A 115,343-nucleotide genomic window follows, 5' to 3' on the forward strand; every position below is an offset into this window, starting at 1 on the left:
CCGGTTGCCTGTTCCCGGTTGCCTGTTCCCGGTTGCCTGTTCCCGGTTGCCTGTTCCCGGTTGCCTGTTCCCGGTTGCCTGTTCCCGGTTGTCGGTTGTCGAGTCTCCCGTCTCCCGTCTCATGTCTCACGTCTAACATCTAATTTATTACTTTTGCCACATGAAATTAAACGATAACATCGTAGCCCTTGCAACACCTTCAGGTGCGGGAGCTATTGCTATAATAAGAGTTTCGGGACCCGATGCGATAAAACTGGTGGCACCGGTCTTTAAAGCGAAGAGCAAAAAAGACCTTTTAGAGCAACCTTCGCACACACTGCATCTGGGAAATATTGTTGACGGCGAGCGCATTATTGATGAAGTACTGGTTTCGGTTTTCCACGGACCAAAATCTTATACGGGAGAGAACACTATTGAGATCTCCTGTCACGGGAGCCCGTACATACAGCAAGAGATAATTCAGCTGATGATACGCCGGGGTTGCCGTGCCGCGGAAGCCGGGGAATTCACCCTGCGTGCCTTCCTTAACGGAAAGATGGATCTGAGTCAGGCAGAAGCCGTGGCCGATCTTATCTCTTCTGAAAACCAGGCGAGCCACCAGATGGCCATGCAACAAATGCGTGGCGGATTCTCAAACGAGATCCAGAAGCTGCGGGAGGAACTGCTTAATTTCGCTTCCCTCATCGAACTGGAGCTTGATTTTGCCGAAGAAGACGTGGAATTCGCCAACCGTGACGAATTTCAAAAGCTCATCAGTCGTATTCAAAATGTGTTGAAAAGGCTCATCGATTCCTTTGCCGTGGGTAACGTGCTTAAAAACGGAATCCCGGTAGCCATTGTGGGCGAGCCCAATGTTGGAAAAAGTACGCTGTTAAATGCTCTTTTGAACGAGGAACGCGCTATTGTTTCCGAGATCGCCGGTACTACCCGTGACACCATTGAAGATGAGATCTCAATTGGCGGAGTGGGCTTCAGGTTCATAGATACCGCAGGGATCAGGGAGACCAAAGATGTGGTGGAGAGCATCGGGATCAAACGGACGTTTGAGAAGATAAGTCAGGCGCAGGTTGTACTGTACCTCTTTGACGCCTCATGCCTCTATGGTCCTGAACCTGATACGGGATACAAACCCGAAAGCCATCCTGAACTTGTTTCAGGATCTCAGCAACCCTCTGCCCCTACCGTAGAGCAGATCAAAATTGAAATTGAAAAGATAAGGAACCAGTTTCCGCAGAAACCATTGGTGATCATGGCTAACAAGATCGATCAGTTGAATGGGAAGCAAAGAGAAAAACTCAGATCTCAAATCTCAGAACTCACTACTATCTCCGCCAAGAGCGGAGAAGGTGTCGAAGACCTGCAGCAAAAACTGCTGCAATTTGTGAATACCGGCGAGTTGCGCAACAACAACACCATCGTTACCAACACCCGGCATTACAACGCGCTGCTCAGCGCCCTGGAAGAGATCAACAAGGTCCAGGAAGGCCTCAACCACAACCTTTCGGGCGACCTGCTGGCCATCGACATAAGGGAAGCGCTGCATTACTTCGGGGAGATCACAGGTGAGATCACCAACGACGACCTGCTGGGGAATATCTTTGCTAATTTTTGTATTGGCAAATAGAAAATCAAACCAACAAAAACAAAAACAAACCAAATCGCACACTATTACTGGGCTTATAAACAAAATTTATTTTGTTGTCTTTTGTTAAAAGGTACATTTTTTTTGATATCTGTACCTTTTATAATAAAATTTATATTTAGATTTGGCTTATGAATGTCTCTTATTTACTTCAAAAGCCACCAAAAATGAATATAAAAATTGTATCTCCGAAATTTGGGGAGATTACGACTCCTAAATCCTTCTATAGCCCCTTAAAAACTCAAGCGAAATGTCCCTTAGGGATATCTAATAGACCATATCAACACTAAATTAGGTCTATGAGCTCTAATATTAGAATCAAGAAAAAGTGCCAGCTCTGCAACAGCGAATTCATTGCAAAAACTACTGTTACCAAATTCTGCGGAGACACCTGTGCCAAGATCGCCTACAAAGCCAGAAAACGAGCTGAAAAAATTCAAAGGGCTTCTAAACCACAGAAGGTAAAAGCTGATCCCAAGGAAAAGGTTCAGGATTTACAACTGAAAGAATTCCTCAGCGTAAAAGAAGCAGCCATTCTACTCGGCTGTTCAGTTAAGACTATTTATCGTCTGATAGACAATGAACAATTAAAAGCGGTAAATCTGGGACAGAGACTTACCCGTATTAAGAGAACTGAAGTAGATTATATTTTTAACCAACAAAACTAACCCATGGCAAACGTTACCTTAAGATCGAAACCTCTCAAAGGTGGGATGCTTAGTCTTTACCTGGACTACTACCCTCCTGTCATTATCCCTAAAACAGGCAAACTTTCTCGAAGAGAATTTTTAAAACTCAAGATCTATGAGTTTCCTGAAAATGCCCAGGAAGAAAGGTTTAATGAATCACAACTTGAAATAGCTGAGGAAATAAGAGCAACCCGGTTTCTGCAACTGAAGAACAAAGAATTCGGATTGGTAGACAACATTGTAATGGATATCAAATTCAGCCAGTATTTCCAAGAAGTAGTAGATGAGTATTATAACACTGGAAGCAAAGGAAACTACCATTCCTGGAAGTCTTCCCTGACTTACTGGAAAGCTTTTATGGGAGAGGACCTTACTACCCAAAGCTTGACTGAATGGCATGTAAATCATTATCGGAACTTTCTCCTAACCACCAAAAATCTTAGAACTAACACAAAAAAGTTGGCGATTAATACAGCCTCCACGTACTATAAAAATTTTATCATGGTCCTGAAGAGAGCCTATAAGGATAAGCTTTTGAGTAAAAACCTGGCTGAAAATGCCAGATATATTCGGGAACAGGAAACACACCGGGAGTACCTTTCTGAGAAGGAATTATCAAAGCTTTGGAAAACCCCTATAGATAAGGAGAAAGTGAAACATATGGCCGTATTTTCAGCATTAACTGGTCTCCGATTTTCTGACGTAATTAATTTGAAGTGGGAAGATGTATATGAGGACTCCCACCAGGGCTATTACATTCAGTTTAGGGAGCAAAAAACAGGAAACATTAAGAATCACCCTATCTCCAGATCAGCTGTAAATATCCTCAGTGAGCAAAAGACGAAGGAGGGACAAATTTTTACTGATATCAAATATTCTCAAATTTCCAGACCTCTAAAAAAATGGCTCCTCGAGGCAGGTATTCACAAGAAAATTACTTTTCACAATTTTAGGCACAGCTATGCCACACTACAATTAGCAAATGGAACGGATATCTACACAGTTTCAAAGCTATTAGGCCATAAAAATGTCTCCACAACACAGATATATACCAAGGTTATGGATCAAAATAAAGTAAAAGCAGCTAATAGAATAAATCTTGACCTGGATGGATTATCGTAGTACATATACCTATTTTCTTAACACAACAGAAAATAGGCTGAATGCCTTTGTGCAAAAGCAGTTGAAACAATCAAAAAAGGAAGGAAGATCTTTTAAATTTATAGATGCTTTGATTGAGAAAGGATTTAAAGCACGAAAGGCAAAAAGAAAAAACCCTTGGGGTGACACATTAGATGAAGTTAATAAGCTCATAACATTTAAACGCAATTATTACGAAAAATATGCTCTTCAAAGGATTCTTTCAAATGAGGCTTTAGCAACTTTCGAGAAACACTATAGCAAAAAAGATTACAGAAAATTTTTAGCTTTCTTAGGCATGGGGACAGGATTGGAAAATTCATATTACCACTATGGTCTAAACCGCGGCTACACCGAAGTGCTCTACAAAGCAGATGAATTGTCTTTTTTTACTCTTAGGGAAATTCCTGGTGGTTATTCTGGTTTAGAACATTATTTTAAGGTTAAAACCATGGTGTACGGAAAAGATAAAGTGGTAGATCAACTAATAGATATCGAGACCAGGAAAAAAACAAAACATCCGTTAGAAGATCATAATTCCCCTATCCTGGACAATGATGAAAAACTATATCTTCTAAACTTATTATTCAATTATCCGGTTTCACTTGAAAAAGGATATTCTTTTACTGAATTTGCACGTTTGATGCATTTAACCAGTAGTTCAATGGATAAAAAGATCCTTTCTAAAACAGCTGGAAAAGTCTACACATATCAAAAATTGACAGAGGGAATAGATATGAAAAAAGCAGAGGGCATTGATAACAAAATCTTTATTGAAGATTTAATTGAAAAAATTTCTGAATTAGAGTTACCTGAAACACTTAGAATACTCCAGAAAAAAAGGGCCGAAATCAAATAAAACCAAAATATCAAATTAGAAATAAAGAGCAACAGATAATTCCTGTTGCTTTTTTTTGTTTAATTCTTTGTGATTCTGAGGTGGGATAGGAAATTATTAATACTCTAATTCACTTCAAATCATCATCTTATCATAAATCATCCGAAATATATGTAAGATAAATACAGCCCGGCACCTCCTTGCGTCTCCCATAGATTTGTTCCCAGATTTAATCCTTAATAACTTTTTATGAAAGACCTTAATTTGATCACAGGCGAGGATCTTAAAAAGCTCGCTACAGAACTTTACCAGCTCTCTAAGAAAGAAGCTGAAGAAAATAACCAGGAGGACATCCTTAATGCTAAACAGGCTGCAAAGCTTCTGGATTTAAGTCCGGCTACTATTTACGGCAAAACCCACCGTAATGAAATTCCCTTCTTTAAACAGGGAAAAAAGCTGCTCTTTTCTCGTGCTGCTCTTATAGAGTGGCTAAGGAAAGGCGAAAATCAAGTGGCAATCACTTCATCAACTACGGCTAAATCAAAAGCAGCCGAATACTTACACCAAAACAGAAGATTTTAATCAACACCTACTAAAAATTTTATCATGAAAGAATATAAAAAAACATGTGTTTGCTGTTCAGAACCATTTTGGACTATACACGACTTTCAAACCCATTGCTTTCGCGTAACCTGTGAAGAGACTGGTAAATTGTTAGAAATAGAACAGGCCATGGATCGGCTTGTAAGGGTAGTAACCGCTCATACTATAACTACTAAAACTGGAAGAAAGCATCTAAAATATAAAGCTAATTTTTTGATCAACAGAAACAAGAATAGATATATCACTGTTACAAATTTACCCAAAGGACGTAATGGAATAACTGCCAAATTTGATATTGTAACCAAAGAGGTTGTATATCGATCCTTTGATGACCTATCCAAAAACCGTTAACCTAACGTTACTTTAATTTATAATCATGGATAAATACCTATATACGTGCGATTACTGCGCCAAAACATATGTACCCAAAAGGAGATATAAGCAAAGATTCTGCAGCAACAGCTGCAGAGTCAACTCCCATAAACGTAAAAACAGAATGTCTCCAGCGAAACCTGTTGCAGGATTAAAAGCACCTGCAGAAAAACCTCATAAAGAAGGTATCTCTATGGCAGGAATTGGAAACGCAACTATAGCAAATGTTGTTACTGAAGTTGGAAAATCGATATTTATTAAGGAAGAAAATAAACCAGTAACTAAGGGGGATTTTCAAAAGTTAGCCGATCGTATCAGCCAAAGATATATCTTGATTAAAAACATGGATGCACGAGCTGACGGTGCTCCGGCTTATTTTGACACCACCCTACAAGAAATCGTTCACCTTAAGTTTTTGCCGCCATGGAAGTAGATAATCTAAAGGATATTGAGGAGGCAATATTAGAACATAGCTCCAGCTTGGAAGATAAGGCTGTTAGACAGCTTCATCAAATTGTGAATAAACTGCCTCCTTACATCGGTAGACTAATTAATGAAGCTTTTGAGCATAAGAGAATACCCAAGGAATACCTACTAACGTCCATACTTTTTGCTTTTAGTAATACGGCAGGTTTAGCAATCCGGCTGGATGCCATGGGATATTCTAACTATGGTAATATCTATGCGGCTATTATAGGTAGCAGGGGAGACGTAAAATCTCCTGCTATGGATTTAGCCACTGAACCTTTAAAGCTTTACGATGACGTTCAGTATCGTAATTTTATAGAAAAGACCGCAGAGGAAGGATCTGAGGAAAATGTCGTAAGGAAGCAATTATTCATCCAAGATGCCACAGTAGAAGCAGCTTATTTTAAGCATCATGAAAACCCTTTTTCTTTAGGAATTTTCATGGATGAGCTATACTACCTAATTGAAAAGATGGGCAACCCTGCAAGTAAAGATGGGCCGGCCTGGCGTATACTTCTTTTGCAAGGAAATACGAATAAGCTGGTGGATATTTCGCGAAAAACAACTTTAAGTTTCCGTTTGTCAAAATCATACCCAGTACTTTTAGGTTCAATCCAGCAAGAATTCATTCCTAAAATTTTTTCTGGAGGAAATTTGGAGAGCGGTTTTACAGATCGCCTGTTATTTGCACCAAACCTGACGCATAATACAAAGCTTTCAAAATTTAATATCAGTCAGGATTGTCTAAAAAAATACTCTGATAATCTTTTAAGAATGATGGAATACCGCAAGCCGGTGGAGGAGTCAGACAACAAGGAACCTCTGGTATTAACCTGCACCCCAGACGCAGAGGACAGGTTATTTAATTACACGCAAAACATACTTCATCAACAAGAAAAATCAGAAGAAATAGAGAAGGGGTATCTGGCTAAAGTCCTGATAAACATACACAAAATCGTCATTCTTACACATTTGATGAAAGAATCTGCCTCTCCAGAACTTCACCTAAAAATTGGACTGGAAACCGTAGAGGATGCAATAATGATTATGGATTTTTACTTTACTAATTTCCAGATCATAGTTGAGAAACTCGAAGGAAATTTACCTGATATAGATCCGAATGAAGTTGTAAAGCTGGGTAGAAGAAACAATGCTACCCAAGAACAAATTGCTGCAGTCCTGGGAGTCAATAAATCTACAGTCTCCCGGAAAATAGCCAGAATGAAAATATAATGCAACCTGCAACTTGCAACTTGCATTATAACTCAATTTCACCTGCATTAGTCTAATATTCAGATATATAAAACTGATTCAAAAGGAGTTTGCAGATTGCACGTTGCACAACAATGTACCCTATGCTTACCAAAATTGAAAGAATATTAAAATTTGATAATAGGAGGAATTATAAGATCCTTACCCCCTGTTGTGGAAAGCTAAACACAAACGGGAAATTTGTTAATTATACTGGTTTTCCCCTGATCTACGGTTACTGTCATTCCTGCGGAAAAGCCACTACCCCACCCGCTTTGTATCAGGATGAAAAAGGAGAAGAGTATCAATGGAATGAAATTACTAACTCCTGGGACAAGGACCTGGTGATCCCTCTTACTCCAAAATTTTCCAAAGATTTTAGCTCTACAAGCAATAATCCAGATCAGCGATTTATACCTGAATCGCTGATCTGGAAATATTATGAAATGGCACCGGAAAACAATCTGCTGCAGTATCTAAGAAAAACCTATTCTAAAGAAGATGTAGATCGTGTTAAGGAAGATTACGTTCTGGGATCAACAAAGAATGGCGGCACTATTTTCTGGCTAATCAATGAAGATCTCCAGGTACAGAAAAATAAGATTTGTTATTATCAAGAAAACGGGAAAAGAACAAACCGATTTGCTGCTCCATACAAGAATGAGGATGGCTATTATTCTTGCTTATTTGGGGCTCATCTCCTTAAGTCAATTAGAAAAGGAACAGATCTCGTGATCCTGGTGGAAAGTGAGAAAACGGCTGTTGTAGGAGCAATTCTCCTGCCCCTGTTTACCTGGGTTGCATTTGGAGGCCTAAATGGACTGACAGAGGCTAAATCGGCTTGCTTAAGAGGTCATAAGGTCCTTCTAATCCCGGATATTAGTGAAAAGGCAGTCTCTGTAGCCTATGACAAGGTTACATACCTTAGTTCTATAAGTGTAAATGCTAAAATTTGGGATATGACAAATGGAAAGAGCAATGATAAGTTAACGGAAGAAGGGATTTATAATTTGGATTTAGAAGATATCTTTAGGAGAATTATCTGAAAAGAGTGTTAGGGATAATCTACTCCCGTAAATATGTAATCTCACAAGGCTTACATTTTCGCCACCTTTGATCTACATCTCCTATAGAGAAACGGCCTTCTCTTTTTTCATATATGTCAAGTCCACGGCCAAGAATAACTTTGCACCCATTATCCGCTTTAATATATCGGTCGTGATGTTTTTCAAGAGCGAATGTAAGGTTGATTCTCATCTCCTTTACACTGGCAGCTATTTCCTCAAAACATGCCTTACTTTGTTCCTGGAATTCTCTGGTGTTCCAAGAAATCACTTTTAGGTTTATTGTCCCTCCCGGTTCTTTATTATTCCCCAGCATCACACAAAATTCCAACAGGTTCTGAAATTGATAAGGCAATCTTATCCATGGATCCTGTAGTTCTATATTATCTGCTCCTCTTAAATGTTTGGCGAATAGTCTATCGTAGGAAATATTCGTTTGGTCCTGTACAATGATCCGCTGTTTACGTACCTCCGGCCTTAAACTTGGAACTGAAGTAAAGGAGATGACTTCAGGTTTTTGTTTAGACTTTTTGAGAGAATGTTCAGGTAAAGAGTTTAGCTCCTCAGGAATGGAAAACTTTTCCCTTATAAAGGGTTTAAAGTCAACTCCGATGGCTCCTGATGAAATATCTTGGAAATACCGGTCCTGACGGTCACATGAAACGACCAGATTAACAGCATTTTTTTCCTCCCAGATCCTAAAATATTTTTCGGGATTTTTAAAAGTCATTGCAGGAATTTGTAGCCAAAATAATTGGTCTTCCCCCACTAATAGAATATTCCAGTCTTTTTTAAAGTTATCGAGCTTTATATTCATCCACCATGCGGCTTTAGAACCGCTAATACTTATATTGGCAAAGGTGGTATTCCTGTTTTTTAGTTTTTCAACCCCTGATCTACTATTGATAAAATTCAGTGCTTGAGCTTTTTTCATTTGACCTTTAGTTTTTTGTTACAAGGGCTTTATAAATATAAGATTAAAGAGAAACTAAAAAAATAAGATTTCTCAATTTCCTTTCACAAACAACCTCTTAGGAGGGGGATACAACTTTGAACACACCATTTTCATTAAGCAACAGTCCTACAGGGTGTAACAAAATGTGGGTATTTCTTTTCAAATTCTTTAAGACATTTACTGAATGGTGATGAGCTATTTGAAAGATTAATGTAGCAATTTTCCATAGCCCGAGTTATTGCCATTAAGACCCAAGTAGCTGCATATTTGTTTTTCCTTGAATCCGGATTTAATTGATCAAATAAATCATTTAAAAGATAATTTTCTGCTTCATCTTCATTGAATTTTTGATCAAAAAATTCATCCAGGTTATTACACAAAATAGACCAGGCTTCAATTCCCCGGCAAGATTGATAGTATATAGCTCGTACTGAAAGAGACCCAGGAACCCCCAGCTCTTTCTTATCTACGTTACCTGTAGTATTCCAAACCCTGAAATCATCTATCTCTTCATCTGCTTTCTTAGCTAAATCCCATTCTGCACGAAAACTGTCTTTAGCTTTTACAATGTTATCAAACTCATTTATCACAACTGAACTTTCATCTTTGCTTTCTATCCACGAAGAGGAGTCTCTATCAGGAAAATGGTTTTTTTCTGGTGTAGTAAGTAAAATCAGAGAATCATAGGCGGTACAGCCCTGGCGTTTTCCTATTTGGTATAAGTTTTTTATTACACCAACTTGTTCAGTTAAATTTGCGTCGTAGTCTATTATAATAGATCCATGATCTTCAGTTTCAAGCGGCTCTATCTTTAAATCAATATCATAATAGCTGGCAATATGATTGGCAAGGGCAGCTACAGCGGGCTTCATTCTAAAGGATTGTCTCTTTTTAATATATGGATGACTTTCAATTTTCTTATTCATGGAAATTTTCCAGTTACACAATTCAGAGTACCTTATTAACTGCTCTTTTCCTCCATTAGCAATTACTACATTTTTGCTCCCGAAAAGATTGTAAATGATATCCCGCTCATACCCGTGACAATCTTGGGCTTCATCTATATACACAGTCCTTTTATGTGCGAAACTATTAAGGCTATTCTTGTAACGTCTCTTTAAAGCTTCTAAATCCATCTTACCACTTCCATTTTTTTCTAATAAGGCTGGATCCAGGTTCATTACCTGAGTTAAAAGTTCATATTTATCTTGTACGTTTAAGTCGGAAATAAACTTTTCTAAATCCACTGTCGCCTGTCGAATCCGCTCTAATACTTTAGTATAATCTTTAAGAAAAACATTAGAACTTTCTAATTTCCCGAGTTTGTAAATTTTATCCTCCCTGAAAGCTACAAACGAAGACTTTACAGAAGCCTTACTACCCAAATACGTGTCTTTTTTATCTAAATACCGGATAAAATCAATGGCCTCCCTCTTTGTGCCTTCATCCATTTTTTTATCAGTTTGAATATACATTTTCAATTTCGCAAGGCTCAAGCCATTTTCCTTGATTCTATAATTATCAAAAAAATCTTCAATATATACCCATCTCTTATCTAATTTATTGATTAGCTCATTTATCCTCTCCTCTGACAAAAGCATTAACACCCCCAACTTCTTTGCAATGTTATAAAAGAAAGAATGCAAGGTATGAGTGGTAGTAGATTTCTTTTCTTTACGGTCCTCTTCAGATAATACATTATGGAAACTTTGCAATTGCTTGGCAACATCAAAAACTAATAAGTGATTATAGGTTATAAAAACGCCTGACTTCCCATTTAAACTTGATTTAATCATCCACTTAAGAAGGTCTGAGGATTTCCCGGTCCCGGCTTTGCCTCTAACTTCCACTAATTGTTTGCCAATATTATCAAAAGCTTTTTGTGATGCCGGATCAAAATGACCTTGAAACCGTTCGACTTTTTTCTTAGTGATATAACCCGTTTCACTGTCTTTTGAAGCCTGTTCAAATATTAGCCTTAAGGTTTGATCAAAGTCTAAACCACTGACATTCCAATCGGCATAACCAGGATACTTGAAATAATAATTTTTTGAAATCACATCTTCTATTGCATCATAAAGCAGTTCCTCATTAACCACCAAATGTGTTGAAGTCAAACTGGTATTCTTTGATTTTAGCCAAAATAATGGATGGACAGTAATTTTATTCCTCTGTAATCCACATGAATTTGATAAATAATTTGTCAAAGACCACTTAAGATCATTGGCCTTATCCTCAAAGTCAAAATTTTCTCCATTAATTTTTATTCCGGATAAATCTTTTTCTATCGTAACATTTTCAAAATCTCTTAATAGCGATACTGCAATGATTTGGTTCTTTACATAAGTCCTCTCGTTTTCCTTCTCAATTCTGTAATAACTATTGTGGAGTTTTGGGATATTAAGTAAGACGATAAAATCAATAGTAGATTGGGAAGAAACGGCAACCGGAAAATTATTTAAAATAACGGCTTCAGCCTTTTTACAGGTTGGTGCTAATTTTTCTTTAATCGATTCGCTTAAAGCCCTATAATCAAGACTTAAGTTAGTTCCATTAATCTTATGCAGTTTAAAATCCATACTGTAATTCTGCGTTTAAACTTTATTTATTGATCCAATCTTCTATCGTTAATAGTCCACGTATCAATAGCTAAGTCCATTAAAATTTTTTGCCGCTTTAGAATCGCCTCTTTATCCCAGGTGCTAAAGATGTAACCAGAGCTGTTTTTGAATCTATTAAGAGCAGTGTTCAACCCTATTTCAAATTCATCATCAAGAAGATCCGTTAAAGCCAGATTTGAATTTCGATATTCCTTCTGTTTCAAATCAAACCAGTTGGAAGTAAGTTTGTTGAATTTATTTACAGCCTGATTAATCTGTGATTCCAAAAGGGTAACATTTCCGAGCTTATAAACAAAGTTGTGGTAATCATCTTTATCTTCGAATTCATCCGGCAAATGCCCATTATCTGGTGTTTGAGGAAGAATATGCTCTATTTGCATCCCGCTTACATCCTCATAGCCCTGTAGCGGAAGTTGGGCCTTTGATCGCACTGTATTTTCTAACCTCCTAAAGAAGTATCTTTGACGATATAACGGATTATAAGCATGGTGCCGCAGGTTCATGAACACCGATTTGAACTCCGAAAGCTTCTCTTTTAAATAAGGTATCATGGTTTCTTCGATAACCTGCTTTAGTTCATCCAGGTCATTTACAGTTCTTAATTTTACAGACCATTGAGAAAATAACCTCTCATTGTTTTTGGCTGGAATTCCAATTGTATTACTATAAAAGAAGAAGCTTTCAATTTGTTTCGCCAGATATTCTATTTCAGTTCTTCCAAATTTTGTATCCAGGGCTAAAAGCAGGATCAAATGTTGCCTGGACCTATATTTATTTATAAATCCGATATTCGTTACAAATGGATAATTGCCATTGTCCTTCATATATTCTGTGGCTGTTACCAAGTCTGAATACCTTTTAGAAATTCTATTCAGTTCTTTAGCAAACTTTAATGGTTCCTTTTCATAATTAGTAGCGGCTTTACCTTCTGGAGAAATTATCCATTTATAAATAGTATCTTCTCTAATAATTTTGTCGTGATACCTTGACATAAGAAAGTATCGAAGGAATCGTAGCGGACTTTGTCCTTCCCCACAAGCTTCAAGATTGTTGGTGATATCCTTCCAGGTGGATTTGATTTTCTCGAAATCGGATTCGTTCGCCTGACCGAATAGAAGATTCTTTACCAAATCCATGGCATTTAAACCTGCCCCTCGTTGATTAATTGTTTCAAATATCTTTAATGCACTACTAAGATTTTCCGATTCGATTATTACCAATTCAATATTCATTAGAAAATAAGCTGCATAATCAACGAGTCCTTCTGTACTGACCTCTTTATACTTTTCGAAATGGGCAAAAAGCTTTTCATAAGCACTTTCCATTTTCTCAATTGAAGCAGTTTTATCTTCTTCAAAAGGTTCGGAATTGACCAGCTTGTTTAGAAAGTCTTTACTCTCTTCATATTGGAGTTCCAGTCTATACTGCCGCTTCTTTGATTTGAGATTAAAATCTGATATCAATTTCTTGATCTTGGTATAATATTCTTGCTGAATATCGTCCAGATCCAGATCTTTCATAATGTCTCTTAAAGCGCACAGGGCAAGAATAATGGTTGTCAATCTCTGCTGGCCATCTATAACATCATACTTCCCTTTATTCTTTACAATAATGATTGAACCTAAGAAATAGCTGTTCTGTTCTGGAGCATTGGGGTCGAACTCATTTTCAATATCAATAATAAATTGTTCCACCTGATCATCAGGCTTCCAGACATATTCTCTTTGATAATCGGGAACTATAAAGAAGTAATCCTCAAGTTTCGCAATACTTCTCACATGAGCATCTATTTCCATAAGTGAAAATTGATCAGTTTTTATTTAGATTTTTCAAAATTTTGAATTAGGGAGGAAATAAAAACACCTCCGGCGGCTGTTGCAAACCATCCCCAAATACCCATTGCTCCACCGAGAGCTGCTATACCAATTCCACCGGTACCAAAGACGGTCAAGCCAAAAACAGCTCCCAATAAACCTCCGATTAAAAGTTTAGAATTAGGTGATTGATTGGTCCATAGGGTTCTTTTTATTCGTTGACTTTTTTCAGCAGTGGAGTAATTAGAATTTTGAATTTTTTGAACTTCTTCCAAAGCATTTAGAATACCCGTTTTCTTCCCAAAATTTAACCCTGCTAAATATTTTATGGCCTTGTTGATGTAATCATCTTTAGCTTTAGGTGCTTCATAATAAGTTGACGTCGCAGTTGAGTGAGTTGAAATGGATTGTATAGGCAAATAATCTTCATACTTCAACCCTAAAATGGCCTTAGTATATTTTATTTTGTCGGGGTCTCCAGGTTTAATCTGAATTAATTTGATTAATTCTTTCTTATAGGATTCTAAAGCAATTCTCGAATATTTATGATTTTCCAATTCTTGATTATATTGATCTACTTTCTCATTGTAGTTATCAAGTAATCTTTGGTATTCTAAGTAATCACTCCTATATTTTTTGAAGGTGTTATTATACTCTCTTTGCCGAGTTTCATTTTGCTTTTTAGATTCATTATACCTTTCAAGAGCATTGCTATATTGATAACCCAGACTTATGAGTGAAATAGCCGAAGCAATTAACAAGGTAGCGATGAAAAAACTTTCAGGGATTATCCATGCTAATGGAAAATATAGAAAAATTGAAATAAAAAATACTGTTATAAGGAATTCAGGAAGATTAAAAAACTTTGGTTTGGTCAATCGGGATATATAGGGCTTCTTAGGTTCCTTTGGCTCTTTAGGCATGATTGGTTTGGCAAGGAACATTTTGTTATCGACAGACCTTATCCTGTCTACAATAGTCTTTGCCCTATCTTTTAATTCTTGCTCTTCTATAATTTGACTCATAATTACAATAGATTACATTCTCGTATAAATAACCTTCCCTAATCCTCCCGCTCCACGTATTTTGTCAAAAACTCCAAAGCTTAGGCTCCTGCTGTTTTTGTGCGTCTTTATTCCTATCTTCTTTTCTGGAATAGTCCCTGTACCTGCCCTTCTATATTTTTTTGGCATTCCATCCTTAGGGGTCTGTGCAGATTTTCTTTCTTTTTTCAGCTTTCGATTTTGTAGTTGTTGCTTTCTGGAAGCTTCTTTAATAAAAGCGTAAACTTTTTTAAATTCCTTGAATTCAAATATTGTCTCTAAACCTTGCTCAAAACCTAATTTTTCAAGACCATCTAAGAATACAGGAAGGGGTATTCCGAATCTTTCAGCAATTTCGGGAACACTTTCCTCTTTTACCTTCTGCCAATTCCTGTGCACCCCCCGAAGTTTTGGAGAGTCTGTCTGTTCACATGAATTAATACCGGGAATTTTCCTTTTTTGAAGAGGAAAAGTATCATTTCCACTTAATTTCATCTGAAACTTAATTAAGTGCAATGCAATCAAAGAAAAAGCTGCTTTCTTTACCTGGTTATCCTTATACTTCTGTTCAACAGCCTCCTTCAAATGACTCAGCTCATCCTCTGAAAAGACATGCTTTTTAAAAAACTCTTCAATTTCCGGAAACTGTTTTCGCATAAGTCTATATTTTCATCAAAACCTCGTTCTGGATATCCTCCATATCTTTAGCCACAAGCATCCTACTACCCAGACTTTCGAAATGTTTCTTTCCACAATCGATTTTTCCTGCTTCTTTCGGCCTTAGATCCCATAGGGAAGAGGATCCTTTTGTTTCCACAACAAAAAACAATCGCTCCTCATGTTCATCTTTGTAGAGAATTGCCCAATCCGGATTATATGTGCCCAGTGGAGTGTCAATTTTAAACCAGTTTGGAAGTTTAGCATAGACAGGGATATTATCACTCTCCTCAAATTTCGCTGCGAGTGTTGATTCTACCTTAGAATCGTAAACCACGTATTCATACGGAGACTTATGGCTTTCTTTCAGGTTGTCTTTCAAATACCCGAATAACTCTTCATTTTCGAATAATTCCTGACTGTAAAATTCACCGTCATCAATCTTCTTATACTGAATTCCATCAATGATATGCAGCCTCATCTGGTTGTTGAGTATATCGATAGCGGCTTCTATAAACTTTTGAGGATTCACCTTGAAATATTGAAGCTTATTGATTCCGGTAAGGATTTTTACTATGGTTTTCCTTGTAAGATTTGTTTCGTTCTGTAAGTAACTTACAATGTCTGGTAAACTTTCGACCGGACTGGTAAGGCTGTATGAACTGGTATTTGCATCTTCACCCGCCTGGACTCCTCCAATAGTCATGTCAATGGAGGTTTTTGTATAGTGAATTTTCCCTCTATTAATTTTTAAGTTAGAATTAATGGCTTCAATACACTTTCTGATAAGTTCCTCTGAATCAAAGTTTACTGAAAAAGTAGTTTTATATTTCACTTTTTCCCAAAGTGCCTGAAATTCCGGGCTGTTTAGCACCTGCTTGTTAACCTTTACCCGTTTCTTATCAGCATTATCTTTAATTTCAAGCCTACCCGCAGCATTTTTAAGGAAGCTGATGATCTGGCTGGCAACATGCTTGTTCTTAGTGAATTCTTCGGGTAACTGAACAGTTTCATCTTTGATATGTGCTCTCAATAAATCCTGAACCTTACCTCTATGATCTAAATATCCTTGTTCTTCCAGGTGAGCATATAATTCTTTTGATTTTTTATCACCCAGGTAGATAGGTTTTTCATCCTCAATACTCAAAACTACATTGGCAAAACTATGTTCCTCCACAACACCGAATTTAATACCGGTTTCGTTTTCAATTTCTTTTTGAAGATTCTCTGCAAATTCTGAATAGGATTCTGTGGCCATTACGGTTAAAGTGTTTACCTGATGACCGTAAACTCTCTCTCCATCCTGATTTACACAGAGTCTCAATCCCCGGCCTATCTCCTGTCTTCTGCGTATTTCGGAATTACCTATGTCCTTTAGAGTACATATCTGAAATACATTCGGGTTATCCCATCCTTCTTTTAAAGCAGAGTGACTAAAAATGAATTTCAGTTTTTTCTTTGGATCCTTACCATCATAAAAGGAAAGAAGGGTTTCTTTATCCCGCATAATAGTGTTGTAGGTATCTTCGTCTGCCTTAGTAGAACCTGAGGTGTCTTTAAAATATTCAAATTTGTCTGACTTGTTGCTTTTCTTTCCCTTTTTATCAATGGAAAAATAACCGTTATGAACCTTTGAAGCTTCTACTTCATAGTTTTCAATCTCGCCAAACAGGCTGTTGTATTTCGGTTTCTGAATTAGTTTATGATATTCCCTTTCAAATATTTCAGCATAGATCCCCGGCTGCTCAATTCCTTCTGCATCATATTGGCGGTATTTGCTTACAGTATCAATAAAGAACAAACTAAGCACCTTAATACCAATAGGATTCAGGATTAATTCCTTGTCCAGGTGTTCTTCAATGGTTTTGCTAATTAAGGCTGTTTTTAGTTGTGTATCATCAGACTTTCCAAGGGTATCCCCCAGCCTTAAAATTTCATCCCTGCTGGTAAAATCCACATATTCTTCTCCTTTTACAGCATGGATATCATTGACGATAAAACCTTCATATTCTGTCCTGCCGGTAAGCTCTTCTAAGTCGGTATTCTGTGAGATATTATTTTTTACTTTCCGTTTAATTTTTCCCCGCTCAATTACATCCAGCTCCATACTTGCCACCGGATAACCTTTTGAGACCTTAATATCCACAAGTTTCAAATAAGCTTTGCTATATAAACCTTCAGAAACTACCGAACCTACTTCTATCTGCTTTACCAGTTTTTTATCGTAGGCATCTACCGCATCCAGCTTATACATCAAATTGATTTTTTCCTTATGGGTAGCGGAATACCGAATGATTGTTAGAGGATTGAGGTTCTTTACAGCCTTTTTAGCCAGAGGAGTACTCATCGTGGTCTGTGGTTCATCAATAAAAACCACCGGATTGGTATTCTTGATTAGATCAAGTGGTTTATACCCTAAGCTGTCATTATACCGATGAATGATGTTAGCTTTTTTGCTCTCATCCTCCGGATTCTGAAAACTTTTTCTGAAAGCATCAATATTGATAACCATGATTTCGAGTCCATCATTGGTAGCGAAGTCTCTTACCTGGTTTAATTTGCTACTGTCATAGACAAAGAAGTTATAATTGATGTTGTCGTAATGCTGCCTGAAATGTTCCCTGGTTATTTGTAACGATTTATACACTCCTTCTTTTATGGGAATAGAAGGGACTACTATGATATGCTTGGAAAAACCATATTTCTCGTATAGATTCATGATAGTACGCAAATACACATAGGTCTTCCCGGTACCTGTTTCCATCTCAATGGTAAAATCCAGGTGCTTTCGATCTATATCTTTCCTGGAACTGGGTTGTAAACCATTCGCCAATTGTATTTGCTGCACATTTTCCAGAAGCTGGCCATCTGTCAAGGTTAGGCGATTGCCATAACCTATATCCTGATAGGTAATATTATGTTGCTTCTCAATATACTCCGGGGAATAGACACTGAAATTAGAATCACAAATTTCCTGTCCCTGGAAAATATCTACAATGGAATTAATGGCGTCTTGTTGATAATCTAAACTGCTGTCAAACTTAATCTTCATAGCCATTAAATACTTTTTACTTCTTCAATACCGTATGCTTTAAGAATCTGGTTGCAATTGGTCTTTTCAACATCATTGAAACCAGAATCTTTGAAGATTACCCGGCAGGTAGCCGGTTGCAGTTTTTCTTTCCATTCTCCAATACCGTCAGCGACTTTAGTAGTGATCTTATCTGAAAGGCAAATAAATAAAGCTCCCATTCCCACATTGAAAACACGTTGCCCTGCTATTTCTTTTTCTTCTATGGGGAGAGTTAGATCCAATCCGTATTTAAGCAGAATTTCATATAATACATCTTCATCTGTGCGATCTGTTTTAATGTTTTCCTGCGCAGAGAAAAGACTTTCTTCCAGATTTGCAGGATTACCATCCCAAGGCTGAATATTGGTACTATCTAATTTGAAGACTTTGAATCCGAAATCCAGATTTTTTGCTTTCTCCGGGTTTTCTTGTTGTATTTTTTTTGCGGCTCGCCGAATTCGTTCTTTCCCTATTTCTGTTAAAGTAGAATATCCAGCTTCGAAGGCAGAAGATGTAGGATCTGTTTGTTCGGGAAGTTGAACTTGAATAAACTTTCTCTTTCCCGAATCTTCCAAGTTTGATAACATTACTGCATGTGCTGTTGTTGAAGACCCTGCAAAAAAATCCAAGACTAATGCATTAGGCTTTGTAAATGAGTTTATCTTCTCTTTAATTATGTTCTCGTCTTTTGGAAAATCAAAAATTTTATCACCAAACAATTTTTTTAATCTTTTGGAACTTCCTCGCCTGTCTTTATAAAAAACCGTTTCTACAAGTTGGTCTTCATTTTCATGTAAATATCTTTTCTTGCAGGGTACAGCATTTCCATTAAAATGGACAAGATCCTTATCTATATCTTCTTTAAGCGATTCAAGTGATGAATATGCCCAACCTCGTTGCGGTATTTTAACATCTTCTCCAGTGTATGGATTCTTAATTTCCCACTTTGGTCCACCTCCACCACCACGAGATATATCTGATGCAAAATAGACGCCCTTCTTATCAATCCATTTATAATGTTCAGAATCCTTGGCTGGATCATCCTCTTTAAGAGTTTTAAACCAACCCTGAAGCTTCTTGGACGCTAAATCGAAATCTCCAGAATTCTCTTTAACAATCTCTTTGGCCTTGATATAGATTGAATCCAACCCTTTCTTTTGTTCTTTCCAATTAATATTATTTTCGTGTATGTAGCTTAAATCCTTACAAAAACATATCATATATTCATGAGATGTTGAAATTAATTTTGCAGCATTTCTTCTACCACCTCTCCATACGAAATTTCCTACGAAATTTTCAGAACCAAAAATCTCTGTTGCTAACTTCTTTAGATTCTCGAATTCATTATCATCTATGCTCATCAATATAATTCCTCCTCTATCTAAAAGATTTTTAGCCAAAATTAACCTGGGATACATCATGTTTAACCAGTTGGAATGGAAACGTCCGTCACTCTCACTATTAGTGGTCAAATTATTTCCTTGATTATCCTTCTGGCCCGTAATCTTCTGATAATTTTTCAGATTATCCTTATAATCATCTTTGTAAACAAAATCATTGCCCGTGTTATAAGGAGGATCGATATAAATCAAATCAATTTTTCCGCAATACGTTTTTTGCATCAATTTCAAAACTTCCAGGTTATCACCTTCGATATACAGATTTTGGGTTTTATCCCAATCAACACTTTCTTCTTTGGCCGGTCTTAAAGTACCTGTACTCGGTTTATGTGCTTCTCTACGAGCCTTAGATTTACCTGCCCAGGTAAGTCGGTAATATTCTTCGCCCTCTTCAATTTCTTCTCCTAAAACCTCCTGTAAAACCTTAAAGTCGATTTTCCCTTCTGTTACTATTTCTGGGAATAGAAATTTTAGCTTTTCAATATTATCCTTTACCAAATCCTTACTCATCGTAAGGGTATCTCCTGTTTCTATTTTTTCAATGCTCATTATGCACTTAAATTTTGTTTTAATTCTTCTATTTGTTGTCTGTGCTGTTGCAGCTTAACATTTAGTTCTACTTTTCTATTGATCATGGATTCTTTTTGGATCCTGTTTACCAGGACATTTATCGTCTTTTCCAATTCTTCAATTTCCAAAAGATACTCCATGTCCCGGCTGGTGCGAGAATGATGTTTCCTTTCAAACCTTCCCGTATGCTGTGCAGCTTTATATCTTATCAACGCTTCGACATAACTGTTGTACGTCGTTTGAAGGTTGCTTTTGTCTAACTCTGAAAACTTTAATGCTTTAAAAAGCTCTGCCACAATATCATTTTTGTAAAGTTGATTAATGGCAGGCGTGCTAAAATAACTTTTAATAGTTCTCTTCTGGATATCGTTCTGATTAATGTACTTATCAGCAGAATTAAAAAGGAACTCATGTTCATCTTCTACTATCAGCAAAACAGGATATGGCAGATATTTTTGAACTAATTCTACTGCCTTTTGAGACTTTTCTTTTACATCAACCCGCAATTGGCAGACGATAATTTGGATTTCCTCGAAGGTCTGAGTTTCGATTTGCTGGGCAGGAATATTAACAGTATTAGGTCGTAAACTGGCCAGCCAGGTCAGGTTTTCCACTTCCTGGTTGAGAAATTTTTTTTCAGCAGCAGAAAGATCGAAATTTTGGAGAAAAAAAGCCTTAGTGAGCCTTTTGTTCAAAATGGCCTTAGCTGGAATTTCCAAAATCTTGTTGTAATCTGTTTCCAAATCTATTTGATGATTAGGTAGCTTACCAGTTCAATTTTATCAGATTGCTTCAGTGAATCACTCATCATCGTCGTTCCTCCCGGAGTTGCCAGTGAATCCAAACCTACCTCCTCCTGGACTCCAACCACATTTTCAATGGCAGTTTTCAGCAACTTCACATAGGTCTTCATGTCTTTGTTGTAACTGGTCTCCTTATTAAAAGCTTCAATGAGGCTTGGTAAAATTTTATCATTACCCATGCAAAGTTTCCTAAAGTAGTCTAAGGCAATTTTAGTCAGGGAGGCCTTCACCATTTCACTGCCATCCTCACTGATATATACAAGAAAATATGGATATAGGATATTATTTTTCAGGCGAAGGTTATTCATGGGGCCGGTTTCCTTTAGGCAGAAAATAACTCCCGGTTTTACCTGTTCAAGATTAGATTGTACAATAGCATAAGAAGCGGAGGGAATTTCCTCCAACTCTTCCAGTTCTGCATCAGTACTTTTTTCCAAATCAATCTTAAAGTCATTAAATGTCATGTCAGTAATTGAGATATTACCCTGTACATCTTCTAAATCCAGTACCTGGTTTTGCAGTTGCTTTAATTGTCTTCTGCGATAGTCGAGATCCTGCATTTCCCGGCTGTTTTTGCGAATAATATTGTCTTCCCCTGTTGCCGAAACATCAAGCATCACCATTCTTCCCTGTACCTTCCCTACCAGGTCAATGAAGCTATCCAGTTCCATGCTTGGAAAGAAGTTAACCAACTGGATCCTTTGGTTTGTTGACCCAATTCGATCTATTCTTCCAAACCTTTGAATGATCCTAACAGGATTCCAATGAATATCATAGTTGACTAAATAATCACAATCCTGCAAGTTCTGTCCTTCCGAAATACAATCGGTACAGAACATTATGTCTATTTGATTTTTTTCATCAGGGAAGACATTTTCACGATTCTTGGAAACAGGAGAAAAGTGAGTTAGAACTGTATTCAATTCGGCTCGACAGCCGGGCATATTAGAAGTGTTTTTTCCTCCACCGGTAATCAGTGCACTATAAAGTTTATGTTCTGTATAAATCCAGTCCTTCAGATGTTCATAGAGGTAATTAGCTGTATCTGCAAACGCAGTAAAAATGATAATTTTCTTGTTGCCTGGATTTATTGGTTTTCTAACCTTTTCATCAAGTATATTTTTAAGGGTAAGAAGTTTAGCATCTCTGGGAACATCAATAAGTTTTATGTTCTGCATTAATTTTTGGAGTACCTCCTTATCATGCTTTAGATCCTGCTTCCATTTAATGATGTCTATATCTTGGATAAGAACTTTTGTCTTACCACCAACCAGGTAATCTTCCAGATCTGTATCATCGAGATCAACATCAGTAATATTTAAATCAAGATCAAATGTTCCCGTTTTATGCGTCTCAATTAAACGAAGATTGGCCTCAATTAATGAAAGCAATTTTCCTACTGTTAATTTGAATGAATGAATGGAACTTTCAAGCCTTTTTAGAAGATTCACCCGCATCAAGTAAATTAAACTTTGATCCCTGTCTACCTGCTTGAAAATACTACCAATTTTGGTAGTCATATCGTATTTCTCCTCGTAATACTCTCTTTTATCAGCTCTGACATAACCCAATGGAGTATAGGAAGCCAGGGTTAAAGTAGTTATCTCATCATAAATTTCAGCAATGTCTTTGAACTTATTGTGAGTATCGATTTCCGGTGTAATAGTCACAGGAAGGAGACGTTCCGGGAATTTTCCAATATCAGTTGTGTCGTAGTATTTTTCAATATGTTTTCTTGATCTGGCAATGGTTAACATATCCAGAATTTTGAAATAGCCCCCATCTAAATGAAGCATCAAATCATTTACATCAAGATCATCTGGATCTCCATCCCTGAACCATTGAGTAAACTTCCTCTGAGCATCTTTCATTACCTGCGAAACAGAATTTATGCCTTCGGAGTAAAAAGCCTCATCATCTCCTTCCGTAATAAAAGCAATCTGATTTTTAAGATCATTCATTCTATTATTGACAGGAGTAGCAGAAAGCATTAAAACTTTTGTTCTAATGTTATTTTTTATTACGTCGTCCATCAACCTTTGATACCTGGTAATCGTATCTCTCCTGTTTGGGTTGTTTCGGAAGTTGTGGGATTCGTCGATAACCACCAGATCATAATTCCCCCAGTTGATCAATTCAAGGTCGATATCACCAGATTTACCTCTTTCCCTGGATAGATCTGTATGATTTAATACGTCATAGTTTAACCTGTCCTCGTACAGGACATTCCATTTATAATTTTGTTGATATCCCGTCCAGTTCTCCCGTAACTTCTTTGGAGTTAAAACAAGAATTCTGTCATTCCTAAGCTGGTAATACTTCATTACCGCCAGGGCTTCAAAGGTTTTTCCTAAACCAACACTGTCCGCTATAATACATCCTCCATAAGTTTCAATTTTCTCTATGGCACCAATTACTGCATCCTTCTGGAAGTTGTATAGAAGATTCCAGACTTTAGAATCCTTAAACCCCACCTTTTGAAGCTTTTCATCTGCACGCTCATTAATGGTGGAGTACTGGAAAATTTCTCTCATGGAGTACTTATACAAAGCTTCCCCATTAATGTTTTTAATTCCCTTTGAAAGTTTCTCGTTTATGGTATCGTTTAAAAGTGTTTTACTATTCTCCCAGGAAGTTTTAAAGAGGTTAAGCCATTGGTGGCCCTGATCCTCAAAAGCATTAATAAAAATAGATTTTTCAGAATTTAGCTTCCCTAAGCTAACACTATCAAAATTTAAAGGAGTGAGCTGAAAACAAATCGTAGTAGTGGTATTCCCGTTCTCAATAATCAGCAGATTTTGATTACCGGTTGCCCCTTCCCGAATTTGAATTTTGTCCTCAATAAGACTTAGAACCTGTTGGATCCTAAATTTGCGATCCAGTTTTAAATTAAGCTTATTCTCTTCAGCACTGTTAATGAAGACGAAATTGTTTTCATCATTCAGGTCCAGAAGAAATTTTATTTGCTTAGCCTGTTTTAGCTCTGGAAGAAGGTCAAAAAGAGCATATGAGGTAAAGTAGTTACAGCTTAAATATATCGAAGAAGTTTTATTAATAAGCTTTAGAATCTCATCATAAAGCAGTTGATCCTGATTGTTTACCAGCATAATATTGGGTTAGGTTGGTTGTTTTGTGTGTAGGGAAAACAAAACAGGTCTAAAAGAGTAAATCTAAAAAAAATCTTAATGAAATGGAAGAAACTTCTCGCTTATTACTAAGGGGCTTCCTGTGAAGACACAATACTTATAGGCCATTTACTGTTGCCATTTTAACTCCATATCCTAAAGGGAACATCTTTAAGCTGTAAATTCTGGTTTTAAGAAGATTTATAAATCACGATTTTTCCTACATTGTACAATCAAAAAACGACCCTTCCGTTTTTCATTTTTTCACCCCAATTATAAAAGAAAGAGGTAATCCATGTTCTTAAACAAAGAAAAATATAAAGTCGAGTTAAGCCGCTTAATATCTGAAGCAGAAAATGAAATAGTTCTTGTTGTTCCTTACATCAGAATGTCGAAAGAGGTTTTTTCACTAATTGAAAACGCCAATAGTAGGGGAATTGAAATTCTGATTATTTGCAGGAAAGATGGAGTACGTGCAGAAGAAATAGAACGACTGAAACAGTTAGAATGCATAAGCTTTATGTCTCACCCGAATTTACATTCCAAAATCTATTTAAACGAGGAGAATATTATAGTAGGTTCAATGAACTTATATGATTATTCTCAATTTTTCAATAGAGAGGCAGGATATCTTATTGAATGGTGGGATGAGGAGGCCCGGAGAGACTGCTTGGTGGAAATTAACGAAATCAAGTCTGGTGCAGAATTGTTATTTGCTTCGAAAAAGGTATCTGAGAACAAATTAGATTTTGAAGTGATAAAGACAGACCTCGATCTTGCATATGAATATGCAGACCATTTGAATAAAGTCTTCAAGACAAAAACTTTTAGAGTAAAAGAAAATTCCGAAGGAGCTGACCCTACTTGTACCGATTTTTACGATGGAATAGACGTGGTATTTTCTAATAGAATTGACATTTTACCGAAATATCCAGACAGTATTTTAAATAAACTGTTTGAAAAATACAGAAATATGCCGGAGAAAAAGTTTCATCCATTTAGAACTTATTGCAGTGACTACAGAAGAAATTTTACAATATATGCTCCAAAGGGATCTTACATTGATGAAGAAATGTTCGACAGCCCAAAATTTGCAGAAAATGTAGAAAAAATCACCATGGCTTTGTGCAGTGAAATAGATGAATTTTACAAAAGAGAATTTGTGAAACAGGAAAGGATCTAAGGAAAACTCTAACAGGGAGTATCAGGATTATATTTTTTTATATCCCCTTACTGAATTAAACTAAGGGATAAATCGATGTCAATTTTCCATTTTTCACAACAATTTCAACTTGAATACCTGACATAGTTTTAGATAAATAAATATGTTCTGAATCAACCTTCTTCACCTTATTCATATTTGCAAAATCACACTCTGCGAAAAGGTTTGTCGGCGACCAATTTTTAGGAAAAAATGTAGAGGATGCTTTTTTAGGTATCCATCTCTTTGTGTTCTTATCAAAGAATTCAATTTTTGCTCTAAAAACACCGGTTGCGTTATCAAAGTATTCCTCTTCTATAATTTTTATTTTTTCTGGATCAAAAAAATGCAAACCTGAAACCTTACCATTTTTTACTCGACCTTTTGTAACGTGTAAATAAACATTTATAAAGTCATCTTTGTATGTTTTACCTTCTGGAGTTAAAATGAATTTTTCGGAAACTGTTATGTTGTTCAGAACTTTTTGTACTTGCTTAGAACCTTTTAAAATAAGTTTCTTGTAAATGAAAGAATTTCTCTTTAGGTTTCGAAGTGATTTAAAAGGACCTTCTCCTTCTTGAATTGATGGATAAAAATCAGGGACCATAAAAATTCTTATTCCAACTTTTAATTTTTCTTGCCCGGTAGCCTTGCAGACATTTTCGATTATATAGTAAAAATATTTCTCATCCATGTTTGCAGCAAACCTATCGTAAATTTATTACAAAGAGTTTATAAGAGGGATCTTAGTTGGGTATTGAAATTAATAAGAAAAGACTATCTGTCGAGAACATTACAGAATAATAAATCTTACAATTTGCAAAAAATTATTTCCCAGAATTATGTTCAATTATATCAGATAATTCACTATCTGTATTTTTCAAGTCAATCTTCCAAGTTTGAAAGGACTTATTATACTTTTTCGGATTACTTTCTACAACCCGAGTAGCACATTGGACAAGATTTCCAAATACATTTTTAATATGGTAATTAGCTTCTGCCTTAGTTGAGTAATTTCGAGATGTTTTAACCTTTGTCTTTAATAGATTGTCTAATTCATAAAAATAGGCATCTAACTCAAAAGGATCTCTATATGCTGTTTCAGCTCTTGATAATATGTGTTCAAAACTATTTAAATGTTTATAATGATCAGTCAAAATGCGTAGAGGTGTTTCAGATGCCTTTAAAATGACAACTTCCATAATTGTATTCCGAATATTTCTTTTATCCAATGTTTGCTTAAAAGATAGATCATTCTTGTACAAATTATAATGTCGAAGTTTCGTTTTGACGTTCTTTAAATTATAATTTGAATAAATATTCAATATTTCTTCTCTTAAATTTCTTGAATATATTGTGGAAATTTCTTCGTCGAAGTATGATTCATTATCTGGCAAATATACTTTCGGAATTGAAGACTTTGAAGTTATCGTGATATGTTTAGGTTCGATTGCACTATCTAAATCTAAAAAGTACACAATTTCATTAGCATCTTTAATAAGGCTTTTTAAGGATTTAGTCTTTTTAAAATACTCAAACAAAGAAAATTTTTCAACCGTAAATAATAGCCATCTATTCAGATTATCATCACAATCAACCCAATTCATCAGATAATTAATTCCATTTTCATCATAAAAATGAGAGAGTAAAGGGCCTCCAAAAGATATTATATCGCCTCTTTTTGTCAAGTGCAAATTAAATTTTGGAATTTTATATCCTTCTAAATTTTCCATTATTGTAATGTACGAATTATTTTAAAGCGCTTATTGAAGTTGCTTTCTTCCGTGTGGTGAAAATTAAAATGGCCATTTCTTTCAATTTGTCCACCTACTCCATCTTTTTTCCTTAAAGTACCCTGGGCAATATGTGTGCCTAAAAGTTTTTTTATGTTTTTGAATCGTTTAGTTAGTTTTATAAAATGCGCCTGACTGTTTTCGATTGTATCATGAAAGGATAGTGCGTAATTTTCACATTTTTGCAAATCAGTTTTGTCATTCAAGCTTTTAGGATTTTTCTCAGCTTGAGCAAGAAAATTTCTTTCGTCATCCATTTTTTCAAAGACCCATCTAAAACAATTACAGGTTTTCGAATGATATTCCTCAGGTGGACAGGTTTCTAATCCGTCTATTTGTTTCTGGTAAACGTATTTCATTTAGCTAAATTAGTTTTTTCACATGTTTTGTACAACATCCCATATGAAACCACAGACATTATCATCCAGCATTGTCTTCCGCAGGAAATCAGAAGCAGGAAATTTTTTAAGAATTTTCGAATTAAGATAGGTTTGAGTATTGTTTCTTAAAATGTGATAATGAGCCTTATTTACCACAATGAGATTCACCCCATAAAACTCAGTATGCATTATCAGCACTTGGATCATTAGCTGAATTTACTTTTACAACTTTCACCCAATCAGTTGTGGCTTCTTTTTCATTCAGAATTTCGCAAAGGTAACTTGCATATCCGTCCCGTTTTGTGCCATCATCTTCAACTGTTACATAAAGAACATTAGAGTCCGTTATAATTGCTTCTTTTACCTTAGGCTCTTTTCTAATCTCCTCTACAGCTAATAAATTGTTTGGTTCATCTTGAGGTTTAACTAACTCACTGCAACCGATGATAAAAGCGGAAAAAATAATTACGTAAAAAAAGCTTTGTTGATGTTTTCTTTTTTTATTGAATTATTAGCTGGCTTTTTTAAGTTGCATATAACAGTTCCGGTTACAGCAAGTTGCGGGAGCAGGGATGCGGAATTGTCGGCTTAACCTTTTTCTTACTTGGTTTCTAAGATTACAGTTTTTCTATATATACCTGCTATTTGCGGTGAACGGATGTTGGTATACGTCATTGTAGTTCTTCATATATTACGGATTCTATATTGTCGTTAATTTGAGTTTCTGTCCAATTTTCCGAGATTTTATTTCTGTCACCAAAACCTAAACTGGTTAATTTATAATTTAAATCATCGAGCTTTGGAATTTTATGTATGATTAACTCAATAATCATTTTTGAAACTATTGACTGAAGATAATTGATGTATTCATATACTTTATCATCTGAAAATGGAGAACCGTGTACAATCTTACTTCTTAGACTATATATTTTGTTTAAGTTTCTGTAAATTGTCTGGCTCGTCTTTTCGTCTTTTCCACAAATAATAGCCAAATTTCTTCTAATCCTATAAAGCAATTCACTGTTACCATTAACCACACTTTCTAAACTGATACAGAAGGAAATGTAAGAGAAATGGTAGTAAGGATTATCAAACGAGCTTACAAAATTTTGAATAGATGATTTTAAATATCCAATATCTAAATAGGATGTATAATAGTTTATAATAAACTTATTTATTTCCTCAGTTTTTAATTCGTTGAAAATCAGGAAATTTTCATCTTGTTCATCTCGAGGTTCGAAACTTGTACTCGTTTTAAAAATGGTCTTTTCTTCCTTAATATTAAAATCTAATATGTACTCTACTGCTAAGTTACTCGGGAACATTAATAGCAGAAAATTATATAAATCGTAAATCTTCTTTGACCCAAATTTCTTTGTGTGATCTTTATTAATTATTGCAAACCTTTCTTTTTTAATAAAATCTGGATGTTCTGTATCAATGAAATCTTGAAGGCCAGTTTTCTCTTGAAATACTCTAAAATCTTCTGATCCAATATTTACTATATCGAATTCAGGAAATTTCAATTTAGAAAGATCACTTTTAGTATTGGTAATTATTAAAACTGTAAAATGTATCATAAATCAATAATGGATGCCAACGTTCCGTATAAAAACAGTGCTCCCTGGGAGCACGGACTTTCGATACAAGAACTATTTAAGCATCTTAAGTTTTAGCGTTGTTGGCTTAGTTATTTTTCCTTGAAGAACTCTTTTGAAAATAGCTCTTTTTGTAAATTAAATTGAATGTCGAACTTATTTCGTGGCCAAATTTTAGTTTTTATATTAAATTTTTCATTCTTATTTGAATCGTTTAACTGGTCGTATAAACTCGGTGTTATATCATTGTTTGTCATTAACCAATAGCCGTCAACATTATGCTCGACGACTCTATCTGTCCATCCGCTTATAGTCGCTGGGGAAATACTGTGTTTTGAAAATTTACATTGTACTAACCATTTTTCTTCCTTTTTACCCGAAATATTATATACTTCTTGAACGATTATAAAATCCCGTCCTCTGTCCGCGGCATTCGGTTTTCCTATGGTTTGAACATCAATTATTCCTTTCTCATTTTGAAGAAGTACTTCACAAAGTCCTTCGAATGTGGTTCCTTTAGTATCCTTTAATTGACTCCAATCAACCTTGGTATATGGCTCAAATTCAAAGAAAGGTTTCGAACTTTCCACTTTTTGACTTAAGGTCACTCTTTCTTCTTTTTCAAAATCTTCCCCTAATAGTCCCATAATGATAAATTTTGTGCCCTCATCTCCAATTAAGACTAAGACTATTCCGTCAGACGAGACTAATTTCTTGGCAATACTCAAGTCATATTCATAATCAATAGTTTGGATTACATCTTTAATTTTTTGATAGTTTCTAATGTTGAATCCAAATATTTTGTCCTCTGTTTTTGCTAAAAGATAACTTTCACCTTCGTACAAATGTGTAACTTCTATTAAGTCAGATATTTTTTCTACAAGGTTTTGGGGTAGTAGTTTATAATTAGTTGATGAATGGATTATTCCAACAGCTTTTTTCTCGTCATAATAAAAGCCTTTTATAGCTTTTGTAATTTTTATTATTTCTCCATTGATTTCTTCTGTAGTTTCAGTTTTGTATTCCTGCAAGCCAAATGAGTCAAGATGTTCAAGAATAATATAGAGAGTTATTTCATTAAGGAAATCTTTATTACAAGAACCACCACATTGTCCATATTTATAATTATTGATACATTCTTCTTGTGAAGGTTGATAAGAATACATTTTTTGTAGTTCTCTCGTACTTAAGAAATTTTCTGGTTCGGGACAGTCAGAAAAATCATATTCTTCATCCATATTCTTTCTTGTAATTTGGTTTTAATAATTAAGCCCAACTCGTTATATCAAAACGAATGTAAGAATTTAAAAGCTACAGATAACAGCAGGAAAGGGAACTAACAGGTGAATTTATTACTGAAAATTTTAGGAAATCTCATAGCTAAATCCCTTGTCAATTTAATGTACCTTTTTGTACCTTCAAACGTCACCCCTCATGTATTGGGAAAAGTGACTATATGTATTGGAAAGTAAAGGGAAAGAGTTAAGCCTTACCTCTCAAACAGCTGCCTCTCCTACCATGGGGTTTTACGGCTTGTCCCTGTTTACTCCAAACCCCTCAGCAACCTGAAAAAGGCATCTGAATAGCATGCCTTCTATGAAAACGATTTCCCGGAGTGACAGTAGCCTGCAGGTGCAGGCTCAGAAGATTAGATTTGACAGCACGGGTGTAGAAACTGAAGTGCCGATGAACCCTTGGCTGGAGATTGGTTTATATGCAGAAGGCCAGCCACTCCATCACCGGATGCAACGCATTAGAACTGTAGAGCAGGAAATAAAAGTGACCGTCCCCCGAAAACCTGATGCCGGAGGTATTGATCCCAACCACCTGATGATCGACCTGAGACTTGAGAATAATATGAAAAGCCGGAAAGGTAAAAATGTCTACTTTTTATTCGCCTCTTTCAGTTTTTTGTCTTCGGTCAATTATCTACCCCGGCTATCGGAATATTTCCTGCCGAAAATCACAATTCCCTCCTCTCCTACAGCCTTAAAAAAAATTAAATTTTTTCACTATCGCTTCAAAAAATTTATTAATTTTTTAGGACGTAAATAACTGTTAATAAGTACTTTAATAGAAATCTAATGTCTGCAGATCTGGAAATATCGCTAAGGCCCAAGAGAAAGAGGAAAGAAGAGATCATTGATTTTTATTTTGCACAGAACTGGGATCAGAATTCAGAGCAGCAATTATTATATCGTCTCCAGGAAATTTTATGTCTTACAAGGAGCTATGGAGAAAAACTTTCCCTTACGTTAGTAGTGGAGGTAAGGGACCCGGGCAGGGTAAGACTACTTTTAAAAAAATTCCTGGCAGGTAAGATCTCCCAGGTTTCTTCCCAACTGTCCATAAGAGAGTTAGAGGTTATGAATTTACTTATGCAGGGCCTCACCAACAAAGAAATTGCCTGCAGGCTTTTTATAAGTTACGAAACGGTAAAATCGCATCGCAAAAACATCCTTCAAAAAACTAATTGCAAAAATACAGCAGCCCTTATCAGTTATTACCATACCACCTTCTTTGATAAATAAGCAGGCTTTTGCTCCAATAAAAAATCCCCCTTTTGGGGGATATCAATTGATGATAATTAAGAGGATCTTGTAGTAACTAAAACTTTCTCTTATGGACTCTAACAGATTTAACGGAAATACAGCACAGCTGGCGGGGTATGAAACTCCGTTTAATGATGTAGCAATTGAGCAGGAACATGATTCTCACCACCACGCTCAAAGTGAAGGATTAAGTGAATATTTTGTAATTCCAGAAATGGAAAGCCCCTTTACAAAAACTTTTGACGACCAGGAACAGGGAAATGACCTATCCCCTATTTCGGAAGAATATGTTGACCTGTTGGGGGAATTGAATGACAGAGATTTTTCTGATGCTATCTCCCAAATGGCCGGAGAACTGGAAGAGACCTGGATCTCCAAAATTTCAAATGAAGCTGCCATGGGTAGCAGGTATATTCCCTTTGCATCACAGCAGGCAGAAGCTTATATAGAACCCCTTGTCCAGGAATCTGAAGTTATTTTTGATAAACTAATAGAACATTTTTCGGGCAATGATCTGGCCGATCATTCAGACACCAAAGTCGAAGATTTTTTCTCCAGCCTTGAATATGGTCACGGGAGGTTTACACCTGCACAGGAATACTTTCTGGGAGGGCTCATTAAAAAAGCCAAATCGGTTGTAAAAAAAGGAATAAATCTCGCTAAAAAAGGAATAAGTACCGTAGGTAAGATCATGCCTATCAACCTGGTATTGCGAAAATTAAAAGCTTTGGTGCGACCACTTTTAAAGAAGGTCTTACAATTCGCCATAGGAAAATTACCTAAGAATCTGCAACGTCATGCCCGTTCCCTTGCCAAAAAATTTCTTTCCATGGAAGTAGCTGGAGAATTGGAAACTTTTGAAACCGATTACACTGCCGCCGGAGATATAGATGCCATTCAAATGGAATTCGATAATGAAATTGCCAACCTCTTATTTACTGCTCATGAAATTGAAATGGATAATGAGATTATGCAATATGAATCTTCATTTGCAAACATAGAGAGGGAGTTTGACAATGAAGCAGGAGTGTCGAACATTCCTTCCTTAGAAGAAGCAAGACAGCGTTTCATAACAGATTTAAAGGAACTTCGTGAAGGAGAAAGCCCCGCTCCTGCCATTGAACATTTCCTGCCTGCCGCAATTATGGCTTTACAACCTGTAATAAAGGTCGCCATTGGAATTATTGGCAGGCAAAGGGTAATTAATTTTCTTGCCGGTCTCCTTGCAAAACTGGTAGCTAAATATGTCCCTGAAGCTGTCGCTAAACCTTTAGCGGCCAGTATTATTGATGCAGGAATGGGCATTATTGGTTTTGAGGTGAACGAAAAAGATTCTCCAGACGTGGCTTATGAAGCTATTGCTAACACCATAGAAGGTACCATTCAAAACCTTACAGATCTTAAGGAAGAAGACCTTCAGGATAACGAAGCGCTTACCTTACAATTGCTCAGCGCCTTTGAAACAGCGGTTGCAGATAATTTTCCTTCCAAATATATCAAGCCTCAGCTTAGAAAAACGGTACAACCCGGGATTTGGATATTAAAACCCAGAAAAGGCTCCCGCTATATGTACAAAAAATTCAGCCACGTTTATGACATTGTGATAGATCCCACAACAGCTGCAAGCGTGAGTACTTTCCGCGGAATTCCGCTGGCCAGCTTCCTTAAAGATAAACTGGGAATGGATCTCACAAAACCTGTCAGGGCAAAGGTCCATCTTTATGAAGCTATAAATGGGACCAGGCTGCACAGGATCGCAAAACATGAAAATCTGCCGGGTATGAATTCCCCGCAAATTTCGGGTTCTTCCCTGTTGCATCCTTTAACTCCCGAAGCATCCCTCATGTTGCTGAAAGAACCTCATTTAGGAAAACCAACAGATCCACGGTTTAAAAACAGGAGATATAAAATAGCCCTGGGGCAGCGTTTTTACTTCCTGGAAATTCCGGGGGCGACATTGCGCATGCCTCCTGTAGAGAATTTTGAAAAGGAATTTGAAAGCGGCCGTTCGGGGCGGGGTCGAAAACTCAGTAGATCCAGTGATATTCAGGGAGTGATCAATTTTGTACGCTCAGAGATCCAGCTTAATTACTTTTTCAGTGAAGAGGAAGCAAAATCTGTAGTAGAGAAACTCAACAGAAATGACTACCTGGGCGCTTCCATGAGCATAAGGTATTCTGTGAGAAAGGTACTTCACGGCATACTTGTAAAGAACATTAATACAAAGGTTAAGATAATTCATGAAGCCATGCCCGAGCTTTACCTGGAATATTATGCAGACGAGGAAGAGCAGTTTGCTCCGTTTGCCGCAATAGGAAGAGCCGTTGGCGGTATGGCAAAGAGTGCAGGTAAAAAAGTCCTGGCAGATATTATTGAAAAGATCATTAGGAAAGTGACCGAGATGGCATATAAAGCCCTGGTGAATTACTTTAAAGCAAGGACGGCAGAATTCAAGTCGGCCCAGGCTTCCCCAAAAGACGGCGTCACTGTGCAGATCATTTTTATAAATATTCCGGGAATGTCTTCCATCAGGGCCGTGATCAATGCCATTAAAGGAAAACTTAGCCTTGGCAACATTGCAGACCTTGCCCTGCCCAATATCCCGACTCCCGAAATAAAATCCCTCGCCGGGAAGAGATTCAGTTAAATTTAAAACAGGACCTAATGTTAGTCACAGACTCAATAAGAACAGATCTTTCCAGGCAGATCACTCATTGGAACCAGGCCATCCTGCGCCTGTCTGCACTGGATCATCTGGCATCGCAGACGGCCTGGCAGGGAACAGATTATAAAATTGGGCAACTCCTTAAAAATTCCCTTCAACAAAACGTGAAGCAGGTAATTGCCCTGGGTAATCAATTAAAGCAGGAATTGGAGTATAGTGGGAACGATACAGAAAGGCTGCGTGCGTTAAGACAGGGAGTGTTGGTACTGAGGCAAAAGTATTTGAGGGCCGAGGAGACTATACAGTTCTATACGGTGGCAATTAACTCCCGTACTACGCCTTTAATTGCCGCTTTGTTAAGGGCCTGCGATATTTTATGTACTAGAAGTATGGAGGAGATCCTGAGGCCCCTGGGAAAAGAAACTCCTCCTATTCTAACCTATATCGATAAAGGAGCAGGAGCTTCCATCCTTAAAGCGGGATTACGCCTGTGGGATGGAAATATAAGTCCAGTTGCGGCCGTAAAAATTACACAGCATAACCTGTTCCGGCCAACAGCAATTATCCATGAGACGGGGCACCAGGTAGCGCATATTCTGGGATGGAATGAGGAATTAGCCAACGCTTTAAGGAGCAGGCTTATAAACCACCAGAGAGCGGTTGGAGAGGCTTTTGCCGGCTGGGCCAGTGAAATAGCGGCAGATGCATTTTCTTTTGTTCATGCAGGTTTTGGCTCTGTCGCTGCCCTTCACGATGTGGTAAGCAGCACCAGGCAGGCCGTGTTCTACTATAATGAAGGAGATCCCCATCCTATTTCTTATATACGGGTATTGCTCAATATTGAATTTTGCCGAAGAAGCTTTGGTGCCGGACCCTGGGATGAAATGGAGCAGGCATTTCGCAATGAGTATGACATTGACCGCACCCATTCCTCATCAATCCCGCTCATAAGACTCTGTAAAGAGGCCATTCCCGATGTGGCGAATCTGGTGCTGAATTTTCCATTGCAGGCGTTTGGAAACAGAACTTTAAGCCAGTTGATACCACCTGAAAGAGTGAGTCCGCAGTCCCTGCAAAAACTGGAATTTTTGGCCGGCCCTGCTCTCTTTACCTCACATGCGTGGATTTGGAGTGAATGTATAAGGTTGCTTGCCCTCAACTCCTATAAGATTGGAACGGGCAAAGGTGACCTCGACAATCTCTATAAACAGCAGGAGCAATGGATGTTGAAGCTGGGATATTCAGTAGCAATGAATTAAACATACTTAAATTTCAAGAAAATGGAATCAAAAGAGAAAAAAACCGAAAGCAGGAAAAAGGCTGCCAATAAGTCTTCTTCATCCAAACAAGATCAAAAATCCAAAAAAGATAAAGAGGTGAATATTGATCAATTTTCAGAAAGGATCATAGAGCAAAATGAAAATATCCAAAAACAAATGGAAATGTTTGAAGAGATATTCTATAAGCAAAATCAGCTCATCGAAAAACAAAATCAGATCTCGAATGACTTGAGGAGAACCCTGGAAGATGTACTTCGAAAAGATGCTGATAAGGGAAAGGATAGCAATCGCAACGAAAGAAAAAAAAATGATAAGGAAAAGAGAGAATATGCAAAGCTAAGAGACGCATTTCAAAATCTAGCTCAAAGAAACATTAGTAAAGAAGATAAAATAGATTTAAGCGTCAAGATCACGAAATCCTACCACGATAAAGTTGATGAGGTAAAGACTGCCAGGGAAAAAAGAAAATTAACTTATTAAAAATTGTAAAAAATGGATGCTATAGATAACCTCATTTACAGTGCGCTAAACGACAGTGTATATCCTTCAAAGAAACATTCTTTGCCGATAATTATTCCTGAAGAACTAAATATTTCGAAAATTAATCCAACGAAATCATCAGGAAATATAACCTTCTACAAAAAGACTGCACGAAATAATTTCGTATCTCTGGATGATCCGGGCATAATTGAAGATACTATTCGAAAACATTGGTTTGATGTAAGTAACCGAATAAGTTATACCAATGAAATGGGCAGGGTGGACGAGGATGATGCCGGTAATATTATTCCGTTGTTCGAAGAAGGGAGTAATGCGCCATTACAAGCGTACATCAAATTTAATACACCTCCCTATCACATGATCTTCTCCTACCTGGTAGAAAATACCCGAATTGCCCAGATCTTTGAGAAGATGATTGGAATGTATCTGCAGGATGAAAAACTCACCAAGGCCGAGCCGGAAGCCTTCAGATGGATCCTGAATACCGAAACTCTATTCTATAATTCAGCTCCCGGTTCCTATACCACGCGCGCGAGTCAGGTAAGGCCGGTTTCTGAAGCTAACCGCAGGAATGCCTATCACCGGCTTTTCGGGATGGATCTCGCCTTCGGGGATTTGAACAATAATAAGTACGAGTATCATAAAGCAGAATTTTCAAATTCAGGTTTCATTTCGCTCTTTGAAAATTTCCTGGTGGAGTTCTGGAGAGGTTACATCAATGCCAACAATACCAGCGGCACAAATACCACAGACACAGAACATTTGGAAGACCTTGCGCGAAAGCTGCAGGAAATGTTGATGAGCAGGCGCACCACTAGTTTAAACTTTGAGAATTACCGGTATTTCAATCTTTCTGCGGAAGAATATTCCTCTTATATTTTTATGTACTGGTTGTTCAATGTAGTTTCTTACGATTCCCCGCTGGTAAAATTTTTAAAGGCAGAAGCCAATACGGCGGGAGACCGACTGATGAACATAGGAAGAAGGATAGGTTTAAATGCGCATACCAAATCTGTTGCAATTTTGGACATTGCCCAGCCCATGAGCACCTTGTTAAGGTCTATCGAATTGGGGATCCTGAATGACTCCGCTTTCCTTTTCAGGATCATCAGAGCCCTTACGGTCAACCCTGCCAACCCACCTGAACCCCAGGAAGTTGCTATGCTTAATAACCTTTTATTAATCATCAATAACTGGGAAAAAGCCACAGGTCACCGAATAAAGAATGCTGAAAATGTTATTCTTCCTGCCGGTAGTAACGGAAGCATAAGCGGAAAGATCAAGGTGCAATCGAATGGAACTTCTAAGAGTTACACCTTATAGCTGACTATCTGCCGCTATTTTCAGGCACCTGTCTTTTTTTACGATATTTAGGGGCGCTCTGTTGCGCCCCTTTAAAATTTGATAAGCGCTGCACTACTTCAATGAAATCACAAATGGGGAGTTGCCGTTGAGAATTTTGTACGGCCTTTTTCCTTTAAGATATATGGGTTTCCCAACTATAGTATTTAAAAAGACTCCTTTATCCTTATAATTCGATGAATCAACATCCATTATATCTCTATCAAAATAATTATTTGACTGAGAAAGGCAGAAATTTTCTATGGGATAAAGCCCTGAAGGATTATCTTCAGGATTCACTATTACAACGTTTAAAAGATCATATGCCGGACATAGAAACCGGTAACGGTGAAAAATTTTGAAAAAAAAGCAGACAGGTTTTTAATTACCTTTGAACAAATTTTCAAATTTGGAGCTTTTAATCATTCTGTTCTTAACTCTTCTAAATGGCTTCTTTGCTCTTTCAGAAATTGCTCTTGTTTCAGTTAACAAAAACAGGATTGAGCAAAAAGCAGGTGCAGGAAGCCAAAATGCCAGGCTGGTTCTTAAGCTACTTAAAAACCCTGAGAATTTTCTTTCTTCGGTACAAGTGGGAATAACTTTAATTGGAATAGTGGCAGGTGCTTTTGGCGGAGCAACTTTGACTGATGATATGGTTGGTTTTCTATCTCAATACTTCACCTGGGAGGAAGAATATATTAAGACCACTGCGATGATACTGGTTATTGGAGGAATTACCTATTTCACCATTGTCCTGGGAGAATTAGTTCCAAAGACTATTGCAATGAACAACCCCGAAAATGTAGCTATTTTTTGTGTTCCAATAGTTAATGTCTTCACCAAAGTAACCTATCCATTTGTGAAGCTACTGTCGCTGTCCACTAAACTCGTTCTTAAGATCATTAATGTTAAAGAAAATGAGGGACAGAAGGTGAGTGAAGAGGAGCTGCGGTTTATGCTGAGAACTGCAGGTAAGGAAGGGGTCCTGGAACTTGAGGAAAGTAAAGCTATGCAGAATTTGTTTTCTTTTACAGATCAAACCGCCAAATCCCTTATGACTCACAGTTCAGATTTGGAATGGGTGGATTACAACCGGACAAAGGAAGAAATTCTGGATCAGTTAAAGGAAAGTGTACATTCCAGATTCCTGGTTGGAGATGGAAATTTAGATGAGCTGGTAGGTGTTTTCCACATCAAGGATTTACATCAAAACTTTTATGATCCCGATTTCAAAATGGATCAGATTATCACCGAACCTCTCTATATTGTACAAAATGTCCCCGCTTTTAAGATCCTTAATTTATTTAAGGATAAAAAGCAATACCTGGCTGTAGTAATTGATGAATTCGGAAGAGTCCGGGGAATAATTACTCTTCATGATCTCATAGAAGCTATTGTAGGTGATCTCCCCGATGAGGATGAATTGGAAGATAGCTATATTATCCCCCGCCAGGAAGGAGGATTTCTGGTAGATGGAAAAACTCCGATCTGGGAACTAAATCAATTTTTTTCTGATGAAATTATTGAAGACAGGATAGGAACCTATTCAACAATCTCAGGTTTTATTATTGATGAATTAAAATCTATGCCACAGGCAGGAGATGTGGTAAAAAACCGTTCCTACTCGTTTGAAATTCTGGATATGGACGGATTCCGAATTGATAAAATTCTGGTTTCCGAAATAGAAACTGATAAGCTCGATTAAGTCGGTTAATCCTTACTTTTCCTTTCTTATATTTGGAATTTATGTACCAGTTCAGCCCAGCCTATTGGCATGATCAAAAACTTTTGCAGGATAAGAACAACATTGTCATATATACAATGTCCGGTTTTAAACGAATAGCATAACCGGACATCCATGTCTACACCTTAATACCTATAATTGAGGCTTTAAAAGATCGGGGAATAAAACATCGGGAGAAGTTATTCCTTGGGAAGGAACAGGAATCAAAAGTTTCTTAATATGACACACAACTCCCCGTAAAAAAAACCTCGTCAGTTGGAGTGATCCCGAGGACTCGGGATTGTACCAAGAACAGGATTGGATTAAATATTCAGGAGATAAGATTGGAGAATCTCTCTCAAAAATGGCCTTTTTGACACCTCATTTTTTATTGTTATATTGAATATTGTATAATGGGAGGAAACTAGAATCTAGAGACTAGAACCCAGACTTTCTTAAATGTAATTGTATAATATGGCCCTCGCTGCGTGAGATCAGGAAAAATTCAGGATTCAAGATTCTGAACTGCCAACTGACCACTGCGCACTGATTACTCTTTCAAATACCTGTCAAAAATACCATTTTTGACACCTCTTTTATAAGGTCTTTTGTGCCTTAATTTTCCTAATTCAAAATTCACAAAATGAGGACTTCAAAAACTCACGACGCCCGTATAGCTAATCCCACATTTGCCTCCAAAACTCCCGTGACTTCTGCAGCAGCTGTAATGCCCACCAGCCCACTCTCCCAGGGCTTGAACTAACACTTGCAAACCTGGTATTCTTTGTTCTTGATTATTGTTTTTTTCTTGGTCTCTAAAATAGTATTTTTCATCAGAATGCCCTCTATTTGCGCTAAACCGATCTTGTGGCCAGTTTTAATTTACGATTTCAATTTCCTCAAACTTATCAACTAAATCTTCTATATTACTATCCTTATTGTTCAGATTTTCATTAAAAAAATCTAATATCAAACCAGAGATTATTTTATAACCTTTATAAGCATCAATCTGCCCAGCTTCGTTTATATATGAGAAGTTGATTAGTAAAATTATATCCATAAAGTTTGAGTGACCGGTATTTTTTATAGTGATATTATAATATTCTGAATTTTTTAAATTACGATATGCATATTTATTTAGATTTAAATGATCCCCATTCCAATCTGAAGAAATCAACATAAAAGGTTTGGTTATTGTTGAATCTATCATAGGACCCCATTGAACGCCATCTAAATTAATTCCTGCATTAATTCTCTCGTCATCAATCAATGCTTGCCCAACTGCGGTTCCTCCTTGAGAATGTCCAAATACACCAATTTTTGTCAAATCCAGATGCTTTGATAGAAATGAGCTTTTATTCCATTGATCTAAGTTATCAATAACGGTAGAAATATCTGCACTCCATCTTTTTGATATATCTCCTGCTACATAATCCCGAATTAGATCTTCGACAGCAATAAATCTTTCGTTTTCTGTGGTTGCTTTTTTATAATTTTCTGTTGCGTTCCAAGCCATCTCTCTCATTTTTTCATCATTTGTTTCTTGATCAAATGCTGCATTATAAAGTTTGATGTCTCCATTTGGAAACAAGGAACCGCTACTTTCAAACGTGTGATTTATGTTGAAAACGATAAACCCATGACTTACTATTTCTTCTATCAGGGCATAATATCCAAATGCTTCAGAATATGATCCATGAGAAAAAATTAAAACAGGAAACTTACCTTTGATTACCTCTGGGCTTTTGTAAGTGTGGGTATCTATATAATCTAAATAGTCGATAGTGAATTTGGGAAGACCATATTTATTCAAAAATCCGAGTCTATTTCCCTGATCTAAATATTGTTCCTTTTTTTCATCATTTATTGTGGCCGGGTACCAGACCTTTACCATAAATTCCCTGTTGTCTTTAGGGTCTTTCGTAATAATTTCAGGACTATCTGTAGCTACTTTCAAATAGGAAGAACCGACCTTATATTCCCCGGTTGGACCAGGTAAGTTGAAGACAGGAAAAATATAGGGAAGTGTCCAGGAGAAGACTAACAAAATAAACCAAAAAAGTATTTTCAACGTATTTGATATCCAGCCACCATTCAAAAATTTCACTTCTTTATAAAGCAGTATAGCGACAATTAGAATCATTGTAAGTCCAGGGATTAGTTGCCAACGAAATCCTTCAATTAAAACTTGGCAGACTACTACAACTAAAATGAGGATGATAATAGCCATCTTATTTTCTTTAAAAAACTTCTTTGAAATCAAAAAAGGGAGAATAGTGGCAATAAGCAACAGGAATATTTCAAACGGTCTCATGTAGTCTTGTTTTAGACAAACATAAGGAAGAGAGCACTTAATAAATATTAAAACGCAACGGACAAATGATGGACAAGGTTATAAATGTCAGATTTCTAAAGGTTTAAAATAAATAAATCAAGATCTTCTTTTGATGTAAATGCAAATTTCTTACGAAGACGATACCGGGCCTTATTTACACTTGCAGGTGTAATGTTCATAATCCTGCTAATTTCTTTCGCTGTTAAGTTCATTCTGATTAATGAGCACAGCTTTAATTCGTGAGAAGTTATACCTGGAATGATTTTATAAAGTGATTCATTGAAATTGGGATAGACTTTTTCAAAATCAGCATAAAATGACATACTATTTAATGAATTCGAATCTGATTTTAATAGTTCTTCTAGTGATTTATTTAGGTCTGTCTCTAAAACTTTGTTTCGTAATTCTAAATTTAGAATTTCACGCTCAAAGGTTCTTTTTTCTAGTTTTTCGTACTGATTATTCTTTCTGATATATTTAAATTCAATCCTTTTTAATTGTCTTTTTCTAATAAAATAAGGAATTGCCACGTATCCTATCATAAATAATGACAAGGCGCTTACGAATAGAATACTAAAAACAAACCATGTATCTGTGTCAACTCTAAAACCCATCAAATCTATTTCAAATCTCAATATTAAAATTGGCTACAACTTATTATATCAAAACGAAGTTAAGAATATAAAAGCTATAGCTACAGCATAACATCAGGAAAGAGAATAAACTGGTGAATTTATTTATTGAAATTTTAGGGAATTATTCATAGCTAAATCCTCTGTCAGTTTAATGTACCTTCTTTTACCTTCTATTGTCACCCCGCATTGATCGGGAAAAGTCAAATGATGTATTGGGGGAAGTAGGTATTGGTTAGTGGTTATTTGTTAATGATTAACTGGAAATTGGGGATTGGTTAATTAGGGATTTGAGAGATTTGTTAATTACATCTTAGATCCAAACTCCGGAAATTTCAGTCTAATGTTCATGCCCGACTTAAATTCATTACTTCAAATCTATTTTCCTCTCAAAAAAAGGAGCCATGTTGCCATGACTCCTTTAAAAGTGTATTCTTGAACTTGTTTAATTTTGAATCAACAGCAGCTTTCCAAAAGAACTTTCAGAATTGACCTCGTGCACTATATAAATGCCGTTCCGCAGCCCGGTTACATCCAGCTCCACTGAAGGTATTCCCGGCTGGATCTGAAAAGTCTGGACCACATTGCCCTGTAAATTGACGATCTGGAAATTTGCAGCCGCTTCTATCTTCAGTGTGGTACTAAGATTCACAACATCTGAAGCAGGATTGGGATATATGCTGATGCTCTTTGCCAGCTGATCTTTCATCCCGTCTGCAGGACGAATACTTACTTCATTACTGTAATCTGAAGCCTCGTCAAAATCTTTCGCTACCACTCTATAATAGTAGGTCATTCCCGGCCGCAATTGTGTATCTGTAAAAGTAGTTGTGTTGGACGGCAACCTTGCCACCACTTCGTAAGTAGTCCTGATGTTACCATGTTCCATGGCTCGTTCTACAGTATATGCAGTTTCGTGCTTTGATAGATCCTGCCAGTGTAAAGCAACCGAACGCACATCTGCGAGAACTGCATTCAAGCCCGACGGAGCCAGCAGCGATAGATCAACAGTGTCTACATTGCTCCAGCCGGAATCCCCTTCTTCAGCACTCACGGCCTTCACCCGGTATTCATAGGTCACTCCGTCAATTACGGTTTCGTCAAAATAAGATTCAGCATTTTCATCCAAAGTAGATACAGCAACAAAACCTGCATCATCTTCGCCTTTTCTTTCAATGACATAACCCGATTCTCCTGCCGAATTATCTTTCCAGGTCACGGCTACTGAAAAAGCTTCTGTTACCTCAGCATCCAATTCTGTTGGAGCTGTCATGAAAACAAAAGTATTTACAGTAAGATCAGCTTCCGGAAATGCCACTGCTTTATCCACCAGAATATGGAATTCTCCCGGGGAAAGTTCAATCATATTTGCTGTGGAATTCACCACAAATTTTTGCCCCGAATAAAAATCATACCAGGTTCCTGATTCCTGAAAATTCACCTCCGCAATTCCTTCAGTAACTCCGAAGTTTCCGATGATCTTTACGTCCATGACTTCATGATCAATACTGATGTTTCTTATTTGTCCCGCCGGAGTCCAGGAAAATGCACCTTCTTCAAACACATCGGGATATTCATTGACAAGTTTGATCATTGCGGCTTTTGTACCGTAGAGCTTCATGCGGGATTCATCCTGCTCATAGGCAAGTCCGTCATCTGCAGTGCTCCAGGGAATTGGTTTATTACCTGTTCTTCCGTTATAGTCTATGGAATAGTCATAACCCAACTCCCCAAATTGCCAGATCATCTTTGGCCCCGGAACAGGATAATAAAATGCGGAAGCAAGTTTTACCCGCTCCAGCGCAGTTTCAAAATCTTTAATGTCGTAATCTCCGTTGCTCAGCCCATAGTTCAGCGCTTTCACCATCAGGCGTTCCTCGTCGTGACTTTCCATATAGGAAACCAGATTTTTCGCATTCCATTCACGGGTACCGGATAAGGCCCAGCTCAGATTTTCCGAAGTATTTCCAAGTACGACTTCCCCGTATTGATGGTTCATATTCCCCCACAACATTATTCCGTAGTTGGCAAGAACCTTCTCTTCACTGTTATCCGCCAAATGTTCCATGATCACATAAGCAGTGGCATCAGTATTCCAGATTACGTCGCTCATACGTTTCAGGATGTCGATACGGGATTGATCATACGCACTCCAGGCACCAACATTATTTGGGTTATTCTGCTGAGTAAATCCTTTGGAGAGGTCGAAACGATATCCGTCGAATTTATATTCCTCAATCCAGTAGCGGTTTACATCATCTATATAATTCTTAGTGTATTGGCTTTCATGGTTCATATCATAACCCACATTAAAAGGATGGGTAGCATCGGGATTGAACCAGGGGCTGTTGGCTGCAGGTTTGTTATTGGCCTCGTCAAAGTACATCTGCACCATGGGGCTTTGGCCAAACTGGTGATTTAGGACCATATCCAGAAGGACCACCATTCCCATTTCATGCGCCTTATCTATAAAAGCTTTCAGATCATTTTTACTTCCGTAGTATTTATCGGGAGCGAAAAGATAAGTAGGATTATAACCCCAGCTCTCGTTGTTCTCAAATTCCATTACCGGCAACAACTCTATTGCATTTACCCCTAAAGATTTCAGATAAGGCAGCTTTTCTATTACCGCTTCATAACTGTGCGCCTCCACAAAATCCCTCACCAGCAATTCGTAGATCACCAGGTCTTCATTTGCAGGACGGCCTCCTACTACTTCAGGATGATTCCATTGGTACGGCTGTTGTCCTGTTTGCAACACCGTAGCTATTCCATACTGCGTCTTGTCGTAATCTACAGGGTTTGGATACACGTGAGCAGGAATGTTCTTATCGCTCCAGGGATCGGCTACTTTATCTGCGTAAGGATCTCCAATCTTGATCGTGCCCTCCACCCAATACTGATACACATACTCCTTTTGCGCTTCAAGACCGGTAACTTCCAGCCAATAAGTCTCACCGTCGGGTGTCTGGTTCATCTGGTAATTATCGCTGATCTCCCAGTTGTTGAAATCCCCTACCAGGTAAACAAAATCCTTTTGCGGAGCAAGCAGTACCAAAGTAGCTTTTGAAGCATCTGCAGGATCATAGTTGATCCCGTTTTTCATTCCCTCCGGAAGTTCTGCAATGTTGTTAGCCTCACGCAGGTAAACTGAAATGGTTTTTTCTGAAGAAACCGTCTTCTCCCCTATTTGCGCAGATACTCTGAAAATAATTTCTCCGGAAGCAGATAATGAATACTGATAGCTGATCGTTTGACTATTGCTAACCTGAGCTACAGGCTGGAATCCGTTGCCCTCATTAACTTCTATGCTGATGCTTTCTGCAACTCCTGAAGCTTCTGCACTCAGAAGCAGCTCCTCCCCTGTCAAACCGAAAATTTCTGAAGCTTCCGGTGCAGTAAAGCGTACATAATCTCCCGGGTCCACATTAACAAAAATATCCCCATCAGTTTCAGATTTGCCGAGCTTTGTCCCATCTGCACTGCGGAAGACCATTCCGAGGCGGAAAACAGGCACACCGGCTTCAATCGAATAGTATTCACGAATGGAAGGCAAAGTGATTTGCCATTTCCCGGGTTCTCCAGCTACAGCAGTCATTTCCCCTACTCCGTCGTCCTGTCCCCAGTTGCCTACCACATCGTTCCAGACTGTTCCTTCAGGCCCTGAATAAACCACTCCGGAATGCATATAAACTTTATCGGCATCGCCTAGATTGGAAATTCCTTTTGTAGCATCGTAGGTAATAGTCACCTGTTCATCTGCCGTTGGAAAAGCAGGATCAAGACTTACTATTCCCCCGGAAGCACTGCCAACCAGTTCGAAATGATATTTACGGGTAAAGTCATTAAAGCTGATATCATAAAACCCGGGAACCACCGGAATATCTCCGCCATTCTGAGTGGCCGTTCCGGTGGGGAATTCTGTTCCACCCCAGTTCATATCCCATGAATTGTCTACACGGAATTTCACTGCTCCGGCAGTGAGTTCAAAGTTTTCTAAGGTCCAGGTATGGCCATCGGCTCCTTTTTGCATGGGAGTGGAGTTGTTCCATTCCCCCGGGGTCGCACTGCCCACGATGCCTACAGAATTATAGGAAGCAGGATTTTCTATTGTAAAATTATATGTCCGGGTAAAGTCATTAAACCTGATGGTGTAGTAACCGCTTTCAGGGATCTGCAAATTTGACCCTTTTAATTCTGCAGTCCCGGTGGGAAAGACACTTGCACCCCAATCCACGTCCCAGGCATCATTTGCACGCCATTTTAATTCTCCTATCTTTAGGTAGGTGGTAAGCATCCAGTCATGCTTCTCCCCCGCTACCTGATTCATCGGTGTCGAAGCGTTCCAGTCATTTTCGGTAGCACTTCCTATAATTCCCACGGTTTCATAGGTAGGGGCATTAAGGATCTTAAACAGATACTTTCCTGTCACATCATTAAAAGTTACCGAGTATTCCCCTGCAGCCACGCCTATATTATTCCCGGCGGAATACGCAGTGCCTTCAGGAAAGCTATGCCCTCCCCAACTCATGACACCCCAGTCATTGTTGGCTAAAAATTTTATTTCTCCTGCAGTAAGCGTGATACTTTCGAGGGACCAGCTGTGAGGATCATTGGGATCGACGGTCATAGGAACGGCAGCACTCCAGCCATTGTTGGTAGCATCTCCTATTATCCCAACTGTTTCATACACCGGCGGACTTAAGCCTTCGAAATGATAAGCACCATCGGCACTGTTAAAATAGATCGTGTAGTAGCCCGTTGCCGGAACCAAAATGTTTGGTCCATTCCGGTAAGCTGTACCGGTGGGAAAGGAATCTCCTCCCCAGTTTACATCCCAGGAATCGTTGGCACGAAACTTTATTTCTCCCTGGGTAAGCCGAACAGTCAGCATCCACTGGTGCGGATTATCTGCATACTGTAATTCCATAGGGACTGAAGAATCCCAGTTCGCGTTTGGCGTTGCCTGCCCAACAATTCCCACTGTTGGATAGACCTCCTGCGCGATCCCGGTAAAGGAGATAGTTAAGAATATGAGCAGGAGTTTTAGTTTAAAAGTAATTGTTTTCAATATGAACAAGATTTAGTTGAAGAAATTAAAATAATTATATAATAACCTAAATCTATGGAATTTAGCTCATGTAAAAAAGGGGGTGGTTTGATTAAAAATTGAAAAATTAGAAAAGCTCTTCCGGAGACAGATTTCAGCAAACCTCCCTCCGGTGCCGATTTTGCACCACTTCATTTACTATAAATTACATTATTTATATTTTTTTGGTTTTCGGCTGTTGAGATAATTCTGAAAAATAAATTTTATCTAAATAGGAGAGAAAACAGATGAAATTAGCTCTGGAACTTTTATAAAAATTCCAGGACCAATTCCCCTGTCAATTTAATGTACCTTCTTTTACCTTCAAACGTCACACCGCGTGTACTGAGAAAAAGTAAATGATGTATTTGGCAATAATACAGATCACAGCCGCTACCCTTTTCTATTAGCTTCCTCACAAAAGATGTTGGTACAGCTCGTTTTTAATGAACGATGCGGCGGTTCTGTTTTTGTTAATTTTCTTTTTGCAACGACCAGAATAGCATTTGATCATCCTTAAAAGATTCTCTGAATCTCAGCTTTTTAAGAAGGTGGACTGAGCTTTGATTTTCATGCAAACAACTTGCTGTAATTTTCTTTACACGCTTATCTGTAAAAGCCCATTGAATAAGTGCATTTGCAGCTTCTTCAGCATAACCTCTACGTCTCTCTTCTACAATTATTCCATACCCGATGTCTACACTTTCATCTTCAGAATTCAAACCCTTAAATCCTATATCCCCAATTACTTCTAATGTTGTTTTCTTGATTATCATCCAGGACTCGAAACCGGTAGGTGACTGAACCTTATTTATATTTTCCAATATTCTCGGTAGAGATTCCATGACATCATCATCGGGCCAGCTAATCCCCTGTTTTAGTTCCATGGCGGATAGAAAGTTGAAGTCATTATTTAGGATATTCTCACAAATCTGTGTTGTAAAAGGAATAAGAATTAATCTTTCAGTGGATAGTCCTGTTTCCAAGTTTGCAATTTTCATAAAATATGATTTTTTGGGAATTCAAATCTACTTTACTTTTCTACTTCAATTCCGACTCATCAATAACAATTATTCAAAAAACAATAAGATTTCGTCGAACGTCACACTGCGTGTACTGAGGAAAAGTAAAATGATGTATTTGGGAGAAGTGAAATTGTGCTTAAAACTGAAGAATCTCTAATTCCATCCTGAAAGACTGATCAAGCTTGTTGCCCTTTTGTCATTGTTTTGAGTTCGTAGCGCCAGTCACCAAATTACCTGTTCCCAAATCACGTACCGAATCTGTCTTTTTAAGTAACTCCACGTGATTCTTATCGCCTTCCAGGAAAACTGCTGCGGAAGCAATGTTCTCAAACCTGTTGTTCCTTATCTCATTGCCGTTACTTCCCGGGGAAAGCCAGATGCCTGAACCATTTGCGCTGCGCCAGGTTTCAGGATCTCCCCCCAGTATGGGAAGCCCGGAAAGCGCCTTACCGGGGAAAGGCTTGCGCAAGATGACCCCGGTGATCTTATTATTCACAATATGGTTATTGGAACCCCCGCGGATCTCGAGCGCCACCCCCTCTGCCCCTTGTATGAAATTAGCTTCAATAGTGTTATCTTCCCAAAAACCCCGAAGAGCGAGCGGGACACCCACTATGGTGGAGTCACCTTCTGCATTGCCCGCGAGAAAGTCGGGAAACACGGTCGGATGCGCCCGTTTGATGATGATCGTGTTGTTACTTATCAGATTGTTTCGGCAGGTGATACCTGGAACGTCAGAGGTCATCATTATTCCTTCAGTGACATCTTCGATGTAGTTGCCTGAAATCACATTATTTTCGCAGGAAAGACTTCCGCCTGTTACACTTTCATGGAGCTCTAAGGGCCGGGCAAGATGAATGCCTTCCCCAGGAAAGCCAAAACCCTGCACCTCCCCGGGTTCGGGGGCCATAATCTTGTTATCGAGAATGTGTACGGTATTGCCATAAACCGCAATACTATGCCAGTTGTTCCGGAAAAGATTATTACGAATAATTGTAGGTTGAGACCAGTAGCCATTTACCCGTAAGGCGTTGGAATTGCCTATAAAGATGTTTCCTTCAATGATATGGCCACCATCTCCCGGCATCATTTTGGGGATGGTTTCCCAACAACAACCAATGTGAAGCCCCCAGAAAAGATTTTCAAAGGTGAGATTAAGGACAGACACCCCTCCTGCATGCACTTCAAGACCGTTGCAACTATTCCCGTACTGCTCAATATTTTGCATAGAAAACTCTCCCGGGTCACACCCTAGTAGTATGGTGCCTTCCGGGTGGCCCAGTAAGCTAACATTCGGTACTGTGATCCTGATAATTTCCCCACCTATTTTATAAGTTCCCGGCGCAAAAAGTATGGTGCCTCCCGGCTCTATCTCTTCCAGGGCGGACATAATACCGGTCCGGTCTGTCTCCCTCTCACCTGTGGGAGGAGCGACAAAAACCGTGTCTGCTGCCCGGTATGCCATTCCAATAGTGGTTTGTTCAGAAAGAGGCAGATTGCTACTACGGGTCATTGTAAATATTTCACCAGCCAATAAGAGCATTGTGGCACAAACAAGTGACAGGATCACAATAAAGAATTGTTTTTCACCTTCCATGGACCTTAAGATTTGATTTACCTTTACTTAACGGAAGTAGTAAGTTTCTGCAGAAAATAAGGGGAACGCAGTAGCTCTTCTTGGTTAACTGAAGAATTACTTCTTCCTCAAAAATTCTAAATAATATAATAAATTAACTTTGGCGCACCTCGCATAAAGCCCTAGCAATAAGGAATTTAATATCCTTCCACTATAATGACATGATCCAATTTAAATATTTACAAAGCTGAAGTCAATCCCAGAATTCAGGTATGAAGGAATTGGGGAGACTTTATTTTTTTCTCAAAGGGGAATACTGGCAAGTTTCGTCACCAGTTCTGCCGTATTTTTCGATTCCAGCTTTTCCAACAAACTCCTTCTGTGCGACTCGACGGTATTAAAGGTAATCCCCAATTGTTCACTAATTCCTTTTGTACTATGCCCTTTCATAAGTAAGGAAGCTACTTCCTTTTCCCTGCTCGTTATCTTTTTCCTGCACAACAGGGATTTGAAGTGTTCGGGTTTACTCTTTATATAATGTTGTTTTACTTCAATTAATTCATCTTTTATCTGGTCTGAAAGTCTAAGGATCTGCTCCTTATTTTTATCCCGAATATCTATCCAGGAACACAGGACCAAAAAAGAAGTAGGCTTAAAGGCTTTGACATCGAGAAAAACTGCATTGTAAGTGACCGGGACTTCTTCTGTTTCTGAATTAAGAACTGCGGCGTCTACATTTAAAAATTGATTAGCAAAAATATAATCGGGATGTTTTTCTATTTCTGCTGCCTGTGCATTCATTGCTTCATATATATGGTTGATCAGGTGGGGAGGAATGATGCTTTGGAAAAATACCATTCCATGATTTTCATATTTTTCGTAAGTGTGCCCCAGGACATCTTGTATTGATCTGCTCACATAAAGAAAATCATGAGTATACAGCCAGAAAAGGGCATAAAAAGTATCCGGCAGGTCCTCGAGAAATGCCTGGATGCTTTCTATTTTCATCTTCAGTTCTTCCTGATCTAACGCCAGGGCACGTGGCAGGTTATCCATAGCGAATGGGGTTAAAAAGCTGGTCGCATATCAAATTATCTGAAAAAGATCATCTCAATTAAGTTCTACTTCATTTTTTAAAAAGATTTCTTTCTTTTGGTTGAACTGAATTGAAGACTGATCAGAGTTCTAAATTTAATCTTTTTCTGAATGCAGGAACATAAACTTTTTACTTTTAGCATGTTGGAAACCAGTTATTAAAAAACTGCATCGCCATGTTCCTGTTGAGTTCAACATCCTCCAACAGGGCGTTCATATTCGGGGATGTTGGTCAGCAGCCTTTTCTGCTTTTAAATTCTCGTGACCTGCTCAATAAAAGAATCTGATTTCCCAGATTTCAGGGATTGTACTTTACGGCTGAAGTAAATAATTTAGAAGGCAAATTAATTTATCAAACCATTTTTAAACTTCTCTGTTATGAATTTAAAAATACCTTTCAGCAGCCTCATTTTGGTTGGTCTTGTGGGATATTCCCAGCAAAATTCAGAACCTCCTCTTACACAAAAAAATCCGGACACCTTATTCTTTGCCGGAAATATGGTCATTGATAATTATACCTATTTAGAAGACTACAAGGAACCTGAAGTGGCCGAATGGTATAAAGCACAGGCAGATTACGCTAACTCCCTGTTGGATAAGATTTCGGGTCAGGAACTCATACTTAAAGAATTTTCAAATATTGAGCAGGTAATGTCACCAAATTTAAGTCAGGTACAGCGGCTGGATAACGGCTCCTATTTTTTTCTCAGGTTAGAACCGGATGGGAGGCCAGAGAGGGCATTTATAAAGCCAGACCATAAGGAAACGGCTACTGTGTTGTTCGATCCTCTCACATACAAGCCCGAAACCGGCTATTATATCAGTAGAATTGCTCCCAGCCCTAAAGGCACTAAACTCGCTGTTATTCTTTATCCCAATGCAGGACAGGAAGATGGGGAACTGCTTATTTTAGATCTGGAGAAATCTGAAAATGTGGTTGATACGCTTTATGACGTTCCAGGTCAACCAATTTCCTGGATTGACGAAAATTCCTTTTATGTTAGCAGGTCCCGTGGACAAGAGGAGTTAAATAAAGAGGTTTTTCTTCACCAACTGGAGGATCCGGAAAATGATAAACTGATTTTTTCTGCCAAAAAATTTCCCGAGTTGAACATTATGCCTGAAGAAAATCCTCATGTGGTCTTTTATCCCGAGCAGAATCTAACTATTGCGAATGTTTATACGACTCTCGGTCACTTTAAAACATTTGTAAAAGATAAGGAGCAATGGAAACCTTTAACTTCTATTGATGATGTGGTAACGAGGATAGAAGTAACCAAAGATGGCATCTACTATAAAAGCGGAAAAAATGCCCCCAGGTTCAGGATCCTTAAATTATCTTTGAAACAACCGGCAATTAAGGATGCTGTAGAAGTGGTCGCCGAGCCAGAAAGCGGAAATATAACCGATTTCGCTCCCGTAGCAGAAGGTGTGTTTTATGTGATTAAAGAAAATGGAGTTCAAAGTAGTTTGTTTTTTAAGCAAATGGATGATGAAAAAATCCAAAAGATCGAATTACCTGTTTTCCCTGCCAATATTGAGGTGAAAGCAATAAAAAATGCTCAAGAGATAGAAATGGCTGTCTCGGGATGGACAACTCCGGGTTTGAGATATATATTTAATTATAACACCAACAAATTCAAAGATTTGGGGCTTGTGGAACATAAGAGCATTCCGGAACTTGAAAATCTAATTGTAGAGGAAGTTTTAATTCCTTCACATGATCAAACCCTGGTTCCCGTTTCCTTGATCTATAGTGATAAAATAAAAAAGGACTCGAAGAACATAGTACTCATGTCAGTCTATGGGGCTTACGGTCAAAATAATGGCCCCGATTACATCCCTCAGCTCATGGCTCTCACTAACCTGGGTCTGATCATTGCATTTCCGCACGTTCGTGGAGGAGGTGAATTAGGAGAAGGCTGGCATAAGGCAGGCCAGAAGGAATTAAAGTATAATACCTGGAAAGATGTGATTGCAAGTGCAGAATATTTAATTGAGAACGGCTATACCACCGCTGAAAAAATCATTCTTCAGGGAGGAAGCGCGGGAGGTATTGCTGCAGGAATGGCCATGAATGAAAGGCCAAATCTTTTTGGCGCTGTGATAAATGAAGTGGGAGCGGTTAGCTTAATGAATAAATATGAAGTTCCCACCGCCAAAATCAATAATCATGAATTTGGGGATGTCAACGTTCCTCAGGAATTTGAAATCGTAAAAGCTATGAATGCGTTTACTCATCTTAAGGAAGGTACAGCATATCCATCCACCCTTGTTTATGCAGGATATAACGACCCCCGAATTCTTCCCTATATGCCCGGAAAGTATTTTGCTAAATTACAGCATTCAAATACTTCAGATAACCCCATCATTTTTGTAGTGGATTTTTCCCAGGGTCATGGGCCGGCGACCTATGATGAATTTAAGAAGATATTCGCCAGAAACCTTTCTTTCGCTTTGTGGCAGACAGGGCACCCGGAATTCAGTCTTAAGAATTAAAAGTTGAAGTGATACGGAAAAACAGGAAGCAGGTGATTTTATGCTGGAAATACTAACTAATTTTCTCACTCCGGATCGCCTCCTACCCTGATCCACTATAACCTTCAACAATTGAAACGAGACTGGAAGTAAGACTCAACAGGAATAACATCTGTACATTTTATGAAGCCTCCAAAGGTGTATACGACGACTCCAAAGTTTCCATACATTCATTTAAACCCTGGTGGTGCCGTAACTTCGTCTGCGGCAGTAGTTGGGTTCTTGATAAGTTGCTGCGGCAACCAAAGTACGCTGCGTAAAGAATCTTATCTATATTATTCCCAAATCTCTGCCAAAATAAATTGGACAGCGATAAATAGCTATACCTTCACTCCTTAAATACCTAAATCAGGATCATGAAATTCAAAATGTTAGTTGCAGTACTTTCCTTCGGGATTTTCTTTTTTACCTCTTGTACAGAAACAGTAAAAGAGACGACTGTAATAAAGGAAACAGAAACAGAAACAAAAAACGAAACCCCAAGTGAGGAAGGTATTCTGGAACGCACAGCCAAAAAAGTAGACGCGGAAGTAAATCAAGAGATCGATAAAGAGATCGAAAAGATTGGTAACGATAATTAAAACTCCGTTCCTCATATTTAAAGCTCCTCGCTCCTTTAGAAACGAGGAGCTTTTTTTTTAATATTTTATGTAAGCCGCAGGGAAGTTGAAGCTTAAGAAAGAGAAAATGTCAATGACACCTGTATCTACTTGCAAGAGCCCGGTAAGCCACCTTTTATTATCACTATAAATTCCAACCTCCATGTCCAGGATCTTTCAGAAATTCCTTGTAATTCTTTTCGCAGGTGCTTTACTGCTACTCGCGGGTTGGAGCAGCTATTCCATTTTTAAGTACTCTTCAGAAGCAGCAGAAATCAAAAGAGATTACAGCGAGCTAAACAGTATCACTCACGGAATAATGTCGGTTAACATCTGGCGGGACCACCTTACTACCATGGTTCTAAACCGGATCGATGAATTCGAGTTTACAGAAGCCCAGGAGGATACCCTGGTTCACCAGGTTGAAAATATACTTACGGCCGGCATTGATAAGGGAGCAGATATTCTGGATCAAAAACAGAAAGGAATTAAAGCCAAACTTCAAAAATTCGCGGTAAAGACACTGGTTCCTGAAGATAAAATAAGGGCTCTTGTCCCCATGTTCGCACAGATCATCGTCAATGAAATTCAAAAGCCTGAAAATAAAGAGGCATTGAAATATGTTATCAAGAGCAAATTACAGGAATACAGCGACCTCACTCATGATGATTCCCGGGTAGCAACCCTGAAAATAAAGGCCCTTCTGGATAAATATGAGGTTGAAGATCTTGCCGGATTCAATGAGAAAATTCCGCAGAAAATAATTCACCTGGAAGATCAAACCTATTTTCACACCTATATTTTATTGGGAATTATTGGGGCATTCCTTCTCCTGTGGTGGCTGTTGAGAAGACAAAAAGCCGTACACACCCCGCTTTTTATTATTTCGGTCCTGGTTTCCCTGGTGGTGCTGTTTTCGGGTCTTACCGCACCAATGATCGAAATAGATGCCCGTTTTCAACAGGTTAGTTTTCTACTGATTGGGGAAAGTATCACATTTAATGACCAGGTTATCTTCTTTCAAAGCAAGAGCATCCTGGACGTCATAGGAATTCTCTTCAATAACGGAAAGGCCGACTCCTACCTGGTAGGGATTCTTATCCTTGTTTTCAGCATTATTTTTCCGGTAGCCAAATTACTGGCTACACAAATCTACCTGGGTGGAAATGATAAGATAAGAAAGAACAGGATCCTCAAATTCTTCGCTTTTAAATCGGGAAAATGGAGTATGGCCGATGTTTATGTCATTGCGATCTTTATGGCTTATATAGGTTTTCAGGGAATACTGGATAATCAGCTTTCATTGCTTAATATGGAAACTGATTCCCTCGTGAGTATTTCCACCAATAAAACCTCTTTACAACCCGGGTTTCTTATTTTCATTGTTTTCGTACTCTTTAGTTTGATCCTTTCTACCATTCTTAAAAGGATCACCTCTTTGGAAAATAAGATCATAAAGCAGGAAAAGCAAATACCTGTCTAAGGTTTTGATCTTCAGAAGAAAAGATTCTGTAATAAGCTTCCATAATAAAATATTGGTATCTTATTTAGACCTATCTTTAAAAAATCTTAAAAAAATCATATTTCCCCCTATGTCTGTAGTATTTAATAAAAGTAAAACCCCAACTAATCATAAGAAAAATCAGGATCTTGAAAATTACTTTGCCAATACAATAATTCCGCAGCTTTTCATCGATGGAAATCTTATCCTGAAGAAATTCACCCCTCCTGCGATGAAGCAGTTCTCTCTTACAGATGCGGATGTGAACAGGGACATTCATGACGTGAAAGAAAATTTTCGTTTTCCCACCCTTATCGAAAATATTGAAGAAGTGATCCAAACCGGGGAAATCCTTGAGAAGGAGGTTCAAACAACAGACGGGAAATGGTACCAGATGAATATTCTTCCATACAGAGTTTTTGAGGAGAACAGGAACGATGGGGTAATTGTAACTTTTGTAGAAATTACTAAAAGAATTAGGGCTATAGGAGAACTTGAGAAGTTAAATTCTGAATATCATACCCTAATAGACGCTCTTTCGCACGATATACGGCAGCCGCTTTCGGCTATTGTACTGCTTTCTGATGCTTTATTGAATGCTTATAAGACACAGAATACGCCTCAGTTCGAAAAATATATAGCTACACTAAAGGCCAGCTCCAATGCCATGAGAGATCTGTTAAAAGATTTTATAACCGTAAGTGAAGATCAACCCGAACTTGAGGGAGAAACGGTTAGGGTAAATATTGAGAACATAGCGCAGGATGTGATTATTTCTTTAAAATCGGAAATCTTTAATAAAGGTATTTCAATAACTACAGATTTTCAGACTTCGGAAATAATCTTCTCAAGAAATAATTTACGAAGTATCTTATATAACCTGCTGCGAAACTCCATTAAATACAAGAAGGCCGGGAAACCATTAAAGATCCACATATCTACCGTTAAAATGGATGATCACGTAGTCTTACAGGTAAAGGACAATGGCATTGGAATTGCCCTGGAGCATCAGCAGGCTATCTTCCATAAATCCACCAGGGTTTCCCACAACATTGAAGGCACAGGGATGGGGCTTTATATCATCAAACGAATGGTGGAAAATAACGGCGGAAGTATTAAGGTGGAAAGCCAACTTGGGCAAGGTTCGACCTTTTCCGTTTATTTCTCTGTAAATACTGACAGGTAAATGAGTTCTGTCTATAGACCTCCAAAAATTCACATTTTTGAGGGGTATATAGTGAATTGAAATTCACTGGTTCCCGATACAAATTTCATCCTGCTAAGGCAGAATGAAATTCACTCGAACATTGTCTATTATTCTTTCTTCCCAAAACTTTTCTGCCGTCAAGAGCAAAGATTTTAATACTTGAGTTTAATGGACATTTGAAGATCTCCTCCATCATATAAAAATTCAGCGTCAGAAAACGAAGGGGCACTCAAGGCTGCTTTGGCACCACTGGAAAAAGCATAACCTTCCCTGGGTATACCTAACCAATTCTTGTCTAATTTTCCGTTGTAATTTTCATCATGAATCACGGCAATGGCATATTTACCTGGTTTGATATCTGAAAATTTAAAACTGGCAACTTTTCCTCTTATTTGTGTTATCATGATTTTGGATGCAAATTCCAGGAATTTATCGGGGAAGCCTTCGGGGGATTCAAAGATAGCACAGGCAATAACTCCGGTATTGTTACCGATATTATCAATTTTTACGTTAATAGACGCACATTCTGCCTGGCCATAACCAGTTAATGGGAATAACATAAAACTTAGAGCCAGCCAAAAGGCAGCTATAAACCGGCCGGAAATCAGAGACTTCTGCCTGTCATTTTTAGAAAACAGAGTATACATTGTTATTTTATAATACATTAACTACCAGTAATTTAAATATATCCTCAATGAAATACAAGTCCAAAAAAATAAATAACAGTTGATTTTTCTACTCACCAGTCCCAGAATCTTATGCCCTTTTTTTCTTCCTGATGCTTGAGCAAAAGTCCAGTCCTGGCTAATCCAGACCGTTGTTTCCACTCATTAAGTTTTGTCATTGTCCTGGAAGAGTGATTTCAAATATCAAGGGCAAATGATCTGGAAAAGTGATAGTGTACCATGAGTGACCATAACCGCAACATTCTTTTTTGCCCTGGAAACCGGCCGATCCGCGTTTATGGCTTCAGATTAGTGCTTTTTGTATTTACTTTTTTTGTAATTCTTTATCATTTTCCCGAAATCCTTGTCTTTCTTACGTTTTTCAGTAACTGTTGATTCAAAGTGTTCCTTTTCGCGTTCCATTTTCAAGAAGTTTTCGTAAGAGGACTTGTCTATTTTGCCATTTTCAACAGCCTTTAAAACTGCACAGTCTGCTTCAACAGTATGGGTACAATTTTTAAACTTACAGTCTTTGGCCAGTTCAGTTATTGAGTTGAATGTCATTTCTAATCCATCCTTAGAATCGGCAATTCCAACTTCTCTCATTCCCGGATTGTCTATTAGAAGTCCGCCATTTTCGAGAACTAATAGTTCACGGTGACTTGTAACGTGTCGCCCTTTATGGGTACTTGCACTTATCGTATCGGTTTTCATCAACTGTTTCCCTGATAAGTTGTTCAATAAAGTAGATTTTCCTACTCCCGATGAGCCTAATAAACAATAGGTTTTACCTTTTTCAATATTCTCTTTGAGCTTTTCAAATCCTTTTCGGGACTCATTGCTTACAGGGATTACCGGTACTTTTTTTATCCTTTCCCGAACTTTACCAACCAGGTCTGATAATTCACTCCCATTTATCAAATCAATTTTATTAAGAATGATAATTGGTTTTACGTTGGATGCATGGCAAATGGTTAAATATCTTTCAAATCTGTTAATGTTGAATTCCCTGTCAACAGCCTGAACAATAAAGGCATAATCAATATTTGTGGCTATAATTTGCTTTTCTCCCTGCTTGCCCACGGCTTGTCTTTCAATAATTGTTTTTCTCGGGAAGACGGAATGAATAAGTACTTTATTGTCGTCATATTCAGAAATTGCGACCCAGTCACCAACTGCAGGGAAATCAGACCTGGAATGCGCAGAAAAACGGAGGTTTCCAATTATTTCACCTTCGTATTCTTTTTCAGGGGTTTTCACAACATACCTTTCTTTATGTTCTGAGATAACCCGCGCCACTCCTAAAGAATCAAGATTTTGGTCCTTTCTGAAGTTTTCTAATGCTACATTATATCCCAAATCCTCGAGTGTCATTTCTTTTCTCTTTTTTAAACACAACCTATCCCGTTAAGCCAAGTATTTGGACATTGCCGGAAAAAATTCTTACATACGGTTCTCTCTTCTTACCAAAAGCATAATATTCATCTCTGTGATAAATTCTAGTGCCGGGAATTTATTAGAGCTATACACCACAATATCAGATATTAATCATTCCTAATTTACGCAAATATTTAGCAAAAAATGCGGACTAACTTCTATCCTCTTCCCCAACGTGCATAATTCAGAACGATTTAAAATATCAGGATCTTATTGGTGTGGTAAGTAGCAGTTTGCCGCCTTAAAAAAGCTTCGTAATCTTCCAATCTGCTTATTTGAGTTTCAGCATCACTTATAATTTTTGAAGATCAGACTAATGAATTTGAAACGTTTAAAAAATTTGCACTTAAACAAATATTAAAATAAAGACAATTAGGAATTTCCCTGTTCCATTCTCTTGTAAATGAATTACTTTGGGGATATCGAAAAAATTTAAAGTTTAGAAACACGCTAAAAATAAATTTTGTAACCCAATAAAAACATAAGATGGACTTAAAAAACAAAGTAGTAATAATAACCGGAGCTTCCAGTGGAATAGGAAAGGCAACGGCAATGAAGTTGGCTAGTGAAGGGGCCTCTGTGGTATTGTGTGCCAGAAGTGAAGATGAACTAAAGAAATTAAAAGATAAAATAGAAAAGGATGGCGGAAGGGCATTGGTTGTAAAAACGGATGTAACGAAACCTGCCGATTTTGAAAATGCTGTTTCTCAAGCCCTTGAAAAATATGGGACCGTCGATGTCCTTATCAATAACGCAGGACTCATGCCCCTCTCCTACATCGAAAAACTCAAGACCGATGAGTGGGAGAAGATGGTTGATGTCAACATTAAAGGCGTACTCAACGGAGTGGCAGCCGTATTGCCCACACTGCGTAAGAATAAAAGCGGACACATTATAAATATATCTTCCTCGGCAGCGCACAATTACTTCCCCGGTGGGGCGGTGTATTGCGCCACTAAGATAGCCGTAAAAATGTTTTCTGAAGGATTAAGAAAAGAATTGGCACCGCAATATGGAATAAACGTCACATCCATAGAGCCGGGTGCAGTAGATACAAGCCTGTTTGAAACCATCACCGACGAGGACATTAAGGAGCAACTGAAAGGAATGAAAGGGATGACCACCCTGGAAGCTGAAGATATCGCCAATGCCATTTTCTACGCCTTAATTCAGCCAGACAGGGTAAACATCAACGATGTGTACATCATGCCAACAGAACAAGGATGATCATTATTAACACCGAAAAAACCTAAAAAAATGAGTGAAGAAGGAAAAAGAAAAGCAAAAGAGACGATCAACCCAGCAACGGGTAAGAAGCTCGATCGCTATGAATACATGACGAACGAAGAGGTAAAGGCGGCCATTTCAAAATGCCAAAAAGCATTTGAGAAGTGGAGGGATGTCTCTCCCGAAGACCGGGCTCAAGTCATCAAAGGCATCGGAAAAGCATTAACGAAGTCCAAAACGGAGTTGGCGCAATTGATGACCGATGAGATGGGAAAGACTTTAGAGCAAAGTAAGCAGGAAGTGGATTTATGCGTGGCCATTTGTGAATATACCGCTGAAATTGGACCGAAGGAGTTGAAAACCGAGGAACGGGATATGGTAAATGGACAAAAAGGCCGCGTTTCTTATGCTCCCATTGGGATAGTATATGGCATCCAGCCCTGGAATTACCCGTGCTACCAGGTAGTGCGTTACTCCATAGCCAGCCTGATGGCAGGTAACGGGGTTTTATTAAAGCACGCCTCAAATGTGACCGGTTCCGGGAAACTGCTGGAGTGTATTTACAACGAGGCCGATATCCCGGATGGCTTGTTTACCACTTTGATGATTAATCACGATCAGTCTGATGAGGTGATAAAAAATAAATTGGTACGGGGAGTAACGCTCACCGGGAGTCCTGACGCGGGAAGAAACATCGGACAGAAAGCCACCGCTGAGTTGAAGAAAACAGTCCTGGAATTAGGTGCCAATGATGCTTATTTGGTTTTTGACGATGCAGATATTGACCTGGCAGTAGAAGAATGTGTTAAAGGTCGTATTTACAACAATGGGGAAACATGTATTGCGGCGAAGCGCTTCATCGTTACCGAAAAAGTATACGAAGAGTTTCGGGAGAAATTCGTGAAGACTATGAGTGAAGTCAAAATGGGTGACCCTAATAAGGAAAGCACTCAGTTGGGTCCCATAGCACGCAAAGATCTCCGAGAAGATCTTCACGAACAAGTAGTGAAAAGCGTTGAGAAAGGAGCCAGGATTGTTTGCGGAGGGAAAATTCCGGATGGGGAAGGATTTTTCTATCCTGCCACCGTACTGGAAAATGTACAGCCAGGACAGCCTGCTTACGAAGATGAACTTTTTGGCCCGGTAGCTTCATTGATCAAAGCCAGGGATAACGAAGATGCCATGCGCATCGCTAACGACAGCCGATTTGGACTGGGTGGAGGAATCTTCTCCAAAGATGAAGACGCTGCCTTCAAAATGGCAGAGAAGCACTTTGATACCGGAATGGTGTTTATTAATTCCTTCGGCCTGGCCGATCCAGCCATTCCATTCGGTGGGGTGAAAAATTCGGGCTATGGACGGGAACACGGTGGATTCGGATTGAAAGAATTCGTAAACATTAAAGGCATCATGAAAAGATAAAATATTTTGGCTGGCAATTTAAAAATGGTAAGCTCTCTGGAGCTTACCATTTTTCTTTTTAATCATCTTCAGTTCCGATTTTCAAACTTCAGAAATTACCTTCTCAAGAAATAATTTAAGAAGTATCTTATATGTCTAGGAATAATATTTAGGATGAGTCTGTATTTCGCCCCTTCAGGGCTTTCTCAACCTGTCCTTTTTATTCGTCCCGCTTCACGGGATGTTCACGTAGTTCTCCCCTTCAGAACTTTTTCACTCTGTCCTTTTTATTCCTCTCGCTTCACGGGATGTTAGTAGAGTTTACCCCTTCAGGGCTTTCTCACTCCGGGCGAGCAACTGAAAACTCAAATCAGGTTGACAATCGTATATTTTTATATACATGCCCTGCTTAATAAGACACCCCCCTCTCCTGCTCTCTAATCTTTCAAGAATAGATTTCCTACCCTGACTTTACGTCAAACGTTAAACCTATTCTAATCCTACTTCCAGAACCTTATACATTTTCTATATTTGCATCGCACACGACATAATCGTGTTTACTAATAATTGAGGCTTGAAGAATTTTATTGAAACATCTACCCTACAAAAGGTTTTTAGAATCCTGCTCGCAGTTTTTATGATCTATGCAGGTTTTAGTCACTTAACCTTTAACCGGATCGAATTTCAAAGTCAGGTGCCAAACTGGGTGCCAATGAGTAAGGATCTTGTGGTCATACTTTCGGGGATTGTAGAAATGATCCTGGGTCTTACACTCCTATTCTGGAAAAAACAGCGCGTTAATATTGGATGGTTACTCGCCCTTTTTTTCGTACTGATTTTTCCGGGAAATGTTGCCCAGTACTTAGAAGGTAAAAATGGCTTTGGCGTACTGGACACAGACAGGGCAAGACTCATCAGGTTATTCTTTCAACCGGTACTAATCGCTTGGGCACTATGGTCCAGCGGTGCCTGGAAAGCCTGGAGAATTTCAAAAAAGTAGCATATGGGAAAGGAAAAACAACTCAAGCTTGAAAATCAGATCTGTTTTCCCCTCTATTCGGTTTCCAGATTGATCACCAAAGCATACAAGCCTTACCTGGAGCAACTGGGGATCACTTATCCGCAGTATTTGGTGTTACTGGTTTTATGGGAAGAGAAAACGCTGTCTGTAAATAAGATAGGCCGAAAATTATTACTTAACACCAATACTCTTTCTCCCCTTATAAAAAGAATGGAGAAAAATGAATTGCTAACGCGAACCAGATCTATGGATGATGAGCGAACTGTATTAGTGAGCCTGACGGAAAAAGGTCTAAGCCTAAAAGATAAGGCTGCCCATATTCCGCAAGATCTGTTGAATTTATTACTTAATGAAGACGTGAAACTTTCAGATGTGATCCTGTTGAAAAAAACACTGGACTCCTGGATCAATATCCTTTCTAGGGATTCTGAAAGCATGAATGATAAATAAAAAAAATAAAATTTATGAAAGCATTACAAATTACAAAATACGGAGAATTAAAGGACAGCCTTAAATTTGCGGAAGTAGATAAACCCCAAATTTCAGATTCTGAGTGCCTTATCGCGGTAAAAGCTGCTGCCCTCAATCCAATTGATTATAAAATTGCCCAGGGTTACCTGAAGGATATGCTTAAGCTTGATCTACCTGCAGGGATTGGTTACGATGTAAGTGGTGAGGTAGTCGAAGTAGGTTCAGGGGTTAAGGATTTTAAAGTAGGAGACGAAGTTTTTAGTAGGGTTCCGCAGGAGTATATGGGGACGGTAGCCGAATTTGTTGCCGTAGACAGCAAAGTGGTTGCCCATAAACCTGAAAATGTGTCGTTTGAAGAAGCCGCTTCCCTGCCTCTAACCGGCCTTACCGCTATTCAGGCTTTAGAGAAAGTCAATCTGAAAAAAGATGACCGAATTCTAATCCATGCAGGTTCCGGCGGGGTGGGCAGCTTTGCAGTGCAATATGCCAAAGCCAAAGGCGCGATTGTTTATACTACCACCAGCAGCACCAACCTTGACTGGGTGAAAGCTCTGGGTGCAGATCGTGTGATAGATTATAAGAACGAGGATTATAAAGAAGTGGCCAATAACCTGGATATCGTTTTCGATACTTTGGGTGATGACTATACTTTTGAAGCTTTTAAAATCATTAAAGAAGGCGGACGGATTACAACCATAGTTGGTCCACCCGATGCTGAATCGGCCAAACAAATGGGTATTGAGAATTACGAAATACCCGAAAATCTGAATAAGCTTATCGAAGAAAAATCGGCTAAATACAGGCACACCTGGATGCAACCAAATGCAAAGCAACTAAAAGAGATCAAAGCAATGGTAGAGGATCGTACAATCAGACCAATTATAGATCTTATTTACTCTTATGAAGATGCCGTAAAAGCATTTGAATATTTGGCTACCGGAAGAGCTCAGGGAAAAGTAATTGTAAGCCTGGCTGAAACCTTCGAAAATCAATAATTAGTTTAATTATCAATTTGAAAAAGAAAAATTATGAATAAGGAAAATGTATTAGTAGCAGGTGCCAACGGTACCACGGGAAGAATCATCATTGATCTTTTAAAGAAATCAAACAACTATAATCCTGTCGCGATGGTTCGCAAAAAGGAACAGGTGGAAGATTTCGAAAAAAAATAATGTAACTGCAATACTTGCAGATCTCGAAGAAGATCTCGACAATACTACCAAAAATGTTCAGAAAGTGATCTTTGCGGCCGGTTCTAAAGGAAAGAATCTTAAGGGTGTAGACCAGGAAGGTGCTAAAAAACTTACGGATGCGGCAAAAAAATCAGGTGCTTCGAAATTTGTGATGTTAAGTTCCATGGGCGCAGATGATCCTTCGGTAAGTGAAGAAATGCAGGATTACCTGCAAGCCAAGCACAATGCAGATGAACATTTAAAGTCCAGCGGCATGGATTACAGTATTGTTAGGCCGGGATCATTGACCAATAATGAAGGATCTGGTAAAATCAAGCTGTCAAAGAAATTTGATGAATTCGGAGAAATTGCACGAGCAGACGTAGCTAAAACATTAGTCGAAGTATTGGATAATAAAGTTCGTCACAACGAGGTTTTCGAAATCCTTTCAGGAGATACTGAAATTGAGAAAGCAGTGCGATCATAATTGAACCAAATTTTAACTTGTGATCTTTTAATGATTTTCAAGATTTAACTGAATTATTAATGTGAATAAAAAGAGCTGAACTTAAACATTCAGCTCTTTTTTTTATTTGTGTTTCAAGCACTTATAAAATTGTCATACGATTTCTTATAAGGATTGTCGTATATTTCCAGTACTAGAATATTTATTGTCCCCTCGGATTATTTAGTGGTATGTACAAAATATTTTCAGCCATAACACTGGTTTGGATTGGTTCGGGATTCTGCTTTTCACAGCATCAAATTCCGGACGTCAACCAGCCAATAGATTCGAGTCTTATCTTAACGCGCTCTAACAAAACTTCCGCAGAGAATTTTCCCCAAATAAAAAATAATCCAAAAACTGCAGTTGAAATGAGCCTTGCCCAGGACCTTTCTTCTAAAGAAGTTGCTGATTTGAGTAGAGCTTACCAGGACAAGGCATTGTGGTTTAAAGAAATGCCCCATTTTAACCGGGACAGTACTGTTTTTTATTTTGATAAAGCTGCGTTACTACTCCAGAATAGCCGGCCCCTACAATATGAACGTTTGGCTTATTTGTACCGTGACATCACAGATAGAGCAAACAGATCTCATAACTTTAATGTAGTGGACTCCCTTGCACCCATAGGTTGGGCTTATTATGAAAAAATACCGAAAAACAGAAAAGATAAGATTTTGGGTTATGACTTATTGACAAATTGGGCGTTGATAAAAATTATAAGAGGAGAACCAAAACAGGGGCTTGAACTTTTTGTAAAAGCACTGGATTTGCTCAAAGATGATCCCCGACCTGAAATTCAGCTTAAGATATTGAAAGATAAGGGTAGATTCTATTATCAATATGGCTTGCCTGAAGAAGAAGAAATAGCTATTCAATACATAAAACAAAGTATTAATGGCTATCAGAATTCAAATTATCGGGAAAAGAAAGAGGCTCTCGTCACTGCTTACAAAGTATTGGCTTATTATTTTGAAGATTCATACCCCGATTCGACTGACTATTATATGAACCAGTTCAAAGAGCTGTTGCCCCAACTCACCAATCCCTTCCATCATACCTGGTACTATTACTCAATGGGCAGTAACCTAATTAACAGGGGGAAATATGAAGAAGCAAAATCTTATCTTATCAAAACCATACAATTATTAGAAGAATATGACCTTACTACCATTGATACTTATCAATTTGCACATTCCCGAATAGGGGACATTGCCAAGGCGGAAGGCAATTATGATGAAGCAATTGCCTATTATGAAAAAGCCAGAAATTCATCAATTGCCATTAATACTAAAGCAAATACGGCATATTTTATCAAGAAATTATTCAGTATTTATGAGCTCAAAGGAGATTATAAGACTGCTCTTGAATACTACATTAAGTGGTCTGAAGCTAACAATATCATAGAATTAGAAAGAAACGAAAGAAGTCTTCGCGAAAGTATGTTAAACGTGAATTTGACCGAACAAGAAAAAGAGCTTGCTGCAAAGAAGCAACAACAAACTATTTATGTTGTTGCCTTAATTATTGGTGCATTATTGCTCGGATTATTATATGGTAATTACAGGCTTAAACAAAAGAGTAATGAGAAGCTAAAAATATTAAATGGAGAGTTAGCCGATAAAAATGTGTTGCTTGATCAACGCAATGCAGAAAACGAACTGCTTCTCAAAGAAATACATCATCGTGTCAAGAACAATTTAGAAATGGTTAAAAGTCTAATTGCCTTACAATCGGCTCAAATTGATGACCCGGCAACAAAAGAGGCCATGATTGCCAGTCAAAACCGGGTGCAATCGATGGGGATAATTCATCAAAAATTATATCAAGGGACAAATCTTGGAAGTATTGAAATGAAGGATTACTTCATCAACCTGAGCGAAGGCATACTCGACAGCTTCAATGCCGAAGAGCGGGTGAAAATTGAGTGCGCTATGGATAAACTGGAACTCGATGTGGATACTGCCGTTCCTATTGGCCTTATTGTAAACGAGCTGCTTACCAATGCCATTAAATATGCATTTCCAGAACAGCAACAGGGCGCTATCAATATAAGTATGGAAAAGGACAGAGATCAAAATATAAAACTGGAGGTGAAAGATAATGGGGTTGGAAAAACAGCAGGTCTTGCTCCCAAAGGTACCGGATTTGGTTCGCAACTAATACATTTACTTACCCGGCAACTTAATGGGAAGATGAAGGAATACAGTGAAAAAGGAACTCGTGTGGAATTTTATTTTGTGCTCAAAAAGAGCCTGTCATAAAGGTAAGTATCAACATATTTTATCTGAAAGTGAAATATTCATTGCTTTGCTCATTTCTCTGCCATTAGAAGAACCGGGCACGAAGTTTCTGTCCTTGTTCACCAATACAATTTCAAATTCCTTTCTTAAATCCCAGAAGTAGCTATCTGCCATATGGAAATTAGCATGAAAACAATTTCTATAAAAAGGTCCTTAAAAGAGGAGCTGCTAAAGTGTCTACAAACCATGTGATGCCTTTGTTTATTATTTTCCCTTTCCCGGACAGTAATTCGGTGCCTTCGTCCTATATCATTTTTATATTTAGCTGATTCACAGTTATTTACACCTATGTAAGCAAATTTAATAATCCCTAAAACGAAATATTATGAGAACAATTAAAATTTTTATTGCCACAGTGATCATTTCAATTTTCGGAATGGGTGTGCTTTCTTCACAAAATGGAGGAAGTGAAATTCTCCATACAACTGAAATTACAGTTAAACAAGGACACAATGCCCGGTTTATAGAAGGTGTGAAAAAATGGAAGGAATGTTACCTCAAACATAATGGGAAGGAGAAATGGAGCATGTGGGGGAGACAACAGGGAATAGGCCGGGTTTATATCATGACCGGGCTAAATTCAAGTTGGGCCGAAATGGAGAAGAAAGATGAGGTAGATAATGAATGCTATGTAGCACTACTGAATCATATTCTGCCTCACATTGAAAAAGTAAGTTCCAGAGTAGCTACCACTATGCCAGAAGTGAGCAGAAGCAGGCCCGAGGAGACAATATACATCTGGGTGACCTATTACAAAGTTCGTAACGAGAGCAGTTTTAAAAATGTAATAACTCAGGTAACCGAGGCTATAAAGGAGAAAGAAGGCTTTCCACGTGGTCTTTGGTTCAATTTTCAACTTGGGGCACCCGATACTCCAAATTTTATGGTTGTTGAACCCTACAAAGGATATGCTGACATCGATATTAAAAGAGATAATCTGGCAAAGATCTATGCCGACGCTGTAGGAGAAGAAAAAGCCAGTAAATTATGGGACCTATGGTATGAGACCATAGATGAAAGATGGTCTTATATCTATAAACTTAATCCTGAAATGAGTAATTGATTTAGACCATGCACGAAAAATATCTTTTTTAGTGGTATTAATTTAGGTGTCGGTCTATTCCCCAAATTTTCAGGGGTTTACCCGTTACAAATCACATCAAAACCTTCAGGATTTTCTGAAGATTTTTTCTTTTATAAGTCATTTTCCTTTTGTGAATTACCATCCAAATATTGGCGCCAATTGAAAAAAACCAATTACACGGTTAATGGTAAAACATTTTAAAATATTCAAAAATGATATTTTTGGAAGGCGTTCGGGAAGCTTTTGGCTGTTTCCATTCTTTTATTTCTGAATCAAACTAATTTAACAATAACAACTACCTAAGAGTAATGGCTTTAGGTGACAAGAATTTTACTTACGATATTATTATTTGTTTCAGCTTTTCTTTCACCAGGTCTATTCTTTCCTACAGCATTAGAAGACTGTGAGCCAGTAAAATTTTATCTAATAATCCTTTCAATATAATCTTCACATTTTTTTCTAATAAATACCATGAACTAGGTAGATAAAACCCGTCTAAAAGGGTATTTCCTAAAACCTATTTCGGTTACACCTTTGTACTATACAATTCTTCTATTTGACATAGAATCAAAACCTGAGGATCATGAATGCAGTAAACACCTTTTTTGAATACTTTGGAGGAGAGAGAATCACCCGCATTTTCAGGACCTACTGGATGATATTACTTATAATTAAGCAAGTGATGTTCTCTCTTTTCACAGCCGAACCCTTAACAGAGTCTGCTATTATGGAGCATAGAGCCACATTAGGCATTGACATGAACGCTTTGAACATAGGTGAAGAAGGGTTTTATGGATCCCATGCGGTTGGGGTCCTTTCAACTCTTTCACAGTTGGACGCAGAAAAGTAGGCTTTTAACCTCATCCCCATAACTACAAAAATGAAACAATTCAGTTTTCAGGAAAAAATGCTGGCAGAGAATGAAGACTACAGCCTTTCCTGTAATCCTTCAGGAACAATTCTTTACCAGGAGCATTTTAGAGTCCATGATTTAACCAAACCCGAACTAAAGCAAATACTGAACACCATTTCTTCCGGCAGCTTTAAGGCATATCTTATAAAGGTAAATAATGGAAATATATTCCCTCCAGAAGATTTGGCCTGGATAGAAAAATTCAATCTTTTAAGGTTGTTCAAAGCCGGGATTTCAAAAGTTGCATACGTCTCCCCAAAAAATCTCTTTAGCAGCCTTGAAATGGAAAAGGAGATCAAACCCGGAAAGATCTTTAGAATTAGAATATTTAAAAGGACCAAGGACGCCGCACAATGGCTGGAACAAAGCCTGCAAAAAGAAGTTTTTTATCCTGAAGGTTGAGAAAATAAAACGGGCATTTCGAAGCTGTTTTACTACTTCATGCTTCAAACCATCAAGAAATACTTACTTTTTTTACAAATACTTACCTGCCAAATAGTATCTGAAATTTTTTTTTAAGACATTAATTTCGTTTAGGTTTTTAGATTATTTTTAATTCTTCATCCCCTAAACAACTATGAATCAGGAACTCTTTAATTGAGGATATGGCGGGTCCACTGGAAAAAATGTCCACTGCGGTTTCCGAACCCATTTTTGGACGGGAAAAAGAATTAAAAGCAATTTCTGAAGCCTTAATGGACTCGCACACGTTGGGTACTTCTTTACTTGTTATTGAAGGAGCGGGTGGAATTGGCAAAACTACCTTAATTAAACGGGCTCTTGAAAACTATGGTGACCCCAGATGCTTCAAACTCTATGGAAAATTTGAGAACCACCGGGAGAATACTCCGTATTCAGCCTTTAAGCAGGCCTTCTCCTCATGGGCACAGCAAATCCTGCTCTTGCCAGATGAAGAGTACGATTCCTTAAAAGACAATGCCACCTCTGCCCTGCAAACAAATGTCACAGCAATTACAGATATCTTCGAGGAACTGGAGGTATTCTTCAGCCGAAAATACCTTCTAAGAAGCAGCTTTGAAACACAGCCACATCAACTCAAGGCCAGATTCTTTTATTTTCTGAAGAAATTCTTCAGAAGCATTACCGGGAAAGGGTATAAGGTCATTATATTTCTTGATGACCTGCAATGGAGTGACCGGGCATCTTACCTCCTATTGGAAGAGCTATTGAACAGCAAGGATATTCCCGGTCTTCAGTTCATTACCGCGGCAAGGCCTGCCCTGGAAAAAAAGAAACAGAAATCTTCTGAATACCGGACTTTCAAGAATCTAAGGAATGTCAATTTTATCTCATTAAAGCCCCTGTCGCGCACTTCTGTTAAAAAAATGGTGCCTGGGCACTGGAATTTTTCAAAACAGCATCTGGAAGAATTTCAAAATTATTTATGGCTGGAGAGTAGCGGTAATCCCTTTCGCATAAGAGAGATCATCAGGATCATTGAAAGAGATAGTCTTAACGGCACCAAAGTGCAGGATCCTTTATTTTGGGAAAGCCTGCCCAAATTAGGAAGTCAAAAGGATACAGTGGCTTTCATCCAAAGGCAGCTGCGAGACCTGCCGTTCCATCGGTTGCAGGTATTAGCATCTGCCACCTGCCTGGGTTATTCTTTTAATTCAGCTTTATTGAAAAAGATTTTAAATCTGCCCGAAAGCGATACAACAGCACACCTGCGGCACCTAACCAAGATGGAACTTCTTATTAGAAAAAGAAACGTTTTTGTTTTTACCCACGATACGATTTTTTCTGCTGCCAATTCACTGCTTTCCAATTTCGAAAAGTGCGACATTCATTACAGAACAGGTCGTTATTTGCTTGACCAAATGGAAACCTACGATGGCAGGGAATTTTTGAATGCCGTTAACCACCTCAACAAGGCCAAGGAACTTGCAGGTTCAAAATCAACCTTTACAAATGAGCAAATCCTTCTAAATTTACAGGCAGGGAACATAGCTATAAAGAATACAGCTTTTGAAATGGCTCACAAATATTTTGCTACTGCAGAAGGTCTTTTTTCTCAAAATCCCTCCAATATATCACTCGTTGATCCCCGGCTTATTGAGGTCTTTAAGGAGGTAGTACTTGACAAAGAAACCATCCTCTTCTCCATCTACCACGGCTATGCTCAAACTTCTTTCCTGCTTCAGGATCTCGAAGCAGCTCTAGATTACGTGCAGCATATTTTAAACCAGAATTGCACAGGACATCAACTCCTAAAGGCAACCCTTATAAAGATGATGATCTGCTCTGCGCTTGTACACCAAAAGAATGTTCCCCACATACTTGTTGATTGTATTGCCAGTCTTGAACAGGCACTATCCCGCTACGGGATCTGCATTCCCGAGGACAGGGAAACGATAAAAGAAGAAAGCGCCGGGGATTGCCACTTGCTTATTAAAAAAGCTGCGCGTTTGGAAAGACAGGTAGATTTCACGAAGCTGATCAATCCGGACAAGGAGTATCAGGACCTGATGAACCTCGTGACCACCTCTTTGACTTTATTGTATTATGCAGATCCATATAAGAGTTTGTACATGGTAACAAAAACGCTGCTCCTTAATCTGGAGAAAGGATTTGCTCCCGTAACCCCTGTACTTTTTTCGGCAAGCTTTTTTACGGGTTTTATAAGTGAGGAAAACCGAAACCTGGCTCATTTCCTGGGGAAATTATCTCTTAAAATGATCGAAAAAGATCCTTTTAAGAGGTATTCTTATATGGTTCATTATGTCGCAGCTCTTAATTTCATGACCTGGGAGCTTCACTACAAATTTTGTATCGATAAGTTAGAGGAGAGCTCCAGGCAGGCTATTGAAGCTGGAGATCCTCATTACGCCTCCTTTTGTCAAACCATTATTCGTATTAAGAACAGCTATCGGGGGAAGAATCTGGCCCAGCACATTGAAGATTGTGCAAAGCTTGAGAGCTATCATGTATTTTTCATTAGAGACACAGATAATGTCCTTGTTTCTTATCTCACAGGAGACACACCCGGTTTTTCCTCCGGAAATTTCCGGTTTTCCGAAGAAATTTTGACAGAATCAGAGCATAACCCTACCAGCAGGTATAACCTTCTCCTGGCCCTGGAGAAATTAAATTATATAGCAGGTTTTACAGATGCCGCAGTTTCAGCAGGGGAGGAATGTGATAGTTTGGAATTTGTAGGCAAAGGATATCAAATAGAACTTGAGCACTTTTTCTTCTATTCCTTAAGCCTACTTCGGGTAGCATATACCAATCCAGCCATGCTGCCTCAGGTTTTGGAAAAAATTAGACCTATGCTCGGGGAACTACAACGGCTCTCGGCTTTTAAAAGCGGAAATTTCCTTCACAAGGTTTATCTTCTCGAAGCCGAAATTGCGAAATGCAAAGCAGATTTTGAACAGGCGACCTTGTTCTATGACCTGGCCATTGAAGAGGCAGAAGAACAGGAATTCATCCATCACGCTGGAATTGCTGCCGAAAGGGCTTTTGAATATTATAGGGATAAGAACAGGAACAAGCAGGCAAAAAATTACTTTAAGAAAAGCCTTAAATTTTATAAAGACTGGGGGGCTGCAGCCAAGGTCAAACAACTTATGGAATTAAATCCCTCATTCTACAGCGATAGAATCGCGTTAGAAAGTTCTCAACAGTCGTCGGGGTTTATTGAAACCGTTCGCAATATTATTGGGCAAACTACCCCCGGAAGAAAAATCTCTTTAGCAGAACTGGCAGAATACCTCCTTTCTCTCCTGCTAAAAGAAAAAATGGCAAAAAAGGCTGCCATTATCATTTGTGACCAAAATACCTGGAAAGTAATAGCATTTATGCCCGATGGAAGATCAACAATAAATAGATCCCTTAAGACATTACAAGACCAATTGCCTTTGAGCGTATTGAACTACAGCATAAAAAAAGGAGAAAGAATGTTTTTAGGCGATATTTCAAGAGATCCACTGTTTGCTGCAGATCCTTACCTGCAAAAGGAGCAAATTATAAACCTCTCCGTTTTTCCTATAAGCCAAAGCCATCAAACTGCAGGTTTACTTTACCTGGAAAATTCTCCCGATTTATCTGAGGCTGAAAGAGACGAGTTCCTCCTAATTTTGGAGCTGGTTTCTTCTAAACTTGCAACTAAGATCTATTATGACAACAATGATGCTTTAAACAGAGAACTTAAACTCCAGGAGAAAAACAGGATTGAAGCGGTCATTGAGTCTCAGGAAAACGAGAGACAGCGAATAGCCCGGGACCTTCATGACAGCCTTGGGCAGACCCTTGCTTTGAGTAAGATCAATCTCTCCCGCCTTCATCCTGACAGTCTCGAATTGGAGCATAGAATTCTTATAGATCAGGTCATGAATCTCATTGATGAAGGTTGCACAGATGTAAGGATGATCTCGCATAATCTAATGCCACCCGATCTTGATAACAAAAGTTTAAAAGAAATTTTGGAAAACCTTATTGAAAAGAACAGGCAGTCCCGTAAGATCGAATACAGCTTTAGGTCCTATGGCAGCGGAGATGACATATCGGTAGCCGGGAAGTACACACTTTACCGTGTGCTCCAGGAGATCCTGCAAAATATTATTAAGCATGCTTCTGCAAGTAGTGTAACCATCAGTTTAACCACCAACAATGAATTTGTAAACCTCCTGGTGGAAGATAATGGGAAGGGATTTGATACGAATCTTACAGGCCTTGGCCTGGGATTGAAAAATATTCACTCACGTATTAAATTGTTAAACGGTCATTTAGATATTGACTCCTCGATCAATAATGGAACTAACTTCAACATAAGCATTCCAACAAAGGTTTAAAAAATGGGAAATATTAAGATTATTCTGGCAGACGATCATCAAATGTTCCTGGACGGCCTCGCCTCTCTCCTGTCCCAGTTACAGGATGTAGAGGTCATAGCTACAGCCAACAGCGGCAGGGAAGTAATGGAAAAACTTACCGGCCTTTCACCACACCTTGTTATAGTAGATATTAATATGCCGGTTATGAATGGATTGGAAACCACGCAAGAGATCAAAGCAAGATACCCGCAAATAAAAGTTCTTGGCCTTACCATGGAAAACGATCTTCACCTGGTTAAAGCTATGCTGGAAGCCGGAGCTTCGGGATACATTCTTAAGAACACAGGCAAAACCGAGCTGGAACTTGCCTTAAGGCAGGTCATGAAAGGAGAACCTTACCTAAGCCAGACAATAAGTAATCAATTGGCACAGAATCTTCTCCGCAATTTTCAGCAAAAGAATGAATTTGAAGATCCTTTAAGGAGTCTTACCGAGAGAGAACTGGAGATCCTGAAGTTGATCGCCCTGGAGCATTCAAATACCGAGATTGCCGATCTACTCTTTATTAGTCCTAAAACCGTGGAAACGCATAGGAAAAACCTCATGAGAAAGATAGAGGTTAAAAATTCTCTGGGAGTATACAAATTCGCCGTAAAACATAAACTTCTTGAAGAATAGCAAGAGGGCTGCTTAAAGAATAAGAAACCAGGATCTACATTAATCAATTATCCTAACTATTCCTCCTCAAAGTGGAATTAGGGGGAATTGAACGAAAGAGACTTTTAGGAAAGACTCTTTTCTTGCTGCATTTAATAATCGTCGACTTTTTTATATACCTGATTGATGGTATATGCTTCTCTTAAAAATACCTCAGTTAGGGTATATAAAACCCTGCTGAAAGGGTATTTCTTGGCCCCGGTTCCTGCCCCATCTTTGTATTGTAGAATTAAATCAACCAGTACATTGAGAAATAACTGTAAGTGACGAAATTCTTAGAATCAAATAAAGAAACAAATCATCAACAATTAAAAACCAAAAACAATGAAAAAATTATTCTTATCAGCAGTTGTTACTCTTTTCACCATGAGTGCCGTTTACAGTCAACAAGGGAATTTTAGCATCGGTATCAATGGAGGAATTCCTGTAGGAGACATCGAAGAATTTGCCACCTTCAATCTTGGAGGAGAGGTGGCTTACAGGTTTGGAATTTCGGAGCAATTCGAGGCCGGGGCATTAGTAGGATACTCTCATTTCTTCGGGGATTCGGGAGAAGATGAATTTGGAAGCTGGGAGGTAGAAGATTTTCAGTTCCTCCCATTGGCAGCTTCAGCACGTTTTAATATGGAATCATTTTTTGCAGGAGCCGATGTTGGATACGCAGTGGGAGTTAATGAAGACAACGAAGGCGGATTTTACTACAAACCTCATGTGGGGATGAACTTCGGAAAAATTGGTGTTCTTGCCTCCTATTCAGGAATTAGCCGGGACAGCTTTACTGTTTCATCTGTGAACCTGGGGATTGAGTACAAATTGTAAAAATTGACGAAATTGTCTTAAAGAATTCAGTCTTTTCAACCTTTTATTGGACCCGCCTGCCGGTTTAAACCAAACCTGGAAAAGGAAATTAAAAAGGCTTTAAGGCAACTTTTTCCAGGAACAGGATACATCAGGTTTAGAAGCCACACAATTTTATGACACAAAACGAAAATTAATAGTACGTAAGCGCAGCGATAACAAAGAAAACATCAAATATTCTTACTACTAAAACCATCAAGGCAATAAAAAGCCCTTCTCAATCACGAAGGGCTTTTACTTATAAGAAGCGACAGGTAAAAGTTTCATTTTTTCTGTTAACATGCTGAGAAAAAGGTTTCTACCAGAGGAGTTACAATCTTACTGCAACTTTCCATAATAACGGCGGCTGATAAAGATTTTTGTTTGCGAAATCAGCCTTTTGATTAAACACACGAAAAATACAAGAACTGAAAAATTCATCCTCCGGTTCACTTAACTCACACAAAGATGCAGCAAAGATCCTGCAGCAGATGACCAGGGAAGAAAAGTTTCAAACAGAATCCTATTAAATCAAAAAGATTTTTTTTACCTCAACTTTTTTTCCGGTAAAGGTCATGGAAGCTGAATCTCATACAAAAATCAAATTCAAAAGAAAGTTTAGAAGAGAGGTATTTCCGAAAATATATTGAGTTCCATTTCCTTTTACAATGCTCAATTTTCTAATTATGAGAGCCATTTTTATTATCAAGAATGCTCCCGCTTAGATCAAAATATTATCGGGATTAAAAAGTATTACAATTTTATATTGTTTAAATTTAAGTTAATTAATTTAAACATAATAAAATGTAGACCTATATTTACCTCATAATCAAACTATAACAGATATGAAAAATGTATTAAATTATTCGAATGTTCTGAAGTCGTTCTTAGTAGCCGGCTTATTTGTAATGACATCTTGTGAAAAAGAACCTGCTCTTGGGGAGGTAAGTGCACTTAATGCAACTGAAGAAGCTACTGCAGCCGCGAATGCAAAGGCTTCGCCTGCAGCAATTAAAGGAGACAAAACTATTGCCGAAATAGTAGTATCCTATGCTACCGCCGAAGCAGTAGAGGACCGACAGTTCACGTTATTACTGGCGGCCCTGGAGTATGCTGGAATTACTTCCATGTTTACAGAATCTGATCAATACACCGTGTTTGCTCCTACCGATGCCGCATTTGAAAGATTCTTAGATGGAAATGCTTTAGATTCTTTCACTAAGGAGCAGGTTGCAGCAGTACTCTCTTACCATGTTACCGACGGAAGAAGATTTAGCAATAGCGTTGTTCCCAAGAATTCCCCACGTAACATTGAGACACTGCTGGGGCCTTCCATTTATGTAAACAGCTCGGCTGGTATTGATACCAATGATGAGGACAAGCAGGCCAATGCATCAATTCTTGTTGAAGCAGGATTGTTCGATATTTCAGCAAGTAATGGGGTTATCCATGTGATCGACGAAGTACTGGTCCCTGTGACTGAATAGTTTTAAAATCTACTTTCCTAAAGAAACTGTCTTTTCACGAAGGCAGTTTCTTTTTTTTTGATGTAGCCCGGCGGGTAAACACTTTACTGAAACGGGATCATTCCCGGCCTCAGCGTCTCTTATAAACGTGGACATCGCTACTGTACTTTACACCTTCGTATTCGTAAGGCTCCCCCCGGTACATCCACAACGTATTGCTGTCGGGAAAGGCAAACTTTATATTACGACCGTCGGCATTCTCCCATTTCAGGTTGTATTCACCATCAGAGATCCTTGTCCAGACGTAGGTTCCCGTGGCAAATTCATTCAGTGTACATTCCATAATGTTATTTACGTAGTAATGAACCGAAAATAGTTCCCCGTTAGCCTTAAAAAGCATGCTTTCTTTTTTGCCACACTCATCTGCCTCTCTTTCAATGGGCTCAGCATTTTCCGGAAATTCCATTTGTTTAACATATCCCCAGTCTCCAACAATGGGATCTTTTTCACTTTCTTCGGAAGAACATGAAAACACAAGAGCAGGCAACATAAGTAGTAGTAGTTTCTTCATTGAGTAATTCAAAAGGGCAAGGTTAGTTTCATTTGCTATACTAAAAAACATTTTTTTTTAAAAAAACATGTGTAGCAGTGAAATTAAATTTTTCCTGTCCAGATGTGTAATAAAATCGAACTTGCGGCACTAAACAGGAAAAGAACATTTTGAGCAACGATTTTTATACCTATTCCATTCTGCCTTATGCCCCAATTATCATAAAGATATGCAGGGCGTATACAGATTCGCAGGAGGATTATGAAGATTACTATCAGGAAGTATGTCTGCAAATATGGAAAAGCAGGGCTAATTTTAAAGGAAATTCCAAATGGTCCACCTGGATCTACAGAATCTCCCTAAATGTTTGCCTTACCCTCTTAAAAAAGAAGAATAAGAGTCAGCACTTAGCTTCCGAAGAAAAAATAGCAGCAGAACCGGAGGAGCCGCATTATTTCTCAGACAGATCCCTGGTGGTACTTTATGAAGCTATAAAAAAATTGTCGGAAGTAGACCGGGCCATTATCCTGCTGTACCTCGAGGAAAAATCCTATCAGGAAATATCTGAGATCATTGGCACCAGCCCCAATAATATTGGCGTAAGAATTACAAGAATTAAAAAACGACTTAAAAAATTATTAGATGGAAAATTCGATTGAAACAATCTGGACCAAAGGATTTTTGAAAGAGGAAGCCCTGTTAGCTCCCAGGGTAAATAACCTTTACAACAAGAAATCCAGTCTGCTTATTGAAAAACTGAAAAGAACCTATAGAACCGATAATAAAAGCATCCTTCCTTTGGCCATTCTCGCTGTAATTGGATTTGGGATTGCTGGCCATTTACTCACAGGTTTTTATATCATGGTGCTAATGACCGGTATGTTCTTCTTGAACAGGAAAAAGCTGGCCTCTCTTGAAAGAATTAGCATAGAAACCAGCAGCTATGAATATTTGCTGGAGTACAGGGAGATGTTCCTGAAGTTAAAACGCTTTTATACACGACTTTTAGGTTTCGGGCTGCCCGTTGCAGGGATAGCAGGCTATTTTCTCTTTTTTTGGAATACTCCCCTGCTCCACGATTTTCTTCAGTTAGACATAATTTATATCCTCGGGATCCTGCTGGGTCTTTCGCTTCTCCTTTCAGCAATTGGGGTGATGGCCTACCGGCTGAGTTTAAAGCTTGTTTACGGCAGATTCATTCAAAAACTGGATGAAATGTTAACCGATATGGAGGAGCTGCGGAAATAGGTGGCATTACAGCAAAGATTTATAACACCGGCCGCTTCTGTTTTTGAATTCCAGCATGCGTGATATTGCCGGTGAGTTTACCTAAATTGCCTTCTGCTTCGTGTTTTTCAGGAAAAGGAAGGCATTTCTTTCGTTCATTATTAGTCAGCATCAGCAGTTTCAATCCCGACATTTTCATCTTTCAGCGAGAAATTTTGTAAATAAGACTTTACAATTCAAAATTTATTTTACATTTGTCAAGTACACTTTACTAAAAGTCTAACTTTAATTACATAATCCTGAAACAGACACTAAAGAAAAACCTTTACAGACTTGCCGGATGGACATGGAGCTGGGTTGCAACAATGGCAATTGCTTCCTTTGGGCCCAAATATATTTGGGATGACCACACTACCTTAACTGTGCTGGCAGTTACTGTCAACTTTGCCAACGGGATCTTTATGGTCATTGCAAACAGAAATTTGTTCAATAATTTTGATGAACTGGAGCGGAAGATCCATCTGGAGTCTATGGCTTTAACTTTGGGATTAGCCGTTGTGGTGGGATTGACATATTCATTGCTGGACCTTCCAAATCTTATTGGTTTCGACGCCGAAATCAGCAACCTGGTAATGTTCATCGGGATCACCTATTTGATTTGTGTTACAATAAATACCCGAAGATACTCATGAAAAACAGGTTGAAAGTATTACGGGCCGAAAACGGTTATACCCAGGAAGATCTGGCAGATATCATAGGGGTATCCCGCCAAACAATTAATGCCATTGAAAAAGAAAAATTTGATCCCAGTTTACCAACAGCTTTCAGGATCTCAAAGCTTTTCAAGCAGCCGATTGAAGCTATTTTTCAGTTTGAGGATAATTAGAATACAATTATTAGAATATTTGAGCAGTAAAATTAAACTTCCTGTTGGTTACCGGATGCCGGTTGCAAGTTGCGAGTTGCGGGTTGCGACTTAGATGGTGAAACAAGTTAAGTATGAAGTATAAATGTGAACCACAAACAAAAAACCATATTTTGTGATCCCGTTCTGTTTGTATTGTCTTATGAGTTTCTTTATACTTTTAAGTGTAATGGTTTGGGCGCTATTGACGTAATCCCAATTTTTATCCCCTTCAGACTTCTTATCCCATTGGCAGGAGACGTGTTCAGGTCAAACAGGTTTGGTGTTGTGGAATTCCTGCGCAATGACAGGAAAGAGATCAGTGAATTGCGGTTAAACGATGTGGGAAGGCTGCGCAATATTAGCTTCACTAAAATTGAATAGAACGTTGATCTACGTTCATTTTCACCTGCCAAAAATGATATTTTGGGCAGGTGAGTTTTCTGAAGCAGCAGGTTTTTAAAAATTGAAGTCAGTTTATAAACCTCATTTTATAATTTGTACTCAAGCCCAAGACTAAATACAGAAGACTTGATGCTATTATCTCTTTCCACAATTCCAAAAAAGTAACGTCCATTGATGATTAGATCTTCAGTTAGATTATAGCCGGTACCTAAATTAAGACCAAGATCAAAATTATCATAATCATAATCTGTAATCACCTCCTGATTACCGGGTTGTTCTATAGGGTCATTTTCCAGCTTTTCATCTCTGTCGATAATAAAGCCTGCCTGTGGGCCGGCATCTACATAGTAAGATCCCGTGAAATAGTATCTCATGATAAGAGGAACTGCAATAACCGACTCAGTAATATTTGTTTCAAAATCGAGCACGATACTTCCTACTTCGTGACCGGTTATTTCCACTCCCTTTATAAGAAAATCAGTTCGCCGGAGGGCGAAGTGCAATTCGGGATGGAAGTAAAATTTTTCTGAAATGCGTTTGTTTAAAAAACCTCCAAGATAAAAACCTGATTTTCTTTGATAATCACCGTACTCCCTGCCATTAACCTCAAAATTGGGGGTGAATTTAGAGTAATTCCCTCCTGCTATAATGCCGAATTCCAGTGCTGAATTTTGAGCGTAAGAATGAATCGAAATACTGAAGATTAATGCTAAGGATAAAATGCTGATCTTTTTCATTTTTTGTTTTGAATTTCCTGTACGGCATAAGTATTAAAAAAAAATTAATGGTACTTAAAAATGCCTTTATGGAGAGTTGATATCTTATTTTAAAACCAGAGAAATGATTTCGTCGAATCTTTGATTTCATGAATTTGGACTATCCAAAGTTCCCCTTTATAAATTTTCAATCGATTTGTATTTCAGCTGAATTACCGAAAGTTCCCCATTGTTTATTTTCTGAATGGCATTTTCATAATCCCCGGCAGAATTGATCACCACTCCATTACGGTGCTCCTTAAGGGTGGAGAAAAATTTTACTTCAAACCATACCTTATCAAGTTTTTCCTGTTCCTTAGGAGTAATGCCGGTTCTGCCACTAATCATTGCGTCCATATGTTTGCGGGCAATATTTTTAATATCATCGGCAACATTGCCATCAGTTGGAAGATTTCGGATAGCACCAATTACAAAAAAGATCTTCCCGTAGCCTACCTTTTCTATATATTCGTTTCCATATTTTAGCTTGTACAGGGCGGGATCTTCGCCGTAAACTTTCGCCAGGGAGTCCCTTACCTCCCAATTTTCGGAAAAGTACTCATAACCGTCCTCATGTTTACCCCCACCAATCAATAAGCCCCTCTCGGTTACAGGATACTGTTCTATCACCGACTGGTACAATTCTGTGCTTACAGCAAACCTGGTAGTAAAATAATTTCCCGGATTGTAAAATTCATCGAATAGCCGATAAGGCAACATGAATGATATCGGGTCGGCATCGTTCTGCCACGAAGGACTTTGGGAAAATGACTGATTAAGTTTGAAATAGGAAATTTTAGTAGCACCAAAAGGATTGGCAACCGGAACGTGATTATCCGCGTAAATTCCTGCACCAACCTGCTCCCGGTATGCATAGTTTTCATCGAGAACAGTTTCTCCGTTACTTGTAACTATTAAATTCCGGCTTTCCCCGGTTTTATTGTAAGTGGTGGTGGCGGTGCTGCTGCCATCGGCCGCTGTGAATTCAACCGAACTCAATTCTCAGGCGGTATAGGTGTGAATAGCCGTACCAGCCTCGCTATACACCTTCTTGATTGAGGGAAGTCCGTTGTTATATGCTGTTTCGAACCATAACTCCCCGTCTGGATGATAATATTTGGACCAGAGCGGCTTATTATCTTCACTACGGCTAACTTCCATATACAGGTGGTGCTGCGGATAACTGGCGTACACTTTTGCCGATTTGATATATCCGTTTTCATAATATTCGAACTCTTCGGTAGGATTTCCGGAAAGCTGATACCGGCCCTGCTTTATCCAGCCGTTCGGGTATTGATCAAGCAGCTCGAAATGTGAAGTAGATCCTATAGCGTAGTCGGTTTGCGGAACATCGTCCTCTTTTTGGCAGGAAGACAATAGTACTGTCACTAAAAAAAGCAGCAACAGGGAGTAGTTTTTGAACACAGAATTAGTTTTAATTATTGGGGAAGTTAAAAAAATCTCTAAGAACCAATCATAACTAACATCAACCGAAATTCTAAATTTTGATTGCAAAAGTCAGCCTCTCTTTACGGTCTTGACATTTTTTTTAATGTAAAAACTTAAATAATAGACCAGAAGTACAACCATCATAAGCTCATATCCTGTTGTTATCTCTGCATTCTCGCCCTCAAATAAAACTTCCATAAAGACTTCAACAATCGGAATTAATGACCCGACTGTAATGGCAGTAAATAGGCAACTTAATCTCAATTTTGCTATCCTTGGATTTTCCTCTTTTTCCCTTGTGGAAACAAAGAGTAGGAGGGAAAAGAGGATTATTATTTTCAAGATCCAGCTGAATTTATAAGGATCAAGATGTATGAGCTCAGGCTTTGCAGCGTTAATGAACCAGAGGGTCATTGTGAGTACAAAAATCCCCAATGCGATCATTTTCCAGTAGTGAGGGAGTAGATTTTCTTTCATTTGTTTATAATTTTCCTGTGAAAACCATTTTAAGCAAGAAACTTACTATTTAGTAGGAATTTTCTTTGATTTGTTACAGAATTTATGTCCCGGCGGAAATCCATCCTCTTCAAAAGGAGAAAATTAAACCCTGTTTTTCCTGTAGTGCCTCTTGTAAAAACATACTTTATCAATGCTTAATTCCCCCGACTGTTCAAAGGCTGTGGTTATTGAAAATTAAAATGTTGCTGAGAAGCTTTTGAAAACTGAATTTTCAGAGGTTTGAGCCTCTGACCTCCAGATTAGGAATCTAGCTCATAGAAAGTTTCTAGTAGTGGCAAATTTAAAGAGGTGTCAAAAATGTCATTTAAACATAATAGTCTTTTTAAAATCTGTTCCTGATCTTTTTATTTAGCTTAAATGCCGGCATTGCTCCATAAAATTTATTCTGAAAAATATTGCGTTTTCGTGCGGACAGGAGTTTATTTCGAACATCTTTCCATTTTTTACCTGAAATTTAATTCAGGGTGAAAGGGTCAAACCCTTCAGAAAAAACTGTTACCAATTACTGTAGTATATTTAATCTCCTTTATGAGTTGATTAAAAGAAAAAACATTGCCACACAGGCGACAATGTTTTTTCTAAAGCTAATCCTGGAATGAATTACTGCAGAATGAAGGGGGAATCAAAAAAAGCTCCTTTTCCTCAATAGCAGCAAAGTTTAATAACCTCCTAGTTAGAACCTGACATTTTAAGCTTTGGATCAATTGTAAAGGTTCTTGTGTTTTCTGCATTAATGACCCTAAAGGTAATGTGGTAGCTTTCCAGGCCACTTACATACTCGTTCCTCACCTGGCCAACTATCAGCCTATCCTCTTTGGATATACTTTCCAGGATATTTGAACCTCCGTCCGGTTTGCGTTCAACTTCTAAAATATCAATAACAACAGTACTGTTTCCGTCCTTAGTTTGTCCACGCCAATAGACCTTCATGCCTCTGTCTACCAATGATGTAAAATTTTCGGCATCACCAGGTTTTCCGGTAGGATTGGTTCTGTCGTCTGAAAAAATTACTGTAGTGTCAAGATTATCTTCGTTAATGTTCTGGGTATCCACCGTCAGTAAGATATTAGTATCTCTTGGGGTATCCTCTTCCCCACAATTAATAAAGAGGTGTTCATATTCTGCAGTAGTTCCATCATTGTTCAGCAAAGCCTGTACCTCATTCCAGCTTAATGTACCGCTTTCCTCATAATCTCCTGCAGTTCCATAGTTACCCTCCCAGTCTTTAATGCTTACTTCATAATACAGGTAAGCTTCATCGCTACCTATTCCTTCACCAGGAGCAGGAACGGCGAGGCAAATAGGATTTGCATAATAATGTTCCCCCAATCCTATAGTAGGTGTTTGATCTATATACAGGGGAGTACCGGCATTTGAAGTTCCGAGATAAAGATCAAGACTGTAATTAGCTGTATAATGCCTGCCATCATCTGCACAGTAATTGGCAAAGAAGCAAAGGCTGGAAACTTCGATAGTATTGAGGTCAATGAGTAGATAACCATAAAGATTGACCTGCCGTTCATCAAAGCAAATTACAGGAACTTCCAGATAGGTTTTTGAACCTGCCTGAAGATTTTTAGAGATTGGTAGGGCCATACTCACAAATTCGGCAAACACACTCCCGGTCTTTGGAGCGGCCCAAATAATTTCTCCTGGAGAACCTTCACTCCAAACAACAAAATCTGTAATAGTTACAGAGACTGTCGAAGATCCTGATGGGATAGGAATTTCAAGCTCATCATCATATGCCGTAAAAAAACCATTCTCATTGCCAAGAATATCTACAGTCACATCAATGGGAATTTCGGACTCTCCATAGGTTAGGGAGAGTTGAGCATAAGCAGGAACTGCATCAGAACATTCAGGAGGATCTGTCTCCCCCTGTTTATTAGCAGATTCGTTCATCATACTGTTCAAAACAGGCTGCAGAGATAATACAGCTACCTGTTGAGGAACTACAGGATCCTCAGGTTCATCTCTACTACATGAAAGAAAAAAAATCATGATTACGGGCAAATAAAGAAAGTGACTTTTCAAAGTTCTCATAATTTTAAATTTAGATTAATATTAAGACAGGTTATAATTTGCTTGAATCTTGTAAAATATTCACGCTTTTATTCAAGAGGTGAATTTTTCTGCAGGGTCAAATAAACCAGCTGCTGGATCTGTCCCTTCTATCTTTACAAAAGAAGAGTACTATAAAAAAGACTTCAGAAGCTTATCTCATAAAACCACAAAGGTCCTTTTCTCTCTGTGCCTAAAAAATTACTTATGGGGGATTGAAATAGAAAACAGAGCTTGAAGTTTCCCTGTCTATTGTTGCTTAGATTTTGGATAAGACTGTACAAATTCTCTTTGCCAGAAAAAAAAGGCGGACATTCGTCCACCCTTTTTTGCCCCAAATCTATTATGAACTTAACCTACTTAGGTGATGGTGATATTAAATTACATAAGAAGAAGATATGGAAAAATTTTTTTAGACCAACGTCCTACAAATTAGCTAAAGTACTGTCTATAAGAAATTAATGTGGGAATTTATAATTTTTAATAGGACACTTTCAGTTAGATCCTTTTCCCGTGGATCTGGAATTCAAAAAGGTTTAATTCTTTCTAAACTACATCGACAGATTTTTCTTTAAGAATTCCGGTTACAAAGTACATTTTCATTTTTCCTTTATTTTTTACCTCTATTTCCCCTCTGTATTCGCATTTGTATTTATCCTTGATCAATTTATATGTGTTCTCTGAAATATTGATCTTGCCCGTTTCTGAACAGGCTTCCATTCGCGAAGCGATATTCACAGTATCTCCCCAGATATCGTAGGCGAATTTTTTTAGACCTACCACTCCGGCAATTACAGGCCCGCTATTGATGCCAAGCCGAATATCAAACCGTACTCCCCTGTCTTGTTTTTGTTGCTTGGCCTCCAGCACAAAATCCAACATTTCCCGGGCCGCGAGGATCAATCTCTCTGCATGATCTGGCACAGGAAAAGGTACTCCGGCGGCACACATATAGGAATCTCCGATTGTTTTAATTTTTTCCAGCCCATGTTTTTCCACAATTTTATCAAATTTGGAAAAGTAAAAATCAACGCTCTTTACCAGTTCTTCCGGGGAAAGGCTTTCGGAATAATTGGTAAAACTTTCAAAATCTGTAAAAAGCACACTTACATTTTCGAACCTTTTGGCCTGCACCTTTCCGTTTTTCTTTAGTTCTGCGGCAGTCTCTTCAGGCAGAATATTTAGCAATAGATGTTCTGATCTGTTCTTTTCTCTCTGGATGATTAGGTTTGTCCGGCGGATAAAATTATTTCGCCGATACAGCCCCACCGCAAGGAGCATGAAAAGACCCACCGCGATAACCGCTGCAACAACAATGTTCTTTTGGTATCTCCTTTGTTGATTGAGCAGATCTACTTCGTTCTGTTTCTGGGAAACCTCAAAATTGGTGCGTAGATCGGCCATTTTTCTTATAGATTCCAGGTTGGTCACGCTATCCCTGAATGTGATATAATCTTTATAATACTTATAAGACCTTGCAGAATCCCCCACAGCCTCATACAGCTGGGATAACTTAAAATTAGAGGCCGAGATCTGGTCCTTCAAATTGTGTTTCCGCGCCAGATCAAGACTTCTTTCAGCGTAAGCCAGAGCTTTTTCTTCATCTCCCTTTTCCATATAGAGATCGGCCATATAAGTAAGATATACTGAGATGGCATTAAAATCCTCAAAATCTTCCAGTAAATTGATCGCATTATTAAGATACTGCTCTGCCTGCACATCATTCCCTGCCCTGGCAAAGATTCGCCCCAGGTTTCCCAGGCAGTAAGCTTTACCAATTGGGAATCCTATCCTGTCGAATATGGCTGCAGCTTCCTGGGTATAATTCTCTGCAATTTCTAATCGATCTGTCCTTATGAATTCATCACCGGCATTGTATAAAGCTTTACCTAATAACACAGAATCTTTTTCTTTACGAAATATTTCCAGGCCTTTCTTGTAGTACAAATCTGCGTTAGAACTGTTCTCATTCAATGAATAAACGTTGCCAATAGCAATATAGAGAGAGGCGACATCTACTGCTTTATTGGCCCGCAAGACATATTCCATGCCCGTAAACAAAGCTTCGAGGGCTTTTTCGTAATCCCCCTTCATCCTCAATGCAGCTCCCTTTTGAATATACCCTCTATAGGTCATGGTTAAATTAGAATCGGTTACTGCATGGGAAATCAGAATTTCAGAATATTTTAGGCTGCTGTCCGGCTTTGTCTCATTTATGGCAATATCTTCCAGCAATTTAAGATCGTTAGCTTTTTGCTTGTCTGAATAATAAATATGTTTTAGGCTATCGGCTGTTTTCTGGTTCTGAGAAAGCCCTGTAAGAAAAGAAAAACAAAGAAAGAAGGCCAGAAAGATTTTTTTTGGACTATTGGTGATGTACGATAAAAAATATGTAAGTAAGTTCATTACAAAAGCCTCTCATTACCTGTTTCCTTCGAAAAGATTTTTTCTGATGAGTTAATATAGCTAATCTCATCTTTACTATTACCAGGGCTAAAAAGATTCCTGATTCTTTTAAATCCAGCTAATTAATTTTAGGTTACGCCAGCCACCATTGAAGATTCTTGTTCTAATTCTTAGTGAAGGCACAAAAAAGTCAAAAAATTATTGTCCATTTTATTACTTCAGAATCTGAATATAAGCATCTATATATCAATGGAGTAAATTTAATTAAATTAAAAAAACCTTTTTTCACTGAACAGTTTTAAACACTTTCAAAATACATTACGGGAGTTCACGAAATTCTGCTCTGGCTGTATTTTCAGCCATGATTCTGCTTTATTATAATGCTGTGCAAGGAAATAAAAATTAATTACCCAAATACCTCTCCCTTAATCTCCTATAAAATAATTAAGCGCCTGTGGATGATGTTCGTGAATTATCTCCAGCTTACTGCGGTTGTCCATCACCAAAGATTTGCGATAATCCTCCTGGCTGCTTATTAGCTTTTCAATGTGGTAAGTAAAATCTTCGAGGGTCTTTAAAGCGGTAAACAGGTACCGGAGACTTTCTATGGAATATACAGAAGTCTCCTCATCTTTTTCCACAGGGTTTTTCCCGTGCATTGCCATGTTCCTAAGGCTGGTTACAAGCCTAATCTGGTCAATCTTCTTCCCGTTCACTTCTATAGTTTCCGACGGAAAAAGTTTGTCGGTATAGCTACTGTTTCCGAATTCCAGGAGATCCCTTAGATCAAACACCTGAAATTCCCCCAATTGATTCATTTCATCTGCCCTTTTTTCAAGGATCCCGATCTTCTTGGAATAAAACTCTTTGGTGTGATCATATTTTTCAGCTCGATAATGGAAAAAATTGATCATATCCTCGTTTCGGTAACTCTTCAGGAAAAGGTACTGCCTCATGCGGCGTTCAAAGGTGAGCACATCATCCTGAATCGCCTGTAACACCTTTGTCTGGTTATAATCTGAAAAATGTACGATCCCGCTAAGCACTTCTCCTTTAAAGACAAATAGTACACTGTCCCTGTGGCTCTTAAATTTCTTTAGAAGCCCTTCATCAAAAACAGGATTTTCGGTTAAAAGACTAACGCTCTCATCAATTTCTTTCTTTGAAAAATTCCCGTCCTGCAGCTCATAATAATGCCTGGAATCATAAGCCGGCATATTGTGTATCCTTAGGGATTTACAAATATTCAAACAGGCCTCTTCTAACTCTTCATCATAATAGAGAATGTTCTGCTGGGAAATATCTTTGAAATTTAGTTTTTTATGCTGCATAGCAATTCAATTTTTAATCTTCACAATTCTACTTTGTCCCCCGCCCCAAACTTCTTCTTCTGAAGCCTCAACCCGGCCAGACGGAATTCCTCATTAGAACCTCCGGCTCTTCTTAAATATAATTTTTACCGGCCTCTAACGACCGCCAATGAATAGCTGCAGCAGGGAAACAGAAAAAGTTGTAATGTGATTTTTTTTGGGAAGTTAATCATTTTCCTAAAGTATACCCGCGAATTTGCCGGTCCTACGGATATGAATCAGCTAACTTCCGCCTTTTAGGTGATGAAATTCGGGATCTGAAGGATTCTTGTTCAGGTCATAGGTGATTCCCGGGCGAACATGAACAATTCGTAGCAAATGATTTGCAGTCCATCGGAAAAGCCCCGAAGGGATGCCATACCCCAATCATGGCTGACCAGATCCTGAAATAAATTCAGGATTACGCAGCAAGATCAACTTAGCTCCGTCATGCTTAACTTGTTTCAGCATCTAATTAAAAACATCACTCCAAAACAACTCCTACTCCTATTTTTCCTAAAAAATAAAGGTTATGGTCAATGACAAGAATATCATTTTTTTTACTTAGCTTTTTGAGGATCGCCAGTAACAGATCAATATCTGCATAATGCAATCCGGTGCTGGGTTCGTCTAAAATATAAAGCGTATCCTTCGCCTGGTCCTGCAGCCAGTTCAACAACAATAAACGTTGCTTCTCTCCCGTTGAAAGGGACTGTACCGGCTGGTCCAGACTAAGATGCGCCAGACCGATCTCCTCCAGCTGCACCAGGAATTGATGAATTTTGGTGTGTGCTTCGATCTCCTTTAACCAATGCTTTAATTCTGTTATGTTAAAGGCTAGTACCTCGCCAATATTTTTAGAACCAAATTGGTGTGCCAATATATGCGGCTGATAACGTTCTCCCTTACAGACCTCGCAGACCTCAATCGCATTGGCGGCTACATCCAGGGATGTTTCAATAAAGCCTTTGCCCTTGCAGTTGGGACACTGACTGCTTTTTGTTTTATAAGAAAAGTCGCGCGGCTTCAGGTTTGTTTCCCTTGCAAAGATCCTGCTGATCTCCGGCAGCAGCTCCAGATAAGATACTAAAAGAGTACTCGCATGGGAACGAAGTTTTTTGGTTTCAAAATAATGCGCTGCTGTATACTGCTTCGGAAAATTTATGCTTTCACAATGCACCGGCTTGCCGGTTTGAATACCTGGAATTAAAATCTCTTTTACCAGGGTCGTTTTCCCTATACCAGATTTTCCGCTAATTGCAGTGATTCCCCCCACCGGTACTTCCAGCGCTTCCATGGTCAAGCTATACCTGGCCAAGTCCCGGATTGCAATCGCCTCCTGCCCCGCTTTTAATGCCACCGCTTTAGAAGGGGTTTTAAAGAAAGGATGACAAGAGGGTTGTTTTAAAAATTCCCGGGGCGTGCCTTCGAATGTAATATAACCTCCCAACTTCCCCGCCTGCGGCCCCAGCTGCACTATCCGGTCTGCTGCAAGGATGATCTCCTTATTGTGCTCGATCACGATGATTGTATTGCCTTTTTCAAGCAGCTCTTGCAGAATATTAAGCAGGTCGGGGATATTATCATTAGACAATCCTGCAGAAGGTTCATCCAAAAGATAGGTGAGGCCTTTGAGCGGAGAATTCAACTGTGTGATCAATGCCACCCTTTGGTTTTCCCCTCCCGAAAGTGTAGACGATTTCCGGTTGAGCTGCAGGTGATCGAGATGCAGCTGCTTTGCCCTTTTGATGGTATTGATCAAATGAGGCCTAATCCCCGAGATCAATTTTTCATCCACCTCTTCCTGCTGCTCATTTGTAGACAACCACGCTTCCAAAGCTATAAAATTCATCGACTTTATTTCATGAATGGATTTCCCTATAATCTTAAAAGCAAGACGTTCAGGTTTGAGTCCGCTACCCTCGCAATGGCTGCATTCCTCGGGTGATAAAAGTACCCTGAGCTTATCAATATTTTTGTTTTTTCGGGTCTTGTAATATTCTTCTCCTAAGTAGTGAAAAAGCCCTTCCCACCTCAAGCTTACCTCCTGCGTACCTTGTCTTGTTTTGGTTTTGAAAACCCATTGTGTCTTCCAAACTCTTTCGCCGGTCCCGGAAAAGAGGATTTCTCTTTGCTTTTTTGTCAACTCCTTAAAAGGCGTGTCCAGACCGAATCCGTAGCTCTTCCCCAGCTCCTTTACGATAGCCATAAATTGACTTCCCCCATGTCCATAATAGGCCAGGGCTTTGTTGTGTTCAAAGAGTCCACCGGCGATGCTTTTGTTTTGATCTAACACTATTTTATCAAAATCGGGCAGTAATTCCTGCCCCATTCCATCGCACACGGCGCATCTCCCCAGTTCGTGATTGTTAGAAAAATGACTGGCAGATAATTCGCTGCCTTCATACTGTGCCTTCCGGGAGAAGGCAAACCGCAGGATCCTGTCTATTCCAGTTTGTTTGGCAAGTTCGGATCGCCCGGTAAAGCTTTTTTCTTTTCGGGTAATGCAGATCGTGGGCGTAAGCCCTTCAATGCTTTCGACTTCCATGTGAAAATTCACCCCTATTCTGGACTGCTGATAAGCCGAATACTGTTTGGTCATTTCCTGCAGTCCAAAACCGTGCAGCGTAGCTATCCCCAGAGCGGATTTCCCCGAACCCGAAATACCGGTGATAACAGATAACTTGTTTTTGGGCAGGTCCAGGTTCAGATCCTTGAGATGGTGCGTGCGTGCGCCCCTAACAGATATCTTATCCCGGGGCTGCACTACCGGTTCCTTCAAATCTACAGCCTCAGCTTTCAGGGCATTATCCACCAACGTATCACAGGAAGCCTGGAAAAGCGGATGCTGTTCAAAGCAAACAATTCCTGCAGTTTGTTTTTTAAGCTCATGCAAAGCTATTAGCAACTGCCTCACATTTTGACGGTGTAAGCCAATGCCCGGTTCTTCCATTACCAACAGCGTCTTTTTGGATTGCCTCGCGAAATGCTTCGTGAGTTTGATTCGCTGCGCCTCCCCTCCCGAAAGTGTATTTGAAGGCTGACCCAGTTTAATATAACCCAACCCAAGTTGCAGCATCAAAGTCAAAATTTTATTAAGCTCTTTCTCTTCGCTAAAAAAGTCTGCAGCTTTTTCTATGCTTAGTTCGTAGATGGCTGCAATATTTTTGTTGTTCCAATGCACCTTCAGCACTTCAGGCTTAAAGCGTTTGCCATTACATTCCGGGCAAACCTGATTGATACTCCCCATCACATTCATTGATAGCATTATCACTCCCGCCCCTTCACAGGTTTCACATCTTCCGCTCTTGTTATTGAAAGAAAAGACGCCTTTTGCCATTTTTAAAGATTTGGCTTCAGGGGATTTTGCCAGCAAATCACGGATCTTATCGGCCAGACCGGTATAGGTTGCGGGATTGCTCCTGGGCGTTTTCCCAATGGGCTGATCTGATACCGCCTGCATCTTCCATTCTTCTTTTTCACAAGCTGCGAAAAGGCTTTGCAGGACTTCTGGTGTTTTCGAGCTCACTACCGTCAGTTCTCCCGGTTGAGGCCGAAAGGAATCGGCTGGCACGCGTTTAGGCTGCCTCTCGGGTTTGGATTTTTCTTTTTGTAATTCGGTTAAAGTCGGAGTCGATAAACCTTCCGCAGACAAAAAATCCCTGATGGGTCCGTTAAATACCACTTCTCCCCCGTCCACTCCGGCTTCGGGTCCAAGTTCAATGATCCAGTCGGCAGCCCGAATAAAGTTAAGATCGTGCTCTACCACCATCACCGTATTTCCTCGACTTATCAGGCGTTTCAGGATATGCCGCAAATAGCTTTGATAGTCTTCAGCTAACCCGATGGAAGGTTCATCAAATACATACAGGATTCCCTGCAGGCTGCTGTTTACCTGCCTAATCAATTTAATACGCTGCGCGTCCCCTGAAGAAATGGCGGTGCTGGGAGTGCTTAAGCTGTACTCCTGCATTCCCAGGCGGCGCAGGTCGTATAAACGTTCGCAGATCTTATCTACCAGCACCTGTTCCCCTGCTGAATAGCCCAAACTTTCAAGTCGGGAGTACAAATTATTTAAAGGCAGGTCCATCCATTCCCGGAAGTTTAGCCCCTGCCATTTAAATTGAAGATGTTCAGCTTTTATTCGTGCTCCATTACAATCTGGACAAACACGGGAACTAACGAACTTTAAGATGTTCTTATTGCGATCCCTTTTTAGGATATCATTCATAATGGGAAGCATCCCCCTGTAATATCCTTCTTCCCGGGGCTTTGCCTTCAAACCTTCCCATCTCAACCGGGATTCCAAAGTATGTTTTCCGTAGAATACCTTGATACGGTCACTACCATTCAGGACCACCTCCTGTTGTTCGACTGTGAGCTCCTTCCAGGGTATATCCACGCTAAAATGATGAGCCCGGCACACCTTATCCAGTTCCTCCACCGTGATCTGCGAATATACAATATAGCCGCCGGGCAATGTCGTGGTGATGGCGCCTTCCCTAAGGGTTTTGTTCTCATCCCCCACCAGTTTTCCAGGATCAATGTATTCTGCCTCTCCGAGTCCGTGGCAGCGTTCGCAGGCGCCTTTTGGATGATTAAAAGAAAAAAGCGACTTGCTCACCGTCGCGGTGCCGGCATAACGGGCGAAAAGGATCCGGAAAATCGCTGCGAGTTCAGATAGAGTGCCAAAAGTGGCATTTACAGACCGAAATCTTTTCGACTGTTCCACCTTGATCACCGGGGGCAGCCCCTGTATGTCATCTACTTCGGCGGTAGGGATCAATTGTAAGTTCTGCTGGTTGTATATAGGCAGGCTTTCCAGGAAATAGCGGTAACCTTCATTGGCAATTACATCCATGGCAAGCGAAGATTTTCCCGAACCCGATAAGCCGGTCACAACGATCAATTGATTTTCAGGAATGTTTAGAGAAATGTTTTTAAGGTTGTTCTGGTGGGCATTAAGGATGCGCATAAAGGCGTTGGGTTCTTTTTTTGGAAAGATAAAGATAGGAAGATTGTTTTGGGGAGTGGTTAATTGATTAAATGGGCAATTGAGGAATGGGGATTGGAAAAAGAACCAGAAGCCAAGACTTCATCCATAGCTAAACAAAATCGGACTTCTATCTTCTGGTACGCCCCTGTTTTCGATACAATTTTCAAAACCGTCAATTTCAGCTGGGTCATTTTTACTGACGGCTTTTTTAAACCGGGCACTAAAATAGCAATAGTTTTGTTAAAGTTTTTTCCGGTTTGGTTTACTGCACTACCTTAAAAGTTAAGCTCTTAACCATGTCAGAAAAGGAAGATTATTTTATCGAAACCGAAAGAAGACAATCCCCTTCCGCCGCTGTTGTTCATGAAACTATTTTTAAGGAAGCAGAATCGGAATTGGAACGTTCTACCACCGCGCTTTTCTGGTCCGGTTTTGCTGCAGGCCTTACCATGAGCCTCTCCATGATCACCGAAGGCATTTTGCACACCTACCTGCCAGAGGCCGACTGGAGACCATTAATTGCAAACTTTGGGTACAGTATAGGATTTTTAGCCATCATCCTCGCCCGGCAACAACTTTTTACCGAAAATACCCTCACCCCCATTCTGCCGCTGCTCCACCGGAAGGATATGAAAACCTTTAAAAATGTACTCAGATTATGGGGGGTAGTACTGGTGGCAAACTTATTAGGTGTATTTCTAATCTCCTGGATCGCAGCCAGGACATCTGCTTTTGAACCTGAAGTTCAAGAGGCTTTTATAGCCCTGGGTTCAAAAGCCCTGGCTCCCGACTTTGCCACGATTCTACTGCGAGGGATCTTTGCAGGATGGCTTATTGCGCTGATGGTTTGGCTTCTACCTTTTGCTGAAACGGCACGGGTATGGGTAATCATCATCATCACCTGGATCGTTGGAATTGCCGAACTAAGCCATGTGATAGCGGGTTCTTCTGAAACTTTCACGCTGGCCTTCTCGGGAGCGGCAAGCTGGGGAGAAGTATTGGGAGGTTACCTGCTACCCTCATTGATAGGAAACATACTTGGGGGAGTGATCCTGGTTGCCGTGCTCAACCATGCACAGGTAAAAGGTAATGAGAAATAGAAATTTCTGTTTAATATCTCTCTGGTTTATCTGAAGGCCTGCCAATCAAGATGCTGGTAAACGCCTCTACTCTCCACTCCGTAGGTTTGAGAGAATTTGAACCTGCGATAGCACGAATAAATAGGTTTATAGGACTACGGGAAAAAAAATACACTCATGTTCTCAATCAGGATTTTCTTTCATTTCAAATTCTCATCTATCATCACATTGAAGAGTTCATCTTAACCCGTTAAATAAAGTTCCGGCAGTCCTTAAAAAGAATAAAATAAATTATTTACCTTAGTTAACCATATGGTTAAACCATTAGGTTTAATTATACAGTTGAATTTAATTTTAGAGAAATGAAAGACGAAAAAACTGAAGATCAGATTTTAGATGCCGCAGAAAAGGTTTTCCAGCGCAAAGGAATGGATGGAGCGCGTATGCAGGAAATTGCTAATGAAGCCGGCATTAATAAAGCAATGCTCCACTACTACTACAGAAGCAAACGATTTTTATTTGAAGCCGTTTTCAGCAAGGCCTTTTCTCTTATTGCCCCCGAAATCAACAGGGTGATCAATGAAGATATTCCCCTTTTTGAGAAGATAAGGAAGTTCACCCACAGCTATATTGATTTCATCCAGAAGCACCCTTACCTCCCTAACTTCATTATACAGGAGCTAAACCGCGATCAAGACTTCATGAACGTTCTCCAGAAGAAAAAAGGCTTTCCCGATTTCCGGAATTTCCGGTCCCAGGTGGAACAGGAAGTCCATGAGGGAAATATAAGACCTATTAAAGCCGAACAGCTTTTCATACACTTACTGTCCCTGAATATTTTTCCCTTTCTCGCTGCTCCTTTATTCAAAGGCTTCCTGAACATAGATGACAACTGTTATAAAGAATTGATGGAAGAAAGGAAAGAGGAGATAACAAATATGATCATTAACTATTTAGAGATTAAAGAATGAAAAAAGTAAGCTTTTTAATTCTGCTGTTGATCAGCTCCCTCACCTCGGCGCAGGAAATACTCACCCTTGGGGAATGCTATGATCTTGCAGAAGAAAATTATCCTTTAGCCAGTCAGTTATCTCTCCTGCAAGAGAAGACTGCCCGTGAACTTGAAGTGATCCAAAAGGATTACCTGCCAAAAATAGATCTCAATGCAAAAGCAACGTACCAGTCTGATGTTATAGAAATTCCAATGGATTTTGGCGGACAGACGATTGAATCTGTTGACAAAGACCAGTACCGGGCAACCGTTGATGTTGAACAATTGATCTTCAACGGCGGAAAAATAACTGCAAGAAAGGATATTAAAGAAGCGGAATTACGATCCCAGCAACAGGAAGTAAAAGTGAACCTTTACCAGATCAAGAAAAGGATCAATCAGTACTATTTCGGGATCTTACAACTCAGGGAGCAGATGGCACTGCTGGAGTCTAAGAAAGAGGCTTTATCTGAGAGAATCCAGGAACTGGAATCGCAGGTGAAATACGGCACAGCGCTACCCGCTTCTGAAAATGTACTTTACGCAGAAAGGTTAAAGATCGAACAGCAACAGGACGAAGTAGAGTCCCAATATAAAAGTGCCCTGCAGAGCCTTTCGGCATACATAGCCAAACCCCTGGATACTTCTACCACCCTTGAGTTGCCAAAACAGGAAAGGTATTTGGCGGCTGATGGAGCCAGGCCCGAATCTTTGCTTTACAATTTGAAGCAGGAGGAACTGGACCAGCAACAGAGCCTGCTTTCAAGGAGCCTATACCCCAACATCTATGGCTTTGCCCAGGGAGGTTATGGGAGACCGGGATATAACATGCTTAATAATTCCTTTGAAGATTTCTACATGGTGGGAGTGAAACTCAACTGGAATGTGTTTGACTGGGGCAAAGTAAAGGAACAGAAAAAATCCCTCGAGATATCCAAGGACCTCATCGAATCAGAAAGAGAAACCTTCAATTTTAATAATCGCATAGAACTGGAGGAAGCCCAAATGAAGATCAATAAAATTCAAAAGCTGCTGAAGAAGGACAGGGAGATCATTGCCTTGCGTGAGAGTATTGTGGAAACCACACAATCACAACTCACTCACGGGGTCATCACTCCTTCGGAATTTTTGACTGAATTCAACAATCTATATGAAGCAAAAATAAATCAACGGCTTCATGAGATAGACCTGGAAAAGGCTAAAGCAGATTACAAAATAATAAAAGGAAATACTGAAAAATAAACACAATGAAAAAAGGATTAATCATACTTGTGTCATTTACAATTTTTGGCTTTACCTCCTGCAATGATGAGAACAGGGCGGATGGATACGGCAACTTTGAGGCCACAGAAGTTATCATTTCTTCAGAAGCCCAGGGAAAAATAAAATACTTTAAAGCCGAGGAAGGAGAGCAAATAGAATCCGGGATCCACGTAACCCTGATCGATACCACGCAACTTCATTTAGAAAAGCAACAACTCAGGGCCTCTAAGCAGACTGTAGCCTCCAAGTCGCAGGGAGTCTTCTCCAGAATAGATGTTCTTAATGAAAAATTGAAAATAGCTGAACGTGAAGAAAAGCGTGTAAAGAACCTCTTTGCCGAAAATGCTGCAACTCAGCGGCAGGTAGACCAGGCCGATGGGGAAGTGCAGGTGATAAGGGAAGAAATAAGAAATGTCAGGACACAAAATGCGCCCATTGTAAACGAGCTCGAAACGATCGAAGCTCAGATCGCAAAAATTAATGACCTGATAGAAAAAAGCATCATTGAGAACCCCATAAAGGGAACCGTTCTTTCGACCTATGTAGAAGCGGGAGAAGTTACCGGTTTTGGAAAGCCATTGTACAAAATAGCTGATCTGGATGTTATGACCCTGCGGGTGTACATTAGTGAAACCCAACTTGCAGATATAGAACTGGGACAGGAAGTCCGGGTGAAAATAGATTCCAAAAAAGAAGAGATGAAATCTTACCCCGGCCGGATCACCTGGATATCATCTTCGGCTGAATTTACTCCCAAAACCATTCAGACCAGGGAAGAAAGAGCCAACCTGGTGTATGCCGTAGACATAGTAGTAAAGAATGACGGTTCCCTTAAAATAGGAATGCCGGCAGAAATGTGGTTGTCAACTCCAGAGTAGTTAAACAAGAAGAACGACATGAGAATCACATTAAAAAATATTACAAAGTCTTACAAGAAGGTCACAGCAGTGGAGGACATCTCCTTTGAGGTAAAACCTGGAGAATTGTTCGGACTTATTGGTCCCGATGGAGCAGGAAAGACGACCCTTTTCCGGATCCTCACCACCTTGCTTTTTGCTGATAAGGGCGAAGCCACAGTCGCGGGGTATGACGTTGTGAAAGACTATAAGAAAATCCGGAATTCGGTTGGATACATGCCAGGGAAATTCTCTTTATACCAGGACCTGACTGTGGAAGAAAACCTGGAGTTTTTCGCTACCATATTCGGCACCACAATAGAAGAGAATTACGACCTCATCAAAGATATATACGTCCAGATCGAACCGTTTAAAAAGAGAAGGGCGGGAAAACTCTCAGGAGGAATGAAACAGAAGCTGGCTCTTTCCTGCGCCCTTATTCACAAGCCGAAGGTCTTGTTTCTGGATGAACCCACTACCGGGGTAGATCCGGTTTCAAGAAAAGAATTCTGGGACATGCTGAAAAGGCTCAATGATAAGGGAATTACAACCCTGGTCTCTACTCCTTATATGGATGAGGCTGCCCTTTGTGACCGCATTGCCCTTATCCAGGCCGGTAAAATTCTGAAAATAGACTCCCCTTCAAATATTATTGAGCAGCATGAAAAGCAGATTTATAATGTAGAAGCAGATGATATGTACAAGCTTATCCAGGATCTAAAGGAATTTCCGAAGAATGACAGCGTATTCGCCTTTGGGGAATTTGTGCATTACACTCACTTCAATGATGAATTCTCTCCCGAGGAACTAAAAAAATACCTGGAAGAAAAAGGTCATAAGAAAGTGTTTATAGAAGCAACCTCCCCCGGAATTGAAGATATTTTCATGGACCTGTCCAGGACCAAAGACATTAAACCCACAGATAATGAAGTCTGAAGAAACCGTAATTAACGTTGAAAAACTGACCAAGAAGTTTGGGAACTTCACAGCGGTCAATGAAATCTCCTTTAAAACATATAAGGGGGAAATCTTTGGCTTCCTGGGAGCGAATGGCGCCGGAAAAACTACAGCCATGAAAATGCTCATCGGGATCTCAAAACCTACTTCAGGGGAGGCTTCTGTGACCGGGTTTGATGTCTACTCCCAACCTGACAGGATCAAGAGGAATATTGGATACATGAGCCAAAAATTCTCCATGTATGATGATCTCACCATTAAAGAGAACATCACCTTCTTTGGTGGGATATACGGACTGGACAGAAAAACAATCAAAATTAAAATCAGTGAAATAATTGAAAGCCTCGGGTTGGAAGATGTTGCTAACAAACTGGTAGGATTGCTTCCTTTAGGCTGGAAACAGAAACTGGCTTTTTCAGTAGCCTTATTACACGAACCTAAGATCGTTTTCCTGGATGAACCCACAGGGGGCGTAGACCCTATTACCCGCCGCCAGTTCTGGGAATTAATATATAAACAGGCTGCACAGGGCACAACCATATTCGTGACCACCCATTATATGGATGAAGCTGAATACTGTGACCGGGTCTCCATAATGGTGGAAGGAAAAATTGAAGCCCTGGACACTCCAAAAAATTTAAAAAAGGAATATAAAACCGATTCCATGGATGGGGTATTCCTGAAACTGGCCAGGAATGTCGAATGATCCATACCATGCTTAAAAAACTTATATGAAACGTTTTATTGGATTTGTCAAAAAAGAGTTTTATCACATTTTTCGTGATAAACGCTCCATGTTCATTTTGTTCGGAATGCCCATAGCCCAGATCCTGCTCTTCGGCTTTGCCATCACCAACGAGATCAACAATGTTGAGATTGGGATACTGGATAAATCAAAAGATAATGAAACCCGGAAAATAATCGATAAGATCAGCGCTTCGGAATATTTCACCATAGAAAATGTGGTGGATAATGAAAATGAAATAGAAGCAGTTTTCAAAAAAGGAGAAGTAAAAGCTTTCCTTGTCTTTGAAGAAGGCTTCGCAGAAAACCTGCACGCGCTGCACCTCGGAAAGATCCAGGTGATCACTGATGCTACAGAACCTAATACCGCGAACACCATTGTAAATTATATCCAGTCCATCATCCAGCACTACCAGCAGGAATTGAACGAATCCACAAGCGCAGGTATCGAAATACGGGTGCAGACACGAATGTTCTACAATGCAGAGCTTAAAAGTATGTTCAATTTTCTTCCCGGTGTAATGACCGTTATCCTCATGCTGGTCTCTGCCATGATGACGTCAATATCAATTACCAGGGAAAAAGAGCTGGGCACCATGGAGATCTTGCTGGTCTCTCCCTTAAAGCCAATACAGGTGGTGGTAGGGAAAGTTTTTCCCTATATCTTCCTTTCCATCATCAATGCCCTGGTCATTCTCATCCTGGGCGTAACCATCTTTGGAATGCCCATAGAAGGAAGCGTGATCCTGCTGGCCTTTGAAACGGTGCTGTTCATCGTTACCGCACTCGCACTGGGGATCCTGATCTCCACTATTGCTGAAACCCAGCAAACAGCCATGATGATCTCTCTTATGGGACTAATGCTGCCGGTGATCCTGTTGTCTGAATTCATTTTTCCAATTTCCAGTATGCCCCTTCTGCTACAGTATATCAGCCACTTTATTCCCGCAAAATGGTTTATCATCATTCTGAAGGGAATCATGCTCAAAGGAGTTGGGCTGCTCTATTTGTGGAAAGAAACCCTGATCCTGGTGGTCATGACCGTATTTCTGATCGGCCTAAGTATCAAAAAATATAAAATAAGACTGGAATAATGAAAACCATAAGCTATATCATACAGAAGGAGTTCCGGCAGATATTCAGGAACAAAGGGATGTTACCTATCATTTTTGTGCTTCCCTTACTGCAACTGATCATTTTATCCAATGCCGCCACCTTCGATATCGAGAATATTAAATTCTCCTACATCGATCATGACAAAAGCTCAACTTCAAGGGGGCTGATTGAAAATTTTGAAGCTTCCGCTTATTTTGATGTGCTCCAGTCTTTTCCGGCTCACAGTTTAGCTTATGAAGCCATGGAAAAAGGGGAAGTAGATGTGATCCTGGAGATCCCGTCCAATTTTGAAAGAAAGCTCGTAAGGGAACAACAGGTGGAACTGGGAATTTACATCAACGCCATAGACGGTTCAAAAGCGGGAGTTGAAAGTGTATATATCAACCAGGTCATCAAAAGTTTCAACAGAAATATTGCCACTAATTTTAAAGGTGCTGATCCACTTCAAAACCAGCAATTAAATGTTTTGACCGTTCCCTCCTTCTGGTATAACAATACTCTTAATTATAAGATCTTTATGGTACCGGGAATACTGGTGCTGCTGGTCACCATGCTAACCCTCTTCCTCTCGGGGATGAATATTGTTCGGGAAAAAGAAATTGGTACCCTGGAACAGATCAATGTCACCCCCATTAAAAAGTACCAGTTCATCATAGGGAAATTATTCCCCTTCTGGGCCCTGGGGCTCCTCATCATGACCATAGGCCTGTTGATCTCAAAGTTCATTTTTGCTGTACCTATGATTGGAAGTATCCCTCTAATCTACCTGTTTACCTCGGTATACCTGCTGGTGGTACTGGGAATGGGGCTGTTTATATCTAATTATACTGACACCCAACAACAGGCTATGTTTATTGCCTGGTTCTTTGTAGTTATTTTCATTTTGATGAGCGGACTCTTTACCCCAATAGAGAGTATGCCTGATTGGGCCCAAAAAATTACCTTATTCAACCCGATCAGATATTTCGTGGAAATCATCAGAATGGTCATGCTCAAAGGATCGGGCTTTAACGATATTATTCCGCAGCTGGCGATAATTTCAGGCTATGCCCTGGTCATGAATGCGCTGGCGGTGTGGAGTTATAAGAAAACTACTTAAAGTCAAAATCGACACACGCTATACACCGGGATGAAACAACTCACAATCCAAAACCTGCTAAGCCTCGCAGCTCTCATCTTCGGACTGCTTACGCTCTTTGCCAGTAGTGCTGTGCTGTTCAACTATACTACGGTTTTTCAAAAAACCGGAAATTACCCGGCTTTTATCCTGTGGATGAATCTGTTGACCGGTCCGCTTTATATCATGGCGGCAGTAGGATTGAAAAAATCCAAAAGATGGATCTTACACCTGCTACTGGTCATACTCACCATGTTGTTCATCAACCTTGGCTTTTTCTTTCTACTGATGAAAAATGCGGGGATTATGAAATGGATACCTTAATGGCTCTTGCCTTTCGGATCGCTTTTACCGGTATCCTTGTCTTCTTTGCATTTAACAAACCTATAAAAAGAGATAAAATTATGAAAAGACACATGAGAAAATTACTTGTCCTGATATGCACGTTTACGATTGGATCCACAATGGCTCAAAACCCTCAGGAAAACCTTTATTCCCTGCGAGTTGAAGCAGACAATTTCCGAAACTCCCAGGGGGTAGCTCAATTTGCACTTTACAACTGGGATGGCACCATTCCCGATGAGAAACTGAAGAGGTATTTTAAAAAAGAGGTAGGGAAAATAGTAAACGGGAAATCCTTTGTCACTTTTGAAGATCTTCCCAAAGGCCGCTATGCGGTCACTGTTCTTCATGATGAAAACAGCAATGAAGAAATTGACAAGACCCTCTTTTTCCCTAAAGAAGGTTTTGGCCTTACAAATTTTGAAAAGATCTCCCTTTCCAACCGGCCCGATTTTCCCAAAGCCAGTTTTGTGTTGTCTAAAGATGCCGTAAAAAAGATCAAGCTTATTTATAAATGAAGATCAAAGCACTGACAGGGTTTTTCCTGTTTCTACATATCCTCAAATTAGCCCAGGGAAAACCTGACACCCTGCCCCGGCTAGATCTTACAAAAATTGTCCTGGCGAGCCAGGGGACAGTTATATTACATTTCCTGCCGATATCGGGAACCTGGAGCCCCTCATTTTCGAAGCCAATGTCAATCCCAATTTCTCCCACCCGCCTGCCAGACATGCAGGTCACAAATGTTTCTCTATTGATCTGAAACAAATATTCCGCATAGTGAGATCCTCTGCTCCTGTCCACTCTTGTCACTCCATCACTTGATCACTTGATCACTTCGTCACTTGATCACTTCGTCACTTGATCTGCCCCGAGCCCATCTGCCGGACGGAAAGGAACATGAATATTTTCTCACTTCACACTCGAAATGCCTGGTCCGAACTGCTTCAACAAGATTATTCGTGAATTAGTGGCCTAGACTTTAAGCCACGAATTCACTAATTTTTTCTTTTAGCCTTCTACCCGCCTGCCAGACATGCAGGTCACAAATGTTTCTCTATTGATCTGAAACAAATATTCCGCAGGGAGAGGTCCTCTGCCCCTGTCCACTCTTGTCACTCCATCACTGCATCACTTGATCACTTTGTCACTGCATGATTCGCGAATTAGGGGCTTTTCTCCTGTCATCGGCCCATGAAAAACCTTCTTTTTTCACTATTTTTAGTTAAGCGCTCTAAAATATACCCAATGCCAGTCCCAGTTTTTCCAGAAGAGAAGTGTTTCGAAGCCGGCATTACTGCGAAACAGGTCCCGATAGGTTTATTGCTTTGGATAGTGTTCTGGCCTGCATTTGGCATACCTGCAGTTTTTGGCCAATCAGATACTATTGTAAAAACAGAAAGTACAGCTAAGCAGAAATCCCTTTTCTCGATAGGTCTGGGTGTACAGCACGGCTTTATTTTCGCCCATTCTGAAGAAGTGCAAAATACCAAGGGGGCACGACCTACCGGCATAGAAACAATAATTAGCTGGCAGCGTAACGATTCTGCCGCATATGCCCTCTGTCTCTGCTATCCCCGACAGGGCCTCCTGCTCGCCTATTACGATTATGATGTAGATGTACTGGGGAAGAGCGGTACCGCTGCTTATTTCCTGGAGCCTACCTACCGCATTAGCGACGGCGTATTTTTCTCCTTTAAAGGCGCAGCCGGAATCTCCTACCTGAGCAATCCTTATGACAGCATCACCAATCCCGGCAACCAGTCTTACAGTACCCATCTGAGTTTCTATTTAACGGTGGGCGTGGGGACCTGGGTGCAGCTATCAGATCAATGGTGGCTGAATCCCGGCGTAAATTACCAGCATATTTCAAATGGGGGCAAAAGGGAACCTAACAAAGGGATAAACTGGCCCTCAGCCGGCATAGCGGTAAGCTACCAGCCTACTACCCGCCCCTGGTACACCGGCACACGGACGACTGAAAAATTCTGGCGCAACTACCCTACCCGTTATGATCTCTCTTTGCTGGGTACAGTACGCCGCGGCTACGACGATGCCGGGGATCGCAAAAGGTATGTCCTGGCCGGACTTGCTGTGCAGGCAGGAAGACAGGTGGGAAGAATCAGCATGCTTACTTTGGGCGCTGAAGCCTACCACGATGAGGAGCTGGAAGAAAAGCTTCGCAGAGACGGACTTGATGCAAGTGCGGAAAAAGCCGGATTAATGCTGGGACACGAGTTTTTGCTGGGCCGGTTTCAGTTCAGCCAGCGCCTGGGGGTATATGTATTTGATCAAACGCCTTACTATGACCCCATCTTTCATCGCTGGGGTTTGCAGTACCGCATAAACCGCCACCTCAGCACCGGCTTTAACCTGCTGGCCCACCGGCACGTAGCAGAGGTCATAGATTTCCGCCTTACATATACTTTCCAGAAAAGGAGAGAATAAGAATAATGATTAATAGATTGATTCGGGAGTGGATGATTGGTTAATTGGGAATCCGCGAATCATGAAAGGTCAAGGATCTGTTCGAAAAAAGATTTGAAAAGATCTAAAAGGAGTTTACCAAATTCGAAAAAATTAGAAAATTCACCTTACTGCCCAAAGAATTTAGCATAGAAGCAGGCGGAAATTACGGCCACCTTAAAATTAAGCGAAAAGTGATCCAGCAGAAACACAGGACAGTGTATTCTGAATAGACTTCTTTATTATCGCAGCTAAAATGAGTGATCGCCCAAAAGAAATGTGGCTCAAATTTGTGTTTTTATATGCACTAAGCAGGTAACTTAAAAGAAAGAAATTTTGCAAAATCCCATGTCACTTTTTGTATCCTTTTGTAGCCTCGGGTCTTACAACGCATGTATTCGAAAGAGTGAAATTTTGTATTGGTTGGGCTAAAATTTCGGCGTGGATAAATCCGCAGGATTTGTCCGCATAGAAATCAGGTTAAATATATGTTTTAGTTTTTGCACTGTCGCCCTGAATTATAGCCGCTGTTATGCACAGGTATTTGTCTATTTATTAATATATTTAAAGTCAGATTAACGAGGTAAAATTCAAGTTATTTCAGGTGAGTCCAAAATTTCTTCAATATCTTGTTTGGAAAGTGGTTTATGATAAACTTTCTTAATCAAAGAATATGATTGAGCTTTTAACTTGTCGCTTTCATCTGTAGAGGATGTGACAATGTATAGTTGAAGTTTATTAAAAGGACCAAAGTTTATTTTTTCGAGGCTGTCTAAAAATTCCCATCCATTTAATACGGGCATATTAATGTCTAAAAGTACATCAATAGCATCAGTCGAGTTTTGTAATGACTCTAATAATGCTAAACCTACCGCTCCGTTATCACCTTGAAGACAATTAACTGAACTGTCCAGGTTATGAATCATTCTTTGGATAACTAATCTGACAATAGGATCATCATCTACTATAAGTACTGTTTTTTTCATTTTAATTGTTGTGCCTCGGCAATCATATTCTTTATAATTTCATCCAATTCATTTGCCGATTCTCTCAAATGATTTAACCACATTAAGGTACCATCCAGACCTTTATCACTATCCTCAATTACGTTCATAACTCCCAACATTCTTGCAAGAGGAGCCCGTACTATATGTGACTGGGTCCAGGCGATATTTTTAAGCTTTTCATTCTGTATTTCAATTTGTCTCACATAATTATTCCTACTTATTTCAAAATTCTTACGTTCTGTGATATCATTCATGGCTCCTACCATACGGATAGGTTTTCCTTCTTCATCTCTGATTACAACACCCCTGTCAATCACATTAGCAAAAGTACCGTCATTTTTTTGATAACGATATTCAGCAGTCCAGTTAGGTTGGTCAGGTCTTTCGAGTGAGCCATAAATACTTCGCACTACCCTTTCCCGATCCTCAGGATGGATGTGACTGGACCAGGACGCTAAAGTTGGAGTAATTTTTTCAATGTGGTATCCAAACAGATTTTTGAAACCGGCTCCTAAATACTGCGTATTTTCTAAGATATTCCAATCCCATATCGCATCATATGTTGCTTCGGCAACTTTTTCAAAACGTTCATTGGATTGAGAGAGATGAATTTCTGATTCTTTTCTCAGTGTTATGTCTTTAAAATAAACAGATAGCCCTTTGGTTGAGGGATATACCGTCACTTCGAGCCATACATTCAATTTCAAGTAAAACTCTTCAAAAGTCAGATTTTTCTGAGTTTCCATGGCTTTATGAAATTGGCGGTAAAATTCAGTTTCAATGGCATCAGGATATTCATCCCACAGGTTTTTGCCAATGATGGTATCCCTTTTTCTACCTAAAAGCTTTTCGGCTTCTTTATTCCAATAGGTTACTATCCAATCTTTGTTTACATTGTAAAAAGCATCTCCGATACTTTCCAATATGTCGATTTTTTCCTGATAGGCTTTTTCAAGTTTTTCTGCCGCCTGCTTACGTTCATCTATATTTCTGAAGTATGCAGATACGCCTCCCTGCGATGGATAGGCATTTATTTCATACCATTTTCCATCTCCCGGGTAATAGTATTCAAAGGATTCCTTTTTTTTCGTACGGGCTACACTTTCATAAATTTTCTGAATGCTGGTATCCATACTTGCCGGAAATAATTGCCAAATATTCTTACCCAAAACCTCATCAGACTTCTTTAAGAGTAAGTTCTCAGCTTCCCTGTTAAAATAAGTAAAATTCCAGTTTTTGTCCACGGCATAAAAAGCATCAGATATGCTTCCCAAAATCTCCCGAATCTGAAGCTCCAGCAACTTAGAAGTATGAATGTCCTGAAAACTACCATAGATCCGCTGGCATTTCCCCTGGATCATTTCTGCGTTTCCGATTGCTCTAATCCATCGTTCCGTCTTTTTCTTAGTGATTATAACAGCTTCAAAGTCAAATTCGGCTCCAGTTTCAATAGATTTTTGTACAGCATCTTTTACCATTGATCGAAAATCTTCCCTGTAAAAACTAAAGCTTGTTTCTAAATCTGGCGTGAAAATTTTCGGGTTTGTTTCGTGGAGTTCGTGGACCATATCTGACCAGCGAACTTTGCCCCCTACCACATCAATTTCCCAACTTCCAATTCTAGCAAGTTTTGATGCCTGTTGGTAATAGTAGCTGTTGAAGTCTTGTTTATGCTCTTTCATTTTTCCATTATTTTCCTGTGCTCTATATACTTGTGCATAACTCGTTACATCAAAACGAATGTAAGAATTTAAAAGCTATAGCTACAGGATAACAGCAGGAAAGGGAGCTAACGGGTGAATTTATTATTGTAAATTTTAGAAAATATTCATAGCTAAATCCCCTGTCAATTTAATGTACCTCCTTGTACCTTCGTTTGTCACACCGCAACACTGGAGAAAGTAAAATAATGTATTGGTCCAAATGATTTGCCGCGAAAAAATCTTATTAGCAGGCCTAAATTTATAGAGGGCTTTATTTTTCGGTTGAATTCTTCTTCAAGAATTCCCGATCTGAAGCTCTGCGTGGAAAGCTACATGCTTATAAAGATTTTTCTTACTTTGCTAGCTATAATCTTCTTTAGAATAAGGAAGATTGAACATCCCCAAAAAAAAATTTGTGAAAAAAGAATTGATCTACAAAATAAGCGGCATAACTGGAATTCTGGGATGTTTGGGAGTGGTGGCAGGAGATATAGTTGGGATCATGGTTCACGAGGCCCACAATCCTATTGGTAATACCATTAGCATGCTGGCCATAGGTAAATACGGCTGGATCCAGGACGTGGGGCTTGACCTACTTGCATTTGGTTTTGTTGGCCTTGCCTTTGGACTTTTCGCCTGGAAAAGCTCTGGCACAAAATGGTTTTTTGGTCTTTTGATCCTTGTGCTTTTAGCTTTAGATATCATCCTTATAGCAGAACACAATCAATATGCAGGTCGGCCGGGAAATACCATACATCGTAAACTGGTCTACGCTTTGGCGCTTCTATTCCCTGCACTTCTTGTACTTATGAGCTTTGATCTAAAACATCTCAAGCCTTACCTAAAAAATCTTTCCCGATGGTTCGCCGGAATATGGCTTGTGCTAGCACCTCTAATGCCATTGATCCCAACGACTATAGAGGGTGCTTATGAACGCGCGGTATCTTCCCTGATTGTTATCTGGCTGGGTTTAGTCTCTTACCACCTATATCGCCTACCACAAAGGAAAAGCTAGAGATGCAAATGATGTTGGGAAAGTTTTTCAATCATGATCACGTCTTAATTTTATTGCAGGAAAAGTCGTCATAGATTAATTATGATATCCATGATTCCTTTTTTCTGAATTGGTGGCCGACTAACTGACTAATACTTATTCCTTCATACGCCCTTCTTCCATTCTTTCCTGCATCTCCATGTACATGGCAGTGTCGCGCTCCATCATTCTTGTCATGTTCTGCATCATGCGTTCCCGCCTTTCTGGATTCCGCATCAACATGCTGTCTTGTTCCATCACAGCGTAAACACCTATCAAAACGGAATCCATAACTTCAGGATCGGCCATCATAGATGCCTCCACCTGTTTCCGGGTATACATATTCCGCATCATATTTCTGTCTTCGGTCATCTCTTCCATGAACTCATTAAAAAGTTCATCATCACTCAGGATCTGTTCGTAAACCTCCTGCCGTTGAGCTTCATTTTCCGCAAGGTTAATTTCCTGTTCCCGTTCCTCGCAGGAAGCGAAGAGTGCAGAGAGCATTATTCCGAGAATGAATGCCAGAGGGGTTAAATTTTGTTTTTTCATAATCATTGGTTTTTATTAATGTAAAAACTACTGGCTGCAGTAGTAGGTAATTAAAAATAAGGATTTTATAACAAACCGGCAATCTACCTGCCCGGATCTTATTTTTTATTGCAATTCTGTTAAACCATTGTTCACTATTCCCGGATTTATGTAGAAAAATTCCACAACTTTTTCTGCTGCACCACAACTTCCTTCCCGCCACTTATGATAAACCTCCTGATTTCCAGGGTTGGCTATTTGAGGTATACAATTTGGTATAACCCATATGGATCTTAACCGGGGCTGTTCAAAGTTTCTTATCGCGAACTGAAGCTCAGGTCCACCTAAAAGATTAAAACAGACTATGATAACAAAAGCATTTAAATTACCCCCTTCGGCTTCGACTGAAAAATTTAAAATTGAAAATAAAACAAAACAACAGGATAGTATAACAGAGGAAACGGGAAACGAGGCTTCAGCAAACTACAAGAAAGCATCTTTCACTAAAAGGCACCTTTTTACTCTTGCAGGCACATTTTTGCTCCTGCTGGGTGGAGCTCTTTCCGTTTACCTGTTGCAACCTCAGTTTGAGGAAATGAATATGAGCAGAATGGATACCGTGGGAGGTATGATCCTGTTATTCCTAACCAGCTTCCTGTTAATATTTCGACTTAGTTTTCTGGCATACATTTCCAGGCTGTTCTTTCGTTATAAGCCGGTCGATTCGGTTCAAAATGAGGAATTGCCATCCTGTACCGTTATCGTACCCGCATATAATGAAGGCAGACAGGTTTATGATACTTTAATAAGCCTCACTAACAGCCTTTATCCCGAGGAAAAGCTTCAGTTAATAGCAATTGATGATGGAAGTAAAGATGACACATGGGATTGGATGAAAAAAGCTAAAGAGAAACTGGGAGACCGTGTTTCAATTTATCAACAACCACACAACCAGGGAAAAAGGCATGCGCTTTATCGTGGCTTCAACATGGGTACAGGGGAGGTTTTTGTAACGGTGGACAGCGATTCTATTGTGGAAAAAGGTACATTGCGCAATCTTGTTTCTCCCTTTGTAGTCAATAAAGACTGTGGCGCAGTGGCAGGAAATGTTCGGGTTTTGAATAATGAAAAAGCGATCATCCCCCGTATGCTGAATGTGAGTTTTGTATTCAGTTTTGAGTTTATTCGATCTGCTCAAAGTGTGTTGGGCTCTGTACTATGTACTCCCGGTGCCTTGGCGGCTTATCGTAGTAAGGCTGTTATGACCTGCCTGCCAGAATGGATCAACCAAACCTTTATGGGGCAACCGTCTGATATTGGTGAAGATCGCGCCATGACCAATATGATCCTGAAACAGGGTTATCACGTTCTTTTCCAGCGTAATGCCTACGTACTTACCAATATTCCTGAAAAATTCAGCAGTTTGCACAAGATGTTTACCCGCTGGGAAAGAAGTAATGTGCGGGAAAATCTCATGATGTCCAAATTCGCTTTTAAACCCTTTAGAACTGGCTCAAGATCGGGCACCCGTCTTTTGCTACTAAACCAATGGATGCATATGTTAACCGCATATCCCCTGGTCTTCATCATGCTCGTATTACTGGTCTTATATCCTGTGATGTTTATTAGCTCTACCCTTTTAAGTATTTTGATATTCTCAAGTCTGCCTGCGTTCTTTTACGCTAAGAAGTATAATATAGCTGAAGCTTTTTGGGCTTATTCATACAGCATATTTTATACTTTCGGCTTGTTCTGGATCACCCCGTACGCTATGGCCACAGCAAGTAGAAGAGGTTGGTTGACCCGGGAATTACCTGTAAAAAAATAAGCAGAAAATCTATCCTTTTTGGATGCCTTCTGAAATAGAAAGTTACCGGAGCGATTCGGTAACTTTTTTTGTTATAGTAGTTCATAGCTACAAATTCAGCGCAGTTCTTCTTAAGTTCATAATGAGTGAAGAACAGGAGAATTAACCTGAAGTTGTAGTTACAATTATGGTTAAAAATTTCCGGTTAACTAAATAATGACAGCGTTTGGTGTGAAGCCATTACCATGGCATTCTTATTAGCCCTTGCTGCCGGGCGAACCATCTTAGCCTCTTCTGAATTTTCAAAAAAGATTATTTTGGGTGCTCCCTGCTTCCGCAGGTAATTACTTAAGATCTTATAAGTGTGGTAAGTGGCCGTCTGCGGCTTTAAAAAAGGTTCGTAATCTTCGGGGCTACTCACCTGGACTTCCTTATCAATAAAGCCGAAGCCACGGTATTTCCCATCCTGGACCAGGACAAAAGCCTCTTCTTCAAAGTGCCTGCCTTTATCCCTAATCACAAAAGTTGAAGATTCTTCGGAAAGAGATGAAATCGCTGCCACCACTTTTTCATTATAAGTCCCGGCATCTTCTGTTCCCGCACAAATACCTTCACAACTAACTATTTCGTAATGTGAACATTCCTCCACATTGCTCTGCAAACTGCAATATTTTGGGCACAGCTTATATTCCCGGCATAAGTACTCCAGTTTTTCCTGTGCCAAAGCACGGCTGTAAAAGGTACTCACAGATTCTCTAAGCTTATTGGTCCTTTCCAGTGCCAGTTGCAGGATGCCACGTTGATTGGTGTAACTAATGATCTGGTACACCGGCCCCGGCCGTTTCTGGGCTCTGTTGAATTTCGGATAATATTTCCTTATACATTCTGCTTCGAGAAGAAGCGCTACAAGTTCACTACCCGTAGTTTCATGATCTATGTGGAAAGTCTCCTGCCCCAACTCGTATTCTTTGCTCATACGGTCGTAAAAATGAGAAACCACCCGCTTCTTAATGTCAATGGCTTTTCCCGCATATATTACTTTATGCTGCCTGTCCTTAAACAGGTAAATACCTGCACTTTCCGGAAGACTATGAACCTGTTCGGCATCAATATGTGGCGGTAAGGTTGCCTGTCTGGACCTGGCGTGCAGGAAAGAATTGATCACCCTGTAATCATCATCCAGGGACAACAAGCGTTGAAAAAGGATCACAGTAGCATCTGTATCCCCTTCGGCGCGGTGCCGGTTAATAATAGGTATATTTATAGAATCACACAACCTTCCCAGGCTGTATGAAAACAATCCGGGAATAAGTTTTCTTGAAAGACGCACAGTGCAAAGCTTCCTGCGGTTATACTCAAACCCAAGCTCCCGGAATTCATTCCGCAGTACATTGTAATCGAAATTGACATTATGAGCTACAAAAATTGCATCTCTGGTAAGCTCTTCCACCTTTTTTGCCACTTCATAAAACTTTGGAGCATCGGCAACCATGGAATTATCGATCCCTGTTAACCCCGTGATCTGCCGCGGAATTTCCTTTTCGGGATTTATAAGGCTTGTGAATTTATCTACGACTTTTTCGCCGCGCAATAAGACGATACAAATCTCGGTAAGACGATTACCGTTTATTCCTCCCCCTGTGGTCTCTACATCAATAACCGCAAATAACTGATCTTTCATGAAAGGTTTTCAAAAAGGTAAAAGTAAGAATAATTTTTAAGAAGTAGGAAAAAATCCACAACATTGGATAATTTCCTACTATTAATAAAGAAGTCAAAAAAGAAAGGGGGATATTTTATAGCCTGAGCAGGATCCTTTAAGCTTGATCGAGCAAAAATGAAGACAAAAAAAAACACCTCCTAAAGAAAAGAAGGTGTTTCAAAAATTTTAATTTATTGGGATTAGACAGCTTCTGTCGTTTCTGTTTTTTCCTCTTCTGATTTTTCAGAATTATCCACAACATTGAATTTCTCCAGTTGCTCTTCTTCTCCCGTAAAATAAGGGAACACATCTAAGATTGGAGATTCGGTTATTGAAGGAATAGTGTAATCCCCCATAGTATCTGCCATTACTTTTGTAGTGTTCTCAAAAGCCTCTTTTATGTCATTGGCCTGCACCAGTAAGTAAATATTGGTTTTTCTTTCCTTCCCGCTCTCCTCATCAAGTGCTACCAGGGAAACCTTTGACTTGAACCAGCGATCGGAATTTTCAAAAGGATGAACTTCCGAAAAATTTGCCATCTTTAAATTCGTGATCCTGAATTCTTCACTGGTATACGCCTTCATTTCCTCAGTGATTCGTGATTCTGCTTCGGTATATGACACCGCATCCAGTAAATAGGTGTCTGTGCTCACTTTCTGTTCTCCCGTTTCGTGTGTTTTTCTGTATTTCACCTTACATTCATACCAGGTTACGCTCATATCTCAGTCTTTTTAGGGAGCCAAAAATATCATTTTAGAAAGGTCATGGAGAAGAAATTTTGAATTAGATATCCACAATTTTCTCTGTACCCTTGAACCGGATTGGGAATCAGGTAATTGTAAAAATCAGATGATTTATTCTGAAAAACCTATTTCATAAAAATAAATGAGGCTGTCTTCAATGTCCTAATGTTTCAACCTGAACTTGTTTCAGGTTCTTTTTGTTTCTGACAATTTGATTTATAAGATTCAGAAAGAAGTTATAATAGCTTTTTTGACAGCCTCACTCTATCAATTATGGGGACAAAACTAGATTTGGTCCCGTATCTCGTACATGATTGGCAGGGAATACTCAACTGCAACAGGTTTATCCCTTTGCCTGCCGGGAATCATTTTAGGTAAGAGCTTAACTACCCGCATTGCTTCCTCTTCCAGTCTTTTATTAGGTCCCCTTGCCCGTATATCGGCAACATCACCGTATTCATTGATCTTGAAGACCACAAAGATCCTGTTCATCCCGGTGAGCCCCAATTCTTCACTAATTCTAACATTAAAATGTTTTCTTACATGGTCATCAATTTTCTCGGACATGCATTTCTTTTGATCGGCTTTGTTTTTAAAATTTTCACATCCGGGAAAGGTGGGAATTTGTTGAACTACCATAAAAGGAATTTTTTCAATTTCCTCCTCCTCCTCTTCGTAGGCAATTTCTTCTACCTCAACTATTTTCTCAATTTTATCATCCTGACTACTTTCAGTGGACCGGATTTTGGTTTCCTCAACTTCTATTTTGTCTTCCACGACCTCAATAACTTCGGGCATTGGAGGTGGTGGAGGCGGCGGTGGCGGTGGAGGCGTATTTAGTTGTGTAATAGGAATGTCTTCCTGCTCAAAATCTGATACCTGGACCTCCTGATGATCCATTTCCTCATTCCCGTAAAATTTCCATTCCAGGCCAAAGTAGGTAAGACCAAGCATTACCACCAGGCCCACCTGGAAAAAGATCATACTATTTCTACCCAGATCTGCCTTCGGATTTTTTTTGATTTGCATAACAGTAGATTAAGAAATTAGTAACTACACCATTATATTGGGAGGGTCTCTCCTCAAAAAGTCTATTTGTAAGCTCTCTTAATCCATCGATATTTCCAGACCCGGGATAGCTTTTTGATCCCGCTTCATACAAAAGAGAGAAGCGTTGGTTCTTCCTGATCTTTCTCAAAAATCCTTTATTAACCAGCACATTAAAGGTAGAAACTACATATGATCCAAAGAATGATATTTGTCATATCCCTCCATTAAGATGAGCCAGCAGAAATAAATGATGGACAAAAAAAAGGACCCGGCTCTCGCCGGGTCCTTTTTATAATTTGAGTATTTTCTTCTTTTTTGTTCCTCTGTTGGCTTTATGGCTTTGGCGGAAGATCAAAAGCTTCGGCCTGGTGTTCGAAATGTCCGCGATGAGAACCATCACAAAATGGCTTATTCGCCGATTTTCCGCAACGACAAAGACTCACTTTGTCCCTGCCACCTAAATCATAGGTATTATCGTTCTTATCTACAATTTGAAAGTCTCCATCAATGATAAGAGAGCCATTGTTATTTACCGTTATTTTCGTCTTTGCCATAATTGATTGTTTTAAATGCTAATATAGTTTCGTTTTCTAATGATGACAACAAGAAAAAACATAAACTGAGAATAATTTTCAAATTCATCTTCTACAGGACTTTCAAAAAAGAGAAATATTGAAGTTTTTATTCCGCGAGAAGGTTCCGGCTTAATAGAACCATTTCCAACCCAACACCAATTATCGGCTTATATTCCGATAACCATTATTATCGGGCTATAAATCGATATTTGGATATATCGGCTTAAAGTGCGATATTTCCAATATGATAGCAGTTATTACAGGAGATATAATTAATTCCAGGACAGAACCGGCGGGGCAATGGCTACCTGTGCTCAAAAATACCCTAAAGCAGTACGGGAAAAATCCCGTGCACTGGGAAATTACCCGGGGAGATAGTTTTCAGCTTCTGCTTTCTCCAAAAATGGCATTTTATGCTGCTCTTCAAATAAAAGCCGAAATTAAACAACTTCGGGATCTTGATGTAAGGATGGCAATAGGCATTGGTGAACAGGACCACAAGGCCGAAAAAGTAAGTGAATCCAACGGTTTAGCATTTGTTCGTTCAGGGGAATGTTTTGAAAATCTCAGGAAACAAAATTTAGGAATTATAACGGGAGATCCTCAAAAAGATGAAGTTTTAAACCTGCTCTTTAATTTAGCCTTGCTTACCATGAATAATTGGAGTTCTACCGTAGCCGGGACTATAAGTGTTTTTCTGCAAAATCCTGAAAAAAGTCAGACGCAACTGGCAAAACAATTAAACAAATCCCAAAGCAGTTTAAGTGAAGCCTTAAAACGAGGTGGCTTTGATGAGATAATGCAACTTGAGGCTTTCTACCGC

The 115,343-nt window shown here is 39.2% G+C and carries 96 protein-coding genes (1 of these 96 running past the window's edge); 56 read left to right on the forward strand and 40 right to left on the reverse strand.

The features are described from left to right. Positions 1-160 precede the first annotated feature (160 nt). The 9 genes from mnmE to OU683_RS10445 all read left to right on the forward strand — a co-directional run bounded on the left by mnmE (position 161) and on the right by OU683_RS10445 (position 8,049). Positions 161-1,624: a tRNA uridine-5-carboxymethylaminomethyl(34) synthesis GTPase MnmE gene (gene mnmE / locus OU683_RS10405; protein WP_268137949.1), complete on the forward strand. Its 1,464-nt coding sequence runs from the start codon at positions 161-163 to the stop codon at positions 1,622-1,624. Positions 1,625-1,941: 317 nt separating this feature from the next. Further along, positions 1,942-2,310: a helix-turn-helix transcriptional regulator gene (locus tag OU683_RS10410; RefSeq protein ID WP_268137952.1), complete on the forward strand. Its 369-nt coding sequence runs from the start codon at positions 1,942-1,944 to the stop codon at positions 2,308-2,310. Between the two features lie 3 nt (positions 2,311-2,313). Then, entirely contained in the window at positions 2,314-3,453 is a 1,140-nt protein-coding gene (locus OU683_RS10415; protein ID WP_268137954.1) for a tyrosine-type recombinase/integrase, read from the forward strand. After that, positions 3,440-4,330, forward strand: coding sequence for a hypothetical protein (locus OU683_RS10420; RefSeq protein ID WP_268137956.1), 891 nt, complete (start codon positions 3,440-3,442; stop codon positions 4,328-4,330). Before OU683_RS10415 ends, OU683_RS10420 begins: the two co-directional genes overlap by 14 nt. 228 nt (positions 4,331-4,558) lie before the next feature. Beyond that, positions 4,559-4,891 carry a helix-turn-helix domain-containing protein gene (locus OU683_RS10425; protein ID WP_268137958.1) on the forward strand — a complete coding sequence of 111 codons (333 nt, stop codon included), beginning with the start codon at positions 4,559-4,561 and terminating at the stop codon, positions 4,889-4,891. Between the two features lie 24 nt (positions 4,892-4,915). Further along, positions 4,916-5,263, forward strand: coding sequence for a hypothetical protein (locus OU683_RS10430; RefSeq protein WP_268137960.1), 348 nt, complete (start codon positions 4,916-4,918; stop codon positions 5,261-5,263). A 145-nt stretch (positions 5,264-5,408) separates the two neighbouring features. Continuing rightward, positions 5,409-5,717 carry a hypothetical protein gene (locus OU683_RS10435; RefSeq protein ID WP_268137962.1) on the forward strand — a complete coding sequence of 103 codons (309 nt, stop codon included), beginning with the start codon at positions 5,409-5,411 and terminating at the stop codon, positions 5,715-5,717. Then, positions 5,708-6,985, forward strand: a complete 1,278-nt coding sequence (locus OU683_RS10440; protein WP_268137964.1) for a DUF3987 domain-containing protein — start codon at positions 5,708-5,710, stop codon at positions 6,983-6,985. Before OU683_RS10435 ends, OU683_RS10440 begins: the two co-directional genes overlap by 10 nt. Positions 6,986-7,107: 122 nt before the next feature. Further along, positions 7,108-8,049: a DUF6371 domain-containing protein gene (locus OU683_RS10445; RefSeq protein ID WP_268137966.1), complete on the forward strand. Its 942-nt coding sequence runs from the start codon at positions 7,108-7,110 to the stop codon at positions 8,047-8,049. A gap of 19 nt (positions 8,050-8,068) precedes the next feature. Here the strand turns inward: OU683_RS10445 and OU683_RS10450 are convergent, their stop codons facing one another. The 9 genes from OU683_RS10450 to OU683_RS10490 form a co-directional block, all read right to left on the reverse strand. Beyond that, on the reverse strand, positions 8,069-9,001 hold the full coding sequence (locus OU683_RS10450; protein ID WP_268137968.1) for an MIT C-terminal domain-containing protein: 933 nt from the start codon (positions 8,999-9,001) through the stop codon (positions 8,069-8,071). A gap of 134 nt (positions 9,002-9,135) precedes the next feature. Beyond that, the gene (locus OU683_RS10455; RefSeq protein ID WP_268137970.1) at positions 9,136-11,601 is read right to left on the reverse strand and encodes a hypothetical protein; all 2,466 of its coding nucleotides are present in this window, start codon (positions 11,599-11,601) and stop codon (positions 9,136-9,138) included. A 26-nt stretch (positions 11,602-11,627) separates the two neighbouring features. Continuing rightward, on the reverse strand, positions 11,628-13,439 hold the full coding sequence (locus OU683_RS10460) for a DUF262 domain-containing protein (protein ID WP_268137972.1): 1,812 nt from the start codon (positions 13,437-13,439) through the stop codon (positions 11,628-11,630). Positions 13,440-13,459: 20 nt separating this feature from the next. After that, positions 13,460-14,482, reverse strand: a complete 1,023-nt coding sequence (locus OU683_RS10465) for a hypothetical protein (RefSeq protein ID WP_268137973.1) — start codon at positions 14,480-14,482, stop codon at positions 13,460-13,462. A gap of 12 nt (positions 14,483-14,494) precedes the next feature. Further along, the gene (locus OU683_RS10470; protein WP_268137975.1) at positions 14,495-15,085 is read right to left on the reverse strand and encodes a hypothetical protein; all 591 of its coding nucleotides are present in this window, start codon (positions 15,083-15,085) and stop codon (positions 14,495-14,497) included. 76 nt (positions 15,086-15,161) lie between these two features. Beyond that, positions 15,162-18,209: a type III restriction-modification system endonuclease gene (locus OU683_RS10475; RefSeq protein ID WP_268137978.1), complete on the reverse strand. Its 3,048-nt coding sequence runs from the start codon at positions 18,207-18,209 to the stop codon at positions 15,162-15,164. Positions 18,210-18,214: 5 nt separating this feature from the next. Continuing rightward, positions 18,215-20,179, reverse strand: a complete 1,965-nt coding sequence (locus OU683_RS10480) for a site-specific DNA-methyltransferase (protein ID WP_268137981.1) — start codon at positions 20,177-20,179, stop codon at positions 18,215-18,217. After that, positions 20,179-20,943, reverse strand: a complete 765-nt coding sequence (locus tag OU683_RS10485; RefSeq protein ID WP_268137984.1) for a DUF4391 domain-containing protein — start codon at positions 20,941-20,943, stop codon at positions 20,179-20,181. Before OU683_RS10485 ends, OU683_RS10480 begins: the two co-directional genes overlap by 1 nt. 2 nt (positions 20,944-20,945) lie before the next feature. Continuing rightward, entirely contained in the window at positions 20,946-24,110 is a 3,165-nt protein-coding gene (locus tag OU683_RS10490; RefSeq protein WP_268137986.1) for a helicase-related protein, read from the reverse strand. 313 nt (positions 24,111-24,423) lie between these two features. Between OU683_RS10490 and OU683_RS10495 the strand changes: the two genes are divergently transcribed. Beyond that, the gene (locus OU683_RS10495; protein ID WP_268137988.1) at positions 24,424-25,311 is read left to right on the forward strand and encodes a phospholipase D-like domain-containing protein; all 888 of its coding nucleotides are present in this window, start codon (positions 24,424-24,426) and stop codon (positions 25,309-25,311) included. Positions 25,312-25,366: 55 nt separating this feature from the next. Here OU683_RS10495 and OU683_RS10500 read toward each other — a convergent pair whose 3' ends face one another. From OU683_RS10500 to OU683_RS10520, 5 genes are all read right to left on the reverse strand, one after another. Next, entirely contained in the window at positions 25,367-26,023 is a 657-nt protein-coding gene (locus OU683_RS10500) for an EndoU domain-containing protein (protein WP_268137990.1), read from the reverse strand. 133 nt (positions 26,024-26,156) lie between these two features. Next, positions 26,157-27,062, reverse strand: a complete 906-nt coding sequence (locus tag OU683_RS10505) for a hypothetical protein (RefSeq protein ID WP_268137992.1) — start codon at positions 27,060-27,062, stop codon at positions 26,157-26,159. Then, a complete protein-coding gene (locus OU683_RS10510) occupies positions 27,062-27,481 on the reverse strand; it encodes a hypothetical protein (RefSeq protein ID WP_268137994.1) in 420 nt (139 codons plus the stop codon). The genes OU683_RS10505 and OU683_RS10510 overlap by 1 nt, the downstream gene beginning before the upstream one ends. Before the next feature lie 692 nt (positions 27,482-28,173). Beyond that, the gene (locus OU683_RS10515) at positions 28,174-29,028 is read right to left on the reverse strand and encodes a HEPN domain-containing protein (RefSeq protein WP_268137996.1); all 855 of its coding nucleotides are present in this window, start codon (positions 29,026-29,028) and stop codon (positions 28,174-28,176) included. 164 nt (positions 29,029-29,192) lie between these two features. Continuing rightward, on the reverse strand, positions 29,193-30,338 hold the full coding sequence (locus tag OU683_RS10520) for a restriction endonuclease (RefSeq protein ID WP_268137998.1): 1,146 nt from the start codon (positions 30,336-30,338) through the stop codon (positions 29,193-29,195). A 358-nt stretch (positions 30,339-30,696) separates the two neighbouring features. Here OU683_RS10520 and OU683_RS10525 point away from each other — a divergent pair, with 358 nt between their 5' ends. From OU683_RS10525 to OU683_RS10550, 6 genes are all read left to right on the forward strand, one after another. After that, positions 30,697-31,155: a hypothetical protein gene (locus OU683_RS10525; protein WP_268138000.1), complete on the forward strand. Its 459-nt coding sequence runs from the start codon at positions 30,697-30,699 to the stop codon at positions 31,153-31,155. Between the two features lie 29 nt (positions 31,156-31,184). Then, a complete protein-coding gene (locus OU683_RS10530) occupies positions 31,185-31,631 on the forward strand; it encodes a response regulator transcription factor (protein ID WP_268138002.1) in 447 nt (148 codons plus the stop codon). 91 nt (positions 31,632-31,722) lie between these two features. After that, positions 31,723-34,299 (forward strand): hypothetical protein, encoded by a 2,577-nt coding sequence (locus OU683_RS10535; RefSeq protein WP_268138004.1) that lies wholly within the window; start codon positions 31,723-31,725, stop codon positions 34,297-34,299. Between the two features lie 17 nt (positions 34,300-34,316). Then, positions 34,317-35,576 carry a hypothetical protein gene (locus OU683_RS10540; protein WP_268138006.1) on the forward strand — a complete coding sequence of 420 codons (1,260 nt, stop codon included), beginning with the start codon at positions 34,317-34,319 and terminating at the stop codon, positions 35,574-35,576. A gap of 21 nt (positions 35,577-35,597) precedes the next feature. Then, the gene (locus OU683_RS10545) at positions 35,598-36,077 is read left to right on the forward strand and encodes a hypothetical protein (RefSeq protein WP_268138008.1); all 480 of its coding nucleotides are present in this window, start codon (positions 35,598-35,600) and stop codon (positions 36,075-36,077) included. 12 nt (positions 36,078-36,089) lie between these two features. Beyond that, on the forward strand, positions 36,090-37,421 hold the full coding sequence (locus tag OU683_RS10550; RefSeq protein ID WP_268138010.1) for a hypothetical protein: 1,332 nt from the start codon (positions 36,090-36,092) through the stop codon (positions 37,419-37,421). 93 nt (positions 37,422-37,514) lie between these two features. Here the strand turns inward: OU683_RS10550 and OU683_RS10555 are convergent, their stop codons facing one another. Next, the gene (locus tag OU683_RS10555) at positions 37,515-37,739 is read right to left on the reverse strand and encodes a hypothetical protein (RefSeq protein WP_268138012.1); all 225 of its coding nucleotides are present in this window, start codon (positions 37,737-37,739) and stop codon (positions 37,515-37,517) included. Between the two features lie 109 nt (positions 37,740-37,848). On the opposite strand from OU683_RS10555, the gene OU683_RS10560 reads away from it, so the two are divergent. Then, complete coding sequence (locus OU683_RS10560; protein WP_268138014.1) at positions 37,849-39,144, forward strand: hemolysin family protein; 1,296 nt, start codon at positions 37,849-37,851, stop codon at positions 39,142-39,144. A gap of 895 nt (positions 39,145-40,039) precedes the next feature. On the opposite strand, the gene OU683_RS10565 is transcribed toward OU683_RS10560, so the two are convergent. From OU683_RS10565 to OU683_RS10590, 6 genes are all read right to left on the reverse strand, one after another. Further along, positions 40,040-41,476 carry an alpha/beta hydrolase family protein gene (locus OU683_RS10565; protein WP_268138016.1) on the reverse strand — a complete coding sequence of 479 codons (1,437 nt, stop codon included), beginning with the start codon at positions 41,474-41,476 and terminating at the stop codon, positions 40,040-40,042. A 95-nt stretch (positions 41,477-41,571) separates the two neighbouring features. Further along, entirely contained in the window at positions 41,572-42,111 is a 540-nt protein-coding gene (locus tag OU683_RS10570; protein ID WP_268138018.1) for a helix-turn-helix transcriptional regulator, read from the reverse strand. Between the two features lie 463 nt (positions 42,112-42,574). Further along, a complete protein-coding gene (locus OU683_RS10575; RefSeq protein ID WP_268138021.1) occupies positions 42,575-47,200 on the reverse strand; it encodes an alpha-amylase family glycosyl hydrolase in 4,626 nt (1,541 codons plus the stop codon). A 491-nt stretch (positions 47,201-47,691) separates the two neighbouring features. Next, positions 47,692-48,219 carry a GNAT family N-acetyltransferase gene (locus tag OU683_RS10580; RefSeq protein WP_268138023.1) on the reverse strand — a complete coding sequence of 176 codons (528 nt, stop codon included), beginning with the start codon at positions 48,217-48,219 and terminating at the stop codon, positions 47,692-47,694. A gap of 220 nt (positions 48,220-48,439) precedes the next feature. Next, positions 48,440-49,840: a right-handed parallel beta-helix repeat-containing protein gene (locus OU683_RS10585; protein WP_268138025.1), complete on the reverse strand. Its 1,401-nt coding sequence runs from the start codon at positions 49,838-49,840 to the stop codon at positions 48,440-48,442. A gap of 282 nt (positions 49,841-50,122) precedes the next feature. Further along, positions 50,123-50,875 (reverse strand): helix-turn-helix transcriptional regulator, encoded by a 753-nt coding sequence (locus tag OU683_RS10590; protein ID WP_268138027.1) that lies wholly within the window; start codon positions 50,873-50,875, stop codon positions 50,123-50,125. 417 nt (positions 50,876-51,292) lie between these two features. Between OU683_RS10590 and OU683_RS10595 the strand changes: the two genes are divergently transcribed. From OU683_RS10595 to OU683_RS10610, 4 genes are all read left to right on the forward strand, one after another. Further along, a complete protein-coding gene (locus OU683_RS10595; RefSeq protein WP_268138029.1) occupies positions 51,293-53,413 on the forward strand; it encodes a prolyl oligopeptidase family serine peptidase in 2,121 nt (706 codons plus the stop codon). 395 nt (positions 53,414-53,808) lie between these two features. After that, positions 53,809-54,033, forward strand: a complete 225-nt coding sequence (locus OU683_RS10600; RefSeq protein ID WP_268138031.1) for a hypothetical protein — start codon at positions 53,809-53,811, stop codon at positions 54,031-54,033. Between the two features lie 181 nt (positions 54,034-54,214). After that, the gene (locus tag OU683_RS10605) at positions 54,215-55,534 is read left to right on the forward strand and encodes a paraquat-inducible protein A (protein WP_268138033.1); all 1,320 of its coding nucleotides are present in this window, start codon (positions 54,215-54,217) and stop codon (positions 55,532-55,534) included. A gap of 109 nt (positions 55,535-55,643) precedes the next feature. Further along, entirely contained in the window at positions 55,644-56,738 is a 1,095-nt protein-coding gene (locus OU683_RS10610; protein WP_268138036.1) for a sensor histidine kinase, read from the forward strand. A 173-nt stretch (positions 56,739-56,911) separates the two neighbouring features. Here the strand turns inward: OU683_RS10610 and OU683_RS10615 are convergent, their stop codons facing one another. Together OU683_RS10615 and rsgA are read right to left on the reverse strand one after the other, a co-directional pair. Next, positions 56,912-57,424 (reverse strand): DUF2141 domain-containing protein, encoded by a 513-nt coding sequence (locus tag OU683_RS10615; RefSeq protein ID WP_268138038.1) that lies wholly within the window; start codon positions 57,422-57,424, stop codon positions 56,912-56,914. A gap of 309 nt (positions 57,425-57,733) precedes the next feature. Then, entirely contained in the window at positions 57,734-58,798 is a 1,065-nt protein-coding gene (rsgA, locus tag OU683_RS10620) for a ribosome small subunit-dependent GTPase A (RefSeq protein ID WP_268138040.1), read from the reverse strand. A 549-nt stretch (positions 58,799-59,347) separates the two neighbouring features. On the opposite strand from rsgA, the gene OU683_RS10625 reads away from it, so the two are divergent. From OU683_RS10625 to OU683_RS10690, 15 genes are all read left to right on the forward strand, one after another. Further along, complete coding sequence (locus OU683_RS10625) at positions 59,348-60,088, forward strand: SDR family oxidoreductase (protein WP_268138042.1); 741 nt, start codon at positions 59,348-59,350, stop codon at positions 60,086-60,088. A gap of 30 nt (positions 60,089-60,118) precedes the next feature. Continuing rightward, complete coding sequence (locus OU683_RS10630; RefSeq protein ID WP_268138044.1) at positions 60,119-61,510, forward strand: NAD-dependent succinate-semialdehyde dehydrogenase; 1,392 nt, start codon at positions 60,119-60,121, stop codon at positions 61,508-61,510. Positions 61,511-62,126: 616 nt separating this feature from the next. Beyond that, a complete protein-coding gene (locus OU683_RS10635) occupies positions 62,127-62,489 on the forward strand; it encodes a DoxX family protein (RefSeq protein WP_491731100.1) in 363 nt (120 codons plus the stop codon). Positions 62,490-62,492: 3 nt separating this feature from the next. Beyond that, on the forward strand, positions 62,493-62,960 hold the full coding sequence (locus OU683_RS10640; protein WP_268138048.1) for a MarR family winged helix-turn-helix transcriptional regulator: 468 nt from the start codon (positions 62,493-62,495) through the stop codon (positions 62,958-62,960). 14 nt (positions 62,961-62,974) lie between these two features. Continuing rightward, a complete protein-coding gene (locus tag OU683_RS10645; protein ID WP_268138049.1) occupies positions 62,975-63,976 on the forward strand; it encodes an NADP-dependent oxidoreductase in 1,002 nt (333 codons plus the stop codon). Positions 63,977-64,009: 33 nt separating this feature from the next. Beyond that, positions 64,010-64,153, forward strand: a complete 144-nt coding sequence (locus tag OU683_RS16565) for an NAD(P)H-binding protein (protein ID WP_326493547.1) — start codon at positions 64,010-64,012, stop codon at positions 64,151-64,153. Then, positions 64,137-64,640 carry an NAD(P)H-binding protein gene (locus OU683_RS10650; protein WP_442800852.1) on the forward strand — a complete coding sequence of 168 codons (504 nt, stop codon included), beginning with the start codon at positions 64,137-64,139 and terminating at the stop codon, positions 64,638-64,640. Before OU683_RS16565 ends, OU683_RS10650 begins: the two co-directional genes overlap by 17 nt. 389 nt (positions 64,641-65,029) lie before the next feature. Further along, a complete protein-coding gene (locus tag OU683_RS10655) occupies positions 65,030-66,919 on the forward strand; it encodes a histidine kinase dimerization/phosphoacceptor domain -containing protein (RefSeq protein WP_268138051.1) in 1,890 nt (629 codons plus the stop codon). 364 nt (positions 66,920-67,283) lie between these two features. After that, positions 67,284-68,021 carry a hypothetical protein gene (locus tag OU683_RS10660; RefSeq protein ID WP_268138053.1) on the forward strand — a complete coding sequence of 246 codons (738 nt, stop codon included), beginning with the start codon at positions 67,284-67,286 and terminating at the stop codon, positions 68,019-68,021. 604 nt (positions 68,022-68,625) lie between these two features. Beyond that, positions 68,626-68,892, forward strand: coding sequence for a hypothetical protein (locus OU683_RS10665; RefSeq protein ID WP_268138055.1), 267 nt, complete (start codon positions 68,626-68,628; stop codon positions 68,890-68,892). 30 nt (positions 68,893-68,922) lie between these two features. Further along, positions 68,923-69,357, forward strand: coding sequence for a hypothetical protein (locus tag OU683_RS10670; RefSeq protein WP_268138056.1), 435 nt, complete (start codon positions 68,923-68,925; stop codon positions 69,355-69,357). A 203-nt stretch (positions 69,358-69,560) separates the two neighbouring features. Next, on the forward strand, positions 69,561-73,772 hold the full coding sequence (locus OU683_RS10675) for an AAA family ATPase (RefSeq protein ID WP_268138057.1): 4,212 nt from the start codon (positions 69,561-69,563) through the stop codon (positions 73,770-73,772). A gap of 3 nt (positions 73,773-73,775) precedes the next feature. Continuing rightward, positions 73,776-74,432, forward strand: a complete 657-nt coding sequence (locus OU683_RS10680) for a response regulator transcription factor (protein WP_268138059.1) — start codon at positions 73,776-73,778, stop codon at positions 74,430-74,432. 363 nt (positions 74,433-74,795) lie between these two features. Next, positions 74,796-75,290 carry a hypothetical protein gene (locus OU683_RS10685; RefSeq protein WP_268138061.1) on the forward strand — a complete coding sequence of 165 codons (495 nt, stop codon included), beginning with the start codon at positions 74,796-74,798 and terminating at the stop codon, positions 75,288-75,290. 863 nt (positions 75,291-76,153) lie between these two features. Further along, complete coding sequence (locus OU683_RS10690) at positions 76,154-76,795, forward strand: fasciclin domain-containing protein (protein WP_268138063.1); 642 nt, start codon at positions 76,154-76,156, stop codon at positions 76,793-76,795. A 109-nt stretch (positions 76,796-76,904) separates the two neighbouring features. Here the strand turns inward: OU683_RS10690 and OU683_RS10695 are convergent, their stop codons facing one another. Continuing rightward, the gene (locus tag OU683_RS10695) at positions 76,905-77,396 is read right to left on the reverse strand and encodes a hypothetical protein (protein WP_268138065.1); all 492 of its coding nucleotides are present in this window, start codon (positions 77,394-77,396) and stop codon (positions 76,905-76,907) included. A 98-nt stretch (positions 77,397-77,494) separates the two neighbouring features. Between OU683_RS10695 and OU683_RS10700 the strand changes: the two genes are divergently transcribed. Next, positions 77,495-77,983 (forward strand): RNA polymerase sigma factor, encoded by a 489-nt coding sequence (locus OU683_RS10700; RefSeq protein WP_268138067.1) that lies wholly within the window; start codon positions 77,495-77,497, stop codon positions 77,981-77,983. Then, positions 77,967-78,572: a hypothetical protein gene (locus OU683_RS10705; RefSeq protein WP_268138069.1), complete on the forward strand. Its 606-nt coding sequence runs from the start codon at positions 77,967-77,969 to the stop codon at positions 78,570-78,572. Before OU683_RS10700 ends, OU683_RS10705 begins: the two co-directional genes overlap by 17 nt. Before the next feature lie 19 nt (positions 78,573-78,591). On the opposite strand, the gene OU683_RS10710 is transcribed toward OU683_RS10705, so the two are convergent. Then, positions 78,592-78,750: a hypothetical protein gene (locus OU683_RS10710; RefSeq protein ID WP_268138071.1), complete on the reverse strand. Its 159-nt coding sequence runs from the start codon at positions 78,748-78,750 to the stop codon at positions 78,592-78,594. Between the two features lie 166 nt (positions 78,751-78,916). Between OU683_RS10710 and OU683_RS10715 the strand changes: the two genes are divergently transcribed. From OU683_RS10715 to OU683_RS10725, 3 genes are all read left to right on the forward strand, one after another. Then, positions 78,917-79,243 carry a hypothetical protein gene (locus OU683_RS10715; protein WP_268138073.1) on the forward strand — a complete coding sequence of 109 codons (327 nt, stop codon included), beginning with the start codon at positions 78,917-78,919 and terminating at the stop codon, positions 79,241-79,243. Next, positions 79,240-79,437 (forward strand): helix-turn-helix transcriptional regulator, encoded by a 198-nt coding sequence (locus OU683_RS10720; RefSeq protein WP_268138075.1) that lies wholly within the window; start codon positions 79,240-79,242, stop codon positions 79,435-79,437. The genes OU683_RS10715 and OU683_RS10720 overlap by 4 nt, the downstream gene beginning before the upstream one ends. A 126-nt stretch (positions 79,438-79,563) precedes the next feature. Then, complete coding sequence (locus OU683_RS10725) at positions 79,564-79,839, forward strand: hypothetical protein (RefSeq protein WP_268138077.1); 276 nt, start codon at positions 79,564-79,566, stop codon at positions 79,837-79,839. A gap of 107 nt (positions 79,840-79,946) precedes the next feature. Here the strand turns inward: OU683_RS10725 and OU683_RS10730 are convergent, their stop codons facing one another. The 8 genes from OU683_RS10730 to OU683_RS10765 all read right to left on the reverse strand — a co-directional run bounded on the left by OU683_RS10730 (position 79,947) and on the right by OU683_RS10765 (position 93,377). Beyond that, positions 79,947-80,597, reverse strand: coding sequence for a porin family protein (locus OU683_RS10730; RefSeq protein ID WP_268138079.1), 651 nt, complete (start codon positions 80,595-80,597; stop codon positions 79,947-79,949). 156 nt (positions 80,598-80,753) lie between these two features. Continuing rightward, on the reverse strand, positions 80,754-81,614 hold the full coding sequence (locus OU683_RS10735; RefSeq protein ID WP_268138081.1) for a hypothetical protein: 861 nt from the start codon (positions 81,612-81,614) through the stop codon (positions 80,754-80,756). A gap of 3 nt (positions 81,615-81,617) precedes the next feature. Continuing rightward, on the reverse strand, positions 81,618-82,040 hold the full coding sequence (locus OU683_RS10740; protein WP_268138083.1) for a hypothetical protein: 423 nt from the start codon (positions 82,038-82,040) through the stop codon (positions 81,618-81,620). 93 nt (positions 82,041-82,133) lie between these two features. After that, entirely contained in the window at positions 82,134-82,541 is a 408-nt protein-coding gene (locus OU683_RS10745) for a hypothetical protein (protein WP_268138085.1), read from the reverse strand. 711 nt (positions 82,542-83,252) lie between these two features. Further along, complete coding sequence (locus OU683_RS10750) at positions 83,253-84,629, reverse strand: hypothetical protein (protein WP_268138087.1); 1,377 nt, start codon at positions 84,627-84,629, stop codon at positions 83,253-83,255. Positions 84,630-85,193: 564 nt separating this feature from the next. Beyond that, positions 85,194-87,053, reverse strand: a complete 1,860-nt coding sequence (locus OU683_RS10755) for an adenylate/guanylate cyclase domain-containing protein (RefSeq protein ID WP_268138089.1) — start codon at positions 87,051-87,053, stop codon at positions 85,194-85,196. A gap of 425 nt (positions 87,054-87,478) precedes the next feature. Further along, positions 87,479-88,384 (reverse strand): hypothetical protein, encoded by a 906-nt coding sequence (locus tag OU683_RS10760; protein WP_268138091.1) that lies wholly within the window; start codon positions 88,382-88,384, stop codon positions 87,479-87,481. A 502-nt stretch (positions 88,385-88,886) separates the two neighbouring features. After that, positions 88,887-93,377, reverse strand: coding sequence for an ATP-binding cassette domain-containing protein (locus tag OU683_RS10765; protein WP_268138093.1), 4,491 nt, complete (start codon positions 93,375-93,377; stop codon positions 88,887-88,889). Positions 93,378-93,694: 317 nt separating this feature from the next. On the opposite strand from OU683_RS10765, the gene OU683_RS10770 reads away from it, so the two are divergent. The 12 genes from OU683_RS10770 (at position 93,695) to OU683_RS10825 (ending at position 104,351) form a co-directional block, all read left to right on the forward strand. Then, complete coding sequence (locus OU683_RS10770) at positions 93,695-94,498, forward strand: formate/nitrite transporter family protein (protein ID WP_268138095.1); 804 nt, start codon at positions 93,695-93,697, stop codon at positions 94,496-94,498. Positions 94,499-94,839: 341 nt separating this feature from the next. Then, on the forward strand, positions 94,840-95,448 hold the full coding sequence (locus tag OU683_RS10775; RefSeq protein ID WP_268138097.1) for a TetR/AcrR family transcriptional regulator: 609 nt from the start codon (positions 94,840-94,842) through the stop codon (positions 95,446-95,448). Then, the gene (locus tag OU683_RS10780; protein ID WP_268138100.1) at positions 95,445-96,710 is read left to right on the forward strand and encodes a TolC family protein; all 1,266 of its coding nucleotides are present in this window, start codon (positions 95,445-95,447) and stop codon (positions 96,708-96,710) included. The genes OU683_RS10775 and OU683_RS10780 overlap by 4 nt, the downstream gene beginning before the upstream one ends. A gap of 5 nt (positions 96,711-96,715) precedes the next feature. Continuing rightward, complete coding sequence (locus OU683_RS10785) at positions 96,716-97,609, forward strand: HlyD family secretion protein (protein WP_268138103.1); 894 nt, start codon at positions 96,716-96,718, stop codon at positions 97,607-97,609. Positions 97,610-97,627: 18 nt separating this feature from the next. Next, on the forward strand, positions 97,628-98,563 hold the full coding sequence (locus tag OU683_RS10790) for an ABC transporter ATP-binding protein (protein WP_268138105.1): 936 nt from the start codon (positions 97,628-97,630) through the stop codon (positions 98,561-98,563). Continuing rightward, positions 98,553-99,290, forward strand: coding sequence for an ABC transporter ATP-binding protein (locus OU683_RS10795; RefSeq protein WP_268138107.1), 738 nt, complete (start codon positions 98,553-98,555; stop codon positions 99,288-99,290). The genes OU683_RS10790 and OU683_RS10795 overlap by 11 nt, the downstream gene beginning before the upstream one ends. Positions 99,291-99,315: 25 nt before the next feature. Beyond that, on the forward strand, positions 99,316-100,422 hold the full coding sequence (locus OU683_RS10800; RefSeq protein WP_268138109.1) for an ABC transporter permease: 1,107 nt from the start codon (positions 99,316-99,318) through the stop codon (positions 100,420-100,422). Further along, complete coding sequence (locus OU683_RS10805) at positions 100,422-101,543, forward strand: ABC transporter permease (RefSeq protein ID WP_268138111.1); 1,122 nt, start codon at positions 100,422-100,424, stop codon at positions 101,541-101,543. The genes OU683_RS10800 and OU683_RS10805 overlap by 1 nt, the downstream gene beginning before the upstream one ends. Positions 101,544-101,573: 30 nt before the next feature. Next, positions 101,574-101,885: a hypothetical protein gene (locus OU683_RS10810; protein WP_268138113.1), complete on the forward strand. Its 312-nt coding sequence runs from the start codon at positions 101,574-101,576 to the stop codon at positions 101,883-101,885. Between the two features lie 92 nt (positions 101,886-101,977). Continuing rightward, complete coding sequence (locus OU683_RS10815; protein ID WP_268138115.1) at positions 101,978-102,421, forward strand: DUF2141 domain-containing protein; 444 nt, start codon at positions 101,978-101,980, stop codon at positions 102,419-102,421. Continuing rightward, the gene (locus OU683_RS10820) at positions 102,418-102,666 is read left to right on the forward strand and encodes a hypothetical protein (protein ID WP_268138117.1); all 249 of its coding nucleotides are present in this window, start codon (positions 102,418-102,420) and stop codon (positions 102,664-102,666) included. Before OU683_RS10815 ends, OU683_RS10820 begins: the two co-directional genes overlap by 4 nt. A gap of 485 nt (positions 102,667-103,151) precedes the next feature. Continuing rightward, positions 103,152-104,351 carry an acyloxyacyl hydrolase gene (locus OU683_RS10825; protein WP_268138119.1) on the forward strand — a complete coding sequence of 400 codons (1,200 nt, stop codon included), beginning with the start codon at positions 103,152-103,154 and terminating at the stop codon, positions 104,349-104,351. A 608-nt stretch (positions 104,352-104,959) separates the two neighbouring features. Here the strand turns inward: OU683_RS10825 and OU683_RS10830 are convergent. Together OU683_RS10830 and OU683_RS10835 are read right to left on the reverse strand one after the other, a co-directional pair. Continuing rightward, positions 104,960-105,355, reverse strand: coding sequence for a response regulator (locus OU683_RS10830; RefSeq protein ID WP_268138121.1), 396 nt, complete (start codon positions 105,353-105,355; stop codon positions 104,960-104,962). Continuing rightward, the gene (locus OU683_RS10835; RefSeq protein WP_268138123.1) at positions 105,352-107,058 is read right to left on the reverse strand and encodes a PAS domain-containing protein; all 1,707 of its coding nucleotides are present in this window, start codon (positions 107,056-107,058) and stop codon (positions 105,352-105,354) included. Before OU683_RS10835 ends, OU683_RS10830 begins: the two co-directional genes overlap by 4 nt. Before the next feature lie 436 nt (positions 107,059-107,494). On the opposite strand from OU683_RS10835, the gene OU683_RS10840 reads away from it, so the two are divergent. Continuing rightward, positions 107,495-108,094, forward strand: a complete 600-nt coding sequence (locus OU683_RS10840; protein WP_268138125.1) for a DUF998 domain-containing protein — start codon at positions 107,495-107,497, stop codon at positions 108,092-108,094. 135 nt (positions 108,095-108,229) lie between these two features. On the opposite strand, the gene OU683_RS10845 is transcribed toward OU683_RS10840, so the two are convergent. Beyond that, complete coding sequence (locus tag OU683_RS10845; RefSeq protein ID WP_268138127.1) at positions 108,230-108,664, reverse strand: hypothetical protein; 435 nt, start codon at positions 108,662-108,664, stop codon at positions 108,230-108,232. Between the two features lie 343 nt (positions 108,665-109,007). Between OU683_RS10845 and OU683_RS10850 the strand changes: the two genes are divergently transcribed. Then, positions 109,008-110,471 carry a glycosyltransferase family 2 protein gene (locus OU683_RS10850; RefSeq protein ID WP_268138129.1) on the forward strand — a complete coding sequence of 488 codons (1,464 nt, stop codon included), beginning with the start codon at positions 109,008-109,010 and terminating at the stop codon, positions 110,469-110,471. A 184-nt stretch (positions 110,472-110,655) separates the two neighbouring features. Here the strand turns inward: OU683_RS10850 and OU683_RS10855 are convergent, their stop codons facing one another. The 4 genes from OU683_RS10855 to OU683_RS10870 form a co-directional block, all read right to left on the reverse strand. Then, complete coding sequence (locus tag OU683_RS10855) at positions 110,656-112,131, reverse strand: exonuclease domain-containing protein (protein WP_268138131.1); 1,476 nt, start codon at positions 112,129-112,131, stop codon at positions 110,656-110,658. A 221-nt stretch (positions 112,132-112,352) separates the two neighbouring features. Further along, the gene (locus OU683_RS10860) at positions 112,353-112,871 is read right to left on the reverse strand and encodes a DUF4494 domain-containing protein (protein WP_268138133.1); all 519 of its coding nucleotides are present in this window, start codon (positions 112,869-112,871) and stop codon (positions 112,353-112,355) included. Between the two features lie 309 nt (positions 112,872-113,180). Further along, the gene (locus OU683_RS10865; RefSeq protein WP_268138135.1) at positions 113,181-113,924 is read right to left on the reverse strand and encodes an energy transducer TonB; all 744 of its coding nucleotides are present in this window, start codon (positions 113,922-113,924) and stop codon (positions 113,181-113,183) included. A gap of 353 nt (positions 113,925-114,277) precedes the next feature. After that, a complete protein-coding gene (locus OU683_RS10870) occupies positions 114,278-114,499 on the reverse strand; it encodes a CDGSH iron-sulfur domain-containing protein (protein ID WP_268138138.1) in 222 nt (73 codons plus the stop codon). A 265-nt stretch (positions 114,500-114,764) separates the two neighbouring features. On the opposite strand from OU683_RS10870, the gene OU683_RS10875 reads away from it, so the two are divergent. Then, positions 114,765-115,343 carry the 5' portion of a SatD family protein gene (locus OU683_RS10875; RefSeq protein WP_268138140.1) on the forward strand. Its footprint extends 21 nt past the window's final position, so the window shows 579 of its 600 coding nt (coding positions 1-579); its start codon is at positions 114,765-114,767; its stop codon lies off the right edge, out of view.

The sequence above is a fragment of the Salinimicrobium sp. TH3 genome, assembly GCF_026676115.1.
In the GTDB taxonomy this organism is placed as follows: Bacteria; Bacteroidota; Bacteroidia; order Flavobacteriales; family Flavobacteriaceae; genus Salinimicrobium.

Coding starts and splice junctions, on each gene's coding strand:
- OU683_RS10675 (WP_268138057.1), top strand. CDS start 69,561: ATGGCGGGTCCACTGGAAAAAATGTCCACTGCGGTTTCCGAACCCATT.
- OU683_RS10750 (WP_268138087.1), bottom strand. CDS start 84,629: ATGAGAACTTTGAAAAGTCACTTTCTTTATTTGCCCGTAATCATGATT.
- OU683_RS10805 (WP_268138111.1), top strand. CDS start 100,422: ATGAAAACCATAAGCTATATCATACAGAAGGAGTTCCGGCAGATATTC.
- OU683_RS10580 (WP_268138023.1), bottom strand. CDS start 48,219: ATGAAAATTGCAAACTTGGAAACAGGACTATCCACTGAAAGATTAATT.
- OU683_RS10845 (WP_268138127.1), bottom strand. CDS start 108,664: ATGAAAAAACAAAATTTAACCCCTCTGGCATTCATTCTCGGAATAATG.
- OU683_RS10605 (WP_268138033.1), top strand. CDS start 54,215: ATGTCCAGGATCTTTCAGAAATTCCTTGTAATTCTTTTCGCAGGTGCT.
- OU683_RS10410 (WP_268137952.1), top strand. CDS start 1,942: ATGAGCTCTAATATTAGAATCAAGAAAAAGTGCCAGCTCTGCAACAGC.
- OU683_RS10595 (WP_268138029.1), top strand. CDS start 51,293: ATGAATTTAAAAATACCTTTCAGCAGCCTCATTTTGGTTGGTCTTGTG.
- OU683_RS10785 (WP_268138103.1), top strand. CDS start 96,716: ATGAAAAAAGGATTAATCATACTTGTGTCATTTACAATTTTTGGCTTT.
- OU683_RS10550 (WP_268138010.1), top strand. CDS start 36,090: ATGGATGCTATAGATAACCTCATTTACAGTGCGCTAAACGACAGTGTA.
- OU683_RS10570 (WP_268138018.1), bottom strand. CDS start 42,111: ATGGGTTTTAGAGTTGACACAGATACATGGTTTGTTTTTAGTATTCTA.
- OU683_RS10705 (WP_268138069.1), top strand. CDS start 77,967: ATGGAAAATTCGATTGAAACAATCTGGACCAAAGGATTTTTGAAAGAG.
- OU683_RS10820 (WP_268138117.1), top strand. CDS start 102,418: ATGAAGATCAAAGCACTGACAGGGTTTTTCCTGTTTCTACATATCCTC.
- OU683_RS10495 (WP_268137988.1), top strand. CDS start 24,424: ATGTTCTTAAACAAAGAAAAATATAAAGTCGAGTTAAGCCGCTTAATA.
- OU683_RS10445 (WP_268137966.1), top strand. CDS start 7,108: ATGCTTACCAAAATTGAAAGAATATTAAAATTTGATAATAGGAGGAAT.
- OU683_RS10730 (WP_268138079.1), bottom strand. CDS start 80,597: ATGAAAAAGATCAGCATTTTATCCTTAGCATTAATCTTCAGTATTTCG.
- OU683_RS10745 (WP_268138085.1), bottom strand. CDS start 82,541: ATGAAAGAAAATCTACTCCCTCACTACTGGAAAATGATCGCATTGGGG.
- OU683_RS10490 (WP_268137986.1), bottom strand. CDS start 24,110: ATGCTGGTAAACAATCAGGATCAACTGCTTTATGATGAGATTCTAAAG.
- OU683_RS10520 (WP_268137998.1), bottom strand. CDS start 30,338: ATGGATGAAGAATATGATTTTTCTGACTGTCCCGAACCAGAAAATTTC.
- OU683_RS10480 (WP_268137981.1), bottom strand. CDS start 20,179: ATGAGCATTGAAAAAATAGAAACAGGAGATACCCTTACGATGAGTAAG.
- OU683_RS10665 (WP_268138055.1), top strand. CDS start 68,626: ATGAATGCAGTAAACACCTTTTTTGAATACTTTGGAGGAGAGAGAATC.
- OU683_RS10655 (WP_268138051.1), top strand. CDS start 65,030: ATGAGCCTTGCCCAGGACCTTTCTTCTAAAGAAGTTGCTGATTTGAGT.
- OU683_RS10505 (WP_268137992.1), bottom strand. CDS start 27,062: ATGGAAAATTTAGAAGGATATAAAATTCCAAAATTTAATTTGCACTTG.
- OU683_RS16565 (WP_326493547.1), top strand. CDS start 64,010: ATGAATAAGGAAAATGTATTAGTAGCAGGTGCCAACGGTACCACGGGA.
- OU683_RS10860 (WP_268138133.1), bottom strand. CDS start 112,871: ATGAGCGTAACCTGGTATGAATGTAAGGTGAAATACAGAAAAACACAC.
- OU683_RS10780 (WP_268138100.1), top strand. CDS start 95,445: ATGAAAAAAGTAAGCTTTTTAATTCTGCTGTTGATCAGCTCCCTCACC.
- OU683_RS10430 (WP_268137960.1), top strand. CDS start 4,916: ATGAAAGAATATAAAAAAACATGTGTTTGCTGTTCAGAACCATTTTGG.
- OU683_RS10615 (WP_268138038.1), bottom strand. CDS start 57,424: ATGTATTATAAAATAACAATGTATACTCTGTTTTCTAAAAATGACAGG.
- OU683_RS10645 (WP_268138049.1), top strand. CDS start 62,975: ATGAAAGCATTACAAATTACAAAATACGGAGAATTAAAGGACAGCCTT.
- OU683_RS10425 (WP_268137958.1), top strand. CDS start 4,559: ATGAAAGACCTTAATTTGATCACAGGCGAGGATCTTAAAAAGCTCGCT.
- OU683_RS10810 (WP_268138113.1), top strand. CDS start 101,574: ATGAAACAACTCACAATCCAAAACCTGCTAAGCCTCGCAGCTCTCATC.
- mnmE (WP_268137949.1), top strand. CDS start 161: ATGAAATTAAACGATAACATCGTAGCCCTTGCAACACCTTCAGGTGCG.
- OU683_RS10695 (WP_268138065.1), bottom strand. CDS start 77,396: ATGTTTTTTAGTATAGCAAATGAAACTAACCTTGCCCTTTTGAATTAC.
- OU683_RS10565 (WP_268138016.1), bottom strand. CDS start 41,476: ATGAGACCGTTTGAAATATTCCTGTTGCTTATTGCCACTATTCTCCCT.
- OU683_RS10800 (WP_268138109.1), top strand. CDS start 99,316: ATGAAACGTTTTATTGGATTTGTCAAAAAAGAGTTTTATCACATTTTT.
- OU683_RS10525 (WP_268138000.1), top strand. CDS start 30,697: ATGAAAACGATTTCCCGGAGTGACAGTAGCCTGCAGGTGCAGGCTCAG.
- OU683_RS10420 (WP_268137956.1), top strand. CDS start 3,440: ATGGATTATCGTAGTACATATACCTATTTTCTTAACACAACAGAAAAT.
- OU683_RS10775 (WP_268138097.1), top strand. CDS start 94,840: ATGAAAGACGAAAAAACTGAAGATCAGATTTTAGATGCCGCAGAAAAG.
- OU683_RS10540 (WP_268138006.1), top strand. CDS start 34,317: ATGTTAGTCACAGACTCAATAAGAACAGATCTTTCCAGGCAGATCACT.
- OU683_RS10690 (WP_268138063.1), top strand. CDS start 76,154: ATGAAAAATGTATTAAATTATTCGAATGTTCTGAAGTCGTTCTTAGTA.
- OU683_RS10475 (WP_268137978.1), bottom strand. CDS start 18,209: ATGAAGATTAAGTTTGACAGCAGTTTAGATTATCAACAAGACGCCATT.
- OU683_RS10500 (WP_268137990.1), bottom strand. CDS start 26,023: ATGGATGAGAAATATTTTTACTATATAATCGAAAATGTCTGCAAGGCT.
- OU683_RS10835 (WP_268138123.1), bottom strand. CDS start 107,058: ATGAAAGAGCATAAACAAGACTTCAACAGCTACTATTACCAACAGGCA.
- OU683_RS10720 (WP_268138075.1), top strand. CDS start 79,240: ATGAAAAACAGGTTGAAAGTATTACGGGCCGAAAACGGTTATACCCAG.
- OU683_RS10870 (WP_268138138.1), bottom strand. CDS start 114,499: ATGGCAAAGACGAAAATAACGGTAAATAACAATGGCTCTCTTATCATT.
- OU683_RS10710 (WP_268138071.1), bottom strand. CDS start 78,750: ATGAAAATGTCGGGATTGAAACTGCTGATGCTGACTAATAATGAACGA.
- OU683_RS10415 (WP_268137954.1), top strand. CDS start 2,314: ATGGCAAACGTTACCTTAAGATCGAAACCTCTCAAAGGTGGGATGCTT.
- OU683_RS10630 (WP_268138044.1), top strand. CDS start 60,119: ATGAGTGAAGAAGGAAAAAGAAAAGCAAAAGAGACGATCAACCCAGCA.
- OU683_RS10535 (WP_268138004.1), top strand. CDS start 31,723: ATGGACTCTAACAGATTTAACGGAAATACAGCACAGCTGGCGGGGTAT.
- OU683_RS10435 (WP_268137962.1), top strand. CDS start 5,409: ATGTCTCCAGCGAAACCTGTTGCAGGATTAAAAGCACCTGCAGAAAAA.
- OU683_RS10790 (WP_268138105.1), top strand. CDS start 97,628: ATGAGAATCACATTAAAAAATATTACAAAGTCTTACAAGAAGGTCACA.
- OU683_RS10440 (WP_268137964.1), top strand. CDS start 5,708: ATGGAAGTAGATAATCTAAAGGATATTGAGGAGGCAATATTAGAACAT.
- OU683_RS10830 (WP_268138121.1), bottom strand. CDS start 105,355: ATGAAAAAAACAGTACTTATAGTAGATGATGATCCTATTGTCAGATTA.
- OU683_RS10715 (WP_268138073.1), top strand. CDS start 78,917: ATGGCAATTGCTTCCTTTGGGCCCAAATATATTTGGGATGACCACACT.
- OU683_RS10585 (WP_268138025.1), bottom strand. CDS start 49,840: ATGGAAGGTGAAAAACAATTCTTTATTGTGATCCTGTCACTTGTTTGT.
- OU683_RS10865 (WP_268138135.1), bottom strand. CDS start 113,924: ATGCAAATCAAAAAAAATCCGAAGGCAGATCTGGGTAGAAATAGTATG.
- rsgA (WP_268138040.1), bottom strand. CDS start 58,798: ATGACACTCGAGGATTTGGGATATAATGTAGCATTAGAAAACTTCAGA.
- OU683_RS10455 (WP_268137970.1), bottom strand. CDS start 11,601: ATGGATTTTAAACTGCATAAGATTAATGGAACTAACTTAAGTCTTGAT.
- OU683_RS10680 (WP_268138059.1), top strand. CDS start 73,776: ATGGGAAATATTAAGATTATTCTGGCAGACGATCATCAAATGTTCCTG.
- OU683_RS10760 (WP_268138091.1), bottom strand. CDS start 88,384: ATGCAGCATAAAAAACTAAATTTCAAAGATATTTCCCAGCAGAACATT.
- OU683_RS10465 (WP_268137973.1), bottom strand. CDS start 14,482: ATGAGTCAAATTATAGAAGAGCAAGAATTAAAAGATAGGGCAAAGACT.
- OU683_RS10600 (WP_268138031.1), top strand. CDS start 53,809: ATGAAATTCAAAATGTTAGTTGCAGTACTTTCCTTCGGGATTTTCTTT.
- OU683_RS10450 (WP_268137968.1), bottom strand. CDS start 9,001: ATGAAAAAAGCTCAAGCACTGAATTTTATCAATAGTAGATCAGGGGTT.
- OU683_RS10770 (WP_268138095.1), top strand. CDS start 93,695: ATGTCAGAAAAGGAAGATTATTTTATCGAAACCGAAAGAAGACAATCC.
- OU683_RS10815 (WP_268138115.1), top strand. CDS start 101,978: ATGAGAAAATTACTTGTCCTGATATGCACGTTTACGATTGGATCCACA.
- OU683_RS10795 (WP_268138107.1), top strand. CDS start 98,553: ATGAAGTCTGAAGAAACCGTAATTAACGTTGAAAAACTGACCAAGAAG.
- OU683_RS10530 (WP_268138002.1), top strand. CDS start 31,185: ATGTCTGCAGATCTGGAAATATCGCTAAGGCCCAAGAGAAAGAGGAAA.
- OU683_RS10825 (WP_268138119.1), top strand. CDS start 103,152: ATGCCAGTCCCAGTTTTTCCAGAAGAGAAGTGTTTCGAAGCCGGCATT.
- OU683_RS10685 (WP_268138061.1), top strand. CDS start 74,796: ATGAAAAAATTATTCTTATCAGCAGTTGTTACTCTTTTCACCATGAGT.
- OU683_RS10590 (WP_268138027.1), bottom strand. CDS start 50,875: ATGGATAACCTGCCACGTGCCCTGGCGTTAGATCAGGAAGAACTGAAG.
- OU683_RS10765 (WP_268138093.1), bottom strand. CDS start 93,377: ATGCGCATCCTTAATGCCCACCAGAACAACCTTAAAAACATTTCTCTA.
- OU683_RS10510 (WP_268137994.1), bottom strand. CDS start 27,481: ATGAAATACGTTTACCAGAAACAAATAGACGGATTAGAAACCTGTCCA.
- OU683_RS10625 (WP_268138042.1), top strand. CDS start 59,348: ATGGACTTAAAAAACAAAGTAGTAATAATAACCGGAGCTTCCAGTGGA.
- OU683_RS10850 (WP_268138129.1), top strand. CDS start 109,008: ATGATAACAAAAGCATTTAAATTACCCCCTTCGGCTTCGACTGAAAAA.
- OU683_RS10670 (WP_268138056.1), top strand. CDS start 68,923: ATGAAACAATTCAGTTTTCAGGAAAAAATGCTGGCAGAGAATGAAGAC.
- OU683_RS10855 (WP_268138131.1), bottom strand. CDS start 112,131: ATGAAAGATCAGTTATTTGCGGTTATTGATGTAGAGACCACAGGGGGA.
- OU683_RS10660 (WP_268138053.1), top strand. CDS start 67,284: ATGAGAACAATTAAAATTTTTATTGCCACAGTGATCATTTCAATTTTC.
- OU683_RS10610 (WP_268138036.1), top strand. CDS start 55,644: ATGTCTGTAGTATTTAATAAAAGTAAAACCCCAACTAATCATAAGAAA.
- OU683_RS10635 (WP_491731100.1), top strand. CDS start 62,127: ATGATCTATGCAGGTTTTAGTCACTTAACCTTTAACCGGATCGAATTT.
- OU683_RS10545 (WP_268138008.1), top strand. CDS start 35,598: ATGGAATCAAAAGAGAAAAAAACCGAAAGCAGGAAAAAGGCTGCCAAT.
- OU683_RS10460 (WP_268137972.1), bottom strand. CDS start 13,439: ATGGAAATAGATGCTCATGTGAGAAGTATTGCGAAACTTGAGGATTAC.
- OU683_RS10755 (WP_268138089.1), bottom strand. CDS start 87,053: ATGAACTTACTTACATATTTTTTATCGTACATCACCAATAGTCCAAAA.
- OU683_RS10640 (WP_268138048.1), top strand. CDS start 62,493: ATGGGAAAGGAAAAACAACTCAAGCTTGAAAATCAGATCTGTTTTCCC.